Below are 92414 nucleotides of genomic sequence, written 5' to 3'. Positions count from 1 at the left end.
TTCTGTACTTACCAATATTATGGGCACCCCTTATTTTCCTACCGACTGGCAAAATAAAATTCTCTACCTCGAAGATGTAGGAGAACAGATCTATGCCGTAGACAGGATGATGTCACAGCTACAACTGGGCGGGGTTCTGGAACAAATAAGTGGTTTTATCTTTGGAAAGTGTAGCGATTGTGACCCCGGAGGCGCCGGAGGTTATGGCTCCCTAACCCTGGAAGAAGTTCTGGACCACTATTTAAAGCCTTTGAAAATTCCGGCCTTTTCTGGAAGCATGATTGGGCACATTAGCGATAACTTCACTATTCCCAACGGAATACAGGCCAAAATGAACGCGAACGATGGAACTTTCACATTATTAAATCCGGCAGTTCGTTAATTTAGATCCGTAAGAAAGTCCGGCAATCCCTCACAATTCTTACTTTTATAAAAATTTTAAAGGCGTTCGGCAAATGACATTTTAAAGAAGTTTTGCCTCGGTATATGAAGTTGGAGAAAATTTCGTTTACTGAAAGGTCATTATGTGAAATGCTGAAGATTTTAAATACAGAGCTCATACATGAAGAAAGAAGGGCGCGAGGGAAGCAGGAGCTATAAAAAATAAATGACGGGGTGAATAAAGGAAGTAGTCATACCAAACCTAAAAAACCCGAAAATAAAAAGTCAACCCCATTCCCTTCATAAAGGAATGAGGAACTCATTAAATTTTAAAAAATTACCTAAACATCATGCGAAAAAGTTTTTTACTCCTCCTTTTTGTTACTGCTGGCTTCCTGATTTCCTGTGAAAAAGAACAGGATCCTTTCCTCATTACCTCTAATAGTATAGGACGATTGACCAGCGACATAAAAATTAATCAACTCGATTCAATTTTTGCTGAAGATTCGCTTGTAAAACAGGTGAGTAACAGCGAATTGTACAGGAAAAGCAATGAAATAGAAGTTTATGATAACCAGGGCAACAAACTCCTGTTGATCGAACCTGTGCAGGCATTTGACTCCACCAGTACCATTGGTTTCATCCAGGTACTCGACCCCCGTTATAAGACGGCCAAAGGTCTTGGAAAAGAAAGTACATTTCAGGATATTGTGCAGAACTACGATATTTCGAGAATTGAGAACACTCTAAGCGCAGCCGTGATTTTTATTGATGAATTGAACGTATATGTAACCATTGATAAAAAACAGCTGCCCGTAGAACTGCGCTATGATACGCAAACCCGCATACAGGCTTCCCAAATTCCCGATGATGCCAAAATCAAGTACTTTATGGTAGATTGGGATTAACTCTTTAATACATCTGAATGTCTTCTGAAAACCTTACCCGTTTAAATAAATATCTAAGTGAAGTGGGCTACTGCTCACGCCGTAAGGCCGATACTCTCATTGAACAGGGGCGGGTAACCATTAACGGCAAGGTCCCCGAAATGGGAACAAAAGTTAGCCCCGAAGATGAAGTGCGGGTGAACGGCGAACTCATTGTGCCTCCAAAAAAAGACAATGTCTACCTGGCTTTCAATAAACCTATAGGCATTGTTTGCACTACAAATCAGGCGGAAAAGAAGAATATTGTAGATTATATAAATTTCCCTACCCGAATCTTCCCCATTGGCAGACTCGACAAACCCAGTGAAGGTCTGATTTTACTCACCGACGACGGGGATATTGTCAATAAAATTCTTAGAGCGAGAAACAATCACGAAAAAGAGTACATAGTTACTGTAGACCGATTGATCACGCCTGACTTTCTAAAAAGAATGTCTTCAGGAATTCCCATTTTAGACACCGTTACCCGCGAGTGTGAGGTGGAACAATTGAGCAAGTTCGTTTTCAGGATTATCCTCACCCAGGGTTTAAACCGGCAAATTCGCAGAATGTGCGAGTACCTAGGTTATGAAGTAGTGAAGCTAAAGAGAATACGCATCATGAATATTGAACTTGATGTGCCAGTGGGGCAGTATCGTCATCTCACCCAAAAGGAACTGGACGACCTTGATCGCTTAACGGGAGAATCAAGTAAAACAGAAGATGCTTCTGTTGAGCAAAAACCAGCGAGTTCAAAGCCGAAACCCTCCAATACCACTTCCAAGAAAAACTTCGGAAAAAATCCGGAGAATCAGAAAAACTTCCGAAGTAAAAGAAGAAACCGGGAATCTTAACACTCAATTAAGCAAATGATTGAGCATATCTGCTTATTTTTAAGAAAAAAGATATGCCAGACAATCGCATCAAGAACGAAGATCAATACGAAGCCCTGAGAGATAAAGGGGCAAGTAAGGAGAAAGCTGCAAGAATTGCCAATTCTGAGAACACAGGTAAGAAAGGTGGTAAGGCCGATAAATATGAAGACCGTAGCAAAGACGATCTTTATAAGAAAGCCAAAGAGGTGGGGATAGAAGGACGTTCAAAAATGAGCAAGAAAGAACTTATCAACGCGTTACGCAACCATTAAAAAAATGCAGAAGATCCAACCTTTTCACCTAGCCATTCCCGTAGACAATCTGGAAAAGGCAAGAAAATTTTATAGAGAAACCTTAAACCTGGAAGAAGGAAGAAGTAGTGATCACTGGGTAGATTTCAATTTTTTTGGACATCAACTGGTAATACATTACAAAGCTGCTTCTGAAATTGACAATAGCGGCAGTAATCCTGTAGACGGAAAAGATGTGCCCATTCCACATTTTGGGGTGGTGCTGGATTGGGAAACTTTTAATTCCTTCTCGCAGGAATTAAAAACAAAAAATGTTGATTTTGTCATAGAGCCATACATTCGGTTTGAAGGACAGGCAGGAGAACAGGCCACCATGTTCTTTAAAGATCCCTGCGGAAACGCGCTGGAATTCAAAGCTTTTAAAAATATAGACCAGTTATTCGAGAAATAATTACTTTTCAATGAACAGATTAAAACCATCTTTAGTGCGACAACTGTTCGTACTACTCCTCATTATATTCATGCTGGTTTTAATCTTTCGGGAGATTTTACCTTATCTCTCAGGAGTGCTTGGCGCAATTACCCTTTATGTTGTGCTAAGAAAGCCTATGACCTGGTTGGTAGAAAAGCGATGGCAACCTGTATTAGCAGCCGCTTTGCTTATGTTCCTTTCCTTCATTGGGATCCTGGTACCTATCACCCTTACTGCCATCATGCTCACGTCAAAAATAGGCAAGGCTGTTGCAAATTCAGAAATGGTGTTGCAGGCAGTAAAGGATCAAATTAATGAAGCTGAGATCTATGTGGGTTATGATCTTAGCCAGAGTATTGATTCGGCCCGGGTGGCCAACTGGCTCTCTAACAACCTCCAGTCCCTTGGTGCCGGCACGTTTAACGCTTTTATAGCAATAAGTATTATGTATTTTTTGCTGTATTATATGTTGATGAACCGCGACAGGCTTAAAGATATGATCATTTCTTACATCCCGTTGGGTGAAAACAATCTTGAGGTTATAGGCCACGAAGGCGATGAAATGGTAAAATCTAATGCTTTAGGTATTCCACTGGTGGCGTTTTTCCAGGGAATAGTTGCATTAATTGGCTACCTCATTGTAGGCGTACCCGACCCCTTGTTCTGGTTCGTAATTACTGCCATTGGCGCCATGGTACCCTTTATTGGTACCGCCATAGGAATTGTACCAGTAACCATTCTGCTTTATTCAATGGGCATGGAATGGCAGGCGGTTTTTATTGTAATTTATGGCTTTGTGATCGTGGGAATTACAGACAATATCTTACGGCTTTACATTCTTAACCGCCTTGCCAGTGTACACCCGCTTATTACTCTTTTTGGGGTTGTGGTTGGGGTGCCATTGTTTGGGTTTATAGGGCTTATTTTCGGGCCTTTGCTCGTATCTCTGTTTTTGCTTATCTTAAAGATATACAAGCATGAATACGGAAAAACAGAAAACAAACTTTAACCATAAAACAAAAATGCTATGTTAGAAAATGTAAAGAAGAAGATCAACAAAGACTATCTGGAGACCGAAATTTCTAAAGTTAATGAAGGGGATTTGGATGTGGTCATGAAGAACAAAGATGCCATCGATAAAAAGTTAAAAGGTGCAGGCATGAAAAAATATGCCGAACTGGGAAAGCTTATGTTTGGTATGCTAAAAGACTATAGAAAAGGAGAATACAATCAAATGCCGTGGTTCACAATTGCCGCCATAGGATTGACCCTGCTCTACGTTTTTAATCCAATGGATATGCTACCCGACTTTCTTCCGGGAGTAGGCTATGTAGACGATTTTGCGCTTTTCACAATCGCCGTTCGGTTCATTGAATCCGATTTACATGCTTATCTCGACTGGAAAATCGATGAGGCTAAATTACTAAACGCCTAACCTGAATCTATTTAGCATTACTTCTTGCACGGTGCTCCTCCCGGGCCAGCAGTGTATTTTTAAGAAGCATGGCAATGGTCATAGGCCCAACTCCACCGGGCACCGGAGTGATGTAACTTGCCTTTTGTGAAACATTTTCAAAATCGACATCGCCCGTGATCCTGTAACCTTTTGGCTTGGTTTCATCGGGAACGCGGGTTATTCCCACATCAATTACCACAGCATCATCTTTTACCATTTCTGCTTTCAGGAAATTAGGAATTCCTACAGCAATGATAATGATATCGGCCTGTGAAGTGATTTGAGTAATGTTTTTTGTGAATTCGTGAGTAAGAGTTACCGTAGAATTACCCGGGAATCCCTGTCTCCCCATAAGGATACTCATGGGTCTTCCCACAATGTAACTACGACCAATCACGCAGGTGTGTTTTCCTTTGGTTGGGATGTTGTAACGCTCAAGCATCTCAAGAATCCCAAACGGTGTCGCAGGTATAAAGGAGGACATGTCGAGAGACATTTTTCCGAAGTTGGTAGGGTGAAAACCATCCACATCCTTATCGGCACTCACCGCTAAAAGCACTTTTTGAGTATTGATTTGTGGCGGAAGCGGTAGCTGCACTATAAAGCCATCAATATCGTCGTTGTTATTAAGCTCTTCAATCTTGGCCAGGAGTTCAATCTCGCTGGTGTTTGAAGACATGCGGTATTCGGAAGATTCAAATCCCACCCTTTTACACGCATTAACTTTGGCATTTACGTAGGTTAAGCTGGCGCCATCGCTACCAACAATAATGGCTGCCAAATGGGGGACCTTCTCCCCACGTTCTTTCATTTTTTGAACTTCCAGGGCAATTTCATCCTGAATTTCGTTGCTTAATTTTTTACCGTCGAGGAGCTCCATGTTTTAAGTGTGCAGTTATTAGTAATCAGTGGTCAGTGATCAGTGATCAGTTTTTAATATGTAATTTATTCTCTCTTCTTCACCCCAAATTTTCCGGGATTTAGGATCATGTAATTTATTAGTTTCCCAACCTCCTCACTCTCACCGACCAGTCTTTGATACTCAACCTCAGGAAGGTAGGAACATCTAAAGGCGTATTCAAGCCATACCTGAGTTTCAGAGTTTTCGGCATCTCCATCTGTCAGTTTACTGGCGAAGTGCCTTGGATAATCTCGTTTTCTATAAGCTTCAGCAATAGCAGCAGATACACTCCGGGAAGATCTCCTTATTTGATCAGCGAGAGAATAAATCTCTTCTCTTGGGAAGGATTTTGAAACTTCAAAAATCTGCATTGAAAGTTCAATGGACTTTTGATAAGCTAACAACTCCTGAAATCTCATAATACTGTTTTAGATCATGTTCGCTGCTCACTGAACACTGAGCACTGAACACTGGGCACCGATCACTGAACACTGACCACTTATTTCATTCCCTTCATCATCTGCATCATCTTTCTTCCGCCGCCGCCCTGCATCATTTTCATCATCTTACTCATTTGGCTAAACTGCTTTAAAAGCTGATTTACCTGTTGTACCGAGGTGCCCGATCCTTTTCCTATTCTTTTCTTACGTGAGGCGTTTATAACTGATGGTTTTGAACGTTCTTCTGGTGTCATCGAATGAATAATGGCTTCAATAGGCTTGAAAGCGTCATCATCAATCTCCACATCTTTCAGCATTTTTCCAGCTCCCGGGATCATCCCCATAAGGTCTTTCATAGACCCCATCTTCTTGATCTGCTGAAGCTGGTTCAAAAAGTCATCAAACCCAAATTCGTTCTTGGCTATCTTCTTCTGAAGTTTTCTCGCTTCTTCTTCGTCATATTGCTCCTGCGCCCTTTCAACAAGAGACACAACGTCTCCCATTCCAAGGATACGGTCGGCCATACGCGAAGGATAGAAAACATCAATCGCATCCATCTTCTCACCTGTACCAATAAATTTGATAGGCTTGTTTACTACAGACTTAATTGAGATCGCAGCTCCACCACGGGTATCCCCGTCAAGTTTTGTAAGGATAACCCCGTCGAAATTGAGTCGGTCGTTGAAGGCTTTGGCTGTATTAACAGCATCCTGCCCCGTCATGGAATCAACTACAAAAAGCGTTTCCTGCGGCTGGATGGCACTGTGAATATTTGCGATCTCGGTCATCATCGCTTCATCTACAGCAAGACGACCGGCGGTATCGATAATCACCACATTGTGACCGTTTGCTTTTGCGTGAGCAATGGCTGCTTTAGAAATAGCAACAGGATCCTGATTTCCTTCATCACTAAATACCTCAACCCCAACCTGATCTCCAACAACGTGCAACTGATTAATTGCTGCAGGACGATACACATCACAGGCAACTAAAAGAGGATTCTTAGATTTCTTGGTCTTTAAGTAATTTGCCAGCTTACCCGAAAAAGTGGTTTTACCACTCCCCTGAAGACCCGACATAAGAATAACCGATGGGTTCCCAGAAAGGTTAATCCCTTCGGCATCTCCACCCATAAGCGTGGTAAGCTCGTCTTTTACCAGCTTTACCATCATTTGTCCCGGCTTTAGAGCGGTAAGAACGTCTTGCCCAAGTGCCTTTTCCTTTACCTTAGAAGTAAATTCTTTGGCAATTTTATAATTGACATCGGCATCAACAAGGGCCCGCCTTACCTCTTTAAGAGTTTCGGCAACGTTAACTTCGGTAATCTGCCCATGTCCTTTGAGGACGTGTAATGCATTATCTAACTTATCACTTAAACTTTCGAACATATTCTCTCAGATTTAAATACTGCCGGGTTTTACAGGCAGTTGCAAATTTAATGATTTGAGGCTGAAGTGAAAACTTTCAACTTCACATCTGCTCCAAAAATGTCACTTTTCGGAAAAATTTTTAAACATTTCTTCGGAAGGGGTCTCAAAAATGACATTTTTAACACCTCTTGTTTACTTCTTAACTTGTACTCTGCCTCTAGTCTCGATACATTTTACTTTCGCTGCCGCTAAGGGAAAACACTCAACCTGACGGCAATTCTAAACCCTTACTTCTAATTTAGTAATTCTAACTTCCCAATTCCCCTGCCTGTCTTCTCGATACAAATTTTCCCCAGCTTCCGCGGGTCAAAATTCACTCGAAGTGACGGCAGTGCCACGTTCACACTTCTACCCTCTAATTTCTAAAATCTAACTTCCCCTACATTCTCTCGGGCACCTGAATTCCCAAAAGTGCGAACGAAGATTTGATCACATCTCCCACAGCTTTTGACAACTGCACCCTGAAGTTCTTTTCTGTCTCATCTTCGGTTCCCAAAATAGTCACATTTTGATAGAAACTATTGAATTCCTTTACCAGCTCATAGGTATAATTGGCTATAAGCGCCGGACTGTGATTTTCGGCTGCAAGCTGAACAGTTTCGGGGTAAAGCTGAAGCTGTTTGATGAGTTGTTTTTCTTTTTCATTCAGGCTGTACTCAAAAATAGGATTTGAGTAATCAAATTCAGCTTTTCTAAGTATAGACTGGATTCGGGCGTAGGTGTACTGTATAAACGGACCTGTATTTCCCTGGAAATCTACAGATTCTTCCGGATTAAACAGTATTCGCTTCCTCGGATCTACCTTCAGAATATAATATTTTAAGGCTCCCAGGCCTATAATCCGATAGAGTTCTTCTTTTTCAGCTTCCGAATAGCCATCGAGTTTCCCAAGCTCTTCAGAAATATTTTTGGCGGTGGCAGTCATTTCTTCAATAAGATCATCGGCATCTACCACGGTGCCTTCGCGGCTTTTCATTTTTCCACTAGGAAGATCTACCATTCCGTAGCTCAAATGGTAAAGATTTTCGGCCCATTCGTAACCCAATTTTTTCAGGATCAAAAAGAGCACTTTGAAGTGATAATCCTGCTCATTGCCCACGGTGTAAACCATCCCGTTGATATGGTAATCTTTTACACGCTGTATCGCTGTACCAATATCCTGTGTCATGTAAACCGCCGTACCATCGCTTCGCAAAACGATCTTTTCATCGAGGCCTTCATCGGTAAGATCTATCCATACACTACCATCATCCTTTCGGTAAAAAATGTCTTTTTCAAGACCTTCGGCAACTACGTTTTTACCGAGCAGGTAGGTGTTGCTTTCGTAATAATTTTTATCAAAATCGACCCCAAGTTTAGCATAAGTTTCCTCAAAACCATCATATACCCACTGGTTCATGGTCTTCCACAGCTCAACAACTTCAGCATCTCCCGCTTCCCATTTCCGCAACATTTCCTGGGCATCTTTTAAAATAGGGGCTTCAGCTTTTGCCTCATCTTCGGTCTTTCCCTGGGCCTGCAAATAAGAAACCTCCTCTTTGTAAGCCTTATCGAACTTCACATAGTAGTTCCCTACCAGTTTATCCCCTTTTAGACCTGTAGACTCAGGCGTTTCATCATTTCCAAATCTTTGCCACGCGAGCATAGACTTACAAATATGAATTCCGCGGTCATTGATGATCTGGGTTTTGTAAACTTTTTTTCCTGAAGCCTTCAGGATTTCAGAAACTGAATACCCCAAAAGGTTATTTCTGATGTGTCCTAAATGCAATGGTTTATTGGTGTTTGGCGAAGAATATTCTACCATGATAGATTCCTCACCTACAGAAGCTTTTCCGAAGTCAGGATCATCTTTTACTTTTCCGAAGAAATTGAGATAGTAAGCATCGGCCAGGACAATATTCAAAAACCCCTGAACTACGTTGAACTTTTCGATCTCTTGGTTATGGGCAACCAGGTAATCACCTATGGCTTCCCCAAGCTTTACAGGACTGGTTTTTATTTGCCTCAACATAGGAAATGTGACCAGGGTGATGTCACCTTCAAAGTCCTTTCGGGTAGGTTGAAACTCAACCGTCTCCAACGTTACATTAAAAATATTGCTAACCGCTTCTTTTACCTGTGCGGCGAGTACGTCCTGAACATTCATGTCTTTTATTTTTTTTACCTGCAGGCTTCTACAGGAAGTGGCAAAGATAACAGAATTTTGAGGTTGTATAAAGGGTTTGAGCGCAAATGCTTACCTTTAGAAAAAAAGAAAATGCTACTGAATATTTCCCGTGATTTTGCTGACAAGAGAGAAGAGATCAATGAACTGGTGGGCAAGCCTTTCACCCTTGAGGAAAGACAGGAGCTAAAAAAAACCAGCTTTAACGAACTGCCTGTCACGGCAGCAAGCATAGAAATTTATAACCTGCTCGTTTTAAATGAAGGCCAGGCACAAAATCACTGCAATATAGAGATGCGGCCAAAAGGAGTATTAATAAGCTTTAGTGCTGCCGGCGAAACTTATTCACTGGTAATTCCTTTTTTTAAGCTGAAGATTTACAAAGGTCGCGCTGAAGAATACTCTTTTTACAAAGACCAGTATTTTATTAAAATTCATGCCGGCGCCGGTCAAACCGAAGTACATAGTTTTATCAAAAAATTGCGTCACTACAAGGCAGATAAAGCTTTACCAAGAATAGAAGACCAGGAATAAGAGGCATCAAAAAAGCCCTTTTTGAAAGGGCTTGTAGTTTTATTTCTTCGGAAGAAAAATTTCGGCCAGCATACAGCGGGCACTGCCGCCCCCACAGGTTTCTATGGTGGTAAGGTCACTGCTCAAGATCTCACAATGCTTCTCAATAGCTGCAATTTGAACCGGGAGCAGGCTTTTTCTTGCCGCCTCACTCATTACCAGGTATTTTTTTTCATCCCTGCCCTGCACCTGCAACATATTGCCGGCATAATGATGTAATTGTGCTTCAGAAATCTCTATGATCTGCTTCCCGTCAGATTTTAAATGTTTTACCACATTTTTGCTCTCTTTAGGGTCGTCGATACTATCAAGGCAAATTACCGCGAAATTTTCGGCCAGGCACATCATCACATTGGTGTGATAGATAGGCATTCTGCGACCATCTACATCCTGATAGGCATTAAAAATTACCGGGGTAAGTTCAAAATCCTCACAAAATTCAATTAGCAATTCTTCATTGGCACGGGGTGAGAGCGCACAATAAGCCTTTTCATTGATCCTGTCAAGAATAAGCACACCGGTAGATTCAAGAAAAAGCTCTTCCTCCTCGGCGCTTGTATAGTCAATAACCTCTTTAATGAGAAAGCCCTCTGCTTCAATTTTATCAAAAACTTCAGCCCTGCGTTCCCTTCTGCGGTTTTCAGCAAAAAGAGGATAGATGGCTGCCGTTGCATCTTCGTGAAAAGTCACCCAGTTGTTTGGGAAGATCGAATCGGGTGTGTCGAATTTTTTATCGTCATCTACCACGATGACATTCACGCCAACATTGCGGAGTTTTTCAACGAACGCATCGAATTCTTCCTGGGCTTTTTTATTTATCTGCTCATTGTCGAGATGCAGGCCTTCCTGAAAATAGTTGTTCACAGCGGTTTGCTCATTCATCCTGAAGGCCACCGGCCGCACCATTAGTACAGTATCTGTAATTTGTTTCATGTACAATTAATCTCTTATAAGGGGCAGGGTTGAACAGCGCAACAATCCCTCTTGTTTTGCAATTTCGGCGTAGGGTACTTCTTCAACGGTCATCCCGTTTTCCCTAAGCCATGTGTTGAGTCGGGTGAAATTTCTTTCTGAAATCACCACATCTTCAGAAATTGAAAAGACATTCGAATTCATATCATACATTTCCTGCTGGGTAATTTCAAAAATATTTTCTTTTCCGAAGAAATTTACCAGCCACTCGTATTCCTTTTCATCAAGGAACCCGTCTTTATAGAGAATGGCCTTTCCTTTCCCTACCGGCTGAAAACAGCAGTCGAGGTGAAGCGCATTGTCTCTCGCTTCGGTATTGGACTTCCTAAGATTAAAGGAGTGAACCTTTTTATTGGGGAACATCTTCCTGATGTGCTCTACTCCATTGAGATTGGTTCGCGCAGTGATAAACTGGGGATAATCTTCGCCATAATAAGCACCTATAAAAAGATGATCGTTGTAAAGCATTACGTCCCCCCCTTCTACATGAACATCTTCGGGCAGCTCGATCACCTTATTGGGGTCAATCTGGTCAATAACATATTGAATAGCCTCAATTTCCTCTTCACGATCTGGGAGAATGTTGGCCTTTATAAACATGTCGTCAATCACAAAAGCTATATCGCGTGTAAAGATCTGGTTGAGATCTTTTACGAGATTTGGACGAAAAACCTGAACATCATATTTTTCCAATACCTCCCGCACAGCTTCCATCTCCTTCACAATATCTTCTTCTAAAGGGTAGGTGCCGGCCTTGATATGCTCTGCCGATTTTGGATCGTAGGCATTCTCATATTCGGGTGTTGGTCCCGGACTCTCAGCCGTTCCCAGGATCACGGCCCTAAGACGGGAAGTCTCATTTTTAATATTTAGTTTCATCATAAACTCCCAATTTGGCTGCAAATATAAGAAAAGGAACACTCCTCTATAAATGCATAAAATCTTTATTTACAGCACTTTTTTTATAAAATTATTTTCTACGGAAGGATTTACTCCGGGTATCTCTGTGAGTGAGAAAATTAGATTTACCTGGCACCTGAAAAAAGAAAAACTCCACAAAAAGTGGAGTTTTTACTTTAATTATTAATTGAGCATCCTATCTCTTTTCAATTTCTTTGAAAGCACGTTTAGTCTCTCCAATATAAACCTGTCTTGGACGGCCAATTGGTTCTTTTCTAAGGCGCATTTCTCTCCATTGTGCAATCCAGCCCGGAAGACGGCCAACTGCAAACATTACTGTAAACATCTCTGTCGGGATACCCATAGCACGGTAAATAATACCAGAATAGAAATCTACGTTTGGATAAAGTTTTCTCTCTACAAAGTACGGATCTTCTAAAGCTGTCTTTTCAAGACTCTTGGCAATCTCCAGAATTGGATCTTCAACACCCAGCTGGCCAAGTACTTCATCGGCAGCTTTCTTTATAATTCTTGCCCTTGGGTCAAAGTTTTTATACACCCTGTGCCCAAAGCCCATTAGCCTGAAAGGATCGTCTTTATCTTTTGCTTTTGCAATGAATTTTGAAGTATCTCCACCATCTGCTTTGATCTCCTCAAGCATCTCGATTACAGCCTGGTTTGCCCCACCGTGAAGCGGACCCCACAATGCAGAAACTCCTGCCGAAATTGAAGCGAATAAACCTGCATGAGAAGAACCTACAATTCTCACTGTGGAAGTAGAACAGTTTTGCTCGTGATCTGCATGAAGGATAAGCAACTTATCTAGCGCATCGACCAAAATCTTGTTCTGCTTGTAAGTCTTTTTTGAGTTATCATCCTGGAACATCATTTTCAGGAGGCTCTCTACATAACCAATGTTGGTATCTTTATTAAAGAGCACCTGGTTGTTCTTCTTGCGTAAAGTCCATGCTGCAAGAACAGGGAATTTTGCAAGGATCTTCACTATGGCCCGGTACATATCTTCTTCAGACTCAACATTCACCGACTTTGGATTAAAAGCGGTTAGTGCACTGGTAAGAGAAGCCAGGACCCCCATTGGGTGAGCTGTTTGAGGAAACCCTTTAAGCACAGTTTTCATATCCTCATTCACGATGCTTTGATCGAGAATATCGGTATTAAAATTTTGCAACTGCACCTCAGTTGGTAATTCCCCAAAAATTAAAAGATAAGCTACTTCTAGAAAATCGGCTTTTTCAGCTAATTCTTCAATGGAATATCCACGGTATCTCAAGATCCCCTCTTCTCCATCAAGAAAAGTAATTGCACTCTCACAAGCACCCGTATTTTTATATCCGGGATCTAAGGTTATTGCTCCACTTTGCCCTCGCAACTGCGTAATATCCAGGGCAACTTCTTTCTCTGTGCCTACAACCATTGGCAGGTCATAGGTCTTTCCATCAATTTTTATAGTAGCTACTTTTGACATATTTGTTATGGATTTTCTTATGATTTATTTTCAGGATTGCTAATTTACAAAATTCTACCTTATTTTTCGGCAGCACACAGCTTTTCCTCAAAGGCCCAAGTACTGAAAACAAGCCTAAAAGCTTATTAGAAATGACGAAAAAACAGTTATCTCCCTAATTCTGAACTCTCTTAAAAATAGGAAGATCAAAATATTGCAGAGATGACGAATATCATGTTCTAAAAGAAAAAGCCTTTCCCGAAGGGGAAAGGCTTAGAAAAAAGGTGAAGTACCTGTTATAATTTAACCTTGAAAGCTTTTTCCTGCGGGAAATAAGCTACACTTCCTAGTTCTTCTTCAATGCGAAGAAGCTGGTTGTATTTTGCCATACGGTCACTACGCGAAGCAGAACCGGTTTTAATTTGACCTGTGTTAAGTGCCACAGCTAAATCGGCAATAGTATTATCTTCGGTCTCTCCCGAACGGTGCGACATTACAGAGGTATAACCTGCGTTGTGCGCCATGTTCACTGCCGAAATAGTTTCGGTAAGCGTACCAATCTGGTTCACTTTAATAAGGATAGAGTTCGCTATGTTGTTTTCTATTCCTTTTGAAAGACGCTCTACGTTAGTTACAAACAAGTCATCTCCTACAAGCTGAACTTTATCTCCAACTTTTTCTGTAAGAGCTTTCCATCCCTCCCAGTCGTTTTCGTCCATTCCATCTTCTATAGAAATGATTGGATATTTTGAAACAAGTTCAGCAAGGTATTCTGCCTGTTCCTGGCTGCTTCTTACCTTCCCGCTTTCTCCTTCAAATTTGGTGTAGTCATACTTGCCATTTTCGTAGAATTCAGCCGAAGCACAATCTAGAGCAATCATCACTTCTTCACCCGGTTTGTAACCTGCGTTTTTGATAGATTGTAAAATAGTATCTAAAGCATCTTCTGTTCCGTCTAAAGTTGGCGCAAAACCACCTTCATCACCCACAGCAGTGCTTAGACCTCTCTTGTGAAGTACTTTTTTGAGGTTATGGAAAATCTCAGTACCCATTTTAAGAGCTTCAGAAAAATTCTTGGCCTTTACGGGCATCACCATGAACTCCTGAAACGCAATAGGAGCGTCACTGTGAGAGCCACCGTTAATAATATTCATCATGGGAACAGGAAGCGTGTTTGCGCTCACACCACCCACGTAGCGATACAACGGCATATTAAGTTCATTTGCCGCAGCCTTTGCTACTGCCAAAGAAACACCAAGAATGGCATTTGCCCCAAGCTTAGATTTGTTCTTTGTACCGTCAAGCTCAATCATTACCTGGTCAATAATATTTTGATCGAAAACAGAATATCCAAGAAGCTCTTCAGCAATTACTTCATTCACGTTCTTTATAGCCTGTAGCACACCTTTACCCATGTAATCACTGCCACCATCACGTAGTTCAACCGCTTCATGTTCCCCGGTAGAGGCTCCTGAAGGGACTGCTGCTCTTCCAATGGTTCCATTTTCAGTTTCTACATCAACTTCAACAGTTGGATTACCGCGAGAATCAAAAATCTGGCGGGCATGTATGTTTATTATAACGCTCATATTTAGAAATTTTAATTAATTATCTTTTTTAGCCCCTGCAAGATACGAATACTTCAAAAGAATAGTAAAAACCAAAGCCTTTAGTTCAAAGGAATTAAGAGAAATTTATTAACGAGAACGATGTAGATAGCTTCTAAATCTTCGGAAGCGCGGTTTCAAATTTCCCCAGGTTAAAAACAGCAGAATTTCTTCGGAAATTTCTTCAAAAACTTAAAGGAAGTTGCCATTATTCCCTTCGGAAAAAGTTCAGAAAAATGCTGAAAATTTATTCAGTAACTACTTCCGAAGGAAAAATAATCTTAGCCTGAAATTTACTTCAGAAATAAAAAGACAAAAAAAATTACCCTTCAAAAATGGCATTTTTGAAGGGTAATGCTACACATTGATCTTCTGAAAATTATTCAGCTGTGATTTCTTGGCCTATTAGGTTGTGAATAAACTCATCGAACAGATAATGAGCATCATTTGGCCCGGGACTGGCTTCAGGATGATACTGAACTGAGAAACAGTTCTTATTTTTCATCCTAATTCCTGCCACGGTTTGATCATTTAGGTGCGTATGGGTCACAACAACATCGGGATGGGCTTCAGTTTCCTCTTTATTCACTGAAAAACCATGATTTTGTGAGGTAATCTCCCCTTTTCCGGTTTCCAGGTTAAGAATAGGATGATTTATCCCCCTGTGGCCATGGTGCATTTTGTATGTTGAGATGCCATTTGCCAGGGCAATGATCTGGTGACCAAGGCAAATTCCAAAAAGCGGTTTATCTTCAGCAATTATATCTTTAGCCACCTGAATGGCATTTTTGAGAGGTTCGGGATCGCCGGGACCATTGGAAAGAAGGTAACCGTTTGGCTCCCACTCTTTCATTTGGGCATAAGTAGTATCATAAGGAAACACCTTGCAATATACATCACGTGAAGCCAGGTGCTTTAAAATGCTCTTTTTGACCCCCACATCAAGTACGGCGACTTTAAAGCGGGCAGATTCATTTCCGAAGAAATAAGGCTCTTTGGTAGAAACCTTTGAGGCAAGTTCGAGACCGTTCATATCGGGAACATTGGCAAGTTCCTGCTTCAGGGCCTCTAAATCTTCAAACTGGGTGGTTAAAACTGCATTCATAGCCCCATTTTCCCTGATATAGGTAACCAGGGCACGGGTATCAATATCTGATATCGCGAAGAGCTCACTGCGATCAAGGAATTGCTGAAGCGTTTCATTGGCTGCAGGACGCGATTGATAATAACTGAAATTCTTGCACACCAAACCAGAGATCTGGGCTTTCTCAGCTTCTTTCTCATTTTCATTTGCACCGTAATTACCTATATGGGCATTGGTGGTGACCATAATTTGCCCGAAATAAGACGGATCTGTAAAAATTTCCTGGTATCCTGTCATTCCCGTGTTGAAACAGACCTCTCCAAAGGCCTTTCCATCCTTATCTCCCACCGCTTTGCCATGGAAGATGGTGCCGTCTTCAAGTAGTAAAATGGCTTTTTTTCTTGCTTGGTATTTCATGATTGCTCGTCTTTATCCTTCACAAAAATAAATTTTATTAAGGATTATTTGATTTTAAATTTCGGTTTCAAAGTAACTTTTTTGGCACCCTGGCGTGAGGGTATAAAAAAAGGATAAGCTTTAACGGCTTATCCTTTTTAAGAAATTAAGAATCAAGAATCATATCTATTCCTTGTTTCCTTCGTCTTTTTTATCTTCAGCAGAAGCCTCAGGTTTTGCTTGTGCAGCATCAGAAGACTTTTTACTTCTACCAGCTCTACGAGTAGATTTCTTCTTCTCTGGCTTATTCACGTTATAGATTTCGTTGTAATCTACAAGTTCAATAAGTGCCATATCTGCATTATCACCTAACCTGTTTCCAAGTTTAATGATCCTGGTGTATCCTCCCGGACGATCACCAACCTTAGGAGCAATCTCGCGGAACAATTCAGAAATTGCATTCTTGTCGCGAAGTTTGCTAAATACTATTCTCCTGTTGTGAGTAGTATCTTCTTTAGACTTGGTTACCAATGGTTCAACAAATTGCTTTAAAGCTTTTGCTTTTGCCACAGTAGTGTTAATACGTTTGTGCTCAATTAGAGAACAAGCCATATTTGCAAGCATAGCCTTACGGTGTGCTGTTTGTCTACCCAGGTGATTTGTCTTTTTTCCGTGTCTCATGACGTTTTTTGTTTCATCATCTTGCTGCGACCCATTTTGAGGAGCAAATTATGATGGTTATTATTTTGTTTTATTGACTACTGCGTATTTACGCGACTAGTCTTTATCTAATTTATATTTTGAAAGATCCATTCCAAAGTTCAGTCCTTTGTTGTTTACCAACTCTTCAAGTTCGGTAAGCGATTTTTTACCAAAGTTTCTGAACTTCATAAGGTCATTCTTGTTGTAAGATACTAAGTCACCAAGGGTATCAACTTCTGCAGCTTTAAGACAGTTCAATGCTCTAACTGAAAGGTCCATATCAACTAACTTGGTTTTTAGCAACTGACGCATATGAAGGGATTCTTCATCGTAAGTCTCAGTCTGTGCAATCTCATCGGCCTCCAGAGTGATGCGTTCGTCAGAGAACAGCATAAAATGGTGGATCAAAGTTTTAGCAGCTTCGGTAAGAGCTTCTTTAGGATGAATAGAACCATCTGTAGAAATCTCGAAAACCAATTTTTCATAATCGGTCTTTTGCTCTACCCTATAGTTTTCGATGCTATATTTTACATTCTTTACAGGAGTGTAAATAGAATCTGTGTAGATCGTACCGATAGGTGCATTTGGCTTCTTATTCTCTTCAGCTGGAACGTATCCTCTACCCTTTTCTACAGTAACCTCCATGTTAAGGTTCACTTTCTTATCCATGTTACAGATCACTAAATCGGGATTAAGGATTTGGAAACCTGAGATGAATTTTTGGAAGTGACCAGCAGTTAATTGCTCCTGACCAGATACAGAAATGGTAACGGCTTCATTGTCTATTTCATCAATTTGCCTTTTAAACCTGATCTGTTTAAGATTCAAGATTATTTCGGTTACGTCTTCTACTACCCCGGGGATAGTTGAGAATTCGTGCTCTACTCCTTCGATGCGAACCGAAGTAATAGCGAACCCTTCAAGTGAAGATAAAAGCACTCTTCTTAGAGCGTTACCAACAGTCAATCCATAACCTGGTTCCAAAGGGCGAAATTCAAATTTCCCTTCGAAATCGGTTGAATCAATCATTATAACTTTATCGGGCTTCTGAAAATTTAATATTGCCATATTACGACTTCTGTGAATTATTATTTCGAATATAATTCGACGATGAATTGTTCATTGATATTTTCCGGAATTTGTACTCTTGCCGGAACAGAAACATAAGTTCCCTGTTTGGTCTCGTTGTTAAACGTGATCCATTCGTAGACACTGCTAGAATTAGCTAATGAATCCTGGATGGCAGTTAAGGATTTTGATTTCTCTCTTACTCCTACAACATCTCCTGCTTTTAACTGGTAAGATGGAATGTTTACCAACTCTCCATTCACAGTTAAATGCCTGTGAGAAACCAATTGTCTTGCAGCACGTCTAGATGGGGCAATTCCCATTCTATATACCACGTTGTCTAAACGAGACTCACATAATTGTAAAAGCACCTCCCCGGTAATTCCCTGGGCACGTGTTGCTTTTTCAAACATGTTTCTGAATTGACGCTCAAGAATACCATAGGTATACTTAGCTTTTTGCTTTTCCATTAACTGGACAGCGTATTCAGATTTTTTTCCGCGACGACGGTTGTTACCGTGTTGTCCCGGAGGATAGTTTCTTTTTTCAAAAGATTTGTCATCTCCGAAAATAGCTTCCCCGAACTTACGGGCGATTTTAGTCTTTGGACCAGTATATCTTGCCATTGAAAAATTTGTTATAAAGCAAGCGATCGTGGAATTAAGGTCACTGTCCTTCGCAGATCTTTTGCTTACTTTTGTTTATACTTGTTAATTAAACTCTACGTCTTTTTGGAGGACGACATCCGTTGTGTGGAAGTGGAGTAACATCGATGATCTCGGTCACTTCAATACCAGCATTGTGAAGGGAACGAATAGCAGATTCTCTACCGTTTCCTGGTCCTTTCACAAAAACCTTTACCTTACGAAGACCTGCTTCGTGTGCCACTTTTGATGCGTCTTCTGCAGCCAATTGTGCTGCATAAGGAGTATTTTTCTTAGACCCTCTAAAGCCCATTTTACCGGCAGAGGACCATGAGATAACATCTCCTTTTTTATTGGTCAACGAAATGATAATGTTGTTGAAAGAAGCAGTAACATGCGCTTCTCCAATAGACTCAACATTTACCTTACGCTTCTTTTGAGTTGCTTTTGCTTTTGCCATCCTACTTATTATTTAGTTGCTTTCTTCTTGTTTGCAACTGTTTTTCTTCTTCCTTTTCTGGTTCTGGAGTTGTTTTTAGTTCTTTGTCCTCTTAACGGTAATCCCGCTCTGTGACGAATTCCTCTATAACTTCCAATATCCATTAAGCGTTTAATGCTCAACTGGATCTCTGAACGCAATTCACCTTCTATTTTAAAAGATCCAACGGCCTCACGAATTCTTCCGATTTCGTCATCATTCCAATCGGAAACTTTTTTTCCTTCTTCTACGTTGGCCTCTTTAAGAATTTCCTGAGCTCTGCTCTTTCCAATTCCGAAGATATAGGTCAATGCTATAACGCCTCGCTTTTGTTTTGGTATATCAACACCTGCAATTCTAGCCATAACTACCCTTGTCTTTGTTTAAATTTTGGATTCTTTTTGTTAATCACGTACAGTCTGCCTTTTCTTCGCACAATCTTGCACTCGGCACTTCTTTTTTTAATTGATGCTCTAACTTTCATAGTTATTAGTATCTGTAAGTTATTCGAGCCTTAGATAAATCGTACGGGCTCATTTCTAATTTCACTTTGTCCCCAGGCAATAATTTGATGTAATGCATCCGCATTTTACCTGAGATATGCGCGGTCACAACATGACCGTTCTCTAACTCCACCCGGAACATTGCATTTGATAATGCTTCAATGATCGTTCCGTCTTGTTCTATTGCCGATTGTTTTGCCATTATGCTACTGCTTTTCTGTTTTTACCGGTTTTCATAAGACCATCATAATGCCTATTTAACAGGTATGAATTAACCTGCTGCATGGTATCGATTGCAACTCCTACCATAATAAGTAATGATGTTCCTCCAAAGAACAACGCCCATCCGGCCTGAACTCCCAAAAGGGAAACGATAATTGCAGGGAACACTGCGATAAGCGCTAAGAAAACAGAACCCGGCAGGGTGATTTGCGACATGATGCGATCTAAAAATTCTGAAGTTTCTGAACCAGGTCTTATCCCGGGTATGAAACCACCACTTCTTTTAAGATCATCTGCCATTTTATTGGTAGGTACCGTAATCGCGGTGTAAAAGTACGTAAAAATTATAATTAACACTGCAAAAACCAAATTGTACCAAAAGCCGAAGATATCGCTGAAGGCAGCTGTAACTCCTTGTGCGGTTTCAGACTGTGAAAGCCCTGCAACCGCTGCCGGAATAAACATTATTGCCTGCGCGAAAATAATTGGCATAACTCCAGAAGCATTAAGCTTCAATGGAATATATTGTCTTGAACCAAAAACATTCTTTTCGTATCCTCCCGTAGCAGTTCTTCTTGCATACTGGACAGGGATTTGTCTAACAGCCATCACTAACATTACACTGGCCAGAATTATTACAAACCATATTACAAGTTCAATAAGGATCATAATCATTCCTCCATTCGATTCGAATACTCTGGAAGCAAATTCCTGAATGAAGGCTTGTGGCAATGTTGCAATAATACCTACCATGATAAGCAGTGAAATACCGTTACCAATACCTTTATCAGTTATCTTCTCTCCAAGCCACATTGCAAAAATGGTCCCTGTAGTAAGGATTATTACAGAAGAAGCAACAAAGGTCACTGTACTTCCAAGCAAAAATGCACCTGAAGGTAAGGTGGCAAAAAGGTTATAAATATAACCAGGCCCCTGTACAAGAGTAATAGCAATAGTCAACCATCTTGTGATTTGATTGATCCTTCTACGACCACTCTCTCCTTCTTTCTGCAATTTCTGCAAATAAGGAACAGCAATTCCCATTAATTGCACTACAATAGATGCCGATATATAGGGCATAATTCCCAAAGCAAATACAGAAGCATTCGAAAATGCACCTCCTGTAAAAGCATTAAGAAGCCCTAATAAACCGCCATCTGTTTGAGTAGCAAGGTTCGCTAATTGAGACGCATCAATTCCAGGAAGCACCACCTGTGCTCCAAAGCGATACACCAGCAATAAACCGAGGGTTACTAAAATTCTATTTTTTAGCTCCTCGATTTTCCAGATATTCTTTAATGTATTGATGAATTTCATTGTTATCTATTATAAAGTAACAGCTTCACCACCAGCAGCTTCAATAGCTTGCTTTGCTGAGGCAGTAAATTTATGAACAGATATTTTCAACTTAGCTTTTAATTCACCTCTTCCTAATATCTTAACCAACTCGTTTTTTCCAGCCAATCCGTTCTCAACAAGAACATTCATATCAACTGTATCGGTGATTCTTCCTTCGTCAACCAAAGCTTGAAGTTTATCAAGATTGATACCCTGATAATCTTTACGGTTGATGTTAGTAAAACCGAATTTTGGAACTCGTCTTTGAAGTGGCATTTGCCCTCCTTCAAATCCTATTTTCCTAGAGTAACCAGATCGAGATTTTGCACCTTTATGACCACGGGTAGCAGTACCGCCTTTCCCTGATCCTTCACCACGCCCAACTCGCTTCGCGTTACTTTGAACTGAACCTTTAGCAGGTTTTAAGTTACTTAAATCCATGTGAGTTTCTTATTTGGTCTCCTCTACAGAGACTAAGTGATTTACTTTATTTACCATACCAAGGATGTTTGGCGTATTATCGTGCTCCACAACCTGACCAAGTTTTCTTAGACCAAGTGCTTCCAAAGTACGTTTTTGGTTTTGAGTGCGCTTAATAGCACTTTTTACCTGTGTAACTTTTATTCTTCCCATTATTCCTTGTTATTAACCTTTAAAAACTTTCTCAAGAGAAATACCGCGTTGACGGGCAACAGTCTCCGCACTTCTTAACTGAAGTAATGCATCAAAAGTAGCTTTCACCACGTTGTGAGGGTTTGATGATCCCTGGTTCTTTGAAAGTACATCATGAACACCAACAGATTCCAGTACCGCACGAATCGCTCCACCAGCAATAACTCCAGTACCCGGAGCTGCAGGTAAAAGCATCACTCTAGCTCCACCGTATTTCCCTTTTTGTTCGTGAGGAAGTGTTCCTTTATTAAGAGGAATACGCACCAGGTTTTTCTTAGCGTCTTCAACCGCTTTAGCGATAGCATCGGCTACTTCTTTAGATTTACCTAAACCCTGGCCTACAACCCCATTCTCGTCACCTACAACTACAATTGCAGAGAAGCCAAATGCTCTACCACCTTTTGTAACTTTGGTAACACGTTGCACACCAACCAAACGGTCTTTTAATTCAAGTCCACCCGGTTTTACAAGTTCTACATTTTTATAATCCTGATACATACTTTTAGAATTTTAGTCCTCCTTCGCGAGCACCTTCTGCTAATGATTTTACTCTTCCGTGGTATAAGTATCCTCCTCTGTCAAATGAGATGGTCTCAATCCCGGCTTTTAAAGCTTTTTCAGCAATAGCTTTACCAACTAAAGCTGCCTGCTCTATTTTATTCTCTACAGTCGCCGAGGCAACATCTTTATCTCTTGAAGAAGCAGCTACCAAAGTTTTCCCATCCACATCATTCACAATTTGAGCATAAATTTCTTTATTGCTTCTAAAAATGGAAAGTCTTGGACGGCCCTGAGTACCGCTTATATCTCTTCTGATCCTTTTCTTGATCTTAGTTCTTCTATCTTGTTTTGAAACTGCCATAATCTTAGTTATTAAGCTGATTTACCTGCTTTTCTTCGTAACTGTTCACCTTTGAACTTAATACCTTTACCTTTATAAGGTTCTGGCGCACGGAAAGATCTGATCTTTGCAGCTACCTGGCCAACCAGTTGTTTATCATGTGAAGTCAATTTCACAACAGGATTTTTACCTTTATCTGAAATTGTTTCCACTTTTACTTCGGGGGCCAAATCTAAGACAATGTTGTGAGAGTACCCAACAGCCAGGTCCAATTTTTGACCCTGGTTAGATGCACGGTACCCTACACCTACTAGTTCAAGTTCGTGAGTGAATCCATTAGTAACACCCTCAATCATATTGTTGATCAAAGCACGGTAAAGACCGTGTTTTGCCTTATGATCTTTCTTTTCTGAAGGACGCTCAAATGTAATAACCCCGTCTTCTATGATGATATCAATCTCAGAATATTCCTGAGTTAGCTCACCTAATTTTCCTTTTACCGTAACAACTCCGTCCTTAATGTCTACTGTAACACCTTGTGGAATTGTGATTGGACTTTTACCTATTCTGGACATTTCTTTTCGTCTTTAAATATTAGTAAACGTAACACAATACCTCACCACCAACTTTATCCTGTTGAGCCTGCTTCCCTGTCATTACACCATGAGAAGTAGACACAATAGCGATTCCAAGTCCATTAAGGATACGAGGAAGCTCATTGGCACCGGCATACTTACGTAAACCAGGTTTACTTATGCGTTGAATCTTTTTTATAACAGGCTCTTTAGTAACCTTATCATATTTAAGCGCAATCTTAATGCTACCCTGAGCAGTAGATTCGTCAAATTTGTAGCTAAGGATGTACCCCTGATCAAAAAGTATTTTGGTGATCTCCTTTTTAAGATTAGAAGCAGGGATCTCCACCACTCTGTGGTTTGCAGCAACTGCGTTTCTAATTCTTGTTAAATAATCTGCAATAGGATCTGTATTCATCTATTTTAATTTGCGAAAGTGGTTTTCCTCCGGTATGGAAAGAACCTTCTTTCAATTTATAATCTTACCAACTAGCCTTTTTGACTCCGGGAATTAATCCGTTGTTCGCCATTTCTCTGAAAGTTACCCTTGAAATTCCGAACTGTCTCATATACCCTCTAGGTCTTCCTGTCAACTTACAACGATTATGTAGTCGCACGGGAGATGAGTTCTTTGGAAGTTTTTGTAGTGCTTCATAATCGCCAGCCTCTTTAAGAGCCTTACGTTTTTCAGCATACTTATCTACCAATTCCTGTCTCTTCACCTCACGGGCTTTCATTGATTCTTTAGCCATAATTAATTCTTTTTAAAAGGTAATCCCAGTTCAGTTAACAATGATTTCGCTTCCTTATCAGTATTGGCACTGGTCACAAAGGTAATATCCATACCATTGATCCTGTTAACCTTATCGATATCGATCTCAGGGAAAATAATCTGCTCGGTTACCCCAAGGTTATAATTTCCTCTTCCGTCAAATCCGGTTGCGTTAATACCATTAAAATCACGAACACGTGGAAGTGCAGAAGTGATCAAACGATCTAAAAATTCATACATTCTCTCCCCACGCAAAGTAACTTTGGCACCAATAGGCATCCCTTTACGTAATTTAAATGAAGCAACGTCTTTTTTAGAAATGGTCGCAACAGCTTTTTGACCTGTAATAGCTGTTAATTCATCTACCGCATGGTCAATAAGTTTCTTATCTGCAACAGCAGCACCAACGCCACGGCTCACAACTATCTTTTGTAGTTTTGGAACCTCCATTACGTTGGAGTAGCTGAATTCTTCTGTAAGAGTGGAGATCACTCTCTCTTTATACTCTTGTTTAAGTCTTGGTACGTACGCCATAACTATATTACTTCATTAGATTTTTTGGAAAACCTTACTTTCTTATCGTTTTCCTCTCTATATCCAACCCTGGTAGTTTCACCATTTTTGTCGATCAAAGAAAGATTAGAAATATGAATAGGTGCTTCCTTCTTTTTAATTCCACCCTGAGGATTGGATGCGCTAGGCTTCTCATGCTTAGAAACCATATTCACACCTTCCACAATGGCTTTATTCTTATCCAGAAATACTTGCTGCACTTTACCTTCCTGACCTTTATGATCTCCAGCAGTTACACGAACGTTATCTCCGGTTTTTATTTTAAGCTTTTTCATCTTATTTCTGTATTAAAGCACTTCTGGTGCTAATGATACGATCTTCATGAATTGCTTATCACGAAGTTCACGTGCTACAGGTCCAAAAACACGTGTACCCCTCATTTCCCCAGCTGGGTTGAGAAGAACACATGCGTTATCGTCGAAACGGATGTAAGATCCGTCTGGTCTGCGCACTTCTTTTTTGGTACGAACAACAACTGCTGTTGAAACTGCACCCTTCTTTACATTTCCGTTAGGTGTAGCTTCTTTAACACTGACAACGACCTTGTCTCCAACAGAAGCGTATCTTCTATTTGTACCGCCCAATACACGAATAACTAAAACTTCTTTAGCTCCGGTATTGTCTGCAACTCTTAATCTAGACTCTTGTTGTACCATAATTACTTCGCTCTTTCAATTATTTCTACTAATCTCCAGCATTTCGATTTACTCAAAGGACGTGTTTCCATGATCCTTACAGTATCTCCAATGTTGCAGTCGTTTGTTTCGTCGTGCGCCACATATTTCTTCGTTTTCAAAACGAACTTTCCATACATGGGGTGCTTTACTTTTTTAGTTTCAGAAACCACAATAGATTTCATCATCTTATTACTGGTAACAACACCTATACGTTCTTTTCTTAAGTTTCTTTTTTCCATTTTCAGCAGAATAACACTTATTGTTGTTCTCTTTTAGTTAACTCTGTAGCAATACGCGCTATAGATCTTCTTACAGTTCTCAACTGTATTGGGTTCTCTAATGGCGATACTGCGTGAGCCATTTTAAGATCGGAATATGCTTTCCGTGACTTACCAAGTTCTTCCTGTAATTCTGCTACAGACAATTCTCTAACTTCTGATTGTTTCATAACGTGTCTTATTAAGCTTGATAATCTCTAGCTACGATGAACTTAGTTTTTACAGGAAGTTTTTGAGCCGCCAGGCGAAGAGCCTCTTTAGCAACATCAAAAGGCACACCTCCTACTTCAAAAAGTATTCTTCCGGGTTTTACAACTGCAGCCCAGTATTCAACGGCACCTTTACCTTTACCCATACGTACTTCAAGAGGCTTTTTTGTAATAGGCTTATCTGGAAAAATTTTAATCCAAAGTGATCCTTCCCTCTTCATATAACGAGTAGCAGCAATACGCGCAGCTTCTATTTGTCGTGCAGTCAAAAAATTAGAATCTAATGACTTTATTCCAAAAGTTCCGTTTGAAAGTCTGTGCCCTCTTTGAGACACACCCTTCATACGGCCCTTCTGCATTTTGCGATATTTTGTTCTTTTAGGCTGTAACATTTTTCTTTACTTTAAAAAATTACTTTCTACGACGCGATTTTGGTGCACCGCTTCGTCCGGTTCCGGTTTTTCCTCCTTGTTTTTTGGCCATGCCAACAAGTGGAGAAAGTTCTCTTTTACCGTATACCTCACCTTTCATGATCCATACTTTAACACCCAATCTACCATAAGTAGTATGAGCTTCAACTAAAGCATAATCAATATCGGCTCTAAATGTTGACAATGGAATTCTTCCATCCTTGTAGGATTCTGAACGAGCCATTTCTGCCCCATTCAAACGCCCTGAGATCTCAATCTTAATCCCTTCAGCATTCATCCTCATTGCAGCCGCAATAGCCATTTTAATTGCACGACGGTAAGAGATACGATTCTCAATTTGCCTTGCAACACTAGAACCCACTAAATGAGCATCAAGTTCTGGCCTTTTAATTTCAAAGATGTTGATTTGAACTTCCTTGTCGGTAATCTTCTTAAGCTCTTCCTTAAGCTTGTCTACCTCCTGACCTCCTTTACCAATAATGATACCAGGACGGGCTGTGGTGATAGTAACGGTTACAAGCTTTAGAGTACGCTCAATGATTACTCTGGATACACTCGCTTTTGAAAGACGAGCATGGATATATTTTCTAATCTTATCGTCTTCGGCTAATTTATCGCCGTAGTCATTTCCTCCGTACCAGTTGGATTCCCATCCTCTAATGATACCAAGACGATTCCCGATTGGATTTGTTTTCTGTCCCATACTCTTAACTAGCTTTGTGTATTATTGTTTGCTCCAAGAACCAAAGTAACATGGTTGGAACGTTTTCTAATTCTATGTGCGCGACCCTGTGGTGCAGGACGTAGTCTCTTCAACATACTTCCTCCGTCAACGCGAATCTCTTTTACAAACAATTCTGCATCTTCAATACTCGCATCTTCATTCTTAGCTTGCCAGTTGGCAAGTGCAGACAAAAGCAACTTTTCAAGACTCTTAGACGCGTCTTTAGAATTGAATTTCAAAATTTGAAGCGCTCTTTCTACTTTTTCACCACGAACAAGGTCTGCAACCAGACGCATTTTTCTTGGCGAAGTAGGGCAGTTATTTAGTTTAGCAAAAGCTATTTGCTTCTTAGCTTCTTTAGTTTGCTCTGCTCTTTCTCTTTTACGAACTCCCATAGCTTCAATTATCTTTTACCTTTATTCTTAGCACCAGCATGACCTCTAAAAGATCTTGTTGGTGAAAATTCACCTAATTTATGACCTACCATGTTCTCAGTGATGTACACAGGAACAAACTGACGCCCGTTGTGCACAGCAATAGTTTGCCCAACAAAATCTGGAGTGATCATTGAAGCCCTTGACCAGGTCTTAATAACCGCTTTCTTTCCAGACTCGGTATTCTGCGCAACTTTCTGTTCTAATTTATAGTGAACGTAAGGTCCTTTTTTTAATGAACGTGCCATATCTTATTATTTCTTTCTACGTTCTACAATATACTTATTACTCGCTTTCGTTTTAGAACGGGTTCTGTAACCTTTTGCAGGTAATCCCTTTCTAGAACGTGGGTGACCTCCTGAAGCACGACCTTCACCACCACCCATTGGGTGATCAACCGGGTTCATAACAACAGGTCTGGTTCTTGGTCTTCTACCTAACCATCTATGTCTACCAGCCTTACCAGAGACTAACAACTGATGATCACTGTTTGAAACAGCACCAATAGTTGCAACACAACTGGCAAGCACCCGTCTGATCTCTCCAGAAGGCAACTTGATAGTAGCATATTTTCCTTCTCTTGCCATTAACTGAGCAAAAGCACCTGCACTACGAGCCATTACAGCTCCCTGCCCTGGCCTAAGCTCAATACAAGAAATAATAGTACCCAAAGGAACGATAGACAAAGGCATAGCATTACCAATTTCGGGTGCTACATCCTGCATTCCAGATACTATGTTCTGGCCAACCTGAAGTCCATTCTGAGCAATAATATATCGTTTCTCACCATCCTGATAATTCAATAGTGCGATAAAAGCTGTTCTGTTTGGATCATACTCAATAGAAGCAACTGTTGCAGGGATACCCTGCTTGTCTCTTTTAAAGTCTATAATCCTGTAACGCTTTTTATGACCACCACCTATATAGCGCATGGTCATTTTTCCCTGACTGTTTCTACCACCAGATCTTTTGTTCGGAGCCAATAAACTTTTCTCCGGCTTATCAGTAGTGATCGCGTCAAATCCGTTCACTACTCTAAAACGCTGACCAGGGGTAATTGGTTTTAATTTTCTAACTGACATTCTTTAATCTTAAAGATTACTATATAAATCAATAGTTTCACCTTCCGCCACCTGTACTAGTGCTTTTTTATAAGCACTGGTTTTACCAGTAACAACACCCGTTTTTGTATAACGGGTTTTTCTGTCTGGGCGGACGTTAATTGTACGAACTTTAGTAACTGAAACACCATAAGCAGACTCAACTGCGTCTTTAATTTCAATCTTATTCGCCTTATTATCAACTACAAAAGCGTACTTATTGTTAAGCTCGCTATCTGCTGTAGCCTTCTCTGTAATAATAGGTTTTATTAAGATACTCATAATGCTTATTTACTTAGATTCGACTCAATTCCTTCTAGAGACCCCTCTAAAAACACTAAGTTGTTAGCGTTTAAAATTTTGTAAGTACTTAATTCTGAAGAACTTACAACCTCAGAGGTCTTTAAATTGCGTGACGACAAATATACGTTTTTATTCGAGTCACCCAACACTATCAAAGATTTTTTACCTTCCAGTCCTAAAGCCTTCAACACATCGATGAAGTTTTTAGTTTTTGGAGTATCAAATGAAAAATCTTCAACTACCATAATGGAGTTATCATTTGCCTTCATAGACAGGGCAGATTTTCTAGCCAGTCTTTTTAGGGTTTTATTCAACTTAAATGAATAACTTCTTGGTCTTGGACCAAAAACTCTACCTCCACCTTTAAAAATAGGAGACTTGATACTTCCCGCACGGGCAGTACCTGTTCCTTTTTGTTTCTTAATCTTACGCGTAGAACCAGCAATCTCTGCACGTTCCTTAGCTTTGTGAGTTCCCTGGCGTTGATTGGCCAGATACTGCTTCACATCAAGATAAACAGCATGGTTGTTAGGCTCTACTGCAAAAACAGCATCAGAAAGGTTTGCCTTTCTTCCTGTTTCTTTTCCTTTTATATCTAAAACTGCTACTTCCATTACTTCTGAATGATTACGTAAGAGTTCTTATGTCCCGGTATAGCTCCACTTACTACAAGTAGGTTCTTATCGGCTATTACTTTTAGAACTCTCAGGTTTTCTACTTTTACTTTTTCGCCACCCATTCTTCCGGCCATTCTCATACCTTTGAAAACTCTCGCAGGATAAGAAGCAGCACCAATAGAACCAGGAGCTCTTAATCTGTTGTGCTGACCATGAGTAGCCTGTCCAACCCCACCAAAACCGTGACGTTTAACAACACCTTGAAAACCTTTTCCTTTAGAAACACCGGAAACGTCTACAAATTCGCCTTCAGCAAAATGCTCTACAGTGATTGCATCACCTAGTTTATACTCTCCTTCAAATCCCTTGAATTCAACGACTTTGCGCATTGCTGCGGCTCCGGCTTTTTTAGCGTGCCCTTCGGCAGCTTTATTAGCAGTCTTTTTGTCATCGAAACCAAGTTGAAGAGCTTCATACCCGTCAACCTCTTTGGTTCTGACTTGGGTAATTACGCATGGTCCTGCTTCAATAACGGTACAAGGAATGTTCTTCCCGTTCTCGTCAAAAATGCTGGTCATGCCAATCTTTTTTCCTATTAACCCAGACATAATTAATTATTAGTTATTAATTTATATTTATTTAAAAAATATTCAGGATTGAAAAACACTTCCAATCCTGAATGTATTTTTCACCGTTTTTCCCTCGCTTACAGCTCGGGACATGTTGCGTACAATTGTCGAGACAAAGCATGCTTTGTCTCCTACGATCACACTTTAATCTCAACCTCTACTCCACTTGGCAATTCAAGCTTCATAAGAGCATCGATCGTTTTTGAAGAAGAACTGTAAATATCCAGTAACCTCTTATATGAGCTTAACTGAAACTGCTCTCTAGACTTTTTGTTAACGTGCGGAGAACGCAATACAGTAAATATCTTCTTGTGAGTTGGCAACGGAATAGGACCAGTTACCACAGCTCCCGTACTTTTTACGGTTTTTACAATCTTCTCGGCAGATTTGTCTACCAGGTTGTGATCGTAAGATTTTAGTTTTATTCTGATTTTTTGACTCATTTTCCTGATAAATTAATCGTTAGCGGTTCCCTTTTCTGCCTTCATGATCGATTCTGAAATATTAGAAGGAGTCTCGGCATAGTGAGAAAATTCCATAGTAGAAGTTGCACGTCCTGAAGATAAGGTACGCAAGGTAGTAACATATCCAAACATTTCAGATAATGGCACTTCAGCTTTAATAACTTTTGCACCAGACCTGTCAGACATATTATTTACCTGTCCACGACGTCTGTTTAAATCCCCTACTATATCACCCATATTCTCTTCTGGGGTAACCACTTCAACTTTCATGATTGGCTCAAGGATTACAGCTCCTGCTTTTTTAGCAGCAACCTTATATCCCATTTTTGCAGCCAATTCAAAAGAAAGCTGATCTGAATCTACAGGGTGGAAAGATCCATCCTTAAGAACTACTTTTAAAGTATCCATTGTGAAACCTGCCATAGGCCCGGTTTTCATAGCTTCCTTGAATCCTTTTTCAACTGATGGAATGAATTCTTTTGGAATACGCCCACCTTTGATCTCGTCAACAAACTGAAGCCCAGGACCTTTAAAGTCTTCATCTGCAGGCCCTAATGTGAATACAATATCACCAAACTTACCACGACCACCAGATTGCTTTTTGTAAACTTCTCTATGATCTGCATCTTTAGTAACAGTTTCTTTATACTCAACACGTGGTTGACCTTCATTTACCTCAACCTTAAATTCTCTTTTCAAACGATCTACAAGAATTTCAAGGTGAAGCTCACCCATTCCTGAAATAATGGTTTGCCCAGAAACTTCATCAGTCTTAACCTGGAAAGTTGGATCTTCTTCAGCTAATTTCGCCAAAGCCATACCCATTTTATCAACATCTGCCTTGGTTTTAGGCTCAACAGAAATACCAATTACAGGATCAGGGAAAGACATTGATTCAAGCACGATAGGGTGTTTCTCATCAGTCAAAGTATCTCCTGTTTTAATATCTTTAAATCCAACAGCCGCACCAATATCACCAGCTTCAATTCTGTCAATTGGCTGTTGTTTATTAGCATGCATCTGATAGATACGTGAAATACGTTCTTTTTTTCCGGAACGGTTATTCTGAACATATGAACCAGCATCTAATGCTCCCGAATAAACTCTAAAGAAAGCTAAACGACCAACAAAGGGATCTGTAGCAATTTTAAAAGCTAAAGCTGAAAAAGGAGAATCAACATGAGGCTTACGGCTCTCTTCTTTCTCTGTATCAGGATTAACCCCAACAATAGCTTCCACATCTACTGGAGACGGAAGGTAACGCATCACCGCATCCAACATAGCCTGGACTCCTTTATTCTTAAAAGAAGAACCACACATCATTGGGATGATAGACATATCTATGGTTGCAGCCCTTAGAGCAGCAATGATCTCATCTTCAGTAATTGAATCTTCATCTTCGAAGAATTTCTCCATAAGAGCCTCATCATACTCGGCAACTGCCTCTACAAGCTGAGCTCTATACTTATTCACATCATCCATTAATTCCGCAGGGATATCAATGGTCTCATAAGTCATTCCGTAGTCTTCTTCATTCCAGATGATAGCCTTTTTAGCAATAAGGTCAACGACTCCTTTAAAGTCTACCTCATCACCAATTGGCACTTGAAGAGGCACCGGGTTTCCACCTAGCATCTCTCTAACCTGATTACATACATTGAAAAAGTCTGCACCCTGACGGTCCATCTTATTCACAAAACCAAGTCTTGGTACACGGTATTTATCGGCTTGCCTCCATACAGTTTCAGATTGAGGCTCAACACCATCAACCGCACTGAAAAGAGCAACCATACCATCAAGAACACGAAGTGAACGCTCTACCTCTACGGTAAAGTCAACGTGTCCCGGAGTATCAATAATATTAACAGTGTATTCCTGGTCGCGGTACATCCACTTACAATGCGTAGCCGCAGAAGTAATAGTAATACCACGCTCCTGCTCCTGCTCCATCCAGTCCATAGTAGCCGCACCATCGTGCACCTCACCAATCTTATGACTTATTCCGGTGTAGAAAAGTATACGCTCTGTAGTTGTGGTCTTACCAGCATCAATGTGCGCAGCAATACCAATATTTCTTGTAAATTTTAAATCTCTTTGTGCCATTTTTTAGAATCTAAAGTGAGAGAATGCTTTGTTAGCTTCAGCCATCTTGTGAGTATCCACTCTTTTCTTAACAGCCGCACCTTCTTCTTTAGCTGCAGCAAGAATCTCAGACGCAAGTCTTTGGGCCATAGATTTCTCGTTACGCTTCCTCGAATAAGAGATCAACCACTTCATAGCAGTTGAAACCTTACGATCTGGTCTAATTTGCATTGGAATTTGAAAAGTAGCACCACCTACTCTACGGCTACGCACTTCAACGTGAGGCATAACATTAGAAAGAGCATCTTTCCATAGCTCAAGTGCAGTTTTTTCTTCATCCTGTTTTTTCTCTTCTACGATAGCAATAGCATCATAGAAAACTTTAAAGGCAACAGATTTTTTACCATCCCACATCATCATGTTAACAAAACGCGTTACTAACTGATCATTAAACTTTGGATCTGGTAAAAGTGGCCTTTTTTTCGCCTGTCTTTTTCTCATTTCTTCTTTGTAATAAGTTAATTGTTACTTGCCCTGGAAATAAAATTATTTCTTAGGCTTTTTAGCACCATACTTTGAACGCCTCTGGGTTCTTCCTGCAACACCGGCAGTATCCAGAGCACCACGCACAATATGATACCTAACTCCAGGCAAATCTTTAACTCTTCCGCCTCTAACCAATACTATCGAGTGCTCCTGGAGGTTGTGACCTTCACCAGGGATGTAAGCGTTCACCTCTTTACCATTAGTCAACCTAACCCTTGCTACTTTACGCATTGCAGAGTTTGGTTTTTTAGGTGTAGTGGTGTAAACACGAGTACATACTCCCCGTCTTTGAGGGCACGAGTCCAAAGCAGCCGATTTACTCTTCTTGGTAATTGTGGCTCTTCCTTTTCGTACTAATTGTGAAATTGTTGGCATAATTTCTTTTACACTAATTATTTATTTGATATAAACCCTTTTCTAAAAAGGTCTGCAAAGGTAGAAATAAAACCCAATAATTCAAATCTTAAGCAATTAATTTTCAGAGGCATTATCAAAAAGAAAAAACCACCCTTGTTTTTTACCATTTTTGACACCCTGAGAACACTTTCAGCTTTTTATTAAAAAAAATTTTCATTTTGGATTTTTCTCCGGTATAAAAAATTTTTTTACCAAATTTATTTAACCCCACAAATGATATTGATCACACTTAAAAACACAGCATGTTCCTCTCTGAGAATGAAGCCACTACATTAAATGCACAAAAGAGCTTGAAAACGTTAATGAAAGCTTAAATATTGAGTCATTTTTAAGATTAAACTAAACTTTTAAAGAGAAAAAGTTGTCAGGATGACAATTTATCTTCAAATTTGGCACTGGCTAATTCAAACAAATCATTAAAATGAAAACAAAATTAAGTGGAATGCTAACGCTATTATTGGCGTTAGTTGTGCAAGTTACCTTTGCACAACAAGACCTCACAGTATCGGGTACTGTGACTGATGCTAATGGGATGCCTCTCCCGGGGGTGAACGTACTTGTTAAAGGTACTACCAAGGGAGTACAGACAGATTTTGACGGGAATTACTCCCTCGAAGTAAGTCAGGGCGAAGTACTGGTATTTTCCTATCTGGGAATGCAAACCGCAGAATATCCTGTTACGAACGTAGACACAATTGATGTGATCTTAAAACCAGATGCCGCTCAACTTGAAGAAGTTGTAGTAACCGCTCTCGGGATTTCGCGTGAAAAAAGATCTTTAGGTTATGCTACCGAAGAAGTTAGCGGAGCCGAAGTAAACACGGCAAAAGAAGGTAACTTCATTAACTCCTTATCTGGTAAAGTATCAGGTTTGGATATCAAAAAGAGTAGTACTCTTGGTGGTTCTTCAAACGTGATCATCCGTGGTTATACTTCATTGACTGGAAACAACCAGCCTTTATTCGTAGTAGACGGAGTGCCAATTAGCAATGAAAACACTAACACCTCTACTCAACAGCGAGGTGGAGGCGGGTACGATTACGGTAACGCAGCCATGGATATCAATCCAGATGACGTTGCGTCTGTAAACGTTCTTAAAGGGGCTGCAGCATCTGCACTATATGGGTCTCGTGCCGCGAATGGGGTAATCATTATAACTACAAAATCAGGACAAAAGAACGATGATATTGGAGTTACCATTTCCAGTGGAGTAACTTTTTCTGAAATGGATGATGATACTTTTGTTGAATATCAGAAAGAGTATGGTGCCGGATACGGAGCTTTTTATGGCCCAAACGAGGATGCTTACTTTAACGAATGGGATGTTGATGGTGACGGAACAGACGATTTGGTAGTTCCATTTACAGAAGATGCTTCTTTTGGTGGAAGATTTGACCCCAGCCTGATGGTTTTCCAATGGGATGCATTTTATCCTGAATCTCCAAACTATCTACAGGCTACCCCATGGACAGCCGCTGAAAATGGACCCGAATCTATCTTTAGAACAGGGGTTTCATACAACCACAGCATCTCTCTTGATGGAGGAACAGACCGAAGTACTTATAGATTGGGTTATACCCTTTATGACCAGGAAGGTATTCTTCCAAACAGTAACATTAAGAGAAACACAGTAGATGTAAAAGCTACTCACGATTTCACCGAAAAACTTACTGCAGGAGTAACTGCAACTTATACCAACACTGATGGTAAAGGACGTTACGGAACAGGTTATAGTGGAACAAACATTTTCCAGTCTATGCGCCAGTGGAACCAGGCAAACGTAGATTTTGAAGCTCAAAAAGATGCTTATTTCTCTACCGGAAGAAACATCACCTGGAATTATGCAAATGCAGAAGGTGGCAACTTTAGTCCTATCTATACTGATAACCCATACTGGCAGCTTTATGAGAATTATCAAACAGATGTTAGAGATAGGGTGTATGGAAATTTCAACCTAAACTACGAATTTACTGACTGGTTTACTGCTACAGGACGGGTGTCTATGGATACTTATAATGACTTAAGAGAAGAGAGGAGAAACGTTGGAAGTAACGGAGTTTCACACTACCGTAGATATGATGCCAGCTATACCGAGCTCAACTACGATTTACTTTTAAACTTTGATTATGATCTTTCTGAAGACCTTAACCTTTCAGGTCTATTAGGTGCCACGGCTAGAAGACAGACATTCCGTCAAATGAGAGCCAGCACTACCGGTGGTTTGGTAATTCCTGGTCTTTTCGCTTTATCAAATTCACAGAACCTTTTAGAGCCACCAACAGAAAGCTTTGAAGAACTACATACTAACGGTTATTTCGCCAGCGCATCATTTGGTTATAGAAACTTACTTTTCCTTGATGCAACTGCAAGGGTTGACGAATCTTCCTCACTACCAGAAGAAAACAACTCTTACTTCTATCCGTCTGTTTCTACAAGTGTTGTATTTTCAGAATTCCTTAACAACGACTGGTTATCATTTGGTAAACTTCGTGCCAACTACGCTGAGGTAGGTAACTATGCACCACCATTATCAGTTCAGAATGTTTATGACAACCCTACAAACTTCAGGACTCCGCTTTATTCAGTAAGTAGCACTGCTAATAACCCAGATCTTAAAAACGAAACCACTACAAGTTGGGAAGTTGGTTTAGAAATGGAGTTCTTTAATAGACGTGTAGGTTTTGATGTGGCTGCTTACCAGTCAAATTCTCAGGATCAACTAATGCCTGTTACTATTACAGGTGCAACAGGTTATACTTCGAGATGGGTAAATGCCGGAGAAATTGAAAACAAAGGTTTTGAAGCCAGCTTACACGTAAGCCCAATTAGAACCGACGATTTTGAATGGAGAATTAATGGTAACTGGTTTACTAACGAAAGTGAAGTGCTATCCTTGTACGGAGGTAACCAAAACCTCGAGCTGGCATCACTCCAGGGAGGAGTTTCTATTAACGCTACAGTAGGAAAACCTTACGGTACAATTTGGGGAACTAACTACACTTATTTAGAAGATGGAAGTGGTCCTGTTATTAATCCAAACAACGGTCGTTTTGTTGTAGATGGAACTCCACAGCCACTTGGGGATATTAACCCAGACTGGAAAGCGGGGATAAGCAATACTTTCTCATATAAAGATATTGCCTTCAGCTTCCTAATCGATATCCAGGAAGGTGGAAGTGTGTTCTCTCTTGACACATGGTACGGTTATGCTACAGGTGTACCTGTAAACACTGCAGGACTTAATGAATTAGGCAATCCAAAGAGAGATCCTGTATCAGAAGGCGGAGGTATCTTATTGGAAGGAGTTAATCCTGATGGAACTCCGAATACAACCAGAACCTCTATGAGTAACTACGCCAATGCTATAGGTTATGGTTATGCACCTAATGCTTATCATGTTTATGACGCAAGTTATGTTAAATTAAGAGAAGCTACTTTATCTTATTCTTTACCAAACTCTATCGCTGAAAAAATCTCTATGACAGACGTAACCCTGTCTGCAGTAGGAAGAAACTTGTGGATCATTGACAAAAACATTCCTTACTCAGATCCTGAAGCAGGATTAAGTTCTGGAAATATTCAGGGATACCAGTCTGGAGCAATTCCAACTGCCAGAGAGTACGGTTTTAACGTAAGACTACAATTCTAAAAAAAATATCATGAAGAAACTATTTTTAATCATATTACTGGCTACAGGGGTTGTAGCATGTTCTGATGACTTATCAGAAGTGAATGTCGATACAAAAGCCCCTACAGAAGTACCGGCCGATGTATTGTTCTCTAATGCTACCAAAAATTTGATTGACCAAATGGTCAGCACAAATGTTAACAGGGGAATTTTTAAACTTGTGGCCCAATATTGGACTGAAACCACATATACCGATGAAGCGAACTATAATCTCGTGGAAAGAGATATAAATGGTGCCCAATGGATAATTCTTTATCGAGATGTTCTTAAAGATCTGGATGAAGCAGCCATGATTATAAATGAAAATCCAGACTCTTCTCTGTCTGAAGCCCAAATTCAAAACCAATTGGCTATGATTGAAGTACTACAGGTCTTCACATGGCATGTTCTGGTAGACACTTTTGGTGATATTCCTTACACAGAAGCTCTGGATCTTGAAAACAGTACTCCTGTTTATGATGATGACGCTGCAATTTATGCAGATATCGTAACTCGATTAGATGCTGCTATTACCCAGCTTACTGATGGAGCCGGTGGATTTGGTCAGGCCGATTACCTTTATAATGGGGATGCCGGCCAATGGGCAAAATTTGCTAACTCTTTGAAACTACGTCTAGCTTTAAGATACGCTAATGTAGATGATACCAAAGCTGCTAAGATGGCAACAGAAGCCATTCAGGCAGGAGTATTTGAGTCTCATGCAGACAATGCGTCAATGGATTATGAAGCATCAGCTCCAAACACCAACCCTATTTGGGAAGACCTTGTACAATCTGGTCGTGCCGATTTCGTTGCAGCTAACACAATAGTTGATAAAATGAACGCACTTGATGACCCAAGAAGAGATGATTATTTTGCTCAAAATCTTGGAGAAGGTGTTTATGATGGGGGAACTTACGGTGCCAACGGAAACACTCAAAGTAACAGCACAATTTATAGCGAGCGTTTTGAAGACCCGACTTTAGAAGGTGTACTTTTAGATTATACTGAAGTCGAATTTCTAATCGCGGAAGCTGCCGCCAGAAGTTATATTAGCGAAGATGCAGAAACTCATTATAACGAAGCCATTACTTCATCTATTCTTTATTGGGATGGAACTGAAGCTGAAGCCGATGCCTACATTGCACAACCAGCAGTTGCCTACAGCCAGGCAAACTGGATAGAAAAAATTGGTGTTCAAAAATGGATCGCTTTATACAACCGCGGTTTTGAAGCCTGGTCTACCTGGAGAAAATTAGATGTACCTGAATTACCTAATGCAGCACAGTCTGGTCTTCCGGTACCATTAAGATTCACTTATCCTGTAAGCGAAGCTACTTTAAACAGTGCAAACTGGGAAGCCGCTTCTAGTGCTATAGGTGGAGACGAGCAACAAACTAGAATTTTCTGGGATCAGGATTAATCCAAAAGAATTTACAATTGTCTAAGAAAAAGGCTGTCCAAATGGGCAGCCTTTTTTAATATAAAAAGGCTTTTAAATTTTGCCTCATTAGGTGGACGATTAACTTCTTACCTGATTTAATGAAAGTTGAAAAGATGCAATATATAAGTAACTCCTCTAAAATTCCATTTAGATCGTCTATCTTATAAATCTGGAGTTTCAGCAAAAAGTTTCCATAAAGAGCATTACAAAACAAAAAAATGTAGGAAAAAATGAAAAACACTTCTCATTATGTTATAAAAATGCTAATTTCCCCTCTTATACTTCACCAGCCTTTCTTTAAATGAAAAAAAACTTTAGACAGTTTCTATCTCTGCTTCTCCTCTATCCTGCTACAAGCTTTTCTCAAACAGCAGTAGAGCCTGTTTATGAACTCTTCGATTCTGTAATCCACATTCAAAATACAGATCTCGCAAATGGTATAGAATACGTGGAGCAGCATATAATACGTAGTGATGATCACAAGTATTTTCAAACCATGGAATACTTAAATGGTAATGTGATATATGACGGCCAACCCTACTCCAACCTTGATTTACGATACAACATCTTTGATGATCTTCTGCTAACACGGATTCCTACAGCCGGAGGTGCTACACTCATCCAATTGCACAAAGAAAATGTACAGGTTTTTAATATTGATGGGCATAGCTTTATTGCCCTGAAAGGAACTTCAGATGAAAAACCTCAGTTCTATGAAATTCTACTGGAAGGCAATGATATTCTCTTGCTAAAGAAGCATCGCAAGAAAATAAAAAAACATTTAGATCAAAATTTTACCTACTTCGAGTTCAAAGAAGATACCCCCGAATATTTTGTTTCGATCAATGGGAATCCCGAAGAAATTGACTCCCAAAGATCCGTTCGTAAACTGTTCCCTAACAAGGAAGAGCAAATTCAAAATTTTTACAGATCTAATTCCTCTCTAAAAAGGGAAAATCCCGACAAATTTTTGACTCTCCTGTTTCAAAGCCTCATTCTATCAACTTCAGAATTAAACCTTAACTAATTTGAAGAATTTTGTTACCCTGCTAATACTTTTTTCTCTGCAGCACCTCACGGCTCAGGAAGAATCTCCTAAAGTTTCTCTTTCTTTAGAACAAACTACCTTAGAACAGGTTTTTGGCGAAATAGAACAGCAAACAGGCTTCCACTTTTTTTATGTAGAAGAATGGGTAAAAGGCACACAGGTAACAGCCAACTACAACCAAACCCCTGTATCTGAAGTCTTAAAAAAGGTACTTGAGCAAACTCTTCTCAATTACTACTTTCTAGACAACAACAGAGTGGTCATCACAAAAAGCAATATTATATATAATCAATTACCTCAGGGGTTCTTCCCAGACACGACACAAATAGCTCCTGAAAGACCAAAAGAGATTAAAGAATATAATCCTGTTTTCTACACTCAAAGCAACAGCCCCAAAGCAACAAGCAAGACAATATTTATAGGTAAAGAAACTCAGACTTCAGGCACCGGAACTTTCAACTTAAGTGGGCAGGCAACAAACCAGGAAACTGGAGAACCTATCTCCAACCTTTCTATCATTGTTCAGGGAACAACTATAGGTACAGTTACCGATATCAATGGAAATTATAACCTGAGATTGCCAGCAGGAGAACACCTTTTAGAGACAAGATCTTTGGGAAATGAAGACGTGGTGACCCGGCTGGTCATCTTTAGCGACGGCACTTACAACTTAAGCCTTAAGGAAGATTATGAACTATTGGGAGAAGTATTGGTAGATTCTAACCAGGCCGAGAACGTAGAAGATGCCATTGGGGGCACAGAAGATATTGACATAAGTGAAATCAAAAATATACCCCTGGTCCTGGGAGAAAGGGATGTTATGAAAGTAGCAGTTACTCTTCCGGGAATTTCCACCACGGGTGAGGGATCTGCAGGGTTTAACGTAAGGGGCGGGAAAACCGACCAAAACCTCATTTTGATAGATGATGCAGTGCTTTACAATCCTGCTCATTTCTTCGGAATTTTCTCTGCCGTAAATCCTTTTACCACTGGAGACATGACCATTTATAAAGGAAATATCCCGGCGCGGTTTGGTGGCAGGCTTTCTTCAGTTTTTGATATCACCTCCAAAGATGCAAATACCCAGAAATTTGCAGGAGAAGTTTCGGTGGGGCCGGTAACCAGCAATGTTGCTCTTGAAATTCCGGTGATTAAAGAGAAATCGGGGTTACTCATTGGCGGAAGAAGCACCTATTCCGACTGGATTTTAAAAAACCTGGACGAAGAATCCCTAAAAGACAGCAAAGCTTCCTTTTACGATGTCATTGCAAAGTATAACCACAAATTTAATGACAGGACCAGCTTAAAGACCACCGGCTACCTCAGCCGTGACAACTACAGCATTACTTCTGATTCTCTCTTTAACTATCAGAACCTGCTGTTCTCCATGAAACTCAATCATAAGTTTAATGAAAAAAATGACGGTAGCCTTATCCTCACCAACAGCCATTATAACTTTGATATAGATTACGAAAGCGAATTCAACAATAACTTTACTTCAGGTTATAAGATCAATGAAACTGAAGTAAAATTGAACATGAGGTACCTTCATAGTGCTGCTCATAAATTTGATTATGGAATTTCAACCAAGCTCTATAATGTGCACCCCGGTAAAATAGAGCCTCTGGGAAGCGAATCTATTATTCAACCCCTTGAGATTGCTAAGGAAAAAGGCCTGGAGTCTGCTATCTATCTTGCCGATAATTTTACAGTTAATGACAAACTGCTTCTTAGCGGCGGCCTTCGCTATTCTCATTATGCCGCACTTGGTGAAAAGAACCAGAAAATTTATGAAGAAGGCCTTCCAAAATCTGAAGCTACTGTAATTGATACCGTTCACTACGGAAAAAATGAAGTTATGGAAACCTACGGCGGACCCGAAGTACGCCTCTCGGCACGTTATTTCCTGCTTCCCGATCTTTCCTTAAAGCTTAGTTACAACAATGCTTACCAGTATATTCACACCCTTTCTAACAACACCACGGTCTCCCCTACCGATACTTACAAACTCACCGATAAAAATATAAAGCCTCAACGTGCCCACCAATATTCTTTTGGGCTTTACAAGAACTTCAACAACAATATGTATGAAGTGAGTGTAGAAGGTTATTACAAAGAATCAAGTAATATCCTTGATTACAAAGTGGGAGCGCAACTTTTTCTGAATGAAAATATTGAAACTGAAGTTTTACAGGGAGAAGGCCGCTCTTTTGGAGCCGAATTTCTTCTGAAAAAAACCGAAGGCCGATTGAACGGATGGCTGGGCTACACCTACTCCAAATCTGAACTAAAACTCAACGGAGCTTTTAATGAACAGCAGGTGAATAACGGCGAATTTTTTCCCGCCAATTACGATAAACCTCATGACCTAAGCATAGTAGCCAATTATAAACTAACCCATCGGTTCAGTTTCTCAGCTAATTTTGTATATCAAACCGGGCGCCCCGTCACCTTCCCCACCGGGAAATACTATCAAAATGGAATTGAATATGTGCTTTACAGCGACCGAAACAAATTCAGGATTCCAGATTACTACCGCCTTGACCTCAGTTTTAACGTAGAAGGAAATCACAAGATCAAGAAATTTGCACACAGTTTCTGGAATATTTCAGTTTACAACGTATTGGGAAGAAACAATCCGTATTCAGTATTTTTTGTGACTGAAGAAGGAGAAGTAAAAGCTTATAAAAGCTCTATTTTTTCAATTCCGGTACCTACAATCACCTATAATTTCAGATTTTAAAGCGGAGAGAATATGAAATGTATCAACACTAAATCTGTCATTCGCCTGTTTCTTTTGTTCATTTTTTCAATGATCACTAACAGCTGTGTGGAGCCATACGAATTTGAAACAGAAACTTATGAGAACCTTCTGGTTGTAGAAGCTTTAATTACCGATGAACTCAAAACCCAGGAAGTCAGGCTCACACGCACCTACGAACTCGAAAAGCAAATACCTGCTGCAGAAACAAATGCAACTGTTACCGTAACCGATGATACAGGCACCCAATTTCAGTTCTACGAATCAGATACACCGGGAACTTATCTTTCCAGCACCAAATTTGCTGCCGGGCCACAACGCACTTACCAGCTTCAAATCGATACCCGGGATGGAAGCTCTTATATTTCAGATCCCGCCACTTTGATCCCGGGAGCTAAAATCGATAATCTTTATGCCGAACGCAGTTTCTACCAGGGAGAAGATGGAGTTGCACTAATGGTAGACAGTGAATATACTTCTTCGGCCTCAAGGTATGCGTTATACGAGTATGAAGAAACCTATAAAATTGTCTCTCCATATACGGTGCGCAATACCATAAAGTTTGAGGGAAACGACTGGAGTGTGGTTCCAAATACCCGTCAGGAAACGGTATGTTACAACACGGTGCCGTCTAAAGAAATAATTATCTCTAACACAAGTTCCCTTAGCGAGAATGATCTCAAATCTTTCGTAGTGCGATTCATAGACCAAGAAAACCCTGTACTGGCCCAGCGTTACAGCATTTTGGTAAAACAATATTCTTTAACTCCCGAAGCCTTTTCTTATTATTCTACCCTTAAGAAAATCTCGGGTTCAGGAAGTGTTTTGAGCCCAACGCAGCCGGGTTTTGTAAGTGGTAATATTCGGGCTGCTAATGAAGATGAGAAAGTTATAGGCTTCTTTACCCTCTCCTCTACCTCTTCAAAAAGGGTATTTTTTAACTATCATGATTTCTTTGAATTTGATGAACGCCGACCACAATTTCCCGAATCTTGTTTAATATTTAGGCCGGGAGAGAACTATGACACCCCAATTGGTATGATCAAAGGTGGTACAGTTCGATATTACAGCATGGCCGGGGCACCTGTTCCGGGGGAATTAGGCGAAGGCCCCATGAGAGTTATTGCCACCGAATGTGTAGACTGCACCGTTTATGGCACCAACCAGGCACCCGATTTTTGGACTGAATAAAATGAATATGAAATACCTTTTTTTCACACTTACCTGTTTCTTACTCCCGCTGCATTTTTTTGCACAGGCAGTAGATAGTTCAGCCGGTGCAGCACTGCTCGAAAAAGTTCCGCAGGAAAAGATTTTTGTCCACTACAATTCCTCCTTGCTTTTTCCGGGGGAATACCTGTATTATAAGCTCTACAATCTTGAAAAGGATACGGAGGAATTCAGCGGAGTGAGCAAAGTCGCTTATGTAGAATTAATAAGTGAAGATGGAAATAGCATTTTCAAGCACAAACTCCTGCTGAAAAACGGACAGGCGCAGGGAGATTTCTTTATTCCTACCACGGTACCATCCGGAAATTACAAATTATTGAGCTATTCCAACTGGATGAGGAATCACGACACTTATTTCGCAGGTGATGTGGCCATAGTTAATCCATATCGCGGCGATTCTTCGGCCATTTTATCAACTTCTGAAGAAATCCCGTCCATATCTCCAAATCCTGACTCAGGAAAAAATTCAGTTAAGAGTGAAAATAGCCCTGTAAAAATCATTCTGGAAAATGACATTTTTGGCAGGAGAGAGAAAGTTGCAGTAGATCTAGAAGGGGTTCCGGGAGATTATTCGCTTTCCGTTAGAAAAACAGATAGTATTTCTATTCCGAAGAAATTTACTTCTGAAAATTTTGACCTTTCTTTTCCTGCTACACGTCAAAAAATAGATTCCGTCTTTCTTCCTGAAGCAAGAGGCAATCTCATCTCCGGCCGAATTGTGGCAAAAACGCCAGAAGCAGCCCGCAATTTATCAGGAAAGAAACTGGCTTTCTCCCTTCCGGGTGAAGATTACATGCTCAAGATCGCAACTACAAACAAGCAGGGGAAATTCTATCTCAATTTAGATGAAGCCTACGACACCCCCGAAGCTTTAATGCAAATTTTAGGAGATGAAACCGAAAATTATGAGATCAAACTTGATCCTTTACCTCAAATCTCCAATCCTGATTTGAAGTTCGCCGATTTTAAGATTACCCCTGCCATGAAAGATTATATTCTTGACCGCAGCGTACAGGTTCAGATTGAAAATGCATATTACAGCGTTAAACCCGACACTTTAAAAGTTATAACTGAAAAAGAACCTTTTTACACTCAAGAGCCTACCGTCTACAATCTGGATGACTACACCCGGTTTCCCACTATAAAAGAAACAATGGTTGAAATTGTCATGTTTGCCCACCTGGCCAGGAGCAAAGACGGCTCTCAATTCGTGATAAACCAGACAGACGGCGCAACGAATTTTTATCTTCCGGCGCTGCTTATCGTAGACGGCGCTATGGTACAAGATCACGACCTCTTGATCAACTACCCGGCAAAATACGTGAAGAGCATAAAGATTTTGAGGGATAACTTCTTTTTAGGCTCTCATATTTTCGCCGGAATTGTTGATGTTGAAACGATCGAGGGAAATTTTTCTGAAACTTTAAACCAGGATTACATTAAAAGAGTAGCAATGAAACTTCCTGAAGCCGGCAAGAACTATTTTAAACAGTCTTATGCCACTTCTTCAGATAATCCACTGTCAAGGATTCCAGATCTAAGAACACAACTTCTGTGGGTGCCTTCAGTAGAAATAGATTCTTCCGAAGAAAATATGGATTTCTTCACTTCTGATGTTCCCGGAACTTTTGAAATTCATCTTGAAGGGTTCACAAATTCAGGAAAACCTGTGTCTGTAAAAAGAACTTTTACAGTGCAGGCTGAAGAATAAAGTAATTTTCAAGAGTTTTCGGCAGCCATTCATTTATCTCTATCTTTGCACCATGAAAGATACAACCACCATTTTTGGAATACGTGCCGTAATTGAAGCCATTCAGAATAATGAGACCATAGACAAGATCTTTGTTCAAAAAGGTCTTAGCGGCCAGTTATTTCAGGAATTACAGCAAAAAACTAAATCTGGCGAATACAACATTTCTTACGTCCCTGTAGAAAAGTTGAACCGACTGGTAAAAGGAAATCACCAGGGTGTTGTGGCAAAGATCTCGCCCGTTCAATTTGCCGATCTTGCTTCTGAAGTTGAAAAGGCGCTTCAACAGGAAACCGCCCCGCTCTTTCTTTTACTTGATCAGGTAGATGATGTTCGGAATTTTGGTGCGATCATTAGAACTGCCGAATGTTGTGGTGTAAACGCAATTATCATTCAGAAAAAAGGGGGCGCTCCCGTAACTGCCGATACGGTGAAGACTTCTGCCGGGGCGATCTTTAAAATTCCGCTTATCAAGGTAGATCATATCAAAGATGCCATTTTCTACATGCAGGGCTCGGGCATTAAAGTGGTAGCAGCCACAGAAAAGACCGACAAGCTGCTTTATTCCGTAGATTTTAAAGAGCCCACGGCAATGGTAATGGGAAATGAAGGCAAAGGAATTTCTGAATCTGTGCTCAAGCTGGTTGACGACAAAGCCAAACTCCCCATGCAGGGCAGTATTGGCAGCTTAAATGTTTCTGTAGCCTGTGGTGCTTTTCTTTATGAAGTGATGCGACAGAGACTGGATTAGCAAAATATTACTCTTCCTTTGGCCTGTCCTTTTCCTCTCGTTTATAATGGTAAACATATAGCGGCTCGTCCTCTCCATCGGGGTTTTCAATGAAGTTCCCGTTTTCGTCAAAATGCCGCATAAAAGGGTCTTCTTCTTCCCTATAAGTTTCTTTTTCCCATTCATATTTTGGGGCACGGGCAACATTCTGCCTGTAAATGAGTGCAAAGATCAATCCTGAAAGAAGCCCCGCCAGGTGACCTTCCCACGAAATTTTAGGATCAATTGGTGTGATGTACCATAAAAGTCCGCCGTAAAGAAAAACCACGATCAGGGAAAGAGCTACCAGTCTGAAGTATCTCGAGAAAATACCTTTAAAGAATAAAAATCCCGCCAGCACATAGATCATTCCTGAAGCCCCTATATGAAAAGCGGGCCTCCCAATAAGCCATGTAAGGAACCCCGACAGCAGGAGCCCAAAAAAGAGGATTTTCCAGCTTAATTTCCGGTAAAAGTAAAAGAGGGAAAGCGTAAGAACGAACAGCGGAACCGTATTGTGAAACAAATGCTTTATCCCACTGTGTATAAAAGGGGAAAAAATTATACCTCTAAGCCCCTCAAGGGTTCGCGGGTAAATTCCAAAGCTCGTGAAGTCCCACCCAAAGCGTATTTCCATCCAAAATACTATCCAAATAGCCAGTACAAAGATCAGGGGATAGCCCACCACCCCCGTAGTGAAAACAAATGGTTCAGAATTTGCTGATTTTTGTACTCTCATACCTTTGGCTTTGCAAAAAGTTAACCAATTAAAACTGCTGTTCAAATACCTTTCAAAAATGACATTTTTAACACACATTTTTTTGAAAAGAACCTCATGCTGCCAGTTCGTCACTAAGAAAACTTATACCGCCTGCATTTTCTGCAAGAGTACTCAATTTACTATTTTTACCTCATGAATAAACCTTTAGCCGAAAGATTACGTCCCCTAACATTAGATGATTACTTATCGCAGCAACACCTGGTGGGGCCTGATGCCGCTCTTCGCAAACAAATTAAGAGGGACATCATACCCAGCATTATTTTTTGGGGGCCTCCGGGAGTGGGTAAAACCACCCTGGCAAATATTATAGCTACCGAATCTGGCCGCCCGTTCTTTACCCTTAGCGCCATTAGCAGCGGCGTTAAAGATGTAAGGGAAGTTATAGAAAAAGCAAAAAAAAGCGACGGCCTCTTCACCACAAAAAATCCTATTCTCTTTATAGATGAAATTCACAGGTTTAGTAAATCTCAGCAGGATTCGCTTTTAGGTGCAGTAGAAAAAGGCTGGATCACCCTCATTGGAGCAACAACCGAGAACCCAAGTTTTGAAGTTATTCCCGCTTTACTCTCACGAAGCCAGGTTTACGTACTCAACTCTTTCTCAAAAGACGATCTTATTGCTTTGCTGAAAAGAGCGATATCTGAAGACGAAGTCATCTCCAAAAAACAGATTGAATTACAGGAAACAGAGGCGCTACTAAGACTTAGCGGCGGTGATGCCCGAAAGTTGCTCAACATTTTTGAACTCGTGGTTACTTCTGAAGAAGAAGACAAAGTAGTGATCACCAACGATATGGTGATGAACAAAGTTCAGCAAAACACGGTGCTTTATGACAAGACCGGGGAGCAGCACTATGATATAATTTCGGCTTTTATCAAATCGATAAGGGGTAGTGATCCCAATGCAGCTGTGTACTGGCTGGCCCGAATGATAGAAGGTGGCGAGGATGTGAAATTCATTGCCCGCCGCTTACTCATTTTGGCTTCCGAAGATATTGGCAATGCGAACCCCACGGCTTTGATCCTCGCAAATAACACTTTTCAGGCTGTTTCTACCATTGGCCACCCCGAATCCAGGATCATTTTAAGCCAGTGCTGTATTTACCTGGCCACTTCCCCAAAATCGAACGCTTCTTACATGGCTATCAACGAGGCCCAGGCGATGGTAAAAAAGACCGGGAATCTTCCTGTGCCTTTGGCCATACGAAATGCGCCCACCAAGCTCATGAAAGATTTAGGATATGGAGAAGATTATAAATACGCCCATAATTATGAAAATAATTTTGCCGCAGCCGAATTTCTTCCGAAGGAAATAAGCAATCATGCGTTCTTTCGTCCCGGGAATAATCAGCGGGAGCAGGCACAAAGGGATTTTCTGCAAAAACGCTGGAAAGGCAAATACGGTTATTGACCTTTCTGAGAATATTTTACGCTGATGAGTTGCTGGGAATTAGGATCAAGATATTCAACGACCAGGTTTCCATGGGTGTCAAAAAAGGCATTTCCGGAGATGTTTTTTGAAGAATAAAGGTAATTCTCTCCCCCACCCGATTTGAGTAAAGTTCCAAATTTACCTGGTTCTCCTTCCCTGTAAAGGTCATAACCAGCCGGTGTTTTCACCAGTTTATAGGTGATTGCACCATTTACAAACTGCAAATTCTCATTCTTCTGAACTACTTCAGGAAGTGCCGAAGATTCTTCTGTAGCTTCTTCTATTTCTTCGGAAGTTACCACAGGATCAACAACAACTTCAGAAGCCTGTTCCTGAGTATTATTAACAGCCGGTACAGGATCTATAATTACTTCGGAAGCTTCTTCCTGAATATCTTTGGCCGCGGGTACAGGATCTATTACAACTTCAGCAGGATTTTTTTCCGCAGAAGTTTCCGCAACAGCAAACCCGCTTTTTATAAGTTCTGCCCCTTCAAAAGAAGTAAAAGCTTCCCTTAAAGCTTCATGATAGGATTTTTTATAGTTCTTCTCCCTGCTCGATCCTGTTTTTGAAGTGAACACCACCTCATCATTACAGTTTTCTAAAGTGACGTAAAGCCTGGAACGAAATAGGCTCGATTCATTATGAACATTGACTTTAAGCACATCACAAAGTCCCATATTAGCCGGGATCTTCTCTTCGTAAAGTGCGTCAAAACCATATTTTTCTAACAAGAAAGCGGTAAGTGCGTTTACCTGATACTGGTTTGGATGCTTCAGGAATTCAAATTCCTGTGGTACCAGCACATATTTGTACTTATTGACATCCTGCCCAAAAGTGTTACTTGTTATTCCGAATAAAAAGACAAAAAAGAAAAAAATGGTTCTCATTCCCTGCTAAACATTAGTTGGACCCCAAGCTGCACCGAAGCATTCTGCGCCTTGGCGAGATTGGTATAATCCAGAAGATTATCTGCAGCAAGATAAACATTAAAATTGGAAAGTCTGGCAGAAAACAGGAGCCCGATATTTGAAAACGAATAGGAATCGGCTGTATAAGTAATTTTTCCTCTAAAGTTATTATTAAAGGTTTTATCGTAGTAAAGGGTGGTGGCAAAGTTGAGCCCCCGGGGCCGTTTTACAGCGAAAAACTGGGCTCCAAGATGGTTAAAATATCTTCTCCTGCCCATTGGCCTGTAGCAGTTACAGGGTTCGGCATTTTCAGAAAACCCGAAATCTACCGAGGCATTGAACTTTACAGGTCGCCATGTGGTGTAAGAATTGGTCAAGGTTTCATCTTTCAGGTTTTTATCCAGATTGTCTTCCCACTCGTCCCAATACTCACGCGTACCCGGAAAAAGCAGCTCAATCCCATCGGTTTGGTAATCTCCGTAATACCTGTAATTTTCTACATTTTTAGTTTGTCGCATAAAGCCAATATCCAGCAGGCTCGCGGTTACCCTGTATTGATCTGAAGGATACCAGGTGAAGCCGGCATCGAGGCCCAACCCAATATTACCTCCCAAAAATGCCTTTTTTAAGAAGCTTGCCATAAGTTGCCTGTTGGTAGCATCAGAATCTGTAAGTTCGTCCCACCCGGCTGTGTTTATCAAGATATCGACCTGCGACATATAATGCCGGTAAAGGTTGGGGCCTTCAGGGGAAAGTTCGGTTCTAAAAATGCCGGTATTATCTACACTGTGGGCATTAAAAATTCCGGAATAAATTTTTCCGCGGAAACCGTAGTTTAAATCTTCAGAATAATAATTGGTAAAACCCAGGTGAAAAACGTTGAGCACCTCGGCAGTGAAAGCAGCATCCGAAAAATCGAAATTTCGCCCGATGTAATTTTTATTCCCTTCATAAGCCAGCACCGCAGGATCTTTGGGAAAGTACACAAAGGCATCAAATTCCTGGTAAATCCCGGCTGTATAATACCTTCTTCGCTGGTCACGCCAACCAATAGAAAAGATCTCAAGTTGCTGGTTGACTGTAAAAAAATCATTTTTGGAAAGCTTGTGCAACGTTTTTCTAATTCTGTCATTAATGGAACCTCCATCCTCCCTGAAAATGTCATACATATTCACGCCTGAAGACCCTGCAGACAGATGGATCTGTGACAAAAGCGGAAGGCCAAGATGCATATCAAAATTGGTTTCGGCTCCCGGATTTAGTAAAAGGGTTTGAGGCAAATCGTCAAAATTGTACAGCAGCTGTTTGTTTTGGGCCAATATTCCCTGAGAAAGCGTTAATATGAAGAGGAAGAAAAATACTCTCATTATTTGAATTCAAAGTAGAAAAACCCTTTTGAAGCGAGCTGCAAAGATCCTGCAACCGCCGACGGGTCATGTCTTGTTACTTCAACAGACACTTTTATACTTCTTCTTATTCTATTTATCTGGGCTTCATTAATAATTTCGGTGTAATCTACTACTGACGGTGTTTCTATACTTCCACGGGGAATTGAAACCAGGACAGTATGCTGCACCCCGTTTGCAGGGGAAAGAAATCTTATAATTGCAGTTAAGTGACTCTCAAAGGTGTTGGTGAACCTGAAGTTGAAATCGGCCCGCACCAGGTCATTTTGTATGTAGTCATCATCTAGAAAATCGAGCCTGGTTTCGTCTTTTGCTGTTACCCCGCTGCTAGAGACAACGTTGAATTCTTCATCAACAAGATCAAAGAAAATAAGATCGACGGCGGCTTCGGGTGAGAGCACAATCTCATCAGTCTGGTCAAGATCAACATCCTTAACACAGGAAGTACAGACTGTGAGGAGTGCCAAAAAGGCCATTTTTGAAAAGCAATTTCTCCAGGACATCTTCATACAGTTCTAAATCTAACGAAATTTACTTCTGCTTATTACAAATAGCGGGTTAATTCCTTCATTTCCATCACCTGATGATGATCTGTAGCATATTCAGTTTTATAGTAGTTATACAGTATAGCCTGCATTCCGAAGTCTTTGGCACCTAAAATATCAGCTTCAAGATTATCACCTATCATGATACTTTCTTCCACTTTTGCTTCCGCCTTTCCTAGAGCGACTTCAAAGATTTTTGGATTGGGTTTTTTCACTCCCACATCTTCAGAAGTAGTAATGGAAGAAAAATATTTGAGGATGCCTGAACTTTCCAGTTTTTTATACTGAACTTCTTTAAACCCATTGGTGATGATGTGCAGTTTATATAGCGGGCGCAGGTAATCGAGCACTTCAACCGTGCCGGCAAGCAGGTAATTATGTTTCGGCAAATGCTCAATATAATCTATACTTAGCTGTTTTATCTGAGAATCTGTAACATTTACATTCATACCTTTAAAAGAGTCACGCAGCCGGCCATAGCGAAGATCTTCTTGTGTGACCTTGTCATCTCTATACAGCTTCCAGTAATTGGCATTTATGGGCGCATATATTGCAAGAAACTCCTCGAGCCTCACTTTTATCTGGTGCTTTTCAAAAATTGAATTAAAGGCAAGCCCCGAGTTGCGGTCAAAATCCCATAAGGTATGATCGAGATCAAAAAATATGTGACGAATGTTACTGAATTTCATTAAGCATCTTTAAAATTGAAAAATTCCTTCTTGCATTGGCATATTCGGAAAAATCTTTATTCGTAAATACGGAAATTAATTTTCCTTCAACCATAGAGATTTGTCGTTTTATTTCGAGAACCTTATACTCTATTTCATTTTCTTTTAATTTTCCGAAAGCTTCAGAATTAATGGCGTATGGATTCACGAGTAATGGCGTGGTGATTTCAAAATTGAGATCATAGAACAAAAAAGGAGTACAGGTGCCTGCCCGTAAGCCTACAGCCTCGGGATAGCCCATGGAGAAATCTTTTTGAAATTCAAGTTCTACCATGTGGTTATAGGTATCGGGCAGCAACAAATTATAATGATTGTTGATCGCACTCTCTACCGGCCTCTTAATAATTTCCTCCATTCGCTTTTTTTCTTCCTTTAAAACCCCGAATTTTTGATTTGCATAATATCCCGGCTGCAGGCCAACTTCGGCATAATCGGCTACCGATTTAATGAGGCTTTGCAGCTCCAACCGATTGTGGTTGATATTCCTGTCGTAAGTAGAAAAATCGCTTACCTGAAACATGAACTTCATGGGCACACGGTATTTTTTCAAAAACTGGATGACCTTTGTGTAAATATCATAAGGATCTTTTTTCATTTTGGTCATTACCTGCAACCGGTGCAACACGTACTTGGGTTTAAACCTAATTAGATCCAGCAACAATCCCAAAACCACTCTTACAATTCCCTTTTTTTTATAGCAGTAAGCTTCAGTGACAGCGACGATAGTTTGAGTGGTGAACTGTCTCTTCGGAAATTTTTGATTCGGAAATTTATCACTTAGAACCTGCCGGAATTTTTGCGCCCAAATATCAATGACCGGTTTTTCAAGAAAACCTTCCTGAAAAGCCAGACTTTCACTCGCCTGAAATCTACCTTCTTTGTCTTTTACATGCGGCAGATATTCTTCGTACCGGCTAAGCAGGTAAAAAGAAGCCGCAAAAATGTCAAAGGGGATCGAGCTGGTTTCTCCCACCGCAAAAAAACAGGGTACCCCATCCCATTCCTGAACCTTTACTTCAAGATCGTTCATTCCCTGCTCCAGCAAAAGATCTACATTCTGAATAAAGACCTCATTTGCCAGACTCTGCTTTCCGTAGGAGAGCTTCATGCCTTCATGGGCCACAAATTCTTCAATCTTTGATGTGAAGCCAACAGGCAAACCTAAAATTTGAGTACATACGTGTTTAAATACATAAGTAATTCTAGGTGTAATTTTTTGGGTGTATACCAGCAGCATAAATATGTATTACAACAAACCTTCATCAGCAAAGCTGAAATAGGATTTTTCGGTTATTATTAAATGATCCAGAACTTTTATATCAAGCGATTCCCCGGCTGTCTTAAATTTTTGGGTAAGTTGTTTATCTGCCGTACTTGGGTTAAGGTTGCCTGAGGGATGGTTATGCACCAGTATTGTCGCCGTGGCACCTAAATTCAGGGCCTGTTTGTAGGCCAAACGCACATCTACCAAAGTTCCCGTTATGCCACCTTTGCTTAGGGGCAACTCCTGAATGACTTTATTGGAATTATTGAGGTAGAGAATCCAGAATTCTTCATGAGGCAACTCCCCTATCTTTGGCTGCATAAGCTCAAAAACTGAAGCACTTGAAGATATCCTTTTCTTTTCGAGAGCTTCAGAAGACCTCCGTCTTCTACCCAACTCCAGTGCAGCCACTATGGTTAAAGCTTTAGCTTCACCAATACCTTTTACTTCCATGAGCTGTTTTACTGAAAACCTTCCCAGTTCATTTAGATTATCTTCAGCTTTGAACAGAACTTTTTTACAGACTTCAACTGCCGATTCGTTTCTACTCCCCGAGCCAATGAGAATTGCCAGCAACTCGGCATCACTTAAAAACTCCCTGCCCTTTTGAAGGAGTTTCTCCCTGGGCCTGTCTCCCTCTGCCCAGTGTTTAATTGTAAAGGCTTTTGATTTCTGAGAATCCATTGGCTCAATTTCTCTAAAGATAACAAAATGAAGCTATTCCAAAAATGCCATTTTAGGATACCCAGTTCTTGATCTCATCAAAATTTAAACCTCCGTAATTACCACTACTCATTAACAAAAGCACTTTATGATCATACTGCTGTTCTTGCAAGTAATTTTTAAACTCCAGTGCATTAGTGTAAACCGTTAGATCTGTTCGGGAAAAAGCTTCAAAAATTTGTTCTTTAGAAATGGGCTCCAACTTCTTATTTTCTACCGCTTCGGGGGAAAAGAAAACCACAGCTTCATCGGCTGCATTCAGAGAAGATTCGTACTGTTTAAGAAAATTGGCATTTAGACTGCTGTAGGTGTGAAGTTCAAGACATGCAACCACCTTTCTGTCCGGATACTGTTCCTTCACAGCTTTAGTAGTTGCCATCACCTTTGAAGGACTATGTGCAAAATCTTTAAATACGACAGTGTTTTTGGTTTCTACTATCTTTTCCAACCTTTTTGAAGCGCCTTTAAAAGAAGCAATAGCTTCATAAAAGTCTTCTTCGTCTATACCCATGTGTTGACAAATCCATTTTGCACCTGCTAAATTTTGAAGGTTGTGTTCACCAAAAACGGCAACAGGCATATCACCTTCGGGCGTATGCAAAAGTGTATTTTCGTTCTCCACGTGATAATCTGGCGTTCTGTAAGAATGCTTTCTAATGGTGTTCGTAGATTCTTCCACCAGTTGCTTCAGGTGTTGATCCTCCTCATTATATACCAGGATACCTCCTTTAACTATAGAATCTATGAAGATTTTGAATTGCTCCAGATACTCATCAAAAGTTGGAAATACGTTGATATGATCCCAGGCAATTCCGCTAAGGAAAGCGATGTTAGGTTTATAAAGATGAAACTTTGGACGCCTGTCTATAGGAGAGGATAAATACTCATCACCCTCAAGCACTATAAAATCATTTTCCTGGGTTAAGTGGACCATATTCTCAAATCCTTCCAATTGAGCACCTACCATAAAATCCACATTCTTGTGATGGTAGTTCATCACATGTAGAATCATTGAGGTTATTGTAGTTTTACCATGAGAACCGCCAATAACCACTCTTGTCTTTTCTTTAGATTGTTCGAATAAAAATTCGGGATAAGAGTATATAGGAAGTTCCAGTTCTTTTGCTCTTGCCAATTCGGGATTATCTTCCCGGGCATGCATTCCGAGGATAACAGCATCGAGGTCTTTGGTGATTTTTTCGGGAAACCACCCAAATTGCTTTGGCAGCAGGCCTTTGTTGTTTAATCGGGTTTTGGAAGGTTCATAAATGACATCATCACTACCTGTGATTTTATATCCTTTTTCGTGAAGAGCAAGGGCAAGGTTATGCATGGCACTTCCCCCAATTGCTATAAAATGTAGCCGCATTATTAATTTTTGAGTAAATATAAAAGAATAGGAAGAAAGACTGCCTGTGAAGTATTGCAAAAAAAACTTCTGAAAATCTGTAACAAAAAGTGAATTCTTATGTCCAACTGTGAGTTAATTTATATGGACGAAAAACACTTTTAACTTATTAGATGTAAAAAAACTCCTAAAAAAATTTTATTAACGAAAAAGTCGTACTTTTAACCTCCCCTACCTCAGCAATATATAGTAGTTTCGGCTACATTCTCTTTAGACTTTTCCCTTAACAGGAGTTTAAGTTTTAAAATGAATGTTTACTTTATATTTGAACTATAAATCCTAAAATGCAATTGATTAAATTTAACACTTAAAGCCTATGCAAATTTTTACTCTGGGTAAAATGAGAATACCACTATTCTTTTTTGCCTTATTTTTTATGACCGGAACCTACATGTATGGACAGAGCTGTCCTACTGTAGAGGATGAACTAAGTTCGCAAAGTTTTTGCGATACTGAAGAACCAACCTTTGGAAGTCTTGAGGTTTCTTCAGGATCTGATGTGGTATGGTATGCGAGCGAAGATGCCACACAACCTTTTGGTAATGATGAATTTATTCCAGACGGTATAAATATTTTTTATGCTGGTTCTTCTACTGGGCAATGTTCTACAAGACCTGCTGTGACAGTAACAGTGTTTGGTGCTCCTAGAATCTTAGGAATCTATGAAAACACCATGAGACAAGCTGATCCTGGTTCTTCTCTACCTCAGCTAAATTTTTGTGTTGAGGATGTTAACGATTCTAATTTAACTTTAGCAGACATTCGAACCAGTGCAGATAATAGCGGTAAAATTATATGGTATGCTGATGCTTTTCAGGAAGAGGTATTAACTCAGAGTACTGAGCTTGTAAATGGAACTACTTACTGGGTAGGGCAGGAAGGACCTGATGGTTGTATTTCCAGTTTAAACAGTGTTGAGATAATTTTATCTAACGAACCAGCTCCAACAGGTGATGAAGCACAAGAGTTTTGCGCAATAAACAATCCTACTCTTGCAGATATTGTCGCCACCGGCAACAATAGATACTATACCGCAGGAGGAACAAGATTAGCCTCTACTGCTGAATTAGTAGATGGCCGCACTTACTATGTATCTTCGGTAGGAAGTACTTGTGAAAGTTTTGATCGATTAGCTGTTACTGTAACTGTAACACCAGCTGTAGAACTTGAGACTACAGGCCCTGGAATAGTTTGCGAACTTGATGTTCAGGAAACTTTCCCAAGTGTTGATGCCATTGAAAACTACTATTTAAGCTTATTAGGCGAAGAAGTTCCTACAAACGGAACATTCAATCCTACTCCCGCTCAAATGGCAACTCAATACCAAAATGATAACGACGGGCTGGGAGATTTTACCACCACTTACACTGTAGGTTGTGACCAGGTAGACCTTACAATATCTGTTATAGCTTCAGAAGAAGCTAATGCGGGACAGGATGTCTCTTTGGAGTTCGCAATTGATGATGAAACACAGAATTTGTACTCCTTCCTTACTTCAGAAGCACAAACTTTTGGAACATTTGAAGGGTATCCTGATGGACTATTTGACCCATCCCAGACAGGTGCTGGTGTTTACACTGTGACCTATACAGTAGATGAAACTTCAGGATGTATTTCGGGAGAAGATTCTGCAATATTCACTATTACAGTAGCCCCTTGTGAGGCTAATGCAGGTGAAGATGTGAATGAGACCTTCTGCCGTACTGAAATTGAAGCTCTTGTACAGCAAATTATAAATGCTCAAGATCCAGAGTCACAAAATCCAGATCCAACAGCAGGTATGGAAGTACTTGCAGAATGGCTTGGAGATAGAGATCTTGATGGAACATTTGAAGGAGATTTTAGTGGACTACAACAATTCATATTTCCCGGCAATCCACTCACTGAGCCAGTTATTATTACCGGTACTTATACTGTAGGTGAAGGAGAATGTGAAGATACAGCTGCAATATCCATTACCGTTATTGAGGATGCAAATGCAGGAAATGATAACACTATTACGTTAAGCCCTGATGATGCTCCGGTAGATCTATTCACTTTATTGGGAGAAAATGCACAAACAGAAGGAACATGGAGTTCTGGTAATGGAACTTTTAATCCTGCCACAGATGCAGCAGGAACTTACACCTATATTGTAGGCACAGACGGCTGTACAGATTCTGCTTCTGTAGTTGTTACCCTAACTACAGATTCTGTAGTCTCCCCTGGAGTTAGTGTGGTATGTCTTAGAGATGTACAAACCTTTTTCCCAAGTGTGGACGAAATCAGAAAATACTATTTAAGATTACTCCCTTCTGGTGTAGCAACAAATGGATCCTTTAATCCTACTCCTGCTCAAATGGCTGATATTTACCAGGCAGATGAAGATGGTTTGGGAGAGTTTACAACTACTTACACAGTAAATGGTGAATCTTATGAACTCACCATTAATGTTGTAACTGAAGCTGAAGCAGGAGATGATGCTACCATAACTCTTACTACAGATGATGAGCCAGTAGATTTATTTACTTACTTAGGCGAAAATGCACTTAGAGGTGGAACCTGGAGTAACGGAAATGGAACTTTTGATCCAGCCACAGACGAAGCTGGAACTTTTACTTATACAGTAGGATATGAAACCTGTATGGATTCTGCAACCGTAACCGTAATTGTAAACGACCCAACAGATCCAACAACGCCGGGTAGTGGGTATGCTATAGTTTGTGCAGGAGATGTTGATACTTTCTTCCCAAGCTATGATGAAATAAGGAAATTCTATCTTAGACTTCTTCCTACAGGTGTCGCAACAAATGGTACTTTTAATCCGACACCAAGGCAAATTTCTGAAATGTATCAGGCTGATGCTGACAAACTAGGAGAATTCACCACTGTTTACACCGCCCCTGACGCACAAACGTATGAGTTAACAGTAAATGTAGTCGCTGAAGCTTTTGCCGGTGATGACGCTACTGTTACTTTAACTACAGAAGACGATGAAGTTACCCTATTTGAATATTTAGGGGAAAACGCACAGCAAGGTGGAACCTGGAGTAACGGAGACGGAACTTTTGATCCAGCTACAGACGAACCAGGAACTTTTACTTACACTGTGGGCTATGAAGGTTGTATGGATTCAGCTACTGTTACTGTTACAGTATCAACTGATCCTTGCACAGGTATTGTAGATGCCGGAACAGACAGTTCAGCAGATGTTTGTGAAACTGATGTACAAACTACTTTCCCAAGTATCGACGAAATAAGGAAATTCTACCTCGGACTTTTGGATGCAGGAGTATCCGTAGATGGAACTTTTAGCCCAACTCCAGCTGAGATTTCAGCTATGTACCAGGCTGATGAAGATGGATTAGGTGATTTCACAACAACCTACACCCTTACCAATGGAGAGTGTACCGACTCAGTAGAACTAACGGTAACAATAGTACCTACTGAACCTGCAAGTACAGGTGACATTAATGATATTACAACCTGTACTGCCGAAGGAACCCTTAACCTGTTTGATTTCCTTAACAATGACAACACTTTAGGCGGAACTTTCTCTGATGCTTCAGGAGTAATTACTGATGGTATGTTGGACGTATCTGAAGAAGGTGCTTTCACCATCACTTACACCGTTGAAGAAGGTGATACTGAAAGTTGTATAGAAGGAAGTGCTTCTACTACCTTTACTGTTAATGTAACTGCTAACACTGCCAATGCAGGAGCAGACAACTCAGTAGAAGTTTGTAATTCTGAAGTAGAAAATCTCTCCAATGCAGGTGTAAGAAATCTTTATATAAGCCTTCTTGAATCAGGAGTGGATACAAATGGAAGCTTTAACCCAACCATTCAGGAAATCATAGATGATTACAATATCAACAGCAAATTTGGAGACTTCACCACTACTTACACAGTAGGAACCGGGCAGTGTACAGATTCTGCCGTACTTACGGTTACAGTTCTTGAAAACCCTGACGCCGGACAAAATGCTACTGTAAATCTTGAAGAAGATGCAACAGAAACAGTAGACCTTTTTGCCGAACTTGGAGGAACACCTGAAACTGGTGGAACCTGGACTTTTGATGGTGACGAAGTTGATGCAACTTTTGATCCTGCAACCGATGCAGAAGGCGTATATACTTATACTGTAACTAGCGACAACGGATGTTCTGCTTCAGCTACAGTGACTGTAATTGTTGGAACTCAAGAACCAGAATGTAACGGAGAAAACACTCCAGCCGCCCCAACAGTGACTCCATTTGATGGTTGCGCTGCCAGCAATGCGACTGTAGCCGATCTTGAAATTTCTGGTGAAGCCGACGCAGTGTTTACTGTTTATTCTGATGAAACACTTCAAACAGAGGTAGATGCTACACAAGTGCTTACTGCAAAAACATACTATGTTACACAAACAAACACTACTGGTTGTGTATCTGATGCTACTGCCGTAACTGTAACTTTAAATGATGTAGACGCACCATCTTTGGTAACTGAACCAGAACAACTATGCGCCGGTCAGGATTTGACAGTAGGTGACCTTGAAGGTAGCGTTATTGCTAACGGAGATCTTGTATGGTACACTACCGCTACAGGTTCAGAAACTGTATCTCCATCCACTCCGCTGCAAAACGGCACAACTTTATTCGCCGCTGCCGTTGATGCAACTACTGGATGCGAAAGTTCTACAAGAACTCCTGTACAGGTAAATCTATCCAATTGCGAGATTGTTATTCCTGAAATATTCTCTCCAAACGGTGATGCCATTAATGACAGGTTTGTAATTCAGAACATTTCTTCGGAATATCCAAATCACATGATGGAGATCTACAATAGATGGGGTGAGCCTGTATATAAAGGCCAGGTTGGAAAATCTCAGGGATGGGATGGCACTTCTTCGGAAGGATCATTCGGAAGCGGAGTACTTCCAGTAGGAGTTTACTTCTATATCCTAAACTATAACGACGGACAGACCGCTCCTATTCAAGGTAGAGTGTACTTAAGCAGATAATTTTGAAATATTCGAAACAAATGAGAAATTCTTTTATAAAAATTTTTACAGTTGTTTGCATTGCCCTTTTTTCACTAAAGGGTAATGCACAACAAGATCCCATGTATACCCAGTATATGTATAACATGAGCGTGATAAATCCTGCTTATGCATTAGATGACCTGGGAATGCTAAACGTTGGTGGCGTTTACAGAAACCAATGGGCCGGAATGGACGGAGCTCCTGAAACTGCCAATTTCTTTGCCCACACCGGGCTTAGCGAAAGGATTGAAGCAGGTATCTCCATAGTCCACGACGAGATTGGAGATATTGTTAAAGAAAACAACCTTTATGCCGATGTGGCTTATGTCCTTCCGGTATCAGAAACTTCAAAATTATCTTTTGGGGTGAAAGCAGGGGTTACTTTCTTTGACGCAAACCTCACTGCTCTTGAAACCGGGAATAACGAACAGGTTGATCCTGCCGCTCAAAACGTTAGTGAAGCATTTCCAAACTTTGGTGTTGGTGCTTACTGGTTTGGTGATAAATACTATGTAGGTCTATCGGCTCCAAACCTTTTCACATCAAAACACCTTGAAAACGAAACAGGACTGGCTCGTTTGGGAGAGGAAAATATCCATTACTTCCTTACCGGGGGGTATGTATTCGACCTTAACCAAAACCTAAAGCTTAAACCGGCCTTTATGGCCCGTGCAGTAGAAGGAGCTCCTCTTTCTGTTGACATTACAGCAAACGTGCTTCTTTACAACCGTTTTGAAGCAGGTGTAGCTTACCGTTTTGATGAAACAGTAAGTGGATTGGTGAACTTTAGAGTTACTCCTGAACTTAGAATAGGTTACGCCTATGACTATACAACAGGAAACCTAAGTGACTTTAATGATGGCACACATGAAATCATGGTACTTTTTGACCTTGACCTCCTTGGCCTTTCAAAAGGTTACAACGTATCCCCAAGATTCTTCTAAAACCTAAGAAACATGAAAAAACTTTATACCACACTTTTAGCTGTCCTTATTGGATTCTCGGCCGTGGCCCAGAGTTCTCAGATAAAGAAAGCTAACCGTTTATTTAACCAGAGAGCCTATATGGACGCTTCTGAAGAATTCCGGTTAGTTCAGGATAAGGATCAGGAAGTCCTTCAGAAATTAGGAGACTCCTATTTCTATACAAACAGAATGGGTAATGCGGCCGAAACTTACCGCAGCCTTTTTCTGAAGTACAACGACGGTAGCGTTGCACCCGAATATTCTTTCAGGTTTGCGCATTCACTACGTGCTACAGGACAGGACGAAGAAGCCGACAAATACTTTAGCCAGTACTACAACAGTACGGTAGATTTTGAAGAGTGGACTGCAAAGCTTGATACTGCTGTATCTCATACCTACACTACAAACCAGGTAATGCAGAATGCAGCTTCTTCAGACTTCGGAATTACCTTTATGGGTGACCGTATCGTTTTTGCTTCTACCCGCAATCAGGATCGTCCTATTTACGCATGGAACAAGAAACCTTATCTTGACCTTTACGTAGCCGATATTGATGATGAAGGTAACCTTAGCAACATCGCTTTGTTCAACGACAAGATTAATACCGACACTCACGAAAGTTCAGCTGCTTTTTCTACCGATGGAAAAACCATGTACTTTGACCGTACTAACTCAAGAAGGGTTAAGGTTGACTGGGCCGAAGTACCTGTAGCTACAATTAGAATCTACCGTGCCGAGCTTGTTGATGGCGAGTGGACAAACATTGAAGCTTTGCCTTTCACCAGCGACCAGTATTCTGTAGAGCACCCAACTTTAAGTGAAGACGGCTCTACCCTGTATTTCGCAAGTGATATGCCAGGATCTATGGGATCATTTGACATCTACAGCGTGGCTATTAATGAAGACGGAACATTTGGAGAACCAGTAAACCTGGGGCCAAATGTAAACACTGCTCACCGCGAGCAGTTCCCTTACATTGCTAATGACGGAACTCTATATTTTACTTCTGATGGCCACATGGGCTACGGAAACCTTGATGTATTTAAAAGTGAACAAACAAATGGAACTTTTGGAGAGGCTCAAAACCTTGGAAATTCTCTAAACAGTGAATTTGATGACTTTGCTTTTGTACTTAAAGAAGGAGAAGAAAAAGGATATCTTGCTTCCAACAGAAGAGGGTCTGATAACCTTTACGCTTTCACCAGAGAAGATTACACACCTCCAATCCTTCCAAAAGATGAAATGGAGATCAATCCTGAAACCGGAAGAAGACAAATCGCAGGAGTTGGAAACATCTACTTTGATTTCGATAAAGCAACCATCAAATCTGAGTCTGAACCTACTCTTAACCGCGTAGCTGAGATCATGAAGAACTATCCAATGCTTAAAATCGAAATTGGATCTCATGCCGATGCCCGTGGATCTGATAAATACAACATGGATCTTTCTCAGCGTCGTGCTGAATCTACTCTCGAGTATCTAGTGTCTCAGGGAATAAGCCGTGATAGGTTAGTGCCAAAAGGATATGGTGAAGAAGTACCATTGAATGACTGTACAAGACCTAATATGTGTACTGCTGCTGAATATGCCCGCAATAGACGAAGTGAATTCACTGAAATTACAGGAAGTACTCCTTACCTGCAAGATCAGCCTGAAGCAGCCGATGACGACCAAAACTAGGCTACAATTAACTAACCAGCCAAAAAGAAGGGCCCCGAGAAATCGGGGCCTTTTTTATTCTGAAAGGATATATACAAAACTTTCTATTGAATAAATATCTATAGAATTAGAAAATATATTTATTCCAAATGCTTCATGGCATTAACCCGAAGAAATTTTACTCCCAAAAAAAATGAGTCCAAAATCACCTTTTTGGAGGGTAACCTTCTAAAGCTTCTTCCACTATTTTATCAAACTGTTGTTGTCTTTGTGCAGGGCTCCAGTTGGGATTAAATTTGCTGTTAACAACAGCTTGCCAAACCAGTTCGTCCCGTTCAACGTCTATAAGATCAAAAGTAAGCTGAAGGAAACTCTCAGGGCCTCCTAATGGTATACCCCCGCTCACTCCTACCCCCACATTCCCACCGGTACCACCTATTCCCACCCCAAGACGGTTACGGCTGGGCTCCTGGTATTGTTCGGTATAGACGTTTAGGAATAGGTCGGGAGTTGTCGAGGCAAATAAATCCCTCTCCTGTAAAGCCCTTTCCATGCTATTTAGCAGCCGGTCTTCATCTAACTCACTTAGACCCGAAAGCACTTCCGGATAGATGCTTATACTATTGTAAGTGGAAAAGTTTGTCTGCTCATCGTAGTCAAAAGCCGCCCGTGGTCCTCCACAGCCGCTCATAATGAAGCATAAACAACATATTTTTAATAGTCTCATACTGGTGTTTTCCTTAAAATTAAAGAAAACACCACTGAAAACTAAGACATTAACAGGAATTAAACAGACTCCTCTTTATTCAGCATTTCCCAAAGCTTATCTTTAAGCTGGGTCAAACCTTGCTGCGCTACAGATGATATGAAGATATACGGCGCATTGAGTTCGCGGTCAAGTTGCGTGGTCATTTCAGCCTTTAATTCGGCATCAAGCATATCGCTTTTTGAAATGGCTACCAAACGGTCTTTATCAAGAAGTTCCGGATTGTAGCGTCTTAGCTCATCTACCAGGATCTCGTACTGCTCCTTTATATCCTTTGCATCGGCAGGAATTAAAAACAAGAGTGTTGAGTTGCGCTCAATATGCCTTAAGAACCTGTGCCCAATACCCTTTCCTTCAGCTGCCCCTTCAATAATTCCGGGAATATCGGCCACCACAAAGGTTTTAAAGTCACGATATTCAACAATTCCCAAATTGGGCTTTAGCGTAGTAAACTCGTAATCGGCTATTTTTGGCTTGGCTGCTGTGATCACCGAAAGTAAAGTGGACTTTCCGGCGTTGGGAAAACCTACAAGACCAACATCAGCAAGGATCTTTAGCTCAAGGGTTATATCCTCTTCCTCACCGGGAATTCCAGGCTGCGCATATCGCGGGGTTTGATTGGTTGAAGATTTAAAATGCCAGTTACCCAGTCCTCCTTTTCCGCCTTCAGCAACAATGATCTCCTGCCCATCTTCCGTTATCTCGTGAAGAATATTTTGGGTTTCGGTATCACGAATAACCGTTCCTAGCGGCACTTCAATGATCTCATCCTGCCCATCGGCACCGGTGCTTCGCTGTTTACTTCCGTGTTCGCCGTGCCCGGCTTTAACATGCCTCTTAAATTTGAGGTGAAAAAGCGTCCAAAGGTTTTTGTTCCCTCTTAGGATCACATGGCCTCCACGGCCTCCATCCCCTCCATCGGGCCCGCCTTTTGCAACGTACTTTTCACGGTGCAGGTGAGCCGATCCTTTACCTCCATTACCCGAGGATACGTGTATCTTAACGTAATCAACAAAATTCCCTTCAGTCATCCTTTATCATCTTTACACCTGTGGTATTTCTTATACCAGCTGGTCAATAGCTTCTTTTAAACGCGCAGTGATCTCCTGAATAGAGCCTACTCCGTTTATGCCAAAATATTTATCCTGCTTCAAATAGAATTGTTTCAGGATCGCAGTTTCTTCGTAATAAACTTTTATCCTTTTGCGAATAACAAGTTCATTAGCGTCATCTGGTCGTCCCGAAGTTTTCCCCCGCTCAAGCAAACGCTCCACCAGGATCTCGTCATCTACTTCCAAAGCGATCATGGCACTAACCTGGGTTCCCTCTTCCTGAAGAAATTCTTCAAGAGCTTCGGCCTGTGCAACCGTACGTGGAAATCCGTCGAAAATGAAGCCATTCCCTCCGTTTGACTGTCTTACTTCAGCCTTCAGCATATCTATGGTAATGCTATCGGGCACCAGTTGGCCTTTATCCATATAGGCTTTTGCAAGCTTACCAAGTTCAGTTTCATTTTTAATGTTGTACCTAAAGACATCGCCTGTAGAAATGTGTTTAAGGTTGTAATGATCTTTAAGGACAGCTGCCTGGGTTCCTTTACCTGCACCAGGAGGCCCAAACAAAACAATGTTTGTCATTTTACTGTTTTTAAGTTTATAGACCTGGGTGAGATTCCTGCCCAGCCCATCATAATCAAGACCATATCCTACTATAAAATCATTCGGAATTTCCATCCCCACGTAATCTATGGGAAGGCTTTTCTTGTAGGATGCCGGCTTGTAAAATAAAGTTGCAATTTTATATAGGTTCACTTCTTCGCTCTTAAGAATCCTGTCGAGGCTCTCAAGAGTATTTCCAGTGTCCACAATATCCTCTATCACCACTACATTACGACCTTTCAAAGAACTGGTAAGCCCCATTAAAAACTCTACATTACCTGTGGTTCCCGTACCTTCATAAGAACTTAGCTTCACAAAGTTCACTTCACAGTCGCCCTTAAATCTCTTAATAACTTCGGCCGCAAAGAGAAAAGCCCCGTTTAAAACCCCCAGAAAAACTGGTGTTTTATTTTCAAAATCGGCATTTATCTGCGCAGCCACTTTTTCTATACCGATGTTGATTTCGGCTTCAGAAATAAAAGGAGTAAATTTTAGATCGTGTAGTTGTACCAAAACAAAAATATTTTTGGGAAGCAAAGATACATATTCCAATCAACTCAGGATGCCAAACCCTGCGCATTTATAACTGAATCTTGCGGCATTTCAGATTTTTAAAATTATTTTTGCTGAAACACCTCATTAATGATCAATTATTTTTCTTCAGATTTCACCCTCGGAATACTCGGTGGAGGCCAGCTTGGAAAAATGCTCCTTTACGAAACCCGAAAGTTTGACATTCGCACCATTGTACTCGATCCTAATGCCGAAGCGCCCTGCAGGATTGCCTGTGATGAATTTACCCGCGGCGATCTCATGGATTTTGACACTGTAGTGAACTTCGGAAGAAAAGCAGATGTGCTCACCTTTGAGATTGAAGCAGTCAATGTAGAAGCTCTTGAAAAATTAGAGTCTGAAGGAATAGAAGTCTATCCTTCATCCAAAACCTTGAAGAAGATTCAGGACAAAGGCGTACAAAAAGATTTCTTTACCAGCCACGAAGTCCCTACTGCCCTTTACCAGAAATACTCCTCAAAAATGGCATTTTTGGAAGGTCTTCAAAAAGGGGAAATTTCCCTGCCTCTTGTGTGGAAAAGTACAACGGGAGGTTACGACGGTAAAGGTGTTGCAGTGGTCAAGAACCTCCAAACAGCCGAAGATTTACCCGAAACTGCCTGTATTGCTGAAGATCTCATCCCTTTTAAGAACGAACTTGCAGTAATTGTGGCTCGCAACCCATCGGGAGAGGTAAAGACCTACCCTGTGGTTGAGATGGAATTTCATCCCGAAGCCAACCAGGTAGAATACGTGATTTGCCCGGCCCGGATTGATGCCGCGGTAGCCGAAAAAGCGAGAAAAGTTGCCGAAAAAGTTTCAAGGGCCTATGAACACATTGGTTTACTGGCGGTTGAAATGTTCCAGACAGAAGAAGACGGGATCCTGGTTAACGAAGTTGCGCCCCGGCCTCACAACAGCGGCCACTACAGCATAGAAGCAGCATTCACCAACCAGTTTGAGCAGCATTTGAGAGCCATTCTAGATCTTCCTTTGGGAGATACCGAAAGTAAGGCCGGCGGCGTAATGGTGAACCTGGTAGGCGAAGAAGGTTTTTCGGGAAATGTGGTTTACGAGAACATCTCCGAAATCATGAAACTAAAAGGGGTCACCCCTCATATCTACGGAAAAAAAATTACCCGCCCTTTCAGAAAAATGGGTCATGTTACCATAGTAAATGCCGATCTTTCTAAAGCTAGACAAATTGCTGAAGAGGTCAAAAATAAAATTAGAGTAATTAGCGAATAACAAAACAGACCTCACAGGTTTTTGAAACCTGTGAGGTCTAAAATTTATTATATGAGCAAAGTAGGAATTATTATGGGCAGCACCAGCGATATGCCGGTAATGCAGGAAGCAATAGATATATTAAAGTCCTTTGATGTAGAAGTTGAAGTAGATATAGTTTCTGCTCACCGTACCCCCGACAAACTTTTTGATTATGGGAAAAATGCTCATACCCGCGGTATAAATGTAATTATTGCAGGTGCCGGTGGCGCCGCGCACCTTCCGGGAATGATTGCATCTCTTTCCCCCCTGCCGGTTATTGGGGTGCCGGTAAAATCGAGTAATTCTATTGATGGCTGGGATTCTGTATTGTCTATTCTACAAATGCCGGGAGGAGTTCCTGTAGCCACTGTAGCCCTCAACGGAGCCAAAAATGCAGGTATCCTGGCAGCGCAAATTCTTGGTAGCTCAAACCAGGACGTGCTTCAAAAAATCGTAGATTACAAGGAAGACCTAAAACAGAAAGTAATTGAGGGCGCAAAAAGCATTAAAAAATAAAAGCCACGTTTTCACGTGGCTTTAAAGTAGCATTCGTTGTTTTAATAGTATTTATTAACCATTCTAAATATATTAATCAAAAACCTAAAAGCTACTGACTTTAGTAATTTGGGAAATGTGAAGTAAAGAATAATTTTAGAATTTTCCGAACTTTTCCAAAAAATTTCGTTAAAACGCATTCTATTAAGTCAATTATTCAAGCTATATGACAGAAAGAAATCCACTCCTGGAAAAATTCGATACCGCTCCTTTTATGAAAATAAAAACCGGGCACTACAAACCGGCCATAGAAGAAGCTATCAGGCGGGCGCAACAGGATATTGAGCAAATCACTGCTTCAAGTGCAGCCCCTACTTTTGAAAACACCGTAGAAGCCCTTGAGTTTGCAGGAGAACAACTTGACAGAATTACCAGCATCTTCTTCAATATTAACTCAGCCGAGACCAATGAAGAAATTCAGAAACTGGCCCAGGAAATATCCCCGGTATTAACCGACTTCAAAAATGACATTATCCAGGATCCGGTACTTTTTCAAAAGGTAAAAGCGGTTTATGAAAACAAAGACAGCCTCAACCTCAGCATTGAACAAAGCACCTTGCTGGACAAGAAGTACAAGATGTTTAAACGCAACGGTGCGAACCTTGATGCCGGGCAAAAGCAGGAGCTACGAGAACTGGATAAAAAACTGGCTTCTTTAAGCCTCAACTTTGGAGAAAACGTGCTGGCCGAAACTAACAGGTACGAACTCCATATCACCCGCGAAGAAGATCTTGAAGGCCTGCCCAAAGGTGCCCGTACCGCAGCGAAGATGCTGGCAAAAGAAAAGAATAAAGAAGGATGGATCTTTAACCTTCATTACCCCAGCTACATCCCGTTTATGAAATATGCCAAAAGCAGAGCGCTGCGCAAAGAACTTGCCATTGCTTTTGGAGCTAAGGGTTTTCACGGAGACGAGCTTGACAATAGGGAGAATGTGCTGCAAATTGTAAAACTGCGGCATAAAAAGGCGAATCTTTTGGGTTATCCAACCTATGCGCATTTCAAACTGGAAGAACGCATGGCCGAAACTCCAGAAAAAGTAAATTCCTTCATGGAAGAACTTTTGGAAAAAGCCAAACCGGCAGCCGAAAAGGAATTTCATGAACTTGAGAGTTTTGCGCAGGACCTTGACCAGATCGACCGACTCGAAAAATGGGATGCGGCCTATTATTCAGAAAAACTGAAGCAAAAACTTTTTGACCTCGACGATGAACAGCTCAAGCCTTATTTTGAGCTCAACAACGTCATCAAAGGTGTCTTTATCGTAGCCGAAAAACTTTATGGTCTCAATTTCCAACAGGTCTTTGAGGCAGAAACCTATCATCCTGAGGTGCAAACCTACCTCGTTACTGACGAAGAAGGTAAGGAAATTGCCCTTTTTTACGCCGATTTCCATCCGCGGGAAGGCAAGCGTGGTGGCGCATGGATGACATCTTACAAATCTCAATATCGCCAAAAAGGTAAAAATGAGCGCCCACATATTTCTATAGTCTGCAATTTCACAAAACCTACAGATGAAGAGCCATCTCTGCTCACGTTCAACGAGGTTACTACCCTCTTCCATGAATTTGGTCACGCCCTTCACGGCATGTTGGCCGATACAATTTATCCAAGTATTTCGGGCACTAACGTTTTCTGGGATTTTGTCGAACTTCCAAGCCAGGTACTCGAAAACTGGTGCTATGAGAAAGATGCGTTGAAACTTTTCGCCACCCATTACGAGACCGGCGAAGTGATCCCCGATGATCTTATTCAAAAGATCAAAGATTCGGCTACCTTCCATGAAGGCATGGCCACTTTAAGACAGCTTAGTTTTGGAATTCTTGACATGAGCTGGCACAGCAAAGATCCTTCAGGCATTGATGATGTTAAAGCCCATGAAGAAAAAGCCTTTGAGACTACACAGCTTTATCCTGAAGTGAAAGAGAACTGCATGAGCACTTCGTTTTCACATATCTTCCAGGGAGGCTATGCTGCCGGTTACTATTCCTATAAATGGGCAGAAGTACTGGACGCCGATGCTTTTGAATTCTTTACTGAAAATGGCATTTTTGACAGGGAAACCGCCAATAAATTCAGGGAAACCGTACTTTCTCAGGGAGGCACCGAGCACCCGTTGACCTTGTACAAACGCTTCAGGGGAAAAGAGGCTGCTCCCGAAGCCTTGTTGCGCAGAGCAGGACTGCTTCCGAAGAAATAAGACAGTATATACTACAAAATAAGCAGAAGGTTTGGCGAATGCACAAAAGCATTAACCAAATCTTTTGCTATTTTTGAGAGAACCGGCCAATTATGGAAGCAAACAGCATTAATCCAGAAAAATGGGTAGACAGGTATGCAGATTACCTGTTCAACTACACCATTGTGCGCATAAATGACCGGGAAATGGCAAACGATCTTGTTTCTGAAACCTTCCTGGCCGGGCTCAACTCCATGAAAAATTTTAAGGGAGAAGCTTCGGAAAGAACCTGGCTCATTTCAATCTTAAAACGAAAGATCATTGACCATTACCGCCGGAACAATTCCCAAAAAGGACAGGCCGAAGTTAAAATGCAATTCCGCGACAGCGACAATGAAGGTGACTGGCTGGAAGAAAGGGTAGCCGACCTTTCTCTCATGACAGCCGAAGACGAGATGGAAAACCACGAACTGGGGCTTGCCATTCTGGATTGTGTTGACCAGCTCAATGAAAAACAGGCAGCCATTTTTAAAATGAAGACCATTGATGGTGTAGATACCGAAACCATTTGTAATGAATTTGAAATTAGTCCGTCTAACCTTTGGGTGATTATTCACAGGGCCAGAACTTCTCTGGCTAAATGCCTGGAGAAAAATTGGTTTTAGCATGAAGAGATTACATTTTATGAAACTTAGCTGCGCCGAAGCAGAAAAAGTTTGCACAAAGGCCGAATATAAAGAGGCCGGTTTTATTGAAAAGTTAAGACTGAAGCTCCACCTCTACTTTTGCCGAACCTGTAATGATTACTTCCACAATAACCAGAAACTAAGTGCTCTTCTGAAAAAAGCTGATATTAAAACCTGCTCTTCACAGGAAAAGGAAGTTTTCAGAAATAAGATCAAAAACGGAACTTCAAAAGACTTTTAACATTAAAAGAATCACCAGCCATAAGATGGGAATTGCTTCCACCCAAAAAGCGGTAAAGTAGCGGCTTCGGTGTTCTTTACTGGCCATTACAAAAAAGGCAGTTAGAAGACACATTACAACCAAAGCATTAAAAGAGGCCTGTGACCCTGAAGTTTTTAAAAGTTCTGTCACAATTACCACCCCCAGTAGCAGCAGGCCCACGATTTTAGTCCTGGTAACCCCTATTCGCTGCGGAAGGGTTCCCAACTGCTCCAGGTCGTACTTTAAGTCCCTTATCTCGAACGGCAGGATCCAGACCAGCACCAACAAAAACCGCTGAAACATTTCGAGAAACAGGTCTCCAAAAATGGCATTTTTGACACCTATTCCGGGAAGCACTACGGTCACCCCGGCCCACACAATACCAATAATGAATATCTTAATGCCCGAGATGCTTCTCAAATTTCTTCTTTTGCTGAAGACAGGCAGGGCATAAAGCGCAGTTAGGGATCCAAAAAAGGCACTTAGCAGCAGGATTTTGAAATCAATAAAAAAAGAAGAAATGAGCAACCCGGTAAAGCAAAAAAGAGAAAATATCTGAATGTTTTTGAGTCCGCGGGTGAGTGTTCGGTGATGCAGGCCGGCTACTGCGGCATACTTCACAAAATTGTATCCTGTTACCACTGCAAAAAAGATAAAAACCAGCAGGCCAGGGTCAATTTGCCCTCCAAAATGCAGCACAGTTACAAGGCAAAGCGAAACCACCGCTAAAGCCACGTGAATACTGCTATTAATATAGAAATCAAATATTTTTTTCACAACTGTAAAGGCAACAGGCCAGAGCTTAAAAACTTTACCAATCTTGCTGTTTTAAATCACTAAAAATTAGGTTGAAAATGCTTATTTTCGCCCTTCAAAACACAACTTTTACTTGATGAATACTTTTTCTTTTGCTACACGTCATATAGGCCCACGGGAACATGATCTAAAGGACATGTTGGAGACTATTGGAGTTGACTCAATAGATCAACTAATCTACGAAACCCTGCCCGATGATATTCGCCTAAAAAAGGATCTTGAGCTTGCCCCGGCCATGAGCGAACATGAATATATTGCCCACAGCATCTCGCTGGCTGCCAAAAATAAGGTTTTCAGGACATATATTGGGCTTGGCTATCACCAATCAATCACCCCACCTGTAATTCAGCGTAACATTCTGGAGAATCCGGGTTGGTATACCGCCTACACGCCTTACCAGGCCGAGATTGCCCAGGGAAGGCTGGAAGCACTTTTGAACTTCCAGACTGTAATAGCCGATCTTACCGGAATGGAACTGGCTAATGCTTCTTTGCTTGATGAAGGTACTGCCGCCGCCGAAGCTATGTCTTTGCTATATGAAGTGCGTGAAAGAGATCAAAAGAAAAATAATATCAATAAGTTCTTTGTTTCAGAACTTGTACTTCCGCAAACTATAGATCTTCTTAAAACCCGTGCAATTCCGCTGGGTATTGAACTGGTTATTGGAGATCATGAAGAATTCGATTTTTCCGAAGAGTTTTTTGGAGCTTTTCTCCAGTATCCCGGAAGAATGGGCCAGGTGTACGATTATTCTCAATTTGTTGCCAAAGCCAAAGAACACAATATAAAAACCGCAGTAGCTGCCGACATTTTAAGTCTTGTGAAGCTACGTGCTCCTGGAGAATTTGGAGTAGACGTGGTAGTGGGAACTACCCAGCGCTTCGGAATTCCGTTAGGTTACGGCGGGCCTCATGCTGCCTATTTTGCCACTAAAGAAGAATACAAAAGAAGCATTCCCGGCCGAATTATTGGAGTGACCAAAGATACCGATGGCAACTTTGCCCTTCGTATGGCACTTCAAACCCGGGAGCAACATATTAAAAGAGACAGAGCGACCTCAAATATTTGTACCGCACAGGTACTTTTAGCTGTAATGGCAGGTATGTACGCTGTTTACCACGGCCCACGCGGATTAAAATTCATTGCCAATAGGGTTCACAGCCTGGCCGCAACTGTTGCTGAAAATGTTGAGAAATTAGGTTTTTCCCAGCTGAATTCTACATTTTTCGATACTGTACTTATTAAAGCTGAAGCAGCGAAAGTAAAGGAGATTGCAGAACGAAATGAGGTGAATTTCTACTACCCGTCTTCAGACGTAGTGGCAATTTCCCTGAATGAATCTACAAACCTTGATGATGTAAATACCATTCTTGAAATTTTTGCTGAAGCCGCCGGTAAAGAAGCCATTAAAGCTACTGAGCTTTCAGAAAACAATTACATTCCTGCTTCAGTAGAACGCAAAACGGAATTTCTTAAAAATGAAGTTTTCAACTCTTATCATTCAGAAACAGAGTTGATGCGATACATCAAAAAATTAGAGCGTAAGGATCTTTCCCTTAATCACTCCATGATCTCGCTGGGTTCATGCACCATGAAGCTCAATGCCGCTGCCGAAATGCTCCCAATAAGCTATCCGCAGTGGGGAAATCTGCATCCTTTTGTTCCTGTAGAGCAGGCAGAAGGTTATCAAATTGTTCTGAAAAAACTGGAAGAACAACTCACAGAAATTACAGGATTTGCCGGCACTTCCCTACAGCCAAACTCGGGCGCACAGGGAGAATATGCCGGACTCATGGTGATTCGTAAGTACCACAAATCACGCGGGGAATCTCACAGGAATATTTGTCTTATTCCATCATCAGCTCACGGTACCAATCCTGCTTCAGCAGTTATGGCCGGAATGAAAGTGGTAGTTACCAAGTCTACCGAATCGGGCAATATTGACATAGAAGATCTTAAGGAAAAAGCCCTTAAACACAAAGATAACCTGGCGGCACTCATGGTGACTTATCCTTCAACTCACGGAGTATTTGAGTCGGCCATTATGGAGGTTATCGATATTATCCACCAGTATGGCGGGCAGGTTTATATGGATGGTGCAAATATGAATGCACAGGTAGGCCTAACCAGTCCAGGAGCAATTGGCGCCGATGTTTGCCACCTCAACCTTCACAAAACCTTTGCTATTCCGCATGGCGGTGGCGGCCCGGGTGTTGGCCCCATATGTGTTGCAAAACAACTTGTGCCGTTCTTACCAGGGAATCCGGTAGTAAAGACAGGTGGTGATGATGCTATTACCGCAATTTCATCAGCTCCATGGGGATCTGCGCTGGTTTGCCTTATCTCTTATGGCTATATCAAAATGCTGGGTGCAGAAGGCCTTAAAAAGGTGACGCAATTTGCCATTTTAAACGCCAACTACATCAAATCTCGTATAGAAGAACACTACAAAACCCTTTACAGTGGTGAACGCGGAAGGGCTGCCCACGAAATGATCGTGGATTGCCGCCCATTTAAAGCCAAAGGAATTGAAGTGACCGATATTGCAAAAAGGCTTATTGATTACGGCTTCCACGCCCCAACAGTGTCATTCCCTGTTGCCGGAACTTTGATGATAGAACCTACCGAAAGTGAAAGTAAAGCTGAACTTGACAGGTTTTGTGACGCACTTATCTCTATACGTAAAGAAATTGACGAAGCTACAGAAGATGAACCTAACAATGTACTGAAGAATTCCCCTCACACGCTGGCAATGTTGACTACCGACGAGTGGAATTTCCCATACACAAGGCAAAAAGCAGCTTTTCCTATAGATTACCTGGCCGAAAACAAATTCTGGCCCTCCATTCGAAGAGTTGATGAAGCCTTTGGAGACAGGAATCTCATTTGCACCTGTGCGCCCATAGAAGAATATATGGAAGATTAAAAAGAGAAACACCGGAGGCACATCACCTCCGGTTTTTTTAGCTTTGCTTTCATTAACAATTCGTTAACAAAAAAGCAGAAAATTTCGCTATTTTTAATCATAGTAGAAGTTTTTACCAAATCCTTTACAGATGCCGCAAAAGTGTATTTTAATGTAAAAAATATAGGGAAAGCGGCATAACATTTATTAATTTTGAGACTTGTCAACTTTATAACTGACACAGAATGAGCATAAAAATCACAGGGGTGGGAAGTTACATCCCAGGCAGAGTTGAAAAAAATTCAGACTTTCAAAAACATGAATTTTTATATGAGGATGGTTCCACCTTTTCCCAACCCAATGCAGTTATCATTGAAAAATTTAAAGCTATAACCGGTATTGCCGAAAGGCGGTACGCGCATAATGAGCTTAACAATTCTGACATTGCTTATCTCGCTGCCAACAGTGCAATAGAAGATGCCGGGATTGATCCTGAAGAACTCGATTACCTAATCGTTGCCCATAACTATGGCGATGTACTTCACAATGACTTACAGAGCGACACCGTTCCCAGTCTTGCCACCAGGGTAAAACATAAACTGCGCATTAAGAATCCAAAATGCGTTGCTTATGATATACTTTTTGGCTGTCCGGGATGGGTTGAAGCAGTAATCCAGGCAAAAGCTTTCATACAAAGCGGCATGGCAAAAAAATGCCTTGTTATTGGTTCGGAAACTCTGTCGCGGGTAATAGACAAGCACGACCGGGACTCCATGATCTACTCAGATGGAGCAGGAGCTACCGTGATTGAAGCCAGCGAAGAAGAAGGAGGGATCCTGGCCCATGAAAGTGCCACTTACTCGTTTGAAGAAGCTAATTTCATTTTCTTCGGAAAATCAAATAATGCTAAGGCTACAGATGACCGCCGATACATTAAAATGCACGGCCGTAAGATCTACGAATTTGCATTGAGCCATGTTCCTAATGCCATGAAGAGCTGCCTTGAGAAAAGTGGCAAAAAGATAGAAGATATTAAGAAGATCCTCATTCACCAGGCCAATGAGAAAATGGATGAAGCCATTGTAAAACGTTTTTACAGGCTTTACGGGCAACAGGTGCCAGAGGGTATAATGCCAATGAGTATTGATAAACTTGGCAACAGTAGTGTTGCTACCGTACCTACCCTGCTCGACCTTATCCTGAAGAAAAAGATGGACGGCCAGACCCTCGAAAAAGGAGATGTGATCATTTTAGCCAGCGTGGGTGCCGGGATGAATATTAATGCCATTGTGTACCAGTTCTAGATGTACGAAAAGAGTTTCCCGAACAAGCGATATAAAGAAACCCTTGAATTCTTGACCCATGTTGCTCCTGCTCCCGCCAGTATTCTGGACCTGGGCGTGAGAAATCCGTTTAGTGAGCTAATGCAAGCACAGGGCTACCAGGTCACCAATACTACAGGAGAAGACCTGGATTTGGACACCACAAGTGTGAAAAACTCTAATGCAGAAATTGTCACTGCCTTTGAGATCTTTGAGCATCTTGTGGCCCCGTTTAATGTACTTAGGGACATACGCGCTAAAAAACTGGTTACTACCATCCCGTTAAGCCTGTGGTTCTCTCCCGCCTATCGCAGTAAAACCGATAAATGGGACCGGCATTACCATGAGTTCGAAGACTGGCAGTTTGACTGGCTGCTGGAGAAAGCCGGCTGGGAAATAAAGGAACGGCACAAATGGACAAACCCTGTAAAGAAGATTGGAGTAAGGCCGCTGCTTAGACAGTTCACGCCCCGCTACTACGGAGTGTATGCCGAGAAAAAATAACCCGTCAAAAATGCCATTTTTGACACCTCTTTTTCTATTGAAGCAATATACAGCGTAATTACAGTTATACTCTAATCTCTCCTGCTTCGGAAACAGAGGCTCAGAAATTGTACTTTTACTGAAAGTTTTGAACCAGTGAAATTCTACATCGTCATCCCTGCACATAATGAGGCAGCATTTATAGGGCAAACCCTGAAGTCGCTTTCTGAACAAACCCTGCAGCCCAAAAAGCTGGTAGTGGTTGACGACCAATCTTCGGACGCTACAGCACAGGTAGTGAAAGATTATGCTGATAAATTCCCTTTCATTTCCCTTGTGAGCACCACTTCTTCCGAAGCACATTTGCCAGGAAGCAAGGTGGTAAACGCCTTTAACCACGGATTAAACCAGCTGGATCAAAACTACGACGTCATCTGTAAATTTGATGCCGATTTGATCTTTCCAGAAGACTACCTCGAAACCATTAGCAGGCATTTTAAGGAAGATCCAAAAGTGGGAATGGCAGGAGGGTTTTGCCACCTTGAAAAAGACGGAAAATGGCAGCTGGAAAATTTAACCGGAAAAGACCATATTCGGGGAGCTTTAAAGGCTTACCGAAAAGCCTGTTTTAAAGACATTGGCGGACTTAAACCTTCTATGGGTTGGGATACCGTGGATGAATTACTGGCACAGTTTCACGGCTGGAAGATCAAAACCGATGCCTCTCTGGCTGTTAAACACCTTCGCCCCACCGGATTCACCTATAACAAAGCCGCAAAATGGAAACAGGGAGAAGCTTTTTACAAGCTGCGCTACGGCTGGGTTATTACTTCGATTGCTTCGGTGAAGCTCGCGCTTAAAAAAGGAAATGCCGCACTTGCATTAGATTACCTGGAAGGCTATAGAAGGGCTAAGGCTTCAAAAATGCCATTTTTGGTAGATAAAAAAGAAGGAGCCTTCATAAGAAGGCTCCGGTATAAAAAAATGCTGTCAAAAATCTTCTAGCTACCTGGCAAAGACCATATATAACGGCCGCCCTGTAGCCCCATTAGGAAACGGGATCCCCAATAGCGCCGAAATTGTTGGTGCAATATCTACTATTTCGGTTCTTTCGAGACTGTTGCCCGCTTTGATACCTTTTCCGAAGAAAATAAGCGGCGCATGGGTATCATAGTTATTACCCGAACCATGGGTTGAGCCGGTACGGGAATAAGAAATCACCGAAGGTTCAAGAATTATCGCCACATCACCACTCCTTTTTTGATTGAATCCGTTATCAACAGCCGATGCAATTTTTTCTGAAAACCTGGCTGATTGTAACTGACTTCTGGTGAACACCATGCTGATATTTTCATACTGAAGCAGAAAATGCATGATCTCCTGCTGAAGTTTTTCAGAAGAAATGTCCATTTTCAAGACCTCATCGTAGTTGAAGAAGATTTGATTATTCGAAATGTTCTCTACAAGGTTATCTTTCTGAAATTTACTGCTGAGGAAATTATTGAGCTCTTTTTTAAGCTTGTCCCACTCAAAATAGCCTGATGGAATCCCGACGGTTTCCAGGTAAGCAGGTACTTGAACTCCCCCATGATCGGAAGTAAGGAACAAAGTGTAGTTCCCCTCTCCTACTTTTTGATCGAGCGCCTTCAGCAGTTTTCCAAGATCACGATCAAGCCTAACGTAAGTATCCTGCACCTCTTTTGAATTCACGCCGAAGTTATGCCCCACATAATCTGTTGAAGAGAAGCTTACCGTTAAGAAATCGGTGTCGGCATCCTGCCCCAATTGTTCCCCATCAAGAGCTGCAATAGCAAAGTCGGCAGTAAGGCTGTTTCCGTAAGGAGTAGCTTTTAAAATATCATAACCTCCATTTTGCTCTTTTAGAGACTTTAGGTCGTAAGGAAATCCGGTATCTGCTTTTCCTTTAAAGCCGCCTTCAAAATCGTTGATATCAATACCGCTTTCAACGTAAGTATTAATGTCAGCCAAAGTAGTCCAGGGCTTTAAATAGCTGTCTGCTTTTCCTGAAGCATTAAATTTCTGCACCCATTGAGGTAACTGCTTAGTATAGAAAGAGCTGGTGATCCACCTGCCTTCATCCTGACCATGAAACCAGTACGCTGCATTGGCTGTATGGCCTGCCGGAAGAACGGCACCTCTGTCTTTTAAGGCTATACCTATGGTTTTCCCTCTCATTTGTGTATGCAGCCTGTTTTCATCGGCCACCGTGGTAGTGATCAATCGGTGGGGTGAAACTTTACCGGCTTTGTTTTCAGTTCCCACGGGATCTATTGTGGGATCTTCTACACAATACACATATTCTTTATCAAACTTATCATACCAGTTATTCCCAATAATTCCGTGGGTTTGAGGAGATGTACCAGTATAAACCGAAGCATGTCCCGGCGCTGTATATGTAGGAATATAATTGAAATGGTTGTTCCTTAGGTTAAAACCTTCAGAAACAAGCCTTTTAAAACCATCATCACCAAAGTGGTTCCAGAACCTGGTGATATAGTCATATCGCATTTGGTCTACCACCACTCCCACTACGAGCTTTGGGGTGGCATGAAGGTCTTTTTCAGGATCAAAAGATCGTTGAGGGGCTTCCTGTGCACTAACTGTCGAGAAACAGAAGGACAACAGGACAATCTGAATAAAATATCTCATTATATAAATTTTAGTGTTGTAAAAATACAAAGTTTAAGGAGTATAAAGATTAAGTTAAGCTTAAATACATTCTTTCAAAAATTAGTATTTTAGCCAGAACAAAAGCTTACAATGAGATACCTGCAGTCTATTGGGGAATATTTTTTAATGTTGAAGGGTGTGTTTGGAAGAATGACCAAACGCTCGGTTTTAAAAGAACTGATCTTTAAGGAAATAGACGTGGTTATCATAGGGTCTCTTGGAATTGTTTCATTCCTATCCTTTTTTATAGGTGCAGTTGTTGCTTTACAAACGGCACTCAACCTGAACAACCCGTTAATCCCTAAAAGTTTAATTGCTTTTGCAGCAAGACAGTCTATCATCCTGGAATTTGCCCCTACTTTCATTTCTATCATTATGGCAGGAAAAGTGGGATCTTTCATCACTTCCAGTATAGGTTCAATGCGGGTTACCGAGCAAATAGATGCACTCGAGGTAATGGGGATCAATTCCCTCAACTACCTGGTCTTCCCAAAGATTATTGCTATGCTCACGTACCCATTTCTCATTGCTATTTCGATGTTCCTGGGAATTATGGGAGCTTACACGGCAGCAGTGATGGGAGGATTTGTACCAGCTGATGTTTTTTTACAGGGATTACAGGAAGAATTTGATCCATACCATCTATTTTACGCGTTTTTCAAAACCTTCCTTTTTGCTTTTATACTGGCCACAGTACCTTCTTACCATGGCTATTACATGAAAGGAGGTTCTTTGGAAGTGGGACAGGCAAGTACCACCTCTTTTGTATGGACCAGTGTTGTTATTATTATTACGAATTACATAGTAACTCAATTACTACTTAGCTAATGATCGAAGTAAAAGGTTTAAAGAAAAGTTTTGATGACGAGCATATCCTTAAGGGTATTGATTTCGTATTTGAAACCGGTAAGACAAACCTGATCATAGGGCAATCGGGTTCAGGTAAAAGTGTTTTGATGAAAAGTATGCTTGGGCTCTTCACTCCAGATGAAGGTACTATTGAGTATGATGGAAAAGCCTATTCGTCATTTACCGATGAGCAAAAAAGGGAACTGAGGCAGGAAATGGGTATGCTCTTCCAGGGAGGAGCCTTGTTTGACTCCATGACCGTTCAGGAAAATGTCATGTTCCCTTTGAGAATGTTTACCAAAAAGAAAAAAAGAGAGCTTAAAGACCGGGTTGATGAGGTGCTTGAAAGAGTGAACCTTTCCGATTCGGGAAACAAATACCCGGCAGAAATAAGTGGAGGGATGCAAAAAAGGGTAGCTATTGCGCGGGCTATTGTGAATCGTCCAAAATACTTATTTTGTGATGAACCCAACTCAGGGCTTGATCCACGCACTGCCACGGTGATAGATAATCTTATTCACGAACTCACTGTGGAATATGATATCACCACGGTAGTGATTACCCACGACATGAACTCGGTACTGGAAATTGGTGAAAATATCGCCTTTTTGAAAGACGGGGTACTGGCATGGAAAGGGGACAAAAGCCAGATTTTCAAAACTGACGACAAAACAGTAACAGATTTCGTCTACTCCTCAGATTTATTTAAGAAAGTGCGGGACGCCCAACAACAGGGCCTCTAAGGCTAATTTACAGTTCTTACAACAAGAGTATCCAGCGAAAGGCGAACCTGTAACCATTTTTCGAGCTTATTCATTTGAGATCTACGTGCTGCAGCATTCAATTTGGATGACCACTTTACATTGAAGGTAGGAATAGTATCAATTTTCGAGAAGTTCGTGACAAGACTATTGGCATAGCTCATCTCCTGAATTTCGGAATAGTTGATCTTGGCTTCTCTTGAAACGCTTTCAAAAGGAATGCCGGTACTTCTATATTTTACCAGCTCCTGTTCGAGCAACTGAATTCGGGCATCTTTATTCTCCACCAGTTGCTGATTTTTCACATAAAGATCTTCAAGGATTCCTGCCCTCACTTCGGTAGAAAGTCGGCTAGCCAGTTCAGAACTTTGGTCAGACCCCTGATGTATTTCGAGCACCACATCCTCCAGGTTGGGAACCTGCGTAATAGCCTGTACCCACTGTTCAATTTGCTCTTGTGGCACCGGCCGGCCAATCAGGTAGATCTCAATGATCTTGGTCTTGTAATCCTGTTCAAATTTAACAACTTCGGCCCCGGGATAATTCACCACCTCGTGAACAAATTCTTTTGTCTTACTTACAAAAACCTGTTCCCGCAGTAGATTCACAAATAAAATGATACTGGGTATCATTACCAGGATTGCCACCAAAGAAGCCAAACGCGCGGTGTTTCTTCTACGCTTGCTGTTCACGTACTTAACCAGTGGGAAACGCAGTAGTTTCGCCATTAGGAAAGTGGACAGGGCTATAAAAATGGAATTGATGGTAAACAGGTAAAGAGCTCCCCCTGCATATTCCCAATTAGCTATCGCCAACCCATATCCCACCGTACAGAGTGGCGGCATAAGTGCCGTGGCTATAGCCACACCCATAATAACACTGGCAATCGCCCCTTTTTTTGTTTTGGCTATAATAAGCGCCGAACCTCCAAAAATGGCAATTAGAACATCGAGTATTGTAGGATAAGTCCTGGCTACAAGTTCAGGTGTTTCTTCTTTAATTGGAGAGATCAAAAAATACAAATAAGCTGTGAGTACACTCAAGAACACCATCACCCCTAAATTGACGAGGCTTCGTTTTAAAGTATCAATATCATTTATAGCTACAGAAAAACCAATCCCTACAATTGGCCCCATTAAAGGAGAAATAAGCATGGCACCAATTACCACAGCAGTACTACTCACATTAAGGCCAATAGAAGCCACAAAAATGGAGAATATGAGAATCCAGGCATTGTGACCTTTAAAGGAAATGTCCCGTTTCACCGTTTCCAGGGTTGTTTCCCTGTCGGTGTCATCATGAATATCGAGAAGCTCCCTTAAAAACTCCTTGATCTCCCGAAGAGCAGTTTTGCCCTTGTTCACATGCCCTGCCGGCATTGCTGTACCACTTCCTGATGTATCTTCCATTCTCTAGCCCAAATTTTGACCGAATTTTTCTTTCACCCGCTCTCTGATTCCTTTAATATCCTGCTCTTTTGCCCGCGGCACAATGAGCAAAATCTCATTTTCGTCTACTATAACACAGTCTTTCAATCCTTCAATGACCACCACTTTATTTTTGTCTGAAGATACCAGGTTTCCCGTGGCATTTTCAGCAAAAAGACGGGCGTTTAGCGCCACGTTACCATCTTCATCCTTTCCTGTCTCTTCATAAAGAGAACCCCAGGTGCCCAGGTCATTCCAGTCAAAAGAAGCCGGGATCACATCAATAGTACCCTGTTCCTTCTCTAAAATGGCATAATCAATCGAAATATTTTCTGCTGCCAGATAATTCTCCCTGATAAAACTCTTTTCTTCGGAAGTATTATATATAGCTTCCCCTTTTGAAAAGATCTCAAAAGTTTGTTCCAGGTTTTTCTGAAATGACCTGATTATATAATCTACATTCCAGACGAAGATGCCTGCATTCCACAAGAAATTCCCACTCTTTAGAAAATCTTTAGCGACGTCATAAGAAGGCTTTTCAGTAAATAACTCCACCGGCTTCACTCTCCCCGGAGCCGACGGATTGAATTTGATATACCCATAACCGGTATTGGGAAAAGTCGGTTTTATCCCTAAAGTAAGGATCTTGTCCTGTTCCCGTGCCGCTTCAAAAGCGATAGTGATATCATCTAGGAAAGCCTGTTCATCTTCTATCCAATGATCACTGGGAGCCATGACCATCACCGCATCACGGTTTTTTTTTCTAATCTTTAGAGCCGCAAGTAACACAGCCGGGGCGGTATTACGCATTACCGGTTCCAGTAAAATTTGTTCCTCGCCAAGCTCGGGCAACTGCTCCTTCACCAGGTGTTCATAACCTTCATTGGTGAGTACATATATATTCTTTGCAGGCACTAAGTGCGTGAGGCGCTTAAAAGTGGTTTGAATAAGGGTTTCCCCCTTACCCATTAAATCCCTGAACTGTTTCGGTTTTGCTGCAGTGCTCACTGGCCAAAACCTGGAGCCTACCCCGCCAGCCATTAAAACTGCAAAATTATTCTCCTTCATATCAATTGGCTGTTTTTAATAATTCCACTTCTGCGTTGGGCTGGAACAGGTAAATTCTGCCTGTTTTCACTTCTACACATTCATATCTTTTTACACGCCGTTCGCCTTTTTTAAATATCCTGCCATTGTATATTCTAAAAACCCCTCCCTGCGGAATTTCAAAAATATAGTTTTTGTCATTCTCGGCATCAAACTGTTTTAGGGCAACCGAAAGATGAGCGTCTGTATCACTGCTCGCCTTCGGATTTTTAAAGTGCCTGGCAATTAAAGGCAGTAACTGCACCGGGAATATCTCGGGTCTTATAAATGGAAGCATAAGCTTCTGGAAACACCTTTTCCACTCCTCCCCATGAGGTTTAATTTGCCTTCCAAAATGTTCAAAAGCCACCAGGTGTGCTATTTCATGAACCAGCGTAATAAGAAATCGATACTCGTTGAGACTTGCATTCACCGTAATTTGATGAACCCCTCCCGGCAAACTGCGGTAATCGCCATGTCGGGTTTTTCTTTCGTTCACAATTTTAAGGTGAATATTATTGGCCTTAATTAAGCCAAAAACTGGTTCAACAGCATGGGTAGGGATATATTTCTCAAGTATATGCTTCATTCCTGTTATGGTGTACTACTGGAAACCTGTAACAACTTACCGTTGTAAAATTTATTCCCGGTAAGAGAGAAATCGGCGATGTACCGGGCCATCTCAGCGGGTTGCAGAGGTGTCTTATAACCTGGAAAAGCCTCCTGGAGCATTTCCGTTTGTACCGCACCCAAAGCAAGTACGTTAAATGCGGGGCCGCTTTCTTTATATTCTTCAGCAAGGAGTTCTGTGAGTGTTATTACTGCACCTTTACTCGAGCTATATGCCGAAAGACCCGGAAATTTCATACTACCCTGCACTCCGCCCATACTGCTCACGGTAACTACATGCCCTTCTTTACTTATTAAAGGCAACAATTTTCTGGTAAGAGCGGCAACCCCAAAAACATTCACCTTGTACACGCTTTCAAACTCTTCGGAGGTTATTTCTTCAAAAGGTTTATTTATAATGGCACCTGCATTATTTATCAGGATGTCTACGCCGCCCCATTGCTCCTTCACAAAATCTGAAGCTTTCTGAAGGTCTTCTTCACTGGTAATATCAAATTCAAAGAAATGCACATTTTCAAGATCCAGTTTCTTAACAGCATCCTGATTTCGGGATAATGCAAGTACTTTATGCCCGGCCTGGGCCAGGATCTTTACAAGTTCTAAACCTATCCCCCGGCTGGTACCGGTGATCACAATCTTTTTCATTGCTCCTTAAGTTTTATTTCTTTTTGGGTGCTATTTGCCATACCGGCAATTCCCGGAATTATGGTTTCAATGAGGTTTTCCATATGAGCTACATCCATTTCTTCAAATTCATCTTTTACATGATGGTAATAGGGAAAATTTGTAAAGTCGAAAGTTGAGATGGTTTGTGCCGGCACATTGAATTCCTTAAAAAAGGGATAATTGTCACTTCTTTGGAAAAGACTGTACTGCTTGGCTTCAGGCAGAAATCCCAGCACCTGGGCTTCAGAATATTCATTGAATTTTTCGGCTAAATTGGAATTTTCATATCCGGTGAGGTACGCCAGGTAATCTCTACCCTTCATTGGCACCCCAATCATTTCAATATTGAACATGGTGTAGAGGTCAATTCCTTCAGCTCTGAATTCTTTTGCTAATTCGGCAGCTCCTACCAACCCCAATTCTTCCGCAGAAAAAAGGCTGAAAAGCATGCTCCTTTTCGGCGGATTTTCAGCAAAGAATTTAGCCAGCTCCAAAACCGCTGTAGTTCCCGAAGCATTGTCATTGGCACCATTGGCCAGGGAATCGCCTTCAAAAGGCTTGGCATGTCCCACATGATCGTAATGCGCGCCCACAATTATGTATTGATCTTTTAACTGAGGGTCTGTTCCCTCAACAAGGCCTACAAGATTATATCCTGTCAAACCTTTTACCTCAAAGGTATCTCTATAGGTGTCAAAAAAGGGTTTTACGCCCTGCTCTTTGAACACGTTCTCTATATATTGAGCAGCTTTCTCTATACCATCTGTACCCGTTGATCTTCCCTGAAGTTCATCGGAAGAAAGATATTTTAAGGCTGAAGAAATATCCTCTTCTAAAATGGCATTTTTGACACTCTCTTTTTGAAAAGAAACAGCGGCTGTCTCAGTAGCCACTTGTTTGGATTGCCCGCAGGCTGTAAAAACTAAAAAGCCTGCAGCTGCAAGACCGGTAAGGGTGAATTTTCTCATGCGGCTAAAGATAAAAAAATCCCGCGAGAAGCGGGATTTTTCGTTATTAGTCTGTAAATCTCCTTAGGCCAACATGGTCACAGGATTTTCAATATAGGTCTTAAGTGTTTCCAGGAACTGAGCCCCGGTTGCACCATCTACCGTACGGTGATCGCAGGCAAGAGTAAGCTTCATGGTATTTCCTACCACAATTTGCCCATTTCTCACTACCGGCTTCTCAACAATAGCTCCTACTGAAAGTATAGCGGAATTAGGCTGATTAATGATGCTGGTAAATTCTGTGATCCCGAACATTCCAAGATTAGAAACCGTAAAAGTACTGCCTTCCATTTCCTGGGGCTGCAACTTCTTGTTACGAGCTTTACCTGCAAGTTCTCTTACCTGTCCGCCAATTTGAGTTAGCGACATTTGATCTGCATATTTCAATACCGGAACAACGAGTCCTTCTTCAACCGCTACCGCAACTCCCATATGGATGTGTTTCGCAATTTTAGTAGTATCTCCTGTCCATTGAGAATTCACTTTTGGGTGTTTTCTCAAAGCCATCGCCGATGCTTTGATCACCAGGTCGTTAAAGGAAACCTTCACGTCTGGGATCTCATTGATCTGTTTGCGGTTAGCCATAGCACTAGCCATATCTACTTCAATAGTTAGGTAGTAGTGCGGTGCGTTATATTTAGATTCGGCAAGTCTCTTCGCAATAGTTTTGCGCATTTGAGAATTCTTCACCTCTTCAAAACTTTCTTCCCCGGCCGGAGTGTAAGCCTGTACCTGAGACGGCTGTGCCTGTTGTAGAGGCTGTGCCGCAGCAGCAGGTTTTGCCTCGGCAGCTTTTCCTGAAGTTTTATAATTCTCGATGTCTTTTTTGACAATACGATTGTTCTCTCCGGAACCTTTTACCTGAGAAAGATCGATACCAAGATCATCGGCCATCTTTTTGGCAAGCGGCGAAGCGAAAATTCTACTTCCATCTGAAGCTGTAGCCTCTTGCGAAGTCTCTTTAGAAGCTTCGGGCTTTTCTTCTTTTTTCTCTTCGGTGCTTTTTGAAGCTGCAGGTTTTGATGCCCCTCCCGACTTAACTATTGATGAAACATCTGTTCCTTTTGGGCCAATAATAGCCAGAACAGCATCTACAGGTGCAGTTTCTCCTTCCTGAATCCCTACGTACAATAAAGTACCGGAATAGAAAGATTCAAACTCCATAGTTGCTTTATCGGTTTCAATTTCGGCAAGGATATCTCCTTCCTCAACCTCATCTCCTTCTTTCTTGATCCAGGAAGCAACTGTTCCCTCTTCCATAGTGTCACTAAGGCGTGGCATTCTCACTACTTCTACACCTTCAGGAATTTCACCTCCTTCAGCATCATCTTCAGAAGAATCTGAATCAGATGAAGCTTCAGGTTTTTCTTCAGTTTCAGATTTTGAATCTTCTTTAGGAGCATCTGCTTTCCCATCCAAAAGTGAGGAAATATCCTCTCCTTCTTCTCCTACTATTGCCAGTAGGGTATCTACAGGGGCAGTTTCTCCTTCTTCAATTCCTATATGCAATAAGGTACCTTCGTAGAAAGATTCAAATTCCATAGTTGCCTTATCGGTTTCGATTTCGGCAAGAATATCCCCTTCTTCAATTTTGTCACCTTTTTGTTTTAGCCACTTAGCAACAACACCTTCTTCCATGGTGTCGCTAAGGCGCGGCATTTTAATTACTTCAGCCATAATTCTTTATAGTTTATGGGGTAAAAACGGATAATCCTTTTGTTCGTAGACTACATCATACAACTGCTGCACATCTGGAAAATCAGATTCTTCAGCAAACTTCTCACATTCAGCAACCAGGTCTTTAACTTTCTTGTCTATAGCCTTGATTTCTTTATCTGTAGCGTACTTGTTCTCTTTGATGATATCCTTCACCTGGGTAATAGGATCAATTTTTTGGTACTCGGCTACCTCCTCTTTGGTACGGTATTGCTGTGCATCACTCATAGAGTGACCACGATAGCGATACGTTTTCAATTCAAGGAAGGTTGGACCTTCACCTTTACGTGCTCTTTTAATAGCTTCGTCAAGAGCTTCGGCTACCTTTTCTGGATTCATTGCATCAACAGGCCCACATGGCATGTCATATCCAAGACCCAGCTTCCAGATCTCTGTACTTTTTGAAGTACGTGCCACCGAGGTACCCATCGCATACCCGTTGTTCTCTACACAGAAAACCACAGGCAGGTTCCATTTCACAGCCATGGTGAAAGTTTCATGAAGGGAACCCTGTCTTGCAGCACCATCACCAAGAAAGGTTAAGGTTACTGCGTCTCTTTTAAAATATTTATCTGCAAAGGCAAGACCGGCACCAAGAGGAATTTGACCTCCAACAATACCATGCCCACCATAAAAGCGGTGCTCTTTTGAGAAAATATGCATGGAACCACCCATACCGTGAGAGGTACCGGTTTTCTTTCCATACAACTCGGCCATCACCCTTCTTGGATCCACACCCATCCCAATTGGCTGCACGTGGTTTCTATAGGCAGTGATCATTTTGTCTTTTGACAAATCCATTACGTGCAATGCACCTGCAAGTATTGCTTCCTGCCCGTTGTAAAGGTGCAAGAAACCTCTTACCTTTTGCTGAATATACACTTGAGCCAGTTTGTCTTCAAACTTCCGCCAAAACAGCATGTCCTCATACCACTTTATGTAAGTGGCTTTTGTTATTTTCTTCATTTAACTACTTATTTTTTAGGCTAAGCGATGCTTGCGCCAAGCGAAACACAAAAATACTATTTTCAAAAGGAACTAAAAACAGTTTCCTATTGAAAAAGCGCGAAAACGTTATAGGTATGTACTGTCAAATATGAGCGGCAAAAGATCGGACACAGATTGCGCCTTTACCACCTTGCCTTTCTCTCCCATAAAGAAGATCTCGATAGGCTGATCCTGCTTTACTTCATACTCGGCAATAGCCTGCCTGCACGACCCGCAGGGCGGGGTGGGAACAGCGACTTCCTGCTTCTCAGATCGCGCCGTTAAAGCCATTTTTAAGATCCTGGTGTTTGGGTATTTTGCGCCTGCATAAAAGATTGCAGTTCTTTCGGCACATAAACCCGCCGGATAGGAGGCATTTTCCTGATTACTTCCGGTTACCACTTCCCCATTTTCAAGAAGAATCGCGGCTCCTACTTTAAATTGTGAATATGGAGAGTAGGATTTCTCCCTTGCATCAATCGCCTCCTGCATCAGTTTTTGTACATCATCGGGCAATTCAGCGTTATTTTCGTAGACTACAAGGTCGGCACTTATTGTTATTTTTTTCATTCCTGTTCTTTATCTAGAAAAAATCTCCCGTAACTAAAATAGTCCGGGAGCTTGTTATTTCCTCGTTTTGAGGCACAAAGTTAGGTAATAATCAAAAGAATACCAGAAATTTAATCTTACTACTAATATTGAGCGTATTGTTCTCCAAAGTTAAAGGTCAACCCAAATCTCAAGGTCCCTTCTAACGGACTCACTACTTCGGAAGTTGAAAAGAGGTAAGAAAGATCAATATCTACAATATTATGTCTAAAACCGGCACCAAAAGAAATAAATTCCCGTGAACCTTTTTCCGGGCTTTCATGGAAATATCCTGTTCTAAGGGAAAACACTTCCTCATATACATACTCGGCCCCTATTGCATAAGTAACCTCCTTAAGTTCTTCACTAAAACCATCGGGCGCATCTCCAAAAGATTTAAAAATTCCTTCAATAGCACCTATAGAGTTGTATTCCTGAATATCTTCGGCATCCCTGTCGCCGTCATTGTCAAAATCTTTAGGGGTAGGCACCAGGAGCTTATTGAATTCGAGGTAAGTTCCTATCCGGTTAGAATTATCAAGGATAAAATCAAAACCACCACCAAGTTTTAAATTTGTGGGGATAAAGTTTTCCTGCCCCCCAGCATCATATTTTATTTTAGGACCTATGTTCGCAATATTGACACCCGCTCTCCAGCGACCGTCAAACTGGGTAAATGTGATGCGGTCACTTTGGTAAAAAGCTGAGACATCTACACCAAAGGTATTTGCCGCACTGGCATCGGGATCAAGTTCTGCAATCTTAAGATCGGAGCGAAGGAATCTTCCCGCCACAGCCATAGAAAAATGATCACTTAACTTAAGGGCATATGAAAGGTCGAGCGTAAATTCATTCGGACTGAGAATCCTCGCAACTTCATCAGGATAGTCACGGGCCTCAATGTTCCCCATGCTAAAATACTTTAAACTTGCTCCAAAGGCGCTTCTATCACTTATTCGGTTATAATAGGTAACATTCCCAAGAAAGATATCATTTACAAGCTCACTCAAATAAGGAGTATAATTCACCCCCAGGCCTTGCTTACTTTCCACAAAAACATATTTTGCCGGATTCCACTGTTGCGAGTAGGCATCGGCAGAAGTTGCCACCCCCTGGTCACCCAACCCTGCAGCACGCGCATCGGCTGCTATCATTAAAGTAGAAGCCGCCGTGGTGATCACCCGGTTACGCTCTTCCTGAGCAAAAGATTTCCCACCAACGAGCAAAATCACCGCAAAGGTGTAGAGTGAAATTTTTTTCATAAGACTATTAATAATTAACAAATATACCTGAAAACCTTTAGAATGTATTATTCGAACCGAATTTCTGCTTTTACCATAATATTACTTATAACGTTTAATTTAACAGAAGCTTGTGCAGCAACTCTAAATTCTTCCATCACACCTGTTATAAGCGAAAATACAGAGTTTTAAATTGTAACTAATTCAACTCAAGCTTAAAGAAAAGAAAAAAGTTATCAAAAAACCACTACTTTTGCGTCTTAATGCATCTCAAAGTTTGATTAGCTGTTTTTACAGCCCATAAAATAATTACCTAAAAGGTGCGTTATCATAAAGATTTTCAGGAAACTACAGGATGCTGTTTCAGTTGAAATAATCTTGGTAGTTTTGCGTTAATTACTATATTGCAGAGCCTTAATTGCTATAAAAGATAATGTGAATATGAGAAATAAAGTTGCTGTAAAAGCTCTTTTTGCCATCGCTTTGAGTGCTGGACTTTTTAGCTGTAACAACTCAAGGGATTACAAAGATAACTCCCGGGCTACGGGTTGGGACATCAACTCCAAAGAGGGTGGTTTTAATTACAATGCCGATTATGATGAGCAGGATGCAGGCCCAGGCCTCGTCTTTGTTGAAGGAGGAACCTTTACAATGGGAAGAGTGCAGGATGATGTGATGCACGACTGGAATAACACGCCCACCCAACAACACGTTCAGTCTTTTTACATGGATGAGACCGAAGTGACCAATCTAATGTACCTCGAATATCTCGATTACCTTAAAAGGGTATACCCTCCAAGCGAAGAGAGATATAGAAATATTTATCATGGCGCCCTACCCGATACCCTTGTATGGAGAAACAGGTTAGGTTATAATGAAACCATGACCAATAACTACCTGCGTCACCCGGCATACGCCAACTATCCTGTAGTGGGAGTGAGCTGGATACAGGCAGTTGAATTTAGTAAGTGGAGAACTGACAGGGTGAACGAACTGCGTCTTGAAAAGCAGGGTTATACTGCTGAAGGCGCACGTTTTGCTGCTGAACCCGGACAGGGCTTTAGCACAGAAACTTATCTAAACGCACCTAATCAAGTATATGGAGGTGATGAAGAAATATTGAGGGGTGGTAAAAATGCGGACCGTTTTGAGGTGGAAGGAAACGCCGACGACGGGACAGATGCAAAAAACCTTTACGTACAGCGTAAACACGGAGTGTTGCTACCAGAATATCGTCTTCCTACCGAAGCCGAATGGGAATACGCAGCTCTTTCCCTTGTGGGAATTAGAAATTACAATGTTTACCGCGGAAGAAAAAAATATCCATGGGATAGCCAGTACACCCGAAGTGGTGATGCCAGAAAACGTGGTGACCAAATGGCCAACTTCAAGCAGGGAGATGGGGATTACGGCGGAATTGCCGGATGGAGCGATGATGGTGCCGATATTACTGCCGAAGTAAAATCTTACGAACCAAATGACTTCGGACTTTACGATATGGCCGGAAACGTGGCTGAGTGGGTTGCTGACGTTTACCGCCCTATAGTAGATGACGAATTTAACGACTTTAACTACTACCGCGGAAACGTGTATACAAAGCACGCTATCACCGAAGATGGAACTGTGAAAGTTTTAGGCGTTGATGAAATAGAATATGACACTCTAAGCAATGGAAGAATAGTAGCAAGAAACCTTCCGGGAGAAATTAAAACTGTTCCAATCACACCCGAAGACACTTACCTGCGCACCAACTTCAACGAAAGTGACCAGAGAAACTTTAGAGATGGCGACAGAAATTCCAGCAGGTACTACGACTCTTTTGGAGATGAAGCCACGGCAGATCCCAATAAACGCATGTACAACTCTCCGGTTCATACAGCCAGCGTAGACAGCCTGGGAGGTCAAAGCCTTCAATATGATCAGTCTACAGGACGTACAACTTTAGTAGACGACAACGTGAGGGTTTATAAAGGAGGTTCATGGAGAGACCGTGCTTACTGGTTAGATCCTGCTCAAAGAAGATATTTCCCACAAGATATGGCAACCGATTATATCGGGTTTAGAAATGCGATGTCTCGTGTAGGCTCAAAATCTTTAAATAAAAACAAGACCGCAAGAGATTAATCTTCAGTCAAAATATTAATGAAAAGAGGCTGTCTGAAAAGGCAGCCTCTTTTTTGTATAAAAAGTTATAGCTGCTTATTTTTAGGCTATGAGCAGAA

At 41.2% G+C, this 92414-nt stretch carries 93 protein-coding genes and 1 pseudogene; 31 read left to right on the top strand and 63 right to left on the bottom strand.

Going from position 1 to position 92414, the window contains the following annotated elements:
* The 7 genes and pseudogenes from OQ279_RS12535 to OQ279_RS12505 all read left to right on the top strand — a co-directional run.
* Nucleotides 1-382, top strand: a pseudogene (locus OQ279_RS12535) (LD-carboxypeptidase); the annotation flags it as partial.
* Between the two features lie 349 nt (nt 383-731).
* Entirely contained in the window at nt 732-1289 is a 558-nt protein-coding gene (locus OQ279_RS12530; RefSeq protein ID WP_266070272.1) for a hypothetical protein, read from the top strand.
* Between the two features lie 17 nt (nt 1290-1306).
* Entirely contained in the window at nt 1307-2161 is an 855-nt protein-coding gene (gene rluF / locus OQ279_RS12525) for a 23S rRNA pseudouridine(2604) synthase RluF (protein WP_266070271.1), read from the top strand.
* 53 nt (nt 2162-2214) lie between these two features.
* Entirely contained in the window at nt 2215-2454 is a 240-nt protein-coding gene (locus tag OQ279_RS12520) for a DUF7218 family protein (protein WP_266070270.1), read from the top strand.
* A 4-nt stretch (nt 2455-2458) separates the two neighbouring features.
* Nucleotides 2459-2884 carry a VOC family protein gene (locus OQ279_RS12515; RefSeq protein ID WP_266070269.1) on the top strand — a complete coding sequence of 142 codons (426 nt, stop codon included), beginning with the start codon at nt 2459-2461 and terminating at the stop codon, nt 2882-2884.
* A 10-nt stretch (nt 2885-2894) separates the two neighbouring features.
* Nucleotides 2895-3914: an AI-2E family transporter gene (locus tag OQ279_RS12510; RefSeq protein ID WP_266070267.1), complete on the top strand. Its 1020-nt coding sequence runs from the start codon at nt 2895-2897 to the stop codon at nt 3912-3914.
* 18 nt (nt 3915-3932) lie between these two features.
* A complete protein-coding gene (locus OQ279_RS12505) occupies nt 3933-4340 on the top strand; it encodes a YkvA family protein (RefSeq protein ID WP_266070266.1) in 408 nt (135 codons plus the stop codon).
* A 7-nt stretch (nt 4341-4347) separates the two neighbouring features.
* On the opposite strand, the gene OQ279_RS12500 is transcribed toward OQ279_RS12505, so the two are convergent.
* The 4 genes from OQ279_RS12500 to argS all read right to left on the bottom strand — a co-directional run bounded on the left by OQ279_RS12500 (nt 4348) and on the right by argS (nt 9281).
* Complete coding sequence (locus OQ279_RS12500) at nt 4348-5241, bottom strand: bifunctional 5,10-methylenetetrahydrofolate dehydrogenase/5,10-methenyltetrahydrofolate cyclohydrolase (protein ID WP_266070265.1); 894 nt, start codon at nt 5239-5241, stop codon at nt 4348-4350.
* A 65-nt stretch (nt 5242-5306) separates the two neighbouring features.
* Nucleotides 5307-5681: a four helix bundle protein gene (locus tag OQ279_RS12495; protein ID WP_266070264.1), complete on the bottom strand. Its 375-nt coding sequence runs from the start codon at nt 5679-5681 to the stop codon at nt 5307-5309.
* 80 nt (nt 5682-5761) lie between these two features.
* A complete protein-coding gene (gene ffh / locus OQ279_RS12490) occupies nt 5762-7090 on the bottom strand; it encodes a signal recognition particle protein (RefSeq protein WP_266070263.1) in 1329 nt (442 codons plus the stop codon).
* 421 nt (nt 7091-7511) lie between these two features.
* On the bottom strand, nt 7512-9281 hold the full coding sequence (argS, locus tag OQ279_RS12485; RefSeq protein WP_266070262.1) for an arginine--tRNA ligase: 1770 nt from the start codon (nt 9279-9281) through the stop codon (nt 7512-7514).
* A gap of 111 nt (nt 9282-9392) precedes the next feature.
* On the opposite strand from argS, the gene OQ279_RS12480 reads away from it, so the two are divergent.
* A complete protein-coding gene (locus tag OQ279_RS12480; RefSeq protein ID WP_266070261.1) occupies nt 9393-9833 on the top strand; it encodes a hypothetical protein in 441 nt (146 codons plus the stop codon).
* A gap of 39 nt (nt 9834-9872) precedes the next feature.
* Here the strand turns inward: OQ279_RS12480 and ctlX are convergent, their stop codons facing one another.
* From ctlX to rpsL, 37 genes are all read right to left on the bottom strand, one after another.
* Complete coding sequence (gene ctlX, locus OQ279_RS12475) at nt 9873-10805, bottom strand: citrulline utilization hydrolase CtlX (RefSeq protein ID WP_266070260.1); 933 nt, start codon at nt 10803-10805, stop codon at nt 9873-9875.
* A gap of 6 nt (nt 10806-10811) precedes the next feature.
* On the bottom strand, nt 10812-11726 hold the full coding sequence (locus tag OQ279_RS12470; protein WP_266070259.1) for a dimethylarginine dimethylaminohydrolase family protein: 915 nt from the start codon (nt 11724-11726) through the stop codon (nt 10812-10814).
* Nucleotides 11727-11940: 214 nt separating this feature from the next.
* Nucleotides 11941-13230 carry a citrate synthase gene (locus OQ279_RS12465; RefSeq protein WP_266070258.1) on the bottom strand — a complete coding sequence of 430 codons (1290 nt, stop codon included), beginning with the start codon at nt 13228-13230 and terminating at the stop codon, nt 11941-11943.
* A 275-nt stretch (nt 13231-13505) separates the two neighbouring features.
* Nucleotides 13506-14798, bottom strand: a complete 1293-nt coding sequence (gene eno / locus OQ279_RS12460) for a phosphopyruvate hydratase (RefSeq protein WP_266070257.1) — start codon at nt 14796-14798, stop codon at nt 13506-13508.
* Nucleotides 14799-15195: 397 nt separating this feature from the next.
* Entirely contained in the window at nt 15196-16317 is a 1122-nt protein-coding gene (gene carA / locus OQ279_RS12455; protein ID WP_266070256.1) for a glutamine-hydrolyzing carbamoyl-phosphate synthase small subunit, read from the bottom strand.
* A 165-nt stretch (nt 16318-16482) separates the two neighbouring features.
* The gene (rplQ, locus tag OQ279_RS12450) at nt 16483-16977 is read right to left on the bottom strand and encodes a 50S ribosomal protein L17 (protein ID WP_266070255.1); all 495 of its coding nucleotides are present in this window, start codon (nt 16975-16977) and stop codon (nt 16483-16485) included.
* Between the two features lie 96 nt (nt 16978-17073).
* Nucleotides 17074-18066, bottom strand: coding sequence for a DNA-directed RNA polymerase subunit alpha (locus OQ279_RS12445; protein WP_266070254.1), 993 nt, complete (start codon nt 18064-18066; stop codon nt 17074-17076).
* Nucleotides 18067-18086: 20 nt separating this feature from the next.
* Complete coding sequence (gene rpsD, locus OQ279_RS12440) at nt 18087-18692, bottom strand: 30S ribosomal protein S4 (protein WP_266070253.1); 606 nt, start codon at nt 18690-18692, stop codon at nt 18087-18089.
* An 88-nt stretch (nt 18693-18780) separates the two neighbouring features.
* The gene (gene rpsK, locus OQ279_RS12435) at nt 18781-19170 is read right to left on the bottom strand and encodes a 30S ribosomal protein S11 (protein ID WP_265162665.1); all 390 of its coding nucleotides are present in this window, start codon (nt 19168-19170) and stop codon (nt 18781-18783) included.
* A gap of 8 nt (nt 19171-19178) precedes the next feature.
* Nucleotides 19179-19553, bottom strand: coding sequence for a 30S ribosomal protein S13 (gene rpsM, locus OQ279_RS12430; RefSeq protein ID WP_168139061.1), 375 nt, complete (start codon nt 19551-19553; stop codon nt 19179-19181).
* A gap of 2 nt (nt 19554-19555) precedes the next feature.
* Entirely contained in the window at nt 19556-19672 is a 117-nt protein-coding gene (gene ykgO / locus OQ279_RS12425) for a type B 50S ribosomal protein L36 (protein ID WP_037325435.1), read from the bottom strand.
* Nucleotides 19673-19677: 5 nt separating this feature from the next.
* Entirely contained in the window at nt 19678-19893 is a 216-nt protein-coding gene (gene infA / locus OQ279_RS12420; protein ID WP_006988529.1) for a translation initiation factor IF-1, read from the bottom strand.
* Entirely contained in the window at nt 19893-21230 is a 1338-nt protein-coding gene (gene secY, locus OQ279_RS12415; RefSeq protein ID WP_266070252.1) for a preprotein translocase subunit SecY, read from the bottom strand. Before secY ends, infA begins: the two co-directional genes overlap by 1 nt.
* Before the next feature lie 9 nt (nt 21231-21239).
* Complete coding sequence (rplO, locus tag OQ279_RS12410) at nt 21240-21692, bottom strand: 50S ribosomal protein L15 (protein ID WP_266070251.1); 453 nt, start codon at nt 21690-21692, stop codon at nt 21240-21242.
* Nucleotides 21693-21701: 9 nt separating this feature from the next.
* Nucleotides 21702-21884, bottom strand: a complete 183-nt coding sequence (gene rpmD, locus OQ279_RS12405) for a 50S ribosomal protein L30 (protein ID WP_266070250.1) — start codon at nt 21882-21884, stop codon at nt 21702-21704.
* Nucleotides 21885-21896: 12 nt separating this feature from the next.
* Nucleotides 21897-22421 carry a 30S ribosomal protein S5 gene (gene rpsE / locus OQ279_RS12400; protein ID WP_265162661.1) on the bottom strand — a complete coding sequence of 175 codons (525 nt, stop codon included), beginning with the start codon at nt 22419-22421 and terminating at the stop codon, nt 21897-21899.
* A gap of 4 nt (nt 22422-22425) precedes the next feature.
* Nucleotides 22426-22785: a 50S ribosomal protein L18 gene (gene rplR / locus OQ279_RS12395; RefSeq protein WP_266070249.1), complete on the bottom strand. Its 360-nt coding sequence runs from the start codon at nt 22783-22785 to the stop codon at nt 22426-22428.
* Nucleotides 22786-22796: 11 nt separating this feature from the next.
* The gene (gene rplF, locus OQ279_RS12390; RefSeq protein WP_266070248.1) at nt 22797-23339 is read right to left on the bottom strand and encodes a 50S ribosomal protein L6; all 543 of its coding nucleotides are present in this window, start codon (nt 23337-23339) and stop codon (nt 22797-22799) included.
* A gap of 19 nt (nt 23340-23358) precedes the next feature.
* Nucleotides 23359-23757 (bottom strand): 30S ribosomal protein S8, encoded by a 399-nt coding sequence (rpsH, locus tag OQ279_RS12385; protein ID WP_266070247.1) that lies wholly within the window; start codon nt 23755-23757, stop codon nt 23359-23361.
* 64 nt (nt 23758-23821) lie between these two features.
* Complete coding sequence (gene rpsN / locus OQ279_RS12380; protein WP_266070246.1) at nt 23822-24091, bottom strand: 30S ribosomal protein S14; 270 nt, start codon at nt 24089-24091, stop codon at nt 23822-23824.
* A 2-nt stretch (nt 24092-24093) separates the two neighbouring features.
* Nucleotides 24094-24645 carry a 50S ribosomal protein L5 gene (gene rplE / locus OQ279_RS12375; RefSeq protein ID WP_266070245.1) on the bottom strand — a complete coding sequence of 184 codons (552 nt, stop codon included), beginning with the start codon at nt 24643-24645 and terminating at the stop codon, nt 24094-24096.
* A 2-nt stretch (nt 24646-24647) separates the two neighbouring features.
* Nucleotides 24648-24959, bottom strand: coding sequence for a 50S ribosomal protein L24 (rplX, locus tag OQ279_RS12370; protein WP_266070244.1), 312 nt, complete (start codon nt 24957-24959; stop codon nt 24648-24650).
* A gap of 12 nt (nt 24960-24971) precedes the next feature.
* Nucleotides 24972-25340, bottom strand: a complete 369-nt coding sequence (rplN, locus tag OQ279_RS12365) for a 50S ribosomal protein L14 (RefSeq protein ID WP_265162654.1) — start codon at nt 25338-25340, stop codon at nt 24972-24974.
* A gap of 2 nt (nt 25341-25342) precedes the next feature.
* The gene (gene rpsQ, locus OQ279_RS12360) at nt 25343-25600 is read right to left on the bottom strand and encodes a 30S ribosomal protein S17 (RefSeq protein WP_093113468.1); all 258 of its coding nucleotides are present in this window, start codon (nt 25598-25600) and stop codon (nt 25343-25345) included.
* Between the two features lie 17 nt (nt 25601-25617).
* Nucleotides 25618-25809 (bottom strand): 50S ribosomal protein L29, encoded by a 192-nt coding sequence (gene rpmC / locus OQ279_RS12355; protein ID WP_097056535.1) that lies wholly within the window; start codon nt 25807-25809, stop codon nt 25618-25620.
* A gap of 11 nt (nt 25810-25820) precedes the next feature.
* A complete protein-coding gene (rplP, locus tag OQ279_RS12350) occupies nt 25821-26240 on the bottom strand; it encodes a 50S ribosomal protein L16 (RefSeq protein WP_266070243.1) in 420 nt (139 codons plus the stop codon).
* A gap of 19 nt (nt 26241-26259) precedes the next feature.
* Nucleotides 26260-26982, bottom strand: a complete 723-nt coding sequence (gene rpsC, locus OQ279_RS12345) for a 30S ribosomal protein S3 (protein WP_266070242.1) — start codon at nt 26980-26982, stop codon at nt 26260-26262.
* Nucleotides 26983-26990: 8 nt separating this feature from the next.
* Complete coding sequence (gene rplV, locus OQ279_RS12340; protein WP_266070241.1) at nt 26991-27398, bottom strand: 50S ribosomal protein L22; 408 nt, start codon at nt 27396-27398, stop codon at nt 26991-26993.
* Nucleotides 27399-27406: 8 nt separating this feature from the next.
* Nucleotides 27407-27685 (bottom strand): 30S ribosomal protein S19, encoded by a 279-nt coding sequence (rpsS, locus tag OQ279_RS12335; RefSeq protein WP_029035468.1) that lies wholly within the window; start codon nt 27683-27685, stop codon nt 27407-27409.
* Nucleotides 27686-27691: 6 nt separating this feature from the next.
* On the bottom strand, nt 27692-28519 hold the full coding sequence (gene rplB, locus OQ279_RS12330; RefSeq protein ID WP_266070240.1) for a 50S ribosomal protein L2: 828 nt from the start codon (nt 28517-28519) through the stop codon (nt 27692-27694).
* Between the two features lie 9 nt (nt 28520-28528).
* A complete protein-coding gene (gene rplW / locus OQ279_RS12325) occupies nt 28529-28819 on the bottom strand; it encodes a 50S ribosomal protein L23 (RefSeq protein ID WP_029037130.1) in 291 nt (96 codons plus the stop codon).
* 5 nt (nt 28820-28824) lie between these two features.
* Nucleotides 28825-29454 carry a 50S ribosomal protein L4 gene (rplD, locus tag OQ279_RS12320; RefSeq protein WP_266070239.1) on the bottom strand — a complete coding sequence of 210 codons (630 nt, stop codon included), beginning with the start codon at nt 29452-29454 and terminating at the stop codon, nt 28825-28827.
* A complete protein-coding gene (gene rplC / locus OQ279_RS12315) occupies nt 29454-30065 on the bottom strand; it encodes a 50S ribosomal protein L3 (RefSeq protein ID WP_266070238.1) in 612 nt (203 codons plus the stop codon). The genes rplD and rplC overlap by 1 nt, the downstream gene beginning before the upstream one ends.
* Nucleotides 30066-30223: 158 nt before the next feature.
* On the bottom strand, nt 30224-30529 hold the full coding sequence (rpsJ, locus tag OQ279_RS12310; RefSeq protein ID WP_010181931.1) for a 30S ribosomal protein S10: 306 nt from the start codon (nt 30527-30529) through the stop codon (nt 30224-30226).
* Between the two features lie 12 nt (nt 30530-30541).
* On the bottom strand, nt 30542-32653 hold the full coding sequence (gene fusA / locus OQ279_RS12305; RefSeq protein ID WP_266070237.1) for an elongation factor G: 2112 nt from the start codon (nt 32651-32653) through the stop codon (nt 30542-30544).
* Nucleotides 32654-32656: 3 nt separating this feature from the next.
* Nucleotides 32657-33133 (bottom strand): 30S ribosomal protein S7, encoded by a 477-nt coding sequence (gene rpsG, locus OQ279_RS12300; protein ID WP_266070236.1) that lies wholly within the window; start codon nt 33131-33133, stop codon nt 32657-32659.
* Nucleotides 33134-33178: 45 nt separating this feature from the next.
* A complete protein-coding gene (gene rpsL, locus OQ279_RS12295) occupies nt 33179-33553 on the bottom strand; it encodes a 30S ribosomal protein S12 (protein WP_029037125.1) in 375 nt (124 codons plus the stop codon).
* Nucleotides 33554-34016: 463 nt separating this feature from the next.
* On the opposite strand from rpsL, the gene OQ279_RS12290 reads away from it, so the two are divergent.
* The 7 genes from OQ279_RS12290 (at nt 34017) to rlmB (ending at nt 46246) form a co-directional block, all read left to right on the top strand.
* Nucleotides 34017-37244 (top strand): SusC/RagA family TonB-linked outer membrane protein, encoded by a 3228-nt coding sequence (locus tag OQ279_RS12290; protein WP_266070235.1) that lies wholly within the window; start codon nt 34017-34019, stop codon nt 37242-37244.
* 10 nt (nt 37245-37254) lie between these two features.
* On the top strand, nt 37255-38685 hold the full coding sequence (locus tag OQ279_RS12285) for a SusD/RagB family nutrient-binding outer membrane lipoprotein (RefSeq protein ID WP_266070234.1): 1431 nt from the start codon (nt 37255-37257) through the stop codon (nt 38683-38685).
* 322 nt (nt 38686-39007) lie between these two features.
* Nucleotides 39008-39733, top strand: a complete 726-nt coding sequence (locus OQ279_RS12280) for a hypothetical protein (RefSeq protein WP_266070233.1) — start codon at nt 39008-39010, stop codon at nt 39731-39733.
* Between the two features lies 1 nt (nt 39734).
* Complete coding sequence (locus tag OQ279_RS12275; RefSeq protein WP_266070232.1) at nt 39735-42497, top strand: TonB-dependent receptor; 2763 nt, start codon at nt 39735-39737, stop codon at nt 42495-42497.
* Between the two features lie 12 nt (nt 42498-42509).
* On the top strand, nt 42510-43706 hold the full coding sequence (locus OQ279_RS12270) for a DUF4249 domain-containing protein (RefSeq protein ID WP_266070230.1): 1197 nt from the start codon (nt 42510-42512) through the stop codon (nt 43704-43706).
* A gap of 7 nt (nt 43707-43713) precedes the next feature.
* Nucleotides 43714-45456, top strand: coding sequence for a hypothetical protein (locus OQ279_RS12265; protein ID WP_266070229.1), 1743 nt, complete (start codon nt 43714-43716; stop codon nt 45454-45456).
* A 52-nt stretch (nt 45457-45508) separates the two neighbouring features.
* Nucleotides 45509-46246 (top strand): 23S rRNA (guanosine(2251)-2'-O)-methyltransferase RlmB, encoded by a 738-nt coding sequence (gene rlmB, locus OQ279_RS12260; RefSeq protein ID WP_266070228.1) that lies wholly within the window; start codon nt 45509-45511, stop codon nt 46244-46246.
* Nucleotides 46247-46253: 7 nt separating this feature from the next.
* Here the strand turns inward: rlmB and OQ279_RS12255 are convergent, their stop codons facing one another.
* On the bottom strand, nt 46254-47003 hold the full coding sequence (locus tag OQ279_RS12255; RefSeq protein ID WP_266070227.1) for a rhomboid family intramembrane serine protease: 750 nt from the start codon (nt 47001-47003) through the stop codon (nt 46254-46256).
* Between the two features lie 174 nt (nt 47004-47177).
* Here OQ279_RS12255 and OQ279_RS12250 point away from each other — a divergent pair, with 174 nt between their 5' ends.
* Nucleotides 47178-48455: a replication-associated recombination protein A gene (locus tag OQ279_RS12250; RefSeq protein WP_266070226.1), complete on the top strand. Its 1278-nt coding sequence runs from the start codon at nt 47178-47180 to the stop codon at nt 48453-48455.
* Here the strand turns inward: OQ279_RS12250 and OQ279_RS12245 are convergent.
* The 7 genes from OQ279_RS12245 to OQ279_RS12215 all read right to left on the bottom strand — a co-directional run bounded on the left by OQ279_RS12245 (nt 48449) and on the right by OQ279_RS12215 (nt 55422).
* Nucleotides 48449-49366 carry a hypothetical protein gene (locus tag OQ279_RS12245; protein ID WP_266070225.1) on the bottom strand — a complete coding sequence of 306 codons (918 nt, stop codon included), beginning with the start codon at nt 49364-49366 and terminating at the stop codon, nt 48449-48451. The two genes, OQ279_RS12250 and OQ279_RS12245, sit on opposite strands and share 7 nt — an antisense overlap.
* Nucleotides 49363-50754 (bottom strand): DUF5723 family protein, encoded by a 1392-nt coding sequence (locus tag OQ279_RS12240; protein WP_266070224.1) that lies wholly within the window; start codon nt 50752-50754, stop codon nt 49363-49365. The genes OQ279_RS12245 and OQ279_RS12240 overlap by 4 nt, the downstream gene beginning before the upstream one ends.
* A complete protein-coding gene (locus tag OQ279_RS12235; RefSeq protein ID WP_266070223.1) occupies nt 50754-51260 on the bottom strand; it encodes a hypothetical protein in 507 nt (168 codons plus the stop codon). Before OQ279_RS12235 ends, OQ279_RS12240 begins: the two co-directional genes overlap by 1 nt.
* 77 nt (nt 51261-51337) lie before the next feature.
* Nucleotides 51338-52027 carry a YjjG family noncanonical pyrimidine nucleotidase gene (locus OQ279_RS12230; protein ID WP_266070221.1) on the bottom strand — a complete coding sequence of 230 codons (690 nt, stop codon included), beginning with the start codon at nt 52025-52027 and terminating at the stop codon, nt 51338-51340.
* Nucleotides 52014-53303, bottom strand: coding sequence for a polysaccharide deacetylase family protein (locus tag OQ279_RS12225; protein WP_266070220.1), 1290 nt, complete (start codon nt 53301-53303; stop codon nt 52014-52016). Before OQ279_RS12225 ends, OQ279_RS12230 begins: the two co-directional genes overlap by 14 nt.
* Nucleotides 53304-53312: 9 nt before the next feature.
* The gene (radC, locus tag OQ279_RS12220; protein ID WP_266070219.1) at nt 53313-54014 is read right to left on the bottom strand and encodes a RadC family protein; all 702 of its coding nucleotides are present in this window, start codon (nt 54012-54014) and stop codon (nt 53313-53315) included.
* Between the two features lie 52 nt (nt 54015-54066).
* A complete protein-coding gene (locus tag OQ279_RS12215; RefSeq protein ID WP_266070218.1) occupies nt 54067-55422 on the bottom strand; it encodes a UDP-N-acetylmuramate--L-alanine ligase in 1356 nt (451 codons plus the stop codon).
* Between the two features lie 355 nt (nt 55423-55777).
* Here OQ279_RS12215 and OQ279_RS12210 point away from each other — a divergent pair, with 355 nt between their 5' ends.
* The 3 genes from OQ279_RS12210 to OQ279_RS12200 are packed head-to-tail and all read left to right on the top strand — an operon-like array spanning nt 55778 to nt 63111.
* Nucleotides 55778-60445 carry a T9SS type B sorting domain-containing protein gene (locus OQ279_RS12210; protein WP_266070217.1) on the top strand — a complete coding sequence of 1556 codons (4668 nt, stop codon included), beginning with the start codon at nt 55778-55780 and terminating at the stop codon, nt 60443-60445.
* Between the two features lie 20 nt (nt 60446-60465).
* On the top strand, nt 60466-61410 hold the full coding sequence (locus OQ279_RS12205; protein ID WP_266070216.1) for a PorP/SprF family type IX secretion system membrane protein: 945 nt from the start codon (nt 60466-60468) through the stop codon (nt 61408-61410).
* Nucleotides 61411-61422: 12 nt separating this feature from the next.
* Nucleotides 61423-63111 carry an OmpA family protein gene (locus tag OQ279_RS12200; RefSeq protein ID WP_266070215.1) on the top strand — a complete coding sequence of 563 codons (1689 nt, stop codon included), beginning with the start codon at nt 61423-61425 and terminating at the stop codon, nt 63109-63111.
* A gap of 184 nt (nt 63112-63295) precedes the next feature.
* On the opposite strand, the gene OQ279_RS12195 is transcribed toward OQ279_RS12200, so the two are convergent.
* The 3 genes from OQ279_RS12195 to OQ279_RS12185 are packed head-to-tail and all read right to left on the bottom strand — an operon-like array spanning nt 63296 to nt 66027.
* On the bottom strand, nt 63296-63817 hold the full coding sequence (locus OQ279_RS12195) for a DUF4136 domain-containing protein (protein ID WP_266070213.1): 522 nt from the start codon (nt 63815-63817) through the stop codon (nt 63296-63298).
* Nucleotides 63818-63876: 59 nt separating this feature from the next.
* On the bottom strand, nt 63877-64887 hold the full coding sequence (gene obgE, locus OQ279_RS12190) for a GTPase ObgE (RefSeq protein ID WP_266070212.1): 1011 nt from the start codon (nt 64885-64887) through the stop codon (nt 63877-63879).
* Between the two features lie 30 nt (nt 64888-64917).
* Nucleotides 64918-66027, bottom strand: a complete 1110-nt coding sequence (locus OQ279_RS12185; RefSeq protein WP_266070211.1) for an adenylate kinase — start codon at nt 66025-66027, stop codon at nt 64918-64920.
* A gap of 129 nt (nt 66028-66156) precedes the next feature.
* Between OQ279_RS12185 and OQ279_RS12180 the strand changes: the two genes are divergently transcribed.
* The 5 genes from OQ279_RS12180 to OQ279_RS12160 all read left to right on the top strand — a co-directional run bounded on the left by OQ279_RS12180 (nt 66157) and on the right by OQ279_RS12160 (nt 70996).
* Entirely contained in the window at nt 66157-67314 is a 1158-nt protein-coding gene (locus OQ279_RS12180; protein ID WP_266070209.1) for a 5-(carboxyamino)imidazole ribonucleotide synthase, read from the top strand.
* Between the two features lie 51 nt (nt 67315-67365).
* Entirely contained in the window at nt 67366-67851 is a 486-nt protein-coding gene (gene purE / locus OQ279_RS12175) for a 5-(carboxyamino)imidazole ribonucleotide mutase (protein WP_266070208.1), read from the top strand.
* Between the two features lie 205 nt (nt 67852-68056).
* Complete coding sequence (locus tag OQ279_RS12170; protein ID WP_266070207.1) at nt 68057-70090, top strand: M3 family metallopeptidase; 2034 nt, start codon at nt 68057-68059, stop codon at nt 70088-70090.
* A 92-nt stretch (nt 70091-70182) separates the two neighbouring features.
* On the top strand, nt 70183-70734 hold the full coding sequence (locus tag OQ279_RS12165; protein WP_266070206.1) for a sigma-70 family RNA polymerase sigma factor: 552 nt from the start codon (nt 70183-70185) through the stop codon (nt 70732-70734).
* Nucleotide 70735: 1 nt separating this feature from the next.
* On the top strand, nt 70736-70996 hold the full coding sequence (locus OQ279_RS12160) for a hypothetical protein (RefSeq protein WP_266070205.1): 261 nt from the start codon (nt 70736-70738) through the stop codon (nt 70994-70996).
* On the opposite strand, the gene OQ279_RS12155 is transcribed toward OQ279_RS12160, so the two are convergent.
* On the bottom strand, nt 70982-71794 hold the full coding sequence (locus OQ279_RS12155) for a UbiA prenyltransferase family protein (RefSeq protein WP_266070204.1): 813 nt from the start codon (nt 71792-71794) through the stop codon (nt 70982-70984). The two genes, OQ279_RS12160 and OQ279_RS12155, sit on opposite strands and share 15 nt — an antisense overlap.
* A gap of 115 nt (nt 71795-71909) precedes the next feature.
* Here OQ279_RS12155 and gcvP point away from each other — a divergent pair, with 115 nt between their 5' ends.
* From gcvP to OQ279_RS12135, 4 genes are all read left to right on the top strand, one after another.
* Entirely contained in the window at nt 71910-74759 is a 2850-nt protein-coding gene (gene gcvP, locus OQ279_RS12150) for an aminomethyl-transferring glycine dehydrogenase (RefSeq protein WP_266070203.1), read from the top strand.
* 224 nt (nt 74760-74983) lie between these two features.
* Complete coding sequence (locus OQ279_RS12145) at nt 74984-76042, top strand: 3-oxoacyl-ACP synthase III family protein (protein WP_266070202.1); 1059 nt, start codon at nt 74984-74986, stop codon at nt 76040-76042.
* Nucleotides 76043-76564, top strand: a complete 522-nt coding sequence (locus OQ279_RS12140) for a class I SAM-dependent methyltransferase (RefSeq protein ID WP_266070201.1) — start codon at nt 76043-76045, stop codon at nt 76562-76564.
* A gap of 135 nt (nt 76565-76699) precedes the next feature.
* Nucleotides 76700-77548, top strand: coding sequence for a glycosyltransferase family 2 protein (locus OQ279_RS12135; RefSeq protein WP_266070200.1), 849 nt, complete (start codon nt 76700-76702; stop codon nt 77546-77548).
* Here the strand turns inward: OQ279_RS12135 and pafA are convergent, their stop codons facing one another.
* Nucleotides 77549-79213, bottom strand: coding sequence for an alkaline phosphatase PafA (pafA, locus tag OQ279_RS12130; protein ID WP_266070199.1), 1665 nt, complete (start codon nt 79211-79213; stop codon nt 77549-77551).
* A 111-nt stretch (nt 79214-79324) separates the two neighbouring features.
* Between pafA and OQ279_RS12125 the strand changes: the two genes are divergently transcribed.
* Together OQ279_RS12125 and OQ279_RS12120 are read left to right on the top strand one after the other, a co-directional pair.
* Nucleotides 79325-80062 carry an MlaE family ABC transporter permease gene (locus OQ279_RS12125; RefSeq protein ID WP_266070198.1) on the top strand — a complete coding sequence of 246 codons (738 nt, stop codon included), beginning with the start codon at nt 79325-79327 and terminating at the stop codon, nt 80060-80062.
* On the top strand, nt 80062-80826 hold the full coding sequence (locus tag OQ279_RS12120) for an ABC transporter ATP-binding protein (RefSeq protein ID WP_266070197.1): 765 nt from the start codon (nt 80062-80064) through the stop codon (nt 80824-80826). Before OQ279_RS12125 ends, OQ279_RS12120 begins: the two co-directional genes overlap by 1 nt.
* A 2-nt stretch (nt 80827-80828) precedes the next feature.
* On the opposite strand, the gene OQ279_RS12115 is transcribed toward OQ279_RS12120, so the two are convergent.
* The 9 genes from OQ279_RS12115 to porV all read right to left on the bottom strand — a co-directional run bounded on the left by OQ279_RS12115 (nt 80829) and on the right by porV (nt 90213).
* The gene (locus OQ279_RS12115) at nt 80829-82253 is read right to left on the bottom strand and encodes a DUF389 domain-containing protein (RefSeq protein WP_370866528.1); all 1425 of its coding nucleotides are present in this window, start codon (nt 82251-82253) and stop codon (nt 80829-80831) included.
* 3 nt (nt 82254-82256) lie between these two features.
* The gene (locus OQ279_RS12110; RefSeq protein WP_266070196.1) at nt 82257-83339 is read right to left on the bottom strand and encodes a mannose-1-phosphate guanylyltransferase; all 1083 of its coding nucleotides are present in this window, start codon (nt 83337-83339) and stop codon (nt 82257-82259) included.
* A 1-nt stretch (nt 83340) separates the two neighbouring features.
* Nucleotides 83341-83946, bottom strand: a complete 606-nt coding sequence (locus OQ279_RS12105; protein WP_266070195.1) for a SprT-like domain-containing protein — start codon at nt 83944-83946, stop codon at nt 83341-83343.
* A gap of 5 nt (nt 83947-83951) precedes the next feature.
* The gene (locus OQ279_RS12100; RefSeq protein WP_266070194.1) at nt 83952-84632 is read right to left on the bottom strand and encodes an SDR family NAD(P)-dependent oxidoreductase; all 681 of its coding nucleotides are present in this window, start codon (nt 84630-84632) and stop codon (nt 83952-83954) included.
* Entirely contained in the window at nt 84629-85621 is a 993-nt protein-coding gene (locus tag OQ279_RS12095; protein WP_266070193.1) for a M28 family peptidase, read from the bottom strand. The genes OQ279_RS12100 and OQ279_RS12095 overlap by 4 nt, the downstream gene beginning before the upstream one ends.
* A gap of 63 nt (nt 85622-85684) precedes the next feature.
* On the bottom strand, nt 85685-87337 hold the full coding sequence (locus tag OQ279_RS12090) for a pyruvate dehydrogenase complex dihydrolipoamide acetyltransferase (RefSeq protein WP_266070192.1): 1653 nt from the start codon (nt 87335-87337) through the stop codon (nt 85685-85687).
* A 6-nt stretch (nt 87338-87343) separates the two neighbouring features.
* Nucleotides 87344-88342, bottom strand: a complete 999-nt coding sequence (gene pdhA / locus OQ279_RS12085; protein WP_266070190.1) for a pyruvate dehydrogenase (acetyl-transferring) E1 component subunit alpha — start codon at nt 88340-88342, stop codon at nt 87344-87346.
* A gap of 108 nt (nt 88343-88450) precedes the next feature.
* The gene (gene cdd / locus OQ279_RS12080) at nt 88451-88933 is read right to left on the bottom strand and encodes a cytidine deaminase (RefSeq protein ID WP_266070189.1); all 483 of its coding nucleotides are present in this window, start codon (nt 88931-88933) and stop codon (nt 88451-88453) included.
* A gap of 122 nt (nt 88934-89055) precedes the next feature.
* Nucleotides 89056-90213, bottom strand: a complete 1158-nt coding sequence (gene porV / locus OQ279_RS12075; RefSeq protein ID WP_266070188.1) for a type IX secretion system outer membrane channel protein PorV — start codon at nt 90211-90213, stop codon at nt 89056-89058.
* Between the two features lie 420 nt (nt 90214-90633).
* On the opposite strand from porV, the gene gldJ reads away from it, so the two are divergent.
* Nucleotides 90634-92316 (top strand): gliding motility lipoprotein GldJ, encoded by a 1683-nt coding sequence (gldJ, locus tag OQ279_RS12070; protein ID WP_266070187.1) that lies wholly within the window; start codon nt 90634-90636, stop codon nt 92314-92316.
* The last annotated feature ends 98 nt before the right edge of the window (nt 92317-92414 follow it).

Origin of the sequence: Salinimicrobium profundisediminis, from assembly GCF_026241755.1 — a bacterium.
Lineage (GTDB): Bacteria > Bacteroidota > Bacteroidia > Flavobacteriales > Flavobacteriaceae > Salinimicrobium > Salinimicrobium profundisediminis.
The sequence above is the reverse complement of the archived record's forward strand: the minus strand, read 5'-3'. Positions and strand labels throughout refer to the sequence as shown.

Coding starts and splice junctions, on each gene's coding strand:
- rplX (WP_266070244.1), bottom strand. CDS start 24,959: ATGAAAAAGCTTAAAATAAAAACCGGAGATAACGTTCGTGTAACTGCT.
- rpsJ (WP_010181931.1), bottom strand. CDS start 30,529: ATGAGTCAAAAAATCAGAATAAAACTAAAATCTTACGATCACAACCTG.
- eno (WP_266070257.1), bottom strand. CDS start 14,798: ATGAGCGTTATAATAAACATACATGCCCGCCAGATTTTTGATTCTCGC.
- rpsH (WP_266070247.1), bottom strand. CDS start 23,757: ATGAATACAGATCCTATTGCAGATTATTTAACAAGAATTAGAAACGCA.
- OQ279_RS12105 (WP_266070195.1), bottom strand. CDS start 83,946: ATGAAGCATATACTTGAGAAATATATCCCTACCCATGCTGTTGAACCA.
- OQ279_RS12500 (WP_266070265.1), bottom strand. CDS start 5,241: ATGGAGCTCCTCGACGGTAAAAAATTAAGCAACGAAATTCAGGATGAA.
- rlmB (WP_266070228.1), top strand. CDS start 45,509: ATGAAAGATACAACCACCATTTTTGGAATACGTGCCGTAATTGAAGCC.
- OQ279_RS12210 (WP_266070217.1), top strand. CDS start 55,778: ATGCAAATTTTTACTCTGGGTAAAATGAGAATACCACTATTCTTTTTT.
- OQ279_RS12230 (WP_266070221.1), bottom strand. CDS start 52,027: ATGAAATTCAGTAACATTCGTCACATATTTTTTGATCTCGATCATACC.
- OQ279_RS12225 (WP_266070220.1), bottom strand. CDS start 53,303: ATGCTGCTGGTATACACCCAAAAAATTACACCTAGAATTACTTATGTA.
- OQ279_RS12285 (WP_266070234.1), top strand. CDS start 37,255: ATGAAGAAACTATTTTTAATCATATTACTGGCTACAGGGGTTGTAGCA.
- OQ279_RS12290 (WP_266070235.1), top strand. CDS start 34,017: ATGAAAACAAAATTAAGTGGAATGCTAACGCTATTATTGGCGTTAGTT.
- OQ279_RS12095 (WP_266070193.1), bottom strand. CDS start 85,621: ATGAGAAAATTCACCCTTACCGGTCTTGCAGCTGCAGGCTTTTTAGTT.
- ctlX (WP_266070260.1), bottom strand. CDS start 10,805: ATGAAACAAATTACAGATACTGTACTAATGGTGCGGCCGGTGGCCTTC.
- OQ279_RS12265 (WP_266070229.1), top strand. CDS start 43,714: ATGAAATACCTTTTTTTCACACTTACCTGTTTCTTACTCCCGCTGCAT.
- secY (WP_266070252.1), bottom strand. CDS start 21,230: ATGAAATTCATCAATACATTAAAGAATATCTGGAAAATCGAGGAGCTA.
- obgE (WP_266070212.1), bottom strand. CDS start 64,887: ATGACTGAAGGGAATTTTGTTGATTACGTTAAGATACACGTATCCTCG.
- rplP (WP_266070243.1), bottom strand. CDS start 26,240: ATGTTACAGCCTAAAAGAACAAAATATCGCAAAATGCAGAAGGGCCGT.
- carA (WP_266070256.1), bottom strand. CDS start 16,317: ATGAAATACCAAGCAAGAAAAAAAGCCATTTTACTACTTGAAGACGGC.
- rpsS (WP_029035468.1), bottom strand. CDS start 27,685: ATGGCACGTTCATTAAAAAAAGGACCTTACGTTCACTATAAATTAGAA.
- gldJ (WP_266070187.1), top strand. CDS start 90,634: ATGAGAAATAAAGTTGCTGTAAAAGCTCTTTTTGCCATCGCTTTGAGT.
- OQ279_RS12495 (WP_266070264.1), bottom strand. CDS start 5,681: ATGAGATTTCAGGAGTTGTTAGCTTATCAAAAGTCCATTGAACTTTCA.
- rpmD (WP_266070250.1), bottom strand. CDS start 21,884: ATGGGAAGAATAAAAGTTACACAGGTAAAAAGTGCTATTAAGCGCACT.
- rpsG (WP_266070236.1), bottom strand. CDS start 33,133: ATGAGAAAAAGACAGGCGAAAAAAAGGCCACTTTTACCAGATCCAAAG.
- fusA (WP_266070237.1), bottom strand. CDS start 32,653: ATGGCACAAAGAGATTTAAAATTTACAAGAAATATTGGTATTGCTGCG.
- OQ279_RS12530 (WP_266070272.1), top strand. CDS start 732: ATGCGAAAAAGTTTTTTACTCCTCCTTTTTGTTACTGCTGGCTTCCTG.
- OQ279_RS12115 (WP_370866528.1), bottom strand. CDS start 82,253: ATGGAAGATACATCAGGAAGTGGTACAGCAATGCCGGCAGGGCATGTG.
- radC (WP_266070219.1), bottom strand. CDS start 54,014: ATGGATTCTCAGAAATCAAAAGCCTTTACAATTAAACACTGGGCAGAG.
- rpsE (WP_265162661.1), bottom strand. CDS start 22,421: ATGTATCAGGATTATAAAAATGTAGAACTTGTAAAACCGGGTGGACTT.
- cdd (WP_266070189.1), bottom strand. CDS start 88,933: ATGAAAAAAATAACAATAAGTGCCGACCTTGTAGTCTACGAAAATAAC.
- rplF (WP_266070248.1), bottom strand. CDS start 23,339: ATGTCCAGAATAGGTAAAAGTCCAATCACAATTCCACAAGGTGTTACA.
- rpsQ (WP_093113468.1), bottom strand. CDS start 25,600: ATGGAAAAAAGAAACTTAAGAAAAGAACGTATAGGTGTTGTTACCAGT.
- OQ279_RS12090 (WP_266070192.1), bottom strand. CDS start 87,337: ATGGCTGAAGTAATTAAAATGCCGCGCCTTAGCGACACCATGGAAGAA.
- rpmC (WP_097056535.1), bottom strand. CDS start 25,809: ATGAAACAATCAGAAGTTAGAGAATTGTCTGTAGCAGAATTACAGGAA.
- OQ279_RS12145 (WP_266070202.1), top strand. CDS start 74,984: ATGAGCATAAAAATCACAGGGGTGGGAAGTTACATCCCAGGCAGAGTT.
- rplQ (WP_266070255.1), bottom strand. CDS start 16,977: ATGAGACACGGAAAAAAGACAAATCACCTGGGTAGACAAACAGCACAC.
- rplR (WP_266070249.1), bottom strand. CDS start 22,785: ATGGCAGTTTCAAAACAAGATAGAAGAACTAAGATCAAGAAAAGGATC.
- rpsM (WP_168139061.1), bottom strand. CDS start 19,553: ATGGCTAGAATTGCAGGTGTTGATATACCAAAACAAAAGCGAGGCGTT.
- rplB (WP_266070240.1), bottom strand. CDS start 28,519: ATGTCAGTTAGAAAATTAAAACCAATTACCCCTGGTCAGCGTTTTAGA.
- OQ279_RS12245 (WP_266070225.1), bottom strand. CDS start 49,366: ATGAGAACCATTTTTTTCTTTTTTGTCTTTTTATTCGGAATAACAAGT.
- OQ279_RS12100 (WP_266070194.1), bottom strand. CDS start 84,632: ATGAAAAAGATTGTGATCACCGGTACCAGCCGGGGGATAGGTTTAGAA.
- OQ279_RS12465 (WP_266070258.1), bottom strand. CDS start 13,230: ATGTCAAAAGTAGCTACTATAAAAATTGATGGAAAGACCTATGACCTG.
- OQ279_RS12180 (WP_266070209.1), top strand. CDS start 66,157: ATGATCAATTATTTTTCTTCAGATTTCACCCTCGGAATACTCGGTGGA.
- OQ279_RS12270 (WP_266070230.1), top strand. CDS start 42,510: ATGAAATGTATCAACACTAAATCTGTCATTCGCCTGTTTCTTTTGTTC.
- OQ279_RS12140 (WP_266070201.1), top strand. CDS start 76,043: ATGTACGAAAAGAGTTTCCCGAACAAGCGATATAAAGAAACCCTTGAA.
- OQ279_RS12515 (WP_266070269.1), top strand. CDS start 2,459: ATGCAGAAGATCCAACCTTTTCACCTAGCCATTCCCGTAGACAATCTG.
- OQ279_RS12195 (WP_266070213.1), bottom strand. CDS start 63,817: ATGAGACTATTAAAAATATGTTGTTTATGCTTCATTATGAGCGGCTGT.
- argS (WP_266070262.1), bottom strand. CDS start 9,281: ATGAATGTTCAGGACGTACTCGCCGCACAGGTAAAAGAAGCGGTTAGC.
- rplC (WP_266070238.1), bottom strand. CDS start 30,065: ATGTCTGGGTTAATAGGAAAAAAGATTGGCATGACCAGCATTTTTGAC.
- gcvP (WP_266070203.1), top strand. CDS start 71,910: ATGAATACTTTTTCTTTTGCTACACGTCATATAGGCCCACGGGAACAT.
- rpsD (WP_266070253.1), bottom strand. CDS start 18,692: ATGGCAAGATATACTGGTCCAAAGACTAAAATCGCCCGTAAGTTCGGG.
- rplO (WP_266070251.1), bottom strand. CDS start 21,692: ATGGATTTAAGTAACTTAAAACCTGCTAAAGGTTCAGTTCAAAGTAAC.
- rpsL (WP_029037125.1), bottom strand. CDS start 33,553: ATGCCAACAATTTCACAATTAGTACGAAAAGGAAGAGCCACAATTACC.
- OQ279_RS12470 (WP_266070259.1), bottom strand. CDS start 11,726: ATGATGAAACTAAATATTAAAAATGAGACTTCCCGTCTTAGGGCCGTG.
- purE (WP_266070208.1), top strand. CDS start 67,366: ATGAGCAAAGTAGGAATTATTATGGGCAGCACCAGCGATATGCCGGTA.
- infA (WP_006988529.1), bottom strand. CDS start 19,893: ATGGCAAAACAATCGGCAATAGAACAAGACGGAACGATCATTGAAGCA.
- rluF (WP_266070271.1), top strand. CDS start 1,307: ATGTCTTCTGAAAACCTTACCCGTTTAAATAAATATCTAAGTGAAGTG.
- rplD (WP_266070239.1), bottom strand. CDS start 29,454: ATGGAAGTAGCAGTTTTAGATATAAAAGGAAAAGAAACAGGAAGAAAG.
- OQ279_RS12520 (WP_266070270.1), top strand. CDS start 2,215: ATGCCAGACAATCGCATCAAGAACGAAGATCAATACGAAGCCCTGAGA.
- rplV (WP_266070241.1), bottom strand. CDS start 27,398: ATGGGAGTTCGTAAAAGAGAAAGAGCAGAGCAAACTAAAGAAGCTAAG.
- OQ279_RS12255 (WP_266070227.1), bottom strand. CDS start 47,003: ATGAGAGTACAAAAATCAGCAAATTCTGAACCATTTGTTTTCACTACG.
- OQ279_RS12240 (WP_266070224.1), bottom strand. CDS start 50,754: ATGAGAGTATTTTTCTTCCTCTTCATATTAACGCTTTCTCAGGGAATA.
- OQ279_RS12200 (WP_266070215.1), top strand. CDS start 61,423: ATGAAAAAACTTTATACCACACTTTTAGCTGTCCTTATTGGATTCTCG.
- porV (WP_266070188.1), bottom strand. CDS start 90,213: ATGAAAAAAATTTCACTCTACACCTTTGCGGTGATTTTGCTCGTTGGT.
- pafA (WP_266070199.1), bottom strand. CDS start 79,213: ATGAGATATTTTATTCAGATTGTCCTGTTGTCCTTCTGTTTCTCGACA.
- OQ279_RS12110 (WP_266070196.1), bottom strand. CDS start 83,339: ATGAAGGAGAATAATTTTGCAGTTTTAATGGCTGGCGGGGTAGGCTCC.
- OQ279_RS12250 (WP_266070226.1), top strand. CDS start 47,178: ATGAATAAACCTTTAGCCGAAAGATTACGTCCCCTAACATTAGATGAT.
- rpsN (WP_266070246.1), bottom strand. CDS start 24,091: ATGGCTAAAGAATCAATGAAAGCCCGTGAGGTGAAGAGACAGGAATTG.
- ykgO (WP_037325435.1), bottom strand. CDS start 19,672: ATGAAAGTTAGAGCATCAATTAAAAAAAGAAGTGCCGAGTGCAAGATT.
- OQ279_RS12510 (WP_266070267.1), top strand. CDS start 2,895: ATGAACAGATTAAAACCATCTTTAGTGCGACAACTGTTCGTACTACTC.
- rplE (WP_266070245.1), bottom strand. CDS start 24,645: ATGGCGTACGTACCAAGACTTAAACAAGAGTATAAAGAGAGAGTGATC.
- OQ279_RS12165 (WP_266070206.1), top strand. CDS start 70,183: ATGGAAGCAAACAGCATTAATCCAGAAAAATGGGTAGACAGGTATGCA.
- OQ279_RS12125 (WP_266070198.1), top strand. CDS start 79,325: ATGAGATACCTGCAGTCTATTGGGGAATATTTTTTAATGTTGAAGGGT.
- rpsC (WP_266070242.1), bottom strand. CDS start 26,982: ATGGGACAGAAAACAAATCCAATCGGGAATCGTCTTGGTATCATTAGA.
- rpsK (WP_265162665.1), bottom strand. CDS start 19,170: ATGGCAAAAGCAAAAGCAACTCAAAAGAAGCGTAAGGTAAATGTTGAG.
- OQ279_RS12445 (WP_266070254.1), bottom strand. CDS start 18,066: ATGGCAATATTAAATTTTCAGAAGCCCGATAAAGTTATAATGATTGAT.
- OQ279_RS12280 (WP_266070233.1), top strand. CDS start 39,008: ATGAAAAAAAACTTTAGACAGTTTCTATCTCTGCTTCTCCTCTATCCT.
- OQ279_RS12205 (WP_266070216.1), top strand. CDS start 60,466: ATGAGAAATTCTTTTATAAAAATTTTTACAGTTGTTTGCATTGCCCTT.
- OQ279_RS12120 (WP_266070197.1), top strand. CDS start 80,062: ATGATCGAAGTAAAAGGTTTAAAGAAAAGTTTTGATGACGAGCATATC.
- OQ279_RS12170 (WP_266070207.1), top strand. CDS start 68,057: ATGACAGAAAGAAATCCACTCCTGGAAAAATTCGATACCGCTCCTTTT.
- OQ279_RS12160 (WP_266070205.1), top strand. CDS start 70,736: ATGAAGAGATTACATTTTATGAAACTTAGCTGCGCCGAAGCAGAAAAA.
- pdhA (WP_266070190.1), bottom strand. CDS start 88,342: ATGAAGAAAATAACAAAAGCCACTTACATAAAGTGGTATGAGGACATG.
- rplW (WP_029037130.1), bottom strand. CDS start 28,819: ATGAGTATCTTAATAAAACCTATTATTACAGAGAAGGCTACAGCAGAT.
- OQ279_RS12505 (WP_266070266.1), top strand. CDS start 3,933: ATGTTAGAAAATGTAAAGAAGAAGATCAACAAAGACTATCTGGAGACC.
- ffh (WP_266070263.1), bottom strand. CDS start 7,090: ATGTTCGAAAGTTTAAGTGATAAGTTAGATAATGCATTACACGTCCTC.
- rplN (WP_265162654.1), bottom strand. CDS start 25,340: ATGGTACAACAAGAGTCTAGATTAAGAGTTGCAGACAATACCGGAGCT.
- OQ279_RS12480 (WP_266070261.1), top strand. CDS start 9,393: ATGCTACTGAATATTTCCCGTGATTTTGCTGACAAGAGAGAAGAGATC.
- OQ279_RS12215 (WP_266070218.1), bottom strand. CDS start 55,422: ATGCGGCTACATTTTATAGCAATTGGGGGAAGTGCCATGCATAACCTT.